The 114967-nt window shown below is 68.0% G+C and carries 94 protein-coding genes, 1 pseudogene and 2 riboswitches (2 of these 97 only partly in view); of the genes and pseudogenes, 46 read left to right on the plus strand and 49 right to left on the minus strand.

What is annotated here, in order from left to right:
• Positions 1–546, minus strand: partial view of a tetratricopeptide repeat protein gene (locus BMW75_RS16760; protein WP_175493200.1) — the beginning only. It extends 1023 nt beyond the left edge of the window; only the first 546 of its 1569 coding nucleotides appear in the window; its start codon is at positions 544–546; the stop codon falls past the left edge of the window.
• A gap of 126 nt (positions 547–672) precedes the next feature.
• Between BMW75_RS16760 and BMW75_RS16765 the strand changes: the two genes are divergently transcribed.
• The 6 genes from BMW75_RS16765 (at position 673) to BMW75_RS16790 (ending at position 6545) form a co-directional block, all read left to right on the plus strand.
• Positions 673–1104: a hypothetical protein gene (locus BMW75_RS16765; RefSeq protein WP_092580979.1), complete on the plus strand. Its 432-nt coding sequence runs from the start codon at positions 673–675 to the stop codon at positions 1102–1104.
• 42 nt (positions 1105–1146) lie between these two features.
• A complete protein-coding gene (locus BMW75_RS16770) occupies positions 1147–1845 on the plus strand; it encodes a glutathione binding-like protein (RefSeq protein ID WP_092580981.1) in 699 nt (232 codons plus the stop codon).
• 3 nt (positions 1846–1848) lie between these two features.
• Entirely contained in the window at positions 1849–2784 is a 936-nt protein-coding gene (locus tag BMW75_RS16775; RefSeq protein ID WP_076516883.1) for a LysR family transcriptional regulator, read from the plus strand.
• Positions 2785–2861: 77 nt separating this feature from the next.
• Positions 2862–4277 carry an FAD-dependent tricarballylate dehydrogenase TcuA gene (gene tcuA, locus BMW75_RS16780; protein ID WP_092580982.1) on the plus strand — a complete coding sequence of 472 codons (1416 nt, stop codon included), beginning with the start codon at positions 2862–2864 and terminating at the stop codon, positions 4275–4277.
• On the plus strand, positions 4264–5493 hold the full coding sequence (tcuB, locus tag BMW75_RS16785; protein WP_092580984.1) for a tricarballylate utilization 4Fe-4S protein TcuB: 1230 nt from the start codon (positions 4264–4266) through the stop codon (positions 5491–5493). The genes tcuA and tcuB overlap by 14 nt, the downstream gene beginning before the upstream one ends.
• A 74-nt stretch (positions 5494–5567) precedes the next feature.
• Positions 5568–6545, plus strand: a complete 978-nt coding sequence (locus BMW75_RS16790; protein ID WP_092580986.1) for a Bug family tripartite tricarboxylate transporter substrate binding protein — start codon at positions 5568–5570, stop codon at positions 6543–6545.
• Between the two features lie 15 nt (positions 6546–6560).
• On the opposite strand, the gene BMW75_RS16795 is transcribed toward BMW75_RS16790, so the two are convergent.
• The 4 genes from BMW75_RS16795 to BMW75_RS16810 are packed head-to-tail and all read right to left on the minus strand — an operon-like array spanning position 6561 to position 10586.
• Complete coding sequence (locus BMW75_RS16795) at positions 6561–7973, minus strand: aminotransferase-like domain-containing protein (RefSeq protein WP_092580988.1); 1413 nt, start codon at positions 7971–7973, stop codon at positions 6561–6563.
• Between the two features lie 27 nt (positions 7974–8000).
• On the minus strand, positions 8001–8138 hold the full coding sequence (locus BMW75_RS16800) for a DUF2474 family protein (protein ID WP_092580990.1): 138 nt from the start codon (positions 8136–8138) through the stop codon (positions 8001–8003).
• Positions 8138–9145 (minus strand): cytochrome d ubiquinol oxidase subunit II, encoded by a 1008-nt coding sequence (cydB, locus tag BMW75_RS16805; RefSeq protein WP_092580992.1) that lies wholly within the window; start codon positions 9143–9145, stop codon positions 8138–8140. The genes BMW75_RS16800 and cydB overlap by 1 nt, the downstream gene beginning before the upstream one ends.
• Positions 9146–9149: 4 nt before the next feature.
• Positions 9150–10586, minus strand: a complete 1437-nt coding sequence (locus BMW75_RS16810) for a cytochrome ubiquinol oxidase subunit I (protein ID WP_092580994.1) — start codon at positions 10584–10586, stop codon at positions 9150–9152.
• Between the two features lie 429 nt (positions 10587–11015).
• Between BMW75_RS16810 and BMW75_RS16815 the strand changes: the two genes are divergently transcribed.
• Positions 11016–11690 carry a GntR family transcriptional regulator gene (locus BMW75_RS16815; RefSeq protein WP_092580996.1) on the plus strand — a complete coding sequence of 225 codons (675 nt, stop codon included), beginning with the start codon at positions 11016–11018 and terminating at the stop codon, positions 11688–11690.
• Positions 11691–11732: 42 nt separating this feature from the next.
• On the opposite strand, the gene BMW75_RS16820 is transcribed toward BMW75_RS16815, so the two are convergent.
• The 11 genes from BMW75_RS16820 to BMW75_RS16870 all read right to left on the minus strand — a co-directional run bounded on the left by BMW75_RS16820 (position 11733) and on the right by BMW75_RS16870 (position 24304).
• The gene (locus BMW75_RS16820; RefSeq protein ID WP_092581148.1) at positions 11733–12452 is read right to left on the minus strand and encodes an ABC transporter ATP-binding protein; all 720 of its coding nucleotides are present in this window, start codon (positions 12450–12452) and stop codon (positions 11733–11735) included.
• An 11-nt stretch (positions 12453–12463) separates the two neighbouring features.
• On the minus strand, positions 12464–13282 hold the full coding sequence (locus BMW75_RS16825) for an ABC transporter ATP-binding protein (protein ID WP_092580998.1): 819 nt from the start codon (positions 13280–13282) through the stop codon (positions 12464–12466).
• The gene (locus tag BMW75_RS16830) at positions 13279–14166 is read right to left on the minus strand and encodes a branched-chain amino acid ABC transporter permease (RefSeq protein ID WP_092581000.1); all 888 of its coding nucleotides are present in this window, start codon (positions 14164–14166) and stop codon (positions 13279–13281) included. The genes BMW75_RS16825 and BMW75_RS16830 overlap by 4 nt, the downstream gene beginning before the upstream one ends.
• Positions 14159–15052 (minus strand): branched-chain amino acid ABC transporter permease, encoded by an 894-nt coding sequence (locus BMW75_RS16835; protein ID WP_092581002.1) that lies wholly within the window; start codon positions 15050–15052, stop codon positions 14159–14161. Before BMW75_RS16835 ends, BMW75_RS16830 begins: the two co-directional genes overlap by 8 nt.
• A 102-nt stretch (positions 15053–15154) precedes the next feature.
• Positions 15155–16270 carry an ABC transporter substrate-binding protein gene (locus BMW75_RS16840; protein WP_092581004.1) on the minus strand — a complete coding sequence of 372 codons (1116 nt, stop codon included), beginning with the start codon at positions 16268–16270 and terminating at the stop codon, positions 15155–15157.
• A gap of 290 nt (positions 16271–16560) precedes the next feature.
• Positions 16561–17307 carry an acetoacetyl-CoA reductase gene (phbB, locus tag BMW75_RS16845; protein WP_092581006.1) on the minus strand — a complete coding sequence of 249 codons (747 nt, stop codon included), beginning with the start codon at positions 17305–17307 and terminating at the stop codon, positions 16561–16563.
• The gene (locus BMW75_RS16850; RefSeq protein WP_371467252.1) at positions 17297–17758 is read right to left on the minus strand and encodes a hypothetical protein; all 462 of its coding nucleotides are present in this window, start codon (positions 17756–17758) and stop codon (positions 17297–17299) included. Before BMW75_RS16850 ends, phbB begins: the two co-directional genes overlap by 11 nt.
• Positions 17759–17807: 49 nt before the next feature.
• Positions 17808–18932, minus strand: a complete 1125-nt coding sequence (locus tag BMW75_RS16855; protein ID WP_092581010.1) for an ABC transporter permease — start codon at positions 18930–18932, stop codon at positions 17808–17810.
• A gap of 1 nt (position 18933) precedes the next feature.
• Entirely contained in the window at positions 18934–21675 is a 2742-nt protein-coding gene (gene rbbA, locus BMW75_RS16860; protein ID WP_092581012.1) for a ribosome-associated ATPase/putative transporter RbbA, read from the minus strand.
• A complete protein-coding gene (locus BMW75_RS16865) occupies positions 21675–22742 on the minus strand; it encodes an HlyD family secretion protein (protein WP_092581014.1) in 1068 nt (355 codons plus the stop codon). Before BMW75_RS16865 ends, rbbA begins: the two co-directional genes overlap by 1 nt.
• 29 nt (positions 22743–22771) lie before the next feature.
• Entirely contained in the window at positions 22772–24304 is a 1533-nt protein-coding gene (locus BMW75_RS16870; RefSeq protein WP_175493201.1) for an efflux transporter outer membrane subunit, read from the minus strand.
• A gap of 193 nt (positions 24305–24497) precedes the next feature.
• Here BMW75_RS16870 and BMW75_RS16875 point away from each other — a divergent pair, with 193 nt between their 5' ends.
• Together BMW75_RS16875 and BMW75_RS16880 are read left to right on the plus strand one after the other, a co-directional pair.
• Positions 24498–25139 carry a TetR/AcrR family transcriptional regulator gene (locus tag BMW75_RS16875; protein ID WP_092581016.1) on the plus strand — a complete coding sequence of 214 codons (642 nt, stop codon included), beginning with the start codon at positions 24498–24500 and terminating at the stop codon, positions 25137–25139.
• Between the two features lie 92 nt (positions 25140–25231).
• On the plus strand, positions 25232–26824 hold the full coding sequence (locus BMW75_RS16880) for an EAL domain-containing protein (protein ID WP_092581018.1): 1593 nt from the start codon (positions 25232–25234) through the stop codon (positions 26822–26824).
• On the opposite strand, the gene kch is transcribed toward BMW75_RS16880, so the two are convergent.
• Together kch and BMW75_RS16890 are read right to left on the minus strand one after the other, a co-directional pair.
• Positions 26801–28012, minus strand: a complete 1212-nt coding sequence (gene kch, locus BMW75_RS16885; RefSeq protein ID WP_092581020.1) for a voltage-gated potassium channel protein — start codon at positions 28010–28012, stop codon at positions 26801–26803. The two genes, BMW75_RS16880 and kch, sit on opposite strands and share 24 nt — an antisense overlap.
• A gap of 393 nt (positions 28013–28405) precedes the next feature.
• Positions 28406–29218, minus strand: a complete 813-nt coding sequence (locus tag BMW75_RS16890) for a response regulator transcription factor (protein ID WP_092581022.1) — start codon at positions 29216–29218, stop codon at positions 28406–28408.
• Between the two features lie 569 nt (positions 29219–29787).
• Here BMW75_RS16890 and BMW75_RS16895 point away from each other — a divergent pair.
• Positions 29788–30198, plus strand: coding sequence for a helix-turn-helix domain-containing protein (locus BMW75_RS16895; RefSeq protein ID WP_092581024.1), 411 nt, complete (start codon positions 29788–29790; stop codon positions 30196–30198).
• Here the strand turns inward: BMW75_RS16895 and BMW75_RS16900 are convergent.
• Positions 30179–31330: an acyltransferase family protein gene (locus tag BMW75_RS16900; RefSeq protein WP_092581026.1), complete on the minus strand. Its 1152-nt coding sequence runs from the start codon at positions 31328–31330 to the stop codon at positions 30179–30181. The genes BMW75_RS16895 and BMW75_RS16900 overlap by 20 nt on opposite strands.
• Positions 31331–31634: 304 nt before the next feature.
• On the opposite strand from BMW75_RS16900, the gene BMW75_RS16905 reads away from it, so the two are divergent.
• The 3 genes from BMW75_RS16905 to BMW75_RS16915 all read left to right on the plus strand — a co-directional run bounded on the left by BMW75_RS16905 (position 31635) and on the right by BMW75_RS16915 (position 33810).
• Positions 31635–32165: an META domain-containing protein gene (locus BMW75_RS16905; protein ID WP_092581028.1), complete on the plus strand. Its 531-nt coding sequence runs from the start codon at positions 31635–31637 to the stop codon at positions 32163–32165.
• A gap of 34 nt (positions 32166–32199) precedes the next feature.
• Complete coding sequence (locus tag BMW75_RS16910; protein ID WP_092581030.1) at positions 32200–32997, plus strand: META and DUF4377 domain-containing protein; 798 nt, start codon at positions 32200–32202, stop codon at positions 32995–32997.
• A 75-nt stretch (positions 32998–33072) separates the two neighbouring features.
• Positions 33073–33810 carry a sulfurtransferase gene (locus tag BMW75_RS16915; protein ID WP_092581032.1) on the plus strand — a complete coding sequence of 246 codons (738 nt, stop codon included), beginning with the start codon at positions 33073–33075 and terminating at the stop codon, positions 33808–33810.
• Positions 33811–33892: 82 nt separating this feature from the next.
• On the opposite strand, the pseudogene metG reads toward BMW75_RS16915, so the two are convergent.
• Positions 33893–35992, minus strand: a pseudogene (gene metG / locus BMW75_RS16920) (methionine--tRNA ligase); the annotation flags it as partial.
• Between the two features lie 193 nt (positions 35993–36185).
• A complete protein-coding gene (locus tag BMW75_RS16925) occupies positions 36186–36461 on the minus strand; it encodes a hypothetical protein (RefSeq protein ID WP_076521804.1) in 276 nt (91 codons plus the stop codon).
• A gap of 101 nt (positions 36462–36562) precedes the next feature.
• On the opposite strand from BMW75_RS16925, the gene apbC reads away from it, so the two are divergent.
• From apbC to dcd, 4 genes are all read left to right on the plus strand, one after another.
• Positions 36563–37651, plus strand: coding sequence for an iron-sulfur cluster carrier protein ApbC (gene apbC / locus BMW75_RS16930; RefSeq protein WP_092581036.1), 1089 nt, complete (start codon positions 36563–36565; stop codon positions 37649–37651).
• Between the two features lie 3 nt (positions 37652–37654).
• On the plus strand, positions 37655–39550 hold the full coding sequence (locus BMW75_RS16935) for an autotransporter assembly complex protein TamA (protein WP_092581037.1): 1896 nt from the start codon (positions 37655–37657) through the stop codon (positions 39548–39550).
• Between the two features lie 56 nt (positions 39551–39606).
• Positions 39607–43200 carry a translocation/assembly module TamB domain-containing protein gene (locus BMW75_RS16940; RefSeq protein ID WP_175493205.1) on the plus strand — a complete coding sequence of 1198 codons (3594 nt, stop codon included), beginning with the start codon at positions 39607–39609 and terminating at the stop codon, positions 43198–43200.
• Positions 43201–43309: 109 nt separating this feature from the next.
• Complete coding sequence (gene dcd / locus BMW75_RS16945) at positions 43310–43873, plus strand: dCTP deaminase (RefSeq protein ID WP_076516843.1); 564 nt, start codon at positions 43310–43312, stop codon at positions 43871–43873.
• A 4-nt stretch (positions 43874–43877) separates the two neighbouring features.
• Here the strand turns inward: dcd and BMW75_RS16950 are convergent, their stop codons facing one another.
• Positions 43878–44741: a GNAT family N-acetyltransferase gene (locus BMW75_RS16950; RefSeq protein WP_092581041.1), complete on the minus strand. Its 864-nt coding sequence runs from the start codon at positions 44739–44741 to the stop codon at positions 43878–43880.
• A 171-nt stretch (positions 44742–44912) separates the two neighbouring features.
• Here BMW75_RS16950 and BMW75_RS16955 point away from each other — a divergent pair, with 171 nt between their 5' ends.
• A complete protein-coding gene (locus BMW75_RS16955) occupies positions 44913–46154 on the plus strand; it encodes a GGDEF domain-containing protein (protein WP_092581043.1) in 1242 nt (413 codons plus the stop codon).
• Positions 46155–46164: 10 nt separating this feature from the next.
• Here the strand turns inward: BMW75_RS16955 and BMW75_RS16960 are convergent, their stop codons facing one another.
• Complete coding sequence (locus BMW75_RS16960) at positions 46165–46683, minus strand: GNAT family N-acetyltransferase (protein WP_092581045.1); 519 nt, start codon at positions 46681–46683, stop codon at positions 46165–46167.
• 105 nt (positions 46684–46788) lie between these two features.
• On the opposite strand from BMW75_RS16960, the gene BMW75_RS16965 reads away from it, so the two are divergent.
• The 8 genes from BMW75_RS16965 (at position 46789) to gcvP (ending at position 57701) form a co-directional block, all read left to right on the plus strand.
• Positions 46789–47241 (plus strand): hypothetical protein, encoded by a 453-nt coding sequence (locus tag BMW75_RS16965; RefSeq protein ID WP_092581047.1) that lies wholly within the window; start codon positions 46789–46791, stop codon positions 47239–47241.
• Positions 47242–47551: 310 nt separating this feature from the next.
• On the plus strand, positions 47552–49813 hold the full coding sequence (locus tag BMW75_RS16970; RefSeq protein ID WP_092581049.1) for an arginine/lysine/ornithine decarboxylase: 2262 nt from the start codon (positions 47552–47554) through the stop codon (positions 49811–49813).
• 23 nt (positions 49814–49836) lie between these two features.
• Positions 49837–51039, plus strand: coding sequence for a BaiN/RdsA family NAD(P)/FAD-dependent oxidoreductase (locus BMW75_RS16975; RefSeq protein ID WP_092581051.1), 1203 nt, complete (start codon positions 49837–49839; stop codon positions 51037–51039).
• A gap of 118 nt (positions 51040–51157) precedes the next feature.
• Positions 51158–51772, plus strand: a complete 615-nt coding sequence (locus BMW75_RS16980) for a superoxide dismutase (protein WP_092581053.1) — start codon at positions 51158–51160, stop codon at positions 51770–51772.
• Between the two features lie 30 nt (positions 51773–51802).
• Positions 51803–52696 (plus strand): ZIP family metal transporter, encoded by an 894-nt coding sequence (locus BMW75_RS16985; protein WP_092581055.1) that lies wholly within the window; start codon positions 51803–51805, stop codon positions 52694–52696.
• A 96-nt stretch (positions 52697–52792) separates the two neighbouring features.
• Positions 52793–52894: riboswitch (glycine riboswitch) on the plus strand.
• 44 nt (positions 52895–52938) lie between these two features.
• Positions 52939–53062: riboswitch (glycine riboswitch) on the plus strand.
• Between the two features lie 85 nt (positions 53063–53147).
• The gene (gcvT, locus tag BMW75_RS16990; RefSeq protein WP_092581057.1) at positions 53148–54248 is read left to right on the plus strand and encodes a glycine cleavage system aminomethyltransferase GcvT; all 1101 of its coding nucleotides are present in this window, start codon (positions 53148–53150) and stop codon (positions 54246–54248) included.
• 99 nt (positions 54249–54347) lie between these two features.
• Positions 54348–54725, plus strand: coding sequence for a glycine cleavage system protein GcvH (gcvH, locus tag BMW75_RS16995; protein WP_076516823.1), 378 nt, complete (start codon positions 54348–54350; stop codon positions 54723–54725).
• Between the two features lie 102 nt (positions 54726–54827).
• The gene (gene gcvP, locus BMW75_RS17000; RefSeq protein WP_092581059.1) at positions 54828–57701 is read left to right on the plus strand and encodes an aminomethyl-transferring glycine dehydrogenase; all 2874 of its coding nucleotides are present in this window, start codon (positions 54828–54830) and stop codon (positions 57699–57701) included.
• Between the two features lie 123 nt (positions 57702–57824).
• Here gcvP and BMW75_RS17005 read toward each other — a convergent pair whose 3' ends face one another.
• The 10 genes from BMW75_RS17005 to BMW75_RS17050 all read right to left on the minus strand — a co-directional run bounded on the left by BMW75_RS17005 (position 57825) and on the right by BMW75_RS17050 (position 72885).
• Positions 57825–59780 carry a DUF945 family protein gene (locus BMW75_RS17005; protein ID WP_092581061.1) on the minus strand — a complete coding sequence of 652 codons (1956 nt, stop codon included), beginning with the start codon at positions 59778–59780 and terminating at the stop codon, positions 57825–57827.
• 228 nt (positions 59781–60008) lie between these two features.
• Positions 60009–61484 (minus strand): M81 family metallopeptidase, encoded by a 1476-nt coding sequence (locus BMW75_RS17010; RefSeq protein WP_092581063.1) that lies wholly within the window; start codon positions 61482–61484, stop codon positions 60009–60011.
• A gap of 29 nt (positions 61485–61513) precedes the next feature.
• Positions 61514–62923, minus strand: a complete 1410-nt coding sequence (locus BMW75_RS17015) for an amidase (protein ID WP_092581065.1) — start codon at positions 62921–62923, stop codon at positions 61514–61516.
• 26 nt (positions 62924–62949) lie between these two features.
• On the minus strand, positions 62950–64647 hold the full coding sequence (locus BMW75_RS17020; RefSeq protein ID WP_092581067.1) for an ABC transporter ATP-binding protein: 1698 nt from the start codon (positions 64645–64647) through the stop codon (positions 62950–62952).
• Between the two features lie 5 nt (positions 64648–64652).
• Positions 64653–65558: an ABC transporter permease gene (locus BMW75_RS17025; RefSeq protein WP_092581150.1), complete on the minus strand. Its 906-nt coding sequence runs from the start codon at positions 65556–65558 to the stop codon at positions 64653–64655.
• A gap of 10 nt (positions 65559–65568) precedes the next feature.
• Positions 65569–66510, minus strand: a complete 942-nt coding sequence (locus BMW75_RS17030) for an ABC transporter permease (RefSeq protein ID WP_076516810.1) — start codon at positions 66508–66510, stop codon at positions 65569–65571.
• 77 nt (positions 66511–66587) lie between these two features.
• A complete protein-coding gene (locus tag BMW75_RS17035) occupies positions 66588–68153 on the minus strand; it encodes an ABC transporter substrate-binding protein (RefSeq protein WP_076516808.1) in 1566 nt (521 codons plus the stop codon).
• An 81-nt stretch (positions 68154–68234) separates the two neighbouring features.
• Positions 68235–69746 (minus strand): M81 family metallopeptidase, encoded by a 1512-nt coding sequence (locus BMW75_RS17040; protein WP_076516806.1) that lies wholly within the window; start codon positions 69744–69746, stop codon positions 68235–68237.
• Positions 69747–69959: 213 nt separating this feature from the next.
• A complete protein-coding gene (locus BMW75_RS17045; protein ID WP_092581069.1) occupies positions 69960–71453 on the minus strand; it encodes a CoA-acylating methylmalonate-semialdehyde dehydrogenase in 1494 nt (497 codons plus the stop codon).
• A 106-nt stretch (positions 71454–71559) separates the two neighbouring features.
• Positions 71560–72885, minus strand: a complete 1326-nt coding sequence (locus BMW75_RS17050) for an omega-aminotransferase AptA (protein ID WP_076516802.1) — start codon at positions 72883–72885, stop codon at positions 71560–71562.
• Between the two features lie 158 nt (positions 72886–73043).
• Here BMW75_RS17050 and BMW75_RS17055 point away from each other — a divergent pair, with 158 nt between their 5' ends.
• Positions 73044–74462, plus strand: coding sequence for an aminotransferase-like domain-containing protein (locus BMW75_RS17055; protein WP_092581071.1), 1419 nt, complete (start codon positions 73044–73046; stop codon positions 74460–74462).
• An 18-nt stretch (positions 74463–74480) separates the two neighbouring features.
• On the opposite strand, the gene BMW75_RS17060 is transcribed toward BMW75_RS17055, so the two are convergent.
• From BMW75_RS17060 to BMW75_RS17075, 4 genes are all read right to left on the minus strand, one after another.
• Positions 74481–74966 carry a dihydrofolate reductase gene (locus BMW75_RS17060; RefSeq protein WP_092581073.1) on the minus strand — a complete coding sequence of 162 codons (486 nt, stop codon included), beginning with the start codon at positions 74964–74966 and terminating at the stop codon, positions 74481–74483.
• Between the two features lie 72 nt (positions 74967–75038).
• Positions 75039–77102, minus strand: coding sequence for a putative bifunctional diguanylate cyclase/phosphodiesterase (locus tag BMW75_RS17065; RefSeq protein WP_092581075.1), 2064 nt, complete (start codon positions 77100–77102; stop codon positions 75039–75041).
• A 409-nt stretch (positions 77103–77511) separates the two neighbouring features.
• Positions 77512–78483: a thymidylate synthase gene (locus BMW75_RS17070; RefSeq protein WP_092581077.1), complete on the minus strand. Its 972-nt coding sequence runs from the start codon at positions 78481–78483 to the stop codon at positions 77512–77514.
• A 119-nt stretch (positions 78484–78602) separates the two neighbouring features.
• Positions 78603–79046 (minus strand): OsmC family protein, encoded by a 444-nt coding sequence (locus BMW75_RS17075; protein ID WP_076516792.1) that lies wholly within the window; start codon positions 79044–79046, stop codon positions 78603–78605.
• Between the two features lie 132 nt (positions 79047–79178).
• Here BMW75_RS17075 and coq7 point away from each other — a divergent pair, with 132 nt between their 5' ends.
• The 10 genes from coq7 (at position 79179) to BMW75_RS17125 (ending at position 92013) form a co-directional block, all read left to right on the plus strand.
• A complete protein-coding gene (gene coq7 / locus BMW75_RS17080; protein WP_092581079.1) occupies positions 79179–79856 on the plus strand; it encodes a 2-polyprenyl-3-methyl-6-methoxy-1,4-benzoquinone monooxygenase in 678 nt (225 codons plus the stop codon).
• Between the two features lie 766 nt (positions 79857–80622).
• Entirely contained in the window at positions 80623–81729 is a 1107-nt protein-coding gene (locus BMW75_RS17085; RefSeq protein WP_056325286.1) for an MraY family glycosyltransferase, read from the plus strand.
• A 93-nt stretch (positions 81730–81822) separates the two neighbouring features.
• Positions 81823–83100, plus strand: a complete 1278-nt coding sequence (tviB, locus tag BMW75_RS17090; protein WP_092581082.1) for a Vi polysaccharide biosynthesis UDP-N-acetylglucosamine C-6 dehydrogenase TviB — start codon at positions 81823–81825, stop codon at positions 83098–83100.
• An 11-nt stretch (positions 83101–83111) separates the two neighbouring features.
• Positions 83112–84137: an SDR family oxidoreductase gene (locus tag BMW75_RS17095; protein ID WP_092581084.1), complete on the plus strand. Its 1026-nt coding sequence runs from the start codon at positions 83112–83114 to the stop codon at positions 84135–84137.
• A gap of 1 nt (position 84138) precedes the next feature.
• On the plus strand, positions 84139–85488 hold the full coding sequence (murJ, locus tag BMW75_RS17100) for a murein biosynthesis integral membrane protein MurJ (RefSeq protein ID WP_092581086.1): 1350 nt from the start codon (positions 84139–84141) through the stop codon (positions 85486–85488).
• Positions 85489–86631: a glycosyltransferase family 4 protein gene (locus tag BMW75_RS17105; protein ID WP_092581088.1), complete on the plus strand. Its 1143-nt coding sequence runs from the start codon at positions 85489–85491 to the stop codon at positions 86629–86631.
• Positions 86632–86675: 44 nt separating this feature from the next.
• Complete coding sequence (gene asnB, locus BMW75_RS17110) at positions 86676–88610, plus strand: asparagine synthase (glutamine-hydrolyzing) (protein ID WP_092581090.1); 1935 nt, start codon at positions 86676–86678, stop codon at positions 88608–88610.
• Between the two features lie 3 nt (positions 88611–88613).
• The gene (locus tag BMW75_RS17115; protein WP_092581092.1) at positions 88614–89729 is read left to right on the plus strand and encodes a glycosyltransferase family 4 protein; all 1116 of its coding nucleotides are present in this window, start codon (positions 88614–88616) and stop codon (positions 89727–89729) included.
• Positions 89726–90883 (plus strand): glycosyltransferase family 4 protein, encoded by a 1158-nt coding sequence (locus BMW75_RS17120; protein WP_175493202.1) that lies wholly within the window; start codon positions 89726–89728, stop codon positions 90881–90883. Before BMW75_RS17115 ends, BMW75_RS17120 begins: the two co-directional genes overlap by 4 nt.
• Positions 90880–92013 (plus strand): glycosyltransferase family 4 protein, encoded by a 1134-nt coding sequence (locus tag BMW75_RS17125; protein WP_092581094.1) that lies wholly within the window; start codon positions 90880–90882, stop codon positions 92011–92013. Before BMW75_RS17120 ends, BMW75_RS17125 begins: the two co-directional genes overlap by 4 nt.
• Here the strand turns inward: BMW75_RS17125 and pgi are convergent.
• Together pgi and BMW75_RS17135 are read right to left on the minus strand one after the other, a co-directional pair.
• Entirely contained in the window at positions 92003–93550 is a 1548-nt protein-coding gene (gene pgi, locus BMW75_RS17130) for a glucose-6-phosphate isomerase (RefSeq protein ID WP_092581096.1), read from the minus strand. The genes BMW75_RS17125 and pgi overlap by 11 nt on opposite strands.
• 8 nt (positions 93551–93558) lie before the next feature.
• Positions 93559–94950, minus strand: a complete 1392-nt coding sequence (locus BMW75_RS17135; protein ID WP_076516772.1) for a phosphomannomutase/phosphoglucomutase — start codon at positions 94948–94950, stop codon at positions 93559–93561.
• 328 nt (positions 94951–95278) lie between these two features.
• On the opposite strand from BMW75_RS17135, the gene BMW75_RS17140 reads away from it, so the two are divergent.
• The 5 genes from BMW75_RS17140 to BMW75_RS17160 all read left to right on the plus strand — a co-directional run bounded on the left by BMW75_RS17140 (position 95279) and on the right by BMW75_RS17160 (position 100311).
• Positions 95279–95911 (plus strand): BPTD_3102 family carboxylase-like protein, encoded by a 633-nt coding sequence (locus BMW75_RS17140; RefSeq protein WP_092581098.1) that lies wholly within the window; start codon positions 95279–95281, stop codon positions 95909–95911.
• 103 nt (positions 95912–96014) lie between these two features.
• Positions 96015–97430: an FAD-binding oxidoreductase gene (locus BMW75_RS17145; RefSeq protein ID WP_092581100.1), complete on the plus strand. Its 1416-nt coding sequence runs from the start codon at positions 96015–96017 to the stop codon at positions 97428–97430.
• Positions 97431–97449: 19 nt separating this feature from the next.
• Positions 97450–98163 (plus strand): response regulator transcription factor, encoded by a 714-nt coding sequence (locus BMW75_RS17150; RefSeq protein ID WP_092581102.1) that lies wholly within the window; start codon positions 97450–97452, stop codon positions 98161–98163.
• Positions 98160–99503: a sensor histidine kinase gene (locus BMW75_RS17155; RefSeq protein ID WP_092581104.1), complete on the plus strand. Its 1344-nt coding sequence runs from the start codon at positions 98160–98162 to the stop codon at positions 99501–99503. Before BMW75_RS17150 ends, BMW75_RS17155 begins: the two co-directional genes overlap by 4 nt.
• A gap of 61 nt (positions 99504–99564) precedes the next feature.
• Positions 99565–100311 (plus strand): phosphatase PAP2 family protein, encoded by a 747-nt coding sequence (locus BMW75_RS17160; protein ID WP_254792047.1) that lies wholly within the window; start codon positions 99565–99567, stop codon positions 100309–100311.
• Here the strand turns inward: BMW75_RS17160 and BMW75_RS17165 are convergent.
• The 5 genes from BMW75_RS17165 to BMW75_RS17185 all read right to left on the minus strand — a co-directional run bounded on the left by BMW75_RS17165 (position 100304) and on the right by BMW75_RS17185 (position 104966).
• Positions 100304–101587 carry a TRAP transporter large permease gene (locus BMW75_RS17165; protein ID WP_092581108.1) on the minus strand — a complete coding sequence of 428 codons (1284 nt, stop codon included), beginning with the start codon at positions 101585–101587 and terminating at the stop codon, positions 100304–100306. The genes BMW75_RS17160 and BMW75_RS17165 overlap by 8 nt on opposite strands.
• Positions 101578–102141 (minus strand): TRAP transporter small permease, encoded by a 564-nt coding sequence (locus BMW75_RS17170; protein ID WP_092581110.1) that lies wholly within the window; start codon positions 102139–102141, stop codon positions 101578–101580. Before BMW75_RS17170 ends, BMW75_RS17165 begins: the two co-directional genes overlap by 10 nt.
• Before the next feature lie 7 nt (positions 102142–102148).
• On the minus strand, positions 102149–103126 hold the full coding sequence (locus BMW75_RS17175) for a TRAP transporter substrate-binding protein (RefSeq protein WP_076516759.1): 978 nt from the start codon (positions 103124–103126) through the stop codon (positions 102149–102151).
• Between the two features lie 112 nt (positions 103127–103238).
• Positions 103239–104117, minus strand: coding sequence for an SMP-30/gluconolactonase/LRE family protein (locus tag BMW75_RS17180; protein ID WP_092581112.1), 879 nt, complete (start codon positions 104115–104117; stop codon positions 103239–103241).
• A gap of 9 nt (positions 104118–104126) precedes the next feature.
• Positions 104127–104966 (minus strand): NAD-dependent epimerase/dehydratase family protein, encoded by an 840-nt coding sequence (locus BMW75_RS17185; protein WP_092581114.1) that lies wholly within the window; start codon positions 104964–104966, stop codon positions 104127–104129.
• Between the two features lie 129 nt (positions 104967–105095).
• Here BMW75_RS17185 and BMW75_RS17190 point away from each other — a divergent pair, with 129 nt between their 5' ends.
• The 3 genes from BMW75_RS17190 to BMW75_RS17200 all read left to right on the plus strand — a co-directional run bounded on the left by BMW75_RS17190 (position 105096) and on the right by BMW75_RS17200 (position 109073).
• Positions 105096–105824 carry a FadR/GntR family transcriptional regulator gene (locus BMW75_RS17190; RefSeq protein WP_092581116.1) on the plus strand — a complete coding sequence of 243 codons (729 nt, stop codon included), beginning with the start codon at positions 105096–105098 and terminating at the stop codon, positions 105822–105824.
• A gap of 227 nt (positions 105825–106051) precedes the next feature.
• Positions 106052–107947, plus strand: a complete 1896-nt coding sequence (locus BMW75_RS17195; protein ID WP_092581118.1) for an LTA synthase family protein — start codon at positions 106052–106054, stop codon at positions 107945–107947.
• A 106-nt stretch (positions 107948–108053) separates the two neighbouring features.
• Entirely contained in the window at positions 108054–109073 is a 1020-nt protein-coding gene (locus BMW75_RS17200) for an acyltransferase (RefSeq protein ID WP_254792048.1), read from the plus strand.
• Between the two features lie 31 nt (positions 109074–109104).
• Here the strand turns inward: BMW75_RS17200 and fahA are convergent, their stop codons facing one another.
• Both fahA and hmgA read right to left on the minus strand, forming a co-directional pair.
• Positions 109105–110424 carry a fumarylacetoacetase gene (gene fahA / locus BMW75_RS17205; protein ID WP_092581122.1) on the minus strand — a complete coding sequence of 440 codons (1320 nt, stop codon included), beginning with the start codon at positions 110422–110424 and terminating at the stop codon, positions 109105–109107.
• 136 nt (positions 110425–110560) lie between these two features.
• Positions 110561–111859: a homogentisate 1,2-dioxygenase gene (gene hmgA, locus BMW75_RS17210; RefSeq protein ID WP_092581124.1), complete on the minus strand. Its 1299-nt coding sequence runs from the start codon at positions 111857–111859 to the stop codon at positions 110561–110563.
• A 165-nt stretch (positions 111860–112024) separates the two neighbouring features.
• Here hmgA and BMW75_RS17215 point away from each other — a divergent pair, with 165 nt between their 5' ends.
• On the plus strand, positions 112025–112933 hold the full coding sequence (locus BMW75_RS17215; protein WP_092581126.1) for a LysR family transcriptional regulator: 909 nt from the start codon (positions 112025–112027) through the stop codon (positions 112931–112933).
• 29 nt (positions 112934–112962) lie between these two features.
• Here the strand turns inward: BMW75_RS17215 and BMW75_RS17220 are convergent, their stop codons facing one another.
• The 3 genes from BMW75_RS17220 to BMW75_RS17230 all read right to left on the minus strand — a co-directional run.
• Complete coding sequence (locus BMW75_RS17220; RefSeq protein ID WP_076516743.1) at positions 112963–113163, minus strand: DUF2783 domain-containing protein; 201 nt, start codon at positions 113161–113163, stop codon at positions 112963–112965.
• A gap of 17 nt (positions 113164–113180) precedes the next feature.
• On the minus strand, positions 113181–114860 hold the full coding sequence (locus BMW75_RS17225; protein ID WP_092581128.1) for an FAD-dependent oxidoreductase: 1680 nt from the start codon (positions 114858–114860) through the stop codon (positions 113181–113183).
• A 102-nt stretch (positions 114861–114962) separates the two neighbouring features.
• Positions 114963–114967, minus strand: the 3' end of a protein-coding gene (locus tag BMW75_RS17230; RefSeq protein WP_076516740.1) for an MBL fold metallo-hydrolase. Its footprint extends 949 nt past the window's final position; 5 of the gene's 954 nt are visible here — the last part of the coding sequence; its start codon lies beyond the right edge, outside the window — the gene reads right to left on this strand; the stop codon is at positions 114963–114965.

A 114967-nucleotide genomic window follows, 5' to 3' on the forward strand; every position in this document is an offset into this window, starting at 1 on the left:
GCGCAGCAGGGTGAAGTCGTCGGCGCGATGGGGCAACGCGGTGCGGATGCGCGCCGTGCGGCCCTGGGCGTCGGTCACGCCGTGCAGGATGCCATCGGCGCGGGGCGTGTCGAGGATGGCGTCGTCCTTGCCCGTGAGGAAGACGCGGTAGGGCGTGTCGGGCGCCGGGGTTACGCCATCGCGGGTCGGCAGCATCAGCGTCAGGACGTGCTCGGTGGACGGGGCCTGCTCGGCCGCGTCCGGCGTGTGCGGATCGGCCGAGGCGGCGATGGGCGCGGCCTGCGTGGCGGGCACGAACCCCGCCAGCGCCGCGGCCAACCAAAGCGCGGGCAGGGTGCGGGGCCCTCGGGGGCGTGGCGGCGCGGGTTGCGCGGCGTGTCGTGCGGCGTGTCGTGCGGGAACCGGTCCGGGGCGATGCTGCGGATGCTTCATGGAACTGCCGATGATGCCGGGCCGCTGCACAGTGCCGCGACGGGCGGGGTGGTTGGGGGCGCGCAGGTTCCAGCCCCCGCGCGCCAGTGCGACGCGGATTGTCGCATCAGCCATGGGATCCGGGCGAATCCGCGCGGGCCGCGCCGCGCCCGGTGCGGGGCTGAAGGCCCGGCCCGGCTGCGTCCAAGCTGTGGCATGCTCCCGCCACTTCCCTCCCGGTGGCCTTCGCCCAAATCCCGCATGCCCAAGCTCCTCTCGCGTGTCCTGGACCTTGTCCTGCTGTCCTTCGCCGCCGCGCTTTTCGGCGCCTGCCTGACCTCCCTGGTGTCCACCGGCGCCTACGGCTGGATGGTCCCCGATGCGCCCTACGTGTACGAACCCCGCGACTTCTATGCACAGGCCGTCCTGGCGGGCCTGGCAGGCATGATGGCGCTGATGCTGGCCGAGCGTTCGGCCAGGCTGCGGCAATCGCCGCCTGGGCGCGCCGTGGCGACCTTTGCCGCCGCGCTCCTCGCCCTGTACCTGGCGCCGCCGTCGCCGCAGGTCTTCGGCAACACCTGGGCGCCCGGCGAGGCAACGCGCGAGCTGTTCCTCGCGCAACTGCACATGGTGCTGCCCATCGCCCTGGCCGTCACCGCGCTGCGGTGGGGGTTGCAGCGGGTTTTGCGCTAGGATTGTCGTTACCCAACCCCGCCTGCCCTGGAGAATCCCCGCATGTCCTCCCTAGACGCCTTCGCCATCACCAAGAAGTGGCCCGCCCGGCATCCCGACCGCATCCAGCTTTATTCGCTGCCCACGCCCAACGGAGTGAAGGCGTCGATCATGCTGGAAGAAACAGGGCTGCCCTATGAGCCGCACCGGGTCGGCTTCGAATCCAGGGATCAGTTCTCGCCGGAATTCCTGTCGCTCAGCCCGAACAACAAGATCCCGGCCATCCTCGACCCGAACGGGCCGGACGGCAAGCCGCTGGGCCTGTTCGAGTCCGGCGCGATCCTGGTGTATCTGGCCAGCAAGGCCGGCCAGTTCATCCCGGCCGACACGGCGGGGCGCTTCGAGACGCTGCAATGGGTGATGTTCCAGATGGGCGGCATCGGTCCGATGTTCGGCCAACTGGGGTTCTTCCACCGCTTCGCGGGCAAGGAGTACGAGGACAAGCGCCCGCGCGATCGCTACGTGGAAGAGTCCAAGCGCCTGTTGGCGGTGCTGGACCAGCGCCTGCAAGGGCGCGACTGGGTGATGGGCGACCAGTACACCATCGCCGACATCGCGATTTTCCCGTGGGTGCGCAACCTGGTGGGCTTCTACGAGGCCGGCGAACTGGTCGGCTTTCCGCAGTTCAAGAACGTCGCGCGCGTGCTGGAGGCGTTTGTCGCGCGCCCGGCGGTCGCCAAGGGACTGACCATCCCGGGCTGACCCATGGAACTGCGCCAGCTCCGTTACTTCGTGCGCGTGGTCGAGGCGGGCAGCATCGGCCGGGCGGCCATGTCGATCGGCATGGTCACCTCGGCGCTCAGCCAGCAGATCAGCCGCCTCGAAGGCGAACTGTCCACCCGCCTCTTGCAGCGCAGCGCCAGCGGCGTGGTGCCCACGGACGCGGGGCTGGCCTTCTTCCGGCAGGCGCAGCTTGCCCTGCGCCACGCCGACGACGCGGTGCAGGCCGCGCAGCAGGCGCGGCTGGCCGGCCACGTCAGCGTCGGCCTGCCGTCCACGACGGCGGCGGTGCTGGGGGCGCCCTTCCTGAAAGCCATGAACGAGCGCTACCCCGACATCCGGCTGCATCTGGTCGAGGCGTTGTCGGGCCACCTGACGGACATGCTCAACGGCCGCCTGCTGGACCTGGCCATCGTGTTCCACGCCGAGTCCGCGCGCCGCTGGAGCGTAATGCCGCTGCTGGACGAGCCGCTGTTCCTGTTCGCCCGGCCGGACATGCCGGGTGTGCCCGCCATGCCGGCCGGCGGCACGACGCGGCTGGAAGCCATCGCCGACCTGCCGCTGGTGCTGCCCAGCGGCCGCCACGGGCTGCGCGCCCTGGTCAACAACGCCTTCCTGCAATTGGGGCGCACGCCGCGTGTGGTGGCCGAGGTCGATGGCCTGTCGCTGCTGATGGACGTGGTGCAGCAGGGCGCCGCCGCCACCATCCAGCCCAGCTCCGCGACCGCGCGCATCGCGCCCGGCCAGTTGCAGATGGCGCGCATCGACGATGCCCATCTGTTCCGCTCCAACCTGCTGGCCAGCCTGTCGGACGAGGAACTGTCCCCCGCGGCGCTGGCCGCCCGGCTGGTCATGGCCGACGTGTCCCGCACCCTGGCCCGCGAGGGCAAATGGGCCGTGGTGACTCTTCACGAATCGTGAACACCCGTTGACGCCTGCCTGATATCGCGGCGGCGCTCCGCTGCGTACAGTCTGCCCCTTGAACTGGGGAAGATGGCATGGTTGACGTCTTGGTGATTGGTGGGGGCAATGCGGCGCTGTGCGCGGCCCTGATGGCGCGGGAAGCCGGCGCCAGCGTCCTGCTGCTGGAAGCGGCGCCGAAGGAATGGCGGGGCGGCAATTCGCAGCACACGCGCAATCTGCGCTGCATGCACGATGCGCCGCAGGATGTGCTGGTCGACGCGTATCCCGAAGAAGAATACTGGCAGGACCTGCTCAAGGTGACGGGCGGGCTGACCAATGAACACCTGGCGCGGCTGGTCATCCGCGAATCGTCCACCTGTCGCGACTGGATGCGCCGCCACGGCGTGAACTTCCAGCCGCCGCTGTCGGGCGCGCTGCACGTGGCGCGCACCAATGCCTTCTTCATGGGCGGCGGCAAGGCGCTGGTCAATGCCTATTACCGCAGCGCCGAGGCGCTGGGCGTGCAGATCCGCTACAACGCGCCGGTCGATGCGCTGGAACTGGACAACGGCCGCTTCGTGGCCGCGCGCATCGGCGCCGAACGCATCGAGGCCCGCGCCTGTGTGCTGGCCGCGGGCGGCTTCGAGTCCAACCGCGAGTGGCTGCGCGAAGCCTGGGGCCAGAACGAGCGCGGCGAATGGCCGGCCGACAACTTCCTGATCCGCGGCACGCGCTTCAACATGGGCGTGCTGCTCAAATTCATGCTGGATGCCGGCGCCGACGGCATCGGCGACCCGTCCCAATCGCATTGCGTGGCCATCGACGCCCGCGCGCCGCTTTACGACGGCGGCATCTGCACCCGCATCGACTCCGTATCGCTGGGCGTGGTGGTCAATCGCGATGCCGAGCGCTTCTACGACGAGGGCGAGGACTTCTGGCCCAAGCGCTACGCCATCTGGGGCCGCCTGACGGCCATGCAGCCGGGCCAGATCGCCTATTCCATCATCGACGCCAAGGCCGTCGGCCGCTTCATGCCGCCGGTGTTTCCGGGCGTGAAGGCCGACACCCTGGCCGAGCTGGCCGTCAAGCTGGGCCTGGACCCGGCCACCTTCGAGAAGACGATCGGCGACTACAACGCGGCTTGCCGCGTGGGCAAGTTCGACCACACCGCGCTGGACGACTGCCACACCGAAGGCCTGACGCCCGCCAAGACGCACTGGGCCCGTCCCATCGATACCGCGCCGTTCTACGGCTACGCCCTGCGGCCCGGCATCACCTTTACCTACCTGGGCCTGAAGGTGGACGACACCGCCGCGGTCCGTTTCAACGACACGCCCAGCGACAACCTGTTCGTCGCGGGCGAAATGATGGCCGGCAACGTGCTGGGCAAGGGCTATACGGCGGGCGTGGGCATGTCCATCGGCACGGCCTTCGGCCGCATTGCCGGCACCCGCGCCGCCGCGGCGGCGCGCAGCCAGAAACCTGCGGGAGCACAACGTGAAGCAGCTTGAAGCCCTGGCCCGCGAGGCGCAGTCCTTTTCCAGCAGCCAGTCCGGCCCGGCGCCGGCGATGGCCGAGCAGCCGGTGCATTTCCACACCCGCGGCGCCAAGCCGCTGACGGAAACGCTGACCGACGATGAAACCGAAGTGGCGCGCGTCATGCAGATCTGCAACGCCTGCCGCTATTGCGAAGGGTTCTGCGCGGTGTTTCCCGCCATGACGCGCCGCCTGGAATTCGGCAAGGCCGACCTGAACTACCTGGCCAACCTGTGCCACAACTGCGGCGCCTGTCTGCACGCGTGCCAGTACGCACCGCCGCATGAGTTCGCCGTCAATGTGCCGCAGGCCATGGCCAAGGTGCGCATGCAGACCTATACCGACTACGCCTGGCCGGCCGCGCTGGGCACGCTGTACAAGCGCAACGGCCTCGCGCTGTCGCTCGCCACGGCCGCGGGCCTGGCGCTGTTCCTGGTCCTGGCGGTGGTGATGGCCGGCGGCCTGTTCCACGAGCCGATGGCCGGCAATTTCTACGCCGTATTCCCGCACAACACGCTGGCGCTGATGTTCGGCGTGGTGTTCGGATTTTCGATGCTGGCGCTGGCGGTGGGCGTGACGCGCTTCTGGCGCAACGTCAGCCCGGGGGCGGCCTCGGGCGCGGCGGTGGCCGAGGCCGCGCACGATGCGCTGCGCCTGCGCTACCTGGACGGCGGCCACGGCAAGGGCTGCAACAACGCCGACGACGCGTTCACGCTGTGGCGCAGGCGCTTTCACCACTTCACGTTCTACGGCTTCATGCTGTGCTTCGCGGCCACCTGCGTCGCGACGCTGTACCACTATCTGCTGGACCTGCAGGCCCCGTACCCGATCCTGAGCGCGCCGGTGCTGCTGGGCACCGCGGGCGGCATCGGCCTCTTGATCGGTCCGGCCGGATTGCTGTGGCTGAACCTCAAGCGCCATCCGCTGCAGGGCGACGCCGCGCAAAAGCCGATGGACCGGGGCTTCATCGTCCTGCTGTTCCTGACCAGCGCGACCGGCCTGGCGCTCCTGGTCGGCCGCGACGGCGGCGCGATGGCGCTGCTGCTGGCGATCCACCTGGGCGTGGTGATGGCGCTGTTCCTGACCTTGCCGTACGGAAAGTTCGCGCACGGCATCTACCGGTCGGCCGCGCTCTTGAAGTGGTCCATCGAAAAGCGTCAACCCAACAAGCTGCAGCTCGGTTCGGACTGACCGGACCGGCTTTATCGCCGATATGACGGCGCCCCAGGAAGGCGCCGCAATCGATAACAACCGAGGAGACTTCAATGTTCCGCTCACGACTGCTGGCGCGCGTTGCGCTGGCCGCCTGTATGACGCCGGCGCTGCCGGCGGCGCATGCGCAATCCTTCCCCGCCAAGCCCATCACGCTGGTCGTTCCCCATTCGGCTGGCGGCACGTCCGACATCCTGGCCCGCACGGTTGCCGCGGAAGCCGCCAAGACGCTCGGCCAGACCATCGTCATCGACAACAAGGGCGGCGCCAACGGCACCATCGCCGCCAAGCAGGTGGCTTCGAGCGCGCCGGACGGCTACACGCTGCTGCTGGCGACCGCCAGCACGCACGGCATCAACCCGTCGCTGTACTCGCGTATTTCGTACGACGCCGTGAAGGACTTCACGCCCGTCACGCTGCTGGCCACCGTGCCGAACGTGCTGGTCGTGGGCCCCAACGTCAAGGCCGGGAACGTCCAGGAGCTGATCGCCTACATCCGTTCGCAGGGCGACAAGACCAACATGGGCTCGGCCGGCGCCGGCACGCCGGGGCACCTGGCCGGCGAGATGTTCAAGAGCGAGGCCAAGCTGGAATTCACGCACGTGCCCTACAAGGGCGGCAGCCCCGCGATCACGGACCTGATCGGCGGGCAGATCGACTTCATGTTCACCACCATTCCGGGCGTGCTGCCGCACGTGAAGGCGGGCACGCTGCGCGCGCTGGCCGTCACCTCGCCCGAACGCTCGTCGGCCATGCCCGACGTGCCGACCATGGCCGAATCGGGCCTGCCGGGGTTCCAGGCGGTGTCGTGGCACGGCATCGTCGCGCCCGCCGGCACGCCGGATGCGGTGGTGGCCCAGCTCAACCAGGCGCTGAGCAGCGCGCTGGCCGCGCCCGAAGTCAAGCAGCGCCTGCTGGAAGAGGGCGCGCGCGCGTCCGGGGTGAACACCGCCGCCTACGGCAAGTTCATCCAGACGGAGATCACCGCGTGGGCGAAAACGGTCAAGGACTCCGGCGCCACCGCGAACTGACGCGGCAAACCCGCGTCATCTGCCTGCCAGCAGTTTGCCCAACGTCGCCATCCCTTGCTCCATGCCGTCATGCCACGGATGGCCGTGGTTCAGGCGCAGGAAATTGCCGAACGCGCCTGACGCCGAGAACAGCGGTCCCGGCGCGATGCTGATGCCGTGGTCCAGCGCGGCGCGGTGCACCTTCATGGTGTCGATGTGCGCCGGCAGCTCGACCCAGACGAAGTACCCGCCGGCCGGGCGCGTGGCGCGCGTGCCCTTCGGAAAGTAGCGCGCGATGGCCTGCAGCATTTCGCCCTGCTGCAGCGCCAGCGCCTGCCGGAATTGCCGCAGGTGGCGGTCGAAGCCGCCTTTTTCCAGGTAGGCCGCGATGGCGGCCTGGGTGGGGGCGGGTGTGGCGAGGCTGGTGGTCAGCTTGTTGCGCATGATGCGCCGCGTGTGGCGCCCGCCGGCCACCCAGCCCACGCGGTAACCCGGCGCAAGCGTCTTGGAAAACGACGAGCAGTGCATCACGATGCCCTCGGTATCGAACGCCTTGGCGGGCCGCGGCCGGGTTTCGCCGAAATAGAGTTCGCCGTACACGTCGTCCTCGATCAGGGCCACCTCGTGGCGCGTCAGCAGCTTGACCAGCGCCTCTTTTTTCTCGTCCGGCATCAGGCTGCCGAGCGGGTTCTGGAACGTCGTCATCAGCCAGCACGCGCGCGGACGGTGCCGCAGGATGGCCGCTTCCAGCGCGTCCAGGTCGATGCCCACGCGCGGATGCGTCGCCACCTCGATGGCGTGCAGGCCATTGCGTTCGAGCGACTGCAGCGCGGCGTAGAAGGTGGGGGATTCGACGATCACCGCGTCGCCCGGCTGGGTGACCGCGGCCAGGCTGAGGTTCAGCGCGTCCAGCGCGCCGTTGGTGATGACGATGTCGTCGACCGGCACGGTCAGGCCGTCGGCCAGGTAGCGCAGCGCGATGGCGCGGCGCAGGGCCGCGTCGCCGGGGCTCAGGTCGTCGATGGACCCCCACGGGTCCAGCTTCTGCACCGTCGACGCCATGAACCGGGCCAGGCGGCCATACGGCAGCAGGGACGGGCTGGGAAACGCCGAGCCGAAGGGCAGCATGTCGCGGCGCAGCGTGGCGTTGAGCACGCGCAGCACGTTGTCGCTGACGTCCACCGGATGGCGTCCCGCGCTGGCGCTGGACATCCCGTCCAGCTCCGGCAGCGCGGCGCGCGGGGCGCGCTGCACGTAGTAGCCGGACCGGTCGCGCGCGCGGATCAGGCCGCGCGCCTCCAGCAGGTAGTAGGCCTTGAACACGGTCGACGGGCTGACGCCGCGGCTGGCGCTGGTCTGCCGCACTGAGGGCAGGCGGTCTCCCACCTGCAACAGGCCGGACAGGATCGAGGCGGTGATGTCTTCGGTCAGGCGTTCATAGCGCTTCATGGGAACTCCCTGTACGCAAGGCGGGCGTCAGGCCGACATGCCGATGGACCGCATGACCAGGCGCAGCAGGCCGGCCGCCGCGCCCAGCGCGCCCACGCTGCAGGCCCAGATCGCCGCCAGCCAGAGCAGGCGGCTGCGCCACGAGGAGGAGGGGATCGGGTTCATCAGTGGAATGCCTCGCCGGTGCGCACCTTGCCGCGAAACACGTAGTACGACCACGCGGTGTACATGAGGATAATCGGAATGATTGCCAGGGCGCCCACCAGCGCGAAACCCTGGCTCTGCGGCGGCGCGGCGGCCGCCCAGATCGACACGCCCGGCGGGATGATCGCGGGCCAGATGCTGATGCCCAGCCCGCTGTACCCCAGGAAGACCAGCGCCAGCGACAGCACGAAGGGCCCGGCGGCCGGCTCGCCCCGCACGCGGCGGATCAGTTCGAAGCCCGCGGCGGCCACCAGCACCGGCACCGGGAAGAACCAGAACATGTTGGGCAGGCTGAACCAGCGCTGCGCGATGATGGGCTGGGCCAGCGGCGTCCAGGCGCTCAGGACGGCGATGACGGCCAGCAGCGCCAGCGTCAGCGGCCGCGCCAGGCGGCACATATGGCGGTGCAGCCGGCCTTCGGTCTTCATGATGAGCCAGGTGCAGCCCAGCAGCGCGTACGCGGCCACCAGGCCTATTCCCGTGAACATCGAAAAGGGGCTGATCCAGTCCCACGGCCCGCCGTGGTAGGCGCGGTCCACCACCGGGATGCCCTCGATGTAGGCGCCCAGCGTGACACCCTGGAAGAACGTGGCGATCACCGATCCGAAGACGAACGCCCGGTCCCACAGCGGGCGGTGATGCGCGTCGGCCTTGAAGCGGAACTCGAACGCCACGCCACGAAAGATCAGGCCCAGCAGCATGAACACCAGCGGCAGGTGCAGCGCGCTCAGGATCACCGAATAAGCCAGCGGAAACGCCGCCAGCAATCCCGCGCCGCCCAGCACCAGCCAGGTCTCATTGCCGTCCCAGACGGGCGCCACGGTATTGACCATGACGTCGCGCTCCTGGCGGTCGGTCACCAGCGGAAAGAGAATGCCGATGCCCAGGTCGAAGCCGTCCATCACGACATACATCATCACGCCGAACAGGATGACGACGGCCCATATCAATGCAAGATCCACGCCCATGGCTTCAGGCTCCGGAATGTTGGGGATGCGCGGTCGCCTCGACCGCTTGGGTGGACGCGGCGGAGAGCGGCCGCGAGGGTTGGCGCGGCTCGCCCGGGCCGCCGGACAGCGGCGCATGGCCGGGCGCGGGGCTGGGGCCCATGCGGATGAGGCGCAGCATGTACGAGATGCCCGCGCCGAACACCAGCAGATAGACGGCCACGAACAGCGCCAGCGTCAGCGTCAGCTCGCCCAGGCCATGCGGCGTGGCGGCGTCGGCGGTGCGCATGACGCCGTACACGATCCAGGGCTGGCGTCCGATCTCGGTTACGTACCAGCCCGCCAGCATGGCGATGAGGCCGGACGGTCCCATCCACAGCGCGCAGCGGTGCAGCCAGCGCGACGCGTACAGACGGCCGCGCCAGCGCGACCACTGTGCCCAGATCGCCAGCGCGATCATCAGCAGCCCCAGTCCCACCATGATGCGGAAAGACCAGAACACCACCGTGGCGTTCGGGCGGTCCTCGGGCGGATAGGCCTTCAGGCCGGGAAACTGGCCGTCCCAGCTATGCGTGAGGATCAGGCTGCCCAGGCGCGGGATGTTGACCGCGTAGCGCGTTTCCTCGCGTTCCATGTCCGGAATGCCGAACAGCGTCAGCGGTACGCCCGCGCCCGGCTCGTTTTCCCAATGCCCTTCCATGGCCGCGATCTTGGCAGGCTGATGCTCAAGTGTGTTCAGGCCATGGAAATCGCCCACCACGGCCTGCAGCGGCGCCACGAGCAGCAGCATGCCCATCGCCATTGCGAACATCTTCCTGACGGCCGGGCTGCGGTCCCCGCGCAGCAGGTGCCACGCGCCCGACGCGCCCACCATCAGCGCGGTGGCCAGGAACGCGGCAATGCCCATGTGCGCCAGGCGATAGGGGAAGGACGGGTTGAAGATCACGGCCAGCCAGTCCGTCGGCACGACGCGTCCGTCCAGGATCTCGTAGCCCGCGGGGGTCTGCATCCAGCTGTTGGAGGCCAGGATCCAGGTGGCGGACACCAGCGTGCCCAGCGCCACCATGACGGTCGAAAAGAAATGCAGCCCCGGCCCCACGCGCGACCAGCCGAACAGCATCACGCCCAGGAAGCCCGCCTCCAGGAAAAAGGCCGTGAGCACTTCGTAGGCCAGCAACGGCCCGGTCACGCTGCCCGCGAAATCGGAAAAGAAGCTCCAGTTGGTGCCGAACTGATAGGCCATGACCAGGCCCGACACGACGCCCATGCCGAAGTTCACGGCGAAGATCTTGGTCCAGAAGTGATAGAGGTCCCGGTAGACCGTCTTGCCGGTGCGCAGCCAAAAGCCCTCCAGCACGGCCAGATAGCTGGCCAGTCCGATGGTGATGGCGGGAAAGACGATGTGAAACGAGATGGTGAAGCCGAACTGTATTCGGGCGAGCAGTAGCGCGTCGCTGTCCATGGCGGTATTCCTGGCTTTCATCGGCAGCGCGGACGGATCGCCACGAGGCGGGGGGCGCTGACGGGTGTTTGACCTGCACCCAGACGTTAGGCCCAGTCCGGTTATCAGTACAGATTCAGAGAAAGCGAAAAAAAGCGGATCAGTTTGGCGCAGGCCGGGGCGCGAACGCTGCATTTCATAGGGAAAGGCGCTGTGCTCCGATTCATTCGCGGCGCGCGAAGTTACAAAAAAGACAGCACAGTCCGCGGCCTCTCCGTGCCTGGCCCGGGCGGCGGACGGGGTGCCGCACTGGGCGCCGGCAGACGGCGGCCGCGCGTCCGGCGCGGTTCCCCGCAAGTGTCCATTCGGCTACGATGGGGGCCCGCCGGAACCGCCCGACCCGACATTTGCCGCAGGCCGCCGACCTTCGCCCCAGAGATACCGATAGTCATGAGCATTACCAAAACGAAGGCCCCGTCCAGCAAAGCCCAGGCCCTGCCGCACCGGATCCGCGACCAGCTCCGCTACGAAATCCTCACCGGGGCCCTGCCGGCCGGCACCCCGCTCAAGCAGGACGCGCTGGCGACGCGCTTCCAGGCCAGCCGCATTCCCGTGCGCGAGGCGCTGCGCCAGCTCGAAACCGAGGGCCTGGTGGCCTACCACCTGAATCGCGGCGCGGTCGTCATCCGCATGGACGTGGACCAGATCTGCGAATTGCTGGACATCCGCATCGCGCTGGAAGGCTACGCGGTGCGCGCGGCCGTGCCCAACATGGGACGCGCCGACCTGGACGCGCTGGAAGCCATCCTGCGGGAATACGACGAGGCGGACTCGGTGCCGCGCTGGGCCGAGCTGAATCGCCGCTTCCACCTGGCGCTGTGCGCGCCCTCGAACAACACGCGGCTGCGCAGGCTGATCGAGGAATACGGCCTGAACACCGACCGCTACACGCACGAGATGATGTCCATGGCGACCGGCAAGGACGGTCCGCAGTCGGACCACTACCGCATCCTGGAGGCCTGTAGGAAGCAGGACGGCGCACTGGCCGCCCGCCTGGTGGAAGAGCACATCAACGAGACCAAGAAGAACCTGGTCGCCATGCACCGCATGCGCCGGGATGGCTGAAGGCCCGCGCGGGGGCGGGCCTTCAACGCGCCGGGGATGGCGCTAGGCGGCCCGGCCGCCCAGATACAGCTCGCGCACCTGCTCGTCGTTCATCAGCGATTGCGCGTCGCCCGTGATGGCGACCGTTCCCATCGACAGCACATACGCGCGATCCGAGATCCGCAGCGCCTCCATCGCGTTCTGCTCCACCATCAGGATGGTCACGTTTTCCTTTTCGCGGATGCGCTGGATGGCTTCGAACACTTCCCCCAGCGTCTTGGGCGACAGGCCCGCGGACGGCTCGTCCAGCAGCAGCAGGCCCGGCGACGGCATCAGCGCGCGCGCCAGCGCCAGGATCTGGCGTTCGCCGCCGGACAGCGAGGCGGCCGGGGCCTGCAGCTTGCGCCCCAGCACCGGATAGTGCGCGCACAGGGTGCGGATGCGGTCTTCGCAGACCGGCTTGTCCAGCGCGTTGCCGCCGACCTGCAGGTTCTCGCGGACCGACAGCGCGGTAAAGACGTTCTCGGTCTGCGGCACGAAGCCCAGGCCGTGGCGCAGGATCTTCTCGTGCACGGCAAACCGTGAAATGTCCTTGTCGCCCAGCATCACGCGGCCCGCGCGCGGCTTGAGGTAGCCGGCGATGGTCTTGAGCAGGGTCGACTTGCCGCAGCCGTTGGGCCCAAGCAGGGTCACGATCTCGGCCTTGTCCGCGTGCAGCGAAATGCCGCGCAGGATGTCCACGTCGCGGGTGTAGCCCGCGACCACGTTTTCCACTTCGATCATCTTTTCCCTCATCACGCGGCTCCCATGCGCAGCACGGGGCCCGCGGTGGCGCCGGCGGCAGGCTTGCGGGCCGCGCCGCCCAGATAGGCTTCCAGCACGCGCTCGTTGGACGCCAGTTCGTCGGGCCGGCAATCGGCCACGATGTGTCCGCGGTCCAGCACGATGCAGCGGTGGCAGACCTCGCGGATGAAGTGCATGTCGTGCTCGACGATCACGATGGTCATGCCCGCCTGGTTCAGGCGCTGCAACGCGCCCACGATGTCGCTGCGCAGGTTGGGATGCACGCCGGCGGTGGGCTCGTCCAGCATCAGCATGCGCGGATGCGCCATCAGGGCGCAGACGATGCCCAGCAGCTTTTTCTGGCCGCCCGAGATCGCCGCGGCGGGCTGGTCGCGCACCGGCGCCAGCAGCAGCTGGTACAGCAGGGCGTTGGCCTGTTCGCGCGCCCGGGCCTCGGCTTCGCGCGCGGCGCGCAGGCCGAACAGGTTCTCCCAGATGCCGTGGTGCGCGACCGACGCGGCCATCGCGACTTCCGCCACGGACATCTTGGCCGGCATGGACGGCAGCTGGAAGGTGCGCGCGATGCCTGCCTGCACGATGCGGTGCGCGCTCAGCGTGTCGATGCGCCGGCCTTCGAAGGTGACGCTGCCGGCGTCGATGGCCTCGAAGCCGGTAATGGTGTTGAGCAGCGTGCTCTTGCCGGAACCGTTGGGGCCCAGCAGGCCCACGATCTCGCCGGGCCGGATGTTGAATCCGACTTTCTCCAGGACACGATTGCCGCCAAAGGCCTTGGCCACGGAATCGACCTGCAACGCATGGGGGGCCGTCATGGCATCTTCCTCATCTTTTCAGGCAGCAGCCCTTCGCTGCGCCACAACAGGCATCCCAGCAGGATGCATCCGATCAGTCCCAGGCGCAGCGCGCCTGCGATGTCCGAGCCGAACCCGAACGCGTCCTTGGCGAACGGCACCAGCGTGTAGGCGGTCTGCACCAGCACCACCCCCAGCACCACGCCCGAGAAGTTGCCGATGCCGCCGATCATCAGCATGGTCCAGAGCAGGAACGTCTCGGAGGCCAGCAGGTAGTCGGGGCCGACGAAACTCATGTAATGCGCGTACAGGGACCCGGCCACCGCCGTCACGGCAGCGCCCGCCATCACGGCGCGCGACTTCAGCGACATCAGGTCGTAGCCCATGCAGGCGGCAAGCTTGGGCTCTTCGCGCATGACGCGCAGCGCGCGGCCGAAGCGCCCATACGCCACGCGGCGCAACAGCACGGCGGCGGCGGCCGCCAGCGCCACGACCAGGGCCAGGAAGGCCAGCGCGCCGCTCTTGCCGGGCAGGTCGTCGAACAGCGCGGGGATGCCGCTGATGCCCTGGGCCCCGTTGGTCAGCCAGAGCTCGTTGGTGGCGACCGTGCGGATGATTTCCGCGATGGCCAGCGTGGCGATGCCCCAGTAGTCGGCGGCAAGCTGCTTGCCCAGGCGCGCGATGCACCAGCCCAGCGTCATGGCGACGGCGACGCCGGCGGCTGCGCCCAGCGCCGGATGCCAGCCCGCCTGCACCGCGATGCCGGTGCCGTAGGCGCCGATGCCGGCGAAGGCGATGTGGCCGAAGTTCAGCAGGCCCGCCAGGCCGGCCTGCAGGTTCAGTCCCAGCGCCATCAGGGCGAAGATGGCGCCGAAGGTCAGCGAGGAAACCAGAAAATCAAACACGGCGGACCTCCCGGTCGAACAGGCCGTAGGGCTTGAACAGCAGCGCCAGCAACAGGATGAGGAACGAGGCCGCGCTGATGTAGGCCACGGGCAGGAAGGCCACCGGCTTGGCGTAGAGCCAGCCGAAGTTCAGGTTGGTCACCAGGGTTTCGGTCAGCGCGATGAGGAACGCGCCGGCCACCGCGCCCAGCGGGTTGCCCAGGCCGCCCAGGATCGCCGCGGCAAACACCGGCAGCAGCAGGTCGGTGCCCAGGTTGATGTGCGCGCCGGTGGACAGCGCGAGCAGGCCGCCGCCCAGGCCGGCCAGCGCGCCGCTGCAGAAGGCCACCTGGCAGGTGATGCGCGAGGCGTTCAGGCCGCTGGCATCGGCCAGCGCGGGATTGCAGGCCAGGGCGCGCATCGCGCGGCCCGCGCGCGTGCAAAAGAGCAGCAGCGCAAAGCCGGCCAGGAGCAGCGCGGTGGTGGATACCGCCGCGATCTGCGTCAGGGTGACGCTCGCGTCGCCCAGGCGGATCGGCGTGGTCAGCGGCAGCGTGAACATCCGCGGGAAGGACCCCGCAAAGCCCTGGCAGAGCGCGATCAGCAGCATGGACAGCGCCAGCGAGCCGATCATCGTGATGGCCGGCCCAGCGCGCAGGAGGCGGCGGAACACCAGCTGGTGGAAGGCCAGCGCCATGGCGCCGGTGAGCGCGCAGGCGGCAAGGAGCGCCAGCGCCAGCGGCAGCCCCAGCGCGTGCAGCGCATAAGTGAGATACGCGCCCACCATGGCGTATTGCACGTGGGCGATGTTGGGAAACTTGACCAGCCCATACACCATGCTCAGGCCCAGCGCGATCAACGCCAGGTCCGAGCAGCGCAGCAGCGTGTCGACCAGAATCTGGATCATCTTGTTTGCTCGAAAGACAGCGGAAGCCCCGCGGCGGCGCTCGGCGCCGCCCACGGAAAAAAAAGCCGGACTCGCACCCCTGCGAGTCCGGCCAAGGCCTTATCAGCGGACCACGATCTTGCCCTGGTCGGACTTGAGCTTGGCGTAAGGCGGGTCGATGCGCTGGCGGTCGGCGTCGAACTTGATGAAGCCCGTGACGCCTTCGTAGCCCTTCTGGCCCAGTTGCGTCAGCGCGGCCTGGATGTCGGCGGGCGCGGTGGACTTGGCCTGGTTCATCGCGGCGGCGGTCAGCAGCACGGCGTCATACGCATAGCCGGTGTAGGACGTCTTGAAGCCTTCCTTGTAGCGGGCCTTGAAGGCCTCCGCGTACTCGCGGCCCTTGGGGCCGAGCACCGAGCCGACTTCCATGCCGATCTGGCCTTGCGCGATGTTGGCGGGCGTGTCGCTCAGGCACATGCTCAGGAGGATGCCGTACCACGGCGTCTTGCGCAGGCCCAGTTCGAAGGCTTCGCGGTTGATGACGGCGGATTCCTGGCCGTAGGCGGTGTAGATGTAGGCGTCGGGGTTGCTGCGCGACATCTGCTGCAGTTCGCGGCGGTAGGTGGACTGGCCCGCGGTGTACAGGACCTCGGTCACGATCTTGCCGCCCAGCTTCTCGAATTCTTCCTTGTAGCCATGCGCCACGCCCTGGCCGTAGGCGTTGTTGGGCGCAATGATCGCGACGTTGCGGTAGCCCTGGTCCCAGGTGTCCTTGGCCGAGAACTTGTTGCCCTTGTCTTCCAGGCCGATCAGGTTGAAGGACGTGGCGCCCAGGTCGCGGATCTTCACGCTGGTGCTGGCGATGTTGATGTGGGTAACGCCTTCCTTGACGAGGTACTGGCCCAGCGGAATGGAGATGCCGGACGAGTATTCGCCGATGACGACCGGCACCTTGTCCACGCTGACCAGCTTGCGCGCCGCGTTCAGCGCGGTGGTGGGGTTGCCGCCCGAGTCCTCGATCACCACGGCGAACTTCTTGCCCATGACGCCGCCGTCGGCGTTGACCTTTTCGACCGCCAGGTCCACGGCGCGGCGCACGTCTTCACCCACGGTGGCGTTGGCGCCGGTCAGCGACAGGACGGCGCCCATCTTCACGGTTTCCTGGGCCTGCGCGCCGGTCCCGGCGAACGACAGGGCGAGGCAGGCGGCGGCAACTAGCGGACGTACGTTCACTTGCATGGTTTTTTCCCCTCGGAGGGCTGCCGGATGTCGCGTCTGCGCGAGATGGAGCCGGCATGCGTTGAAAACCAGCGGGGGTGCCGCTGGCGCGTATCGGGACCCTGAATGGATACCAAGATACAAAATTGCATCCAATCCTGGTCGAGTGGATGCAAATATACGAGCGCCAGCCCCCGGCAACAATATGGGGTTAACCCGTTACCGGTTGTGTCAAACGGTGTTTTAAGTGGCAGGTTGCACCTTAGCCTGCAAGGTGCAACCTGCCTGCTCCGAGGGGGCGGCCGCCGCCGTCAATACATGTGCTGCCCGCCGTTCATGGCGACGTTGCTGCCCGTCATGAAGCCCGCGGCGTCGCTGCAGATAAAGGCCACCAGCGCGCCGATCTCCTCGGGCTGGCCCAGCCGGCCCAGCGGTATCTGCGGCAGGATCTTTTCTTCCAGGACCTCCGCCGGCACGGCCTGCACCATGCGCGTGGCCAGGTAGCCCGGCGACACCGTGTTCACCGTCACGCCCTTTTTGGCCACTTCCAGCGCCAGCGATTTGGTGAAGCCGTGGATGCCCGCCTTGGACGCGGCGTAGTTGGTCTGCCCGAACGCGCCCTTGCTGCCGTTGACCGACGAAATGTTCACGATGCGGCCCCAGCCCCGGTCCGCCATGGGGCCGCACAGCGGCTGCGTCATGTTGAACATGGAGTCCAGGTTGCTGTGCATGACCTCGGCCCAGTCCTGCGCGGTCATCTTGCGCAGGCTGGCATCGCGCGTGATGCCGGCGTTGTTCACCAGGATGTCGATCTGGCGTCCGTCTTCCTCGAGCCGGCGGGCCAGCGCCTGGCAGGAATCGAAGTCCGCCACGTCGACCTTGTACATGGCGAAAGTGCGGCCGCGGGCGGCTTCCTCCTGGATCCACTCGCGCGTGGCGCTTTCGCTGGAATGGTAGGTGACGATGACGTCATGGCCGGCATCGTGCAGGGCCACGGCGATGGCGCGGCCCAGGCACCCGGCCCCGCCCGTGATGAGGGCCGTGCGTTTAGCCGTCATGGCGGGCCCCCGGCTGGTTGGCGTCCTGCATGGCGGCGCAGGCGGCCTCCATCTGGTTGGACATGACCGACCACATCTGGGTCAGCGGCGATTTGTCGATGGCCGCGCTGTTGGCGTTCTTGAACCACTCGCGCATTGCCTCGCCCAGGCCTGCGGCCAGGGCGGCCTGTTCCTGCAGCATCACGTGGGTGATGGCCTGGCTGGCTTCGAGCTGGCTCTGCCAGCGCTTGCGCGTGAGTTCGCCCAGCGCGGGCGCGAGGTCCTGCCAGTTGTCGGTGGGCGTCATTGGAGCGAAGGCGGCGAGGTACTGGCTGGTGCCGTCGCCCGCGAGCCGCTGGCCCAGTTCGAGCCAGCGCTGCTGGCTGTCCTGGGCAAGCTGGGTCAGGCGCTGGCAATAGGCCACATTGGCGCCGGCGAGTCCTTGAGGCAGGGAGGCAGTTGCTTTCTTCATCATCCGTCCTTTTATCAGCGTGGTAAGGGGAAACGAATACACACGGGCCTCATGCCATCTGGCTGAGGGTCTTGCGAAAACGCGCCAGGGATAACGCAAACAGGACTGTGCCGATCAGCGCCAGCGCCAGGAAGGGCTGCCATACGACGCTTATGCCCGCGCCGCGATAGAGAATGGCCTGGCCGAGTTCGACGAAGTGCGTCGTCGGCGCGGCCAGCATGATGTGCTGCACGAACTGGGGCATGCTCTCGCGTGGCGTGGTGCCCCCGGACAGCATCTGCAGGGGCAGCAGCACCAGTACGAGCAACATGCCGAACTGCGGCATGCTGCGTGCGAGCGTGGCCATGAAAATGCCCATCGAGGTCGTGGCGAACAGGTGCAGCGCCACGCCGGCCAAGAACAGCGCCACCGAGCCCTCGATGGGCACGTGCAGCAGGCCTCGCACCACGAACGTCAACGATAGCCCAGCGCAGGCCAGTACGACCAGCCCCATCGACCAGACCTTGGCGACCATGATCTCGGTGGGCGTCACCGGCATGACCAGCAGGTGCTCGATGGTGCCGTGCTCGCGCTCGCGGATCAGGGCCGCGCCGGTCAGGATGATGGACAGCATCGTGACGTTGTTGATGATCTCCATCAGCGCGCCGAACCAGGATTGGGTCAGGTTCGGGTTGAACCGCATGCGCACGGCCAGCTCCACCGGCAGCGCCGAGGACGCGCGGTAGCGCCGCGCGAACTCGTTGATCTCGTCCGTGACGATCTGCTGGATGTAGCTGCTGCCGGTAAAGGCCTGGCTCATCCGGGTCGCGTCCACGTTGAGCTGGATCTGCGCCGGCCTGCCCGCCAGCACGTCGCGCTGGAAATTGGGCGGGATGTCGAGCGAGAACGTGTAGCGGCCCGCGTCCATCCCCGCGTCGGCCTGCGCCGGGGTGACCTGCTGCGGCGGCGTGAAGTGCGGCGGATAGAAGGCCGAGACGATGCGGGCGGACAGTGGCGAGTGGTCCTCGTCCACCACCGCGATGGGCGCGTTGTGCAGCGTTTCCGGGACCGCCGTGGCCGCGGTATAGATCATCAGCGTGAACGACACGGCGATCAGGATCAGCATCATCGGGTCGCGCGCCAGGCTCCACAGCTCCTTGATTCCCAGGCGGTAGATGTTGGCGAGGCGCCGCATGTCAGGTCTCCTGCTTTTTCAGCAACAGCGCCGAGGCGCCCAGAATGACCGGAATGGCGATCAAGAGGGGCCAGAACGAGGCCTGCAGGTCGTGCCAGCCCAGCGCCTTGCTGAACACGCCGCGGCTGATGGTGAGCATGTGGGTGGCGGGATAGACCTGACCGATCAGCCGGCCGCCGCCCTCCAGCGAGGTCACCGGGTTGAGCAGGCCGGCGAACTGCACCGCCGGCACCAGCGTGCCGATCATCGTGAAGAAGAGCGCCGCGATCTGGCTGCGCGTGAAAGTCGAGGCCAGCAGGCCGATGGCGGTGGCCACCACGTTGTAGATCAGCGCCGCCAGCAGCAAGGTGGCGAAGCTGCCGGTGATCGGCACGCCGAACAGCGTGACGGCCAGCAGCGCCATCAGCAGAAAGTTCAGCATGGCCAGCGCCACGTACGGCGCCTGCTTGCCCAGCAGGAATTCCAGCCGCGTCACCGGCGTGACGTAGAGATTGATGATCGAGCCCAGCTCCTTTTCGCGCACCACCGCCAGCGCGGTCAGCATGGCCGGCATCATCAGCAGCAGCAGGGGAATCACGGCGGGCACCATGGCGGGCAGGCTGCGCACGTCCGGGTTGTAGCGGAAGCGGGTCTCCACGCTGACGGCAGGCTGCGCGCGGGCGCCCAGCCGCTCGCGCGCCTGCTGCGCCAGCCAACCCTGGTGCATGCCCAGCACGTAGCCGCGGATGGTTTCGGCGCGCTGCGGCATGGCGCCGTCGATCCACACGCCGATCTGGACATCCTTGCCGCGCGCCACGTCGCGGGCGAAGCCCTGCGGAATTTCGATCGCCAGCGACAGCTCGCCGCTGCGCATGCGCGCGTCCAGTTCCGCGTAGTCGGCGATGGGGGGCCGTTCGATGAAGTAGCGCGACCCGGACAGGTTCAGGCTGTAGTTCTGGCTCAGCCCGGTCTGGTCGCGGTCCATGACCGCGTAGCGCAGGTCTTCGACGTCCAGGCTGATGCCGTAGCCCATCACGAACATCAGCAGCAGCGAGCCCATCAGCGCCAGCGTGGCGCGCACGGGGTCGCGCCGCAGCTCCAGCGACTCGCGCCACATGTAGCTGAACGCGCGATGCAGGCTGAAGCGCCGACGCGGCGGCTCGGCGGGCGGGGGCGCATTTTCCGGCGGGAGCGCCGCGCCCTCGGCCTCGCCGGCGGCGGTTCCGGCGCCGGCGTCGATCAGGTAGGCGATGAACGCGTCTTCCAGCGTCCTGGCGCCGCGCAGCCGCGTGATCTCCTCGGGCGAGGCGCTCACCAGGACCTTGCCCGCATGCATCAGCGAAATGCGGTCGCAGCGCTGCGCCTCGTTCATGAAGTGCGTGGAGATGAATATCGTGACGTGGTCCTTGCGGGCCAGCTCGATCAACAGGCGCCAGAAACCGTCGCGCGCCACCGGGTCCACGCCGGAGGTCGGTTCGTCCAGGATCAGCAGTTCGGGCTTGTGCACCATGGCCACCGCGAGCGACAGCCGCTGGCGTACGCCCATGGGCAGGTTCTGCGGCAGTGCGTCCAGCACGTCGCCCAGGCTGAAGCGTTCGACCATTTCGTCCACGCGCGCCGGGATGTCGGCCTCGGGCACGTGGAACAGCCGGGCGTGCAGCACCAGGTTCTGCCGCACGGTCAGTTCGCCGTACAGCGAAAAGGACTGCGACATGTAGCCCACGCGGCGGCGGGTATCGAGGTTGCGCGGATCGACCTGTTGCCCGAACAGCCAGGCCTGGCCTTCGCTGGCGGGCAGCAGTCCGGTCAGCATTTTCATGGTGGTCGACTTGCCGCAGCCGTTGGAGCCCAGGAACCCGAATATCTCGCCGCGCCGGATCCGGAAATTGACGTGGTCCACGGCGACGAAGTCGCCGAAGCGCATGGTCAGGTCGCGCGCCTCGATGGCGATCCCGGCGTGCTCGTCCAGGGCCAGCGGCACGATCTCGACCGGCTTGTGGCCGCGCCGCTTTTCCTCGGGCAGCAGCGCGATGAAGGCGGCCTCCAGCGTCTGCGCGCCGGTGCGGTCCTGGAGCGCGCGGGGCGTGCCGGTCGCCAGCACGCGGCCTTCGTCCATGGCGATCAGCCAGTCAAAGCGCTGGGCCTCGTCCATGTAGGCCGTCGCCACGATGACGCTCATGCCGGCGCGCTCGCGCCGGATCTCGTTGATGAGGTCCCAGAACTGCGCCCGCGCCAGCGGGTCGACGCCGGTGGTGGGCTCGTCCAGGATGAGCAGGTCGGGGTCGTGGATCAGCGCGCAGCACAGGCCGAGCTTCTGCTTCATTCCGCCCGACAACTTGCCCGCGGGGCGGGACAGAAAGGCGGACAGGCCGGTGCTCTGGGTCAGGCTGTCGATGCGCCGCCGCCGTTCGGCCTCGTCGTGACCGAACAGGCGGCCGAAGAACTGCAGGTTTTCTTCCACCGACAGGGTGGGATAGAGATTCTTGCCCAGCCCCTGCGGCATATAGGCGATGCGCGGGCAGACGGCTTCGCGATGGCGGCGGCTGGCCATGTCGCCGCCCAGGACCTCGACCTTGCCCTGCTGCACCGCGCGGGCGCCCGCCACCAGCGCGAGCAGGCTGGACTTGCCCACGCCGTCCGGACCGATCAGTCCCACCATGCGCCCGGCGGGGATGTCCAGCGTGATGCCGTCCAGCGCGCGCGTCTTGCCGTAGCGCAGGCCGACATCGGTCAGCGTGACGACGGGCGGGGCGCTTGCGGCCATCAGGGCACCCGGACTTCAAGGTTGGCGGGCCAGCGGGCGTCCGGATCCAGCTTGAGCCACGCCACGCCGGGCAGGCCGGTCTTGACCTGCGTGGGGTGCCGCCGCAGCAGCTCGGGACTGATCTGCGCCTTGACGCGGAACATCAGTTTCTGGCGCTCGCTCGCGGTTTCCACGGTCTTGGGCGTGAACTGCGCGATGCTGGCGACGAACGACACCTTGGCGGGAATGACGTACTCGGGCGCGGCGTCCAGAATGATCCGCACGTCCTGGCCCAGCGCGACGCGGCCGGCGGCCTGCTCGGGCAGGAAGAAGGTCATGTAGACGTCGGCCAGGTCGACCATGTTCAGGACCTTGCCGCCCGCGCCCAGCACTTCGCCCGGCTGGGCCACGCGGTATTGGACGCGGCCGGCGCGCGGCGCGCGCAGCTCGCCGTCGGCGATGTCGGCATCGATGCGCGCCACGGTGGCCTGCGCGGCGGCAATGGCCGATTGCGCGCCCACTTGCGCGGCCCGCGCCGCGTCGATGGCCGCGGCGGCGGCCGTGACCTGCGCGCGCGCGGCGTTGACCGCGGCCTGCATGCTGCGCACGCGCGCGCGGTCATCGTCCAGTTCCTGGATCGATGAGGCGCCTTCCTTGGACAGCGTCTCGGAACGGGCGAGCCGTCGGCGCGCCGCGTCCAGTTCGCTTTCGCGCTGCACCACCACTGCTTCGGCCGCGCGCTTGTCGCTCTCGCGCTGCGCCACCTGGGCCGCGGCGCTGGCCGCGCCGTTGACCGCCTGCTGATGCTGCGCGCGCGCCTCTTCGCGCTGCGCCTGCAGCGTGTCGATCTGCATGCGCGCCAGCGGCTGGCCCGGCGAGACGAAGTCGCCCTCCGTGACCAGCACCTCCTGCACACGGCCCGCCAGCTTGGTGGCGACGTCGATCTCGGTGGCTTCGATCCGGCCGTTGCCGCTGATGAAGGCCGCGCCCGGACCGGTATCCGCCAGCATGCGCCAGCCGTAATAGCCGGCGGCCGCGAGGACCGCGATGGCAATCAGGGGAATCAGTTTTCGGGTGGGTAGCGGCATCTGGGCGTGTCCTTGATCTTGTCTGCCAGTCAGCGTTGGGCGGTGCCCGGGCCGGGCGTTGCTGCGGCCAGCGAGCCCCCGCCCAGCGCGGCATACAGGCCGACGCGGCTGGACAGGAGCGCGCGGCGCGTCTCGACGAGCTGTTGCTGCGCGGCCAGCAGGTCGCGCTTGGCGTCCAGCACCTCCAGGTAGGGCGAGGCGCCGTGGTCGTAGCGCAATTGCGCCAGGCGGGTGCGTTCGGCCTGGGCGGCCACGGTGGCGCGCAGCACGTCCACCTGTTCGGCCAGCCAGCGGCGCGAGGACAGGGCGTCGGACACGTCGCGGAAGGCGCTTTGGATGGTCTGCTCGTAGTTGGCCACGGCCAGGTCCCGGCGCGCTTCGGTCAGATCCAGCGACGATTGCCGGCGGCCGGCATCGAAGATGGGCAGGTTGATGCTGGGCGCGAAGTTCCAGGCGCGGCTGCCGCCCGCGAACAGTCCGTCCAGTTCGGCGCTGGCGGTGCCGAACGCGCCGGTCAGCGTGATGCTGGGCAGGAATGCGGCGCGGGCGGCGCCGATGTTGGCGTTGGCGGCCTTGAGCCGATGCTCGGCCGCAAGAATGTCGGGGCGGTTGGTCAGCAGGTCCGACGGCAGCCCGGCCGGCAGCTCGCGCATGACGGCCTCGTCATTGAGGCGCGCCGGGCCGGCGGGCAGGTCGAGCGGCGCGCCCACCAGCAGCTCCAGGGCGTGGGCCTGCGCGGCGCGCGTGCGTTCCAGCTCCGTGCCCAGCGCCTTGGCCTGCTGCCACAGCGTGTCCACCTGCGTGAGGTCCAGCTTGGAGATGGCGCCTTCTTCAAAGCGCCGGCGGAAGATGCGCAGCGACTCCGCGCGCGATGCGATGGTCTCCTGCGTGAGTTCCAGCCGCTCGTCCAGTTCGCGCAGCGTCAGGTAGCTGTCGGCGACCTGGGCGATCAGGCTCAGCGTGGCAGCCTGCGCCGCGGCCTCGGTGGAGAGATAGTTTTCCAGCGCCGCGTCGCTCAGGCTGCGCACGCGGCCCCAGAAATCCAGTTCCCAGGTCGCCATGCCCAGGCCCGCCTGGTATTGGCTGGAGATCTGCGGCTGGCCCGTCAGGTTCAGGTCCGCCGGCACGCGTGCCCGCGAGCCCTGCGCCTGCACGCCAACCGAGGGGAACTGGTCCGAGCGCTGGATGCCGTACAGCGCGCGCGCTTCCTCGACCCGCAGCAACGCCGCGCGCAGGTCGCGGCTATTGTCCAGCGCGGTGGCGATCAGGCGCTGCAGCGCGGGGTCGGTGAAGTAGCGCTGCCAGGCAATGCGGGCGGCGGGATCTTGTGGCGAGGGGGAGGGGGCGTCGGCGGGGGCGGGGGCCGGTTGGTCAGCTCCCGGTAGGCCGGCCCCCGGATCGCCGGCCGCCGGATGGCCGGCCCCCGGATACTCCGCCGGAACGGGCAGCGCGGGGCGCTGGTAATCGGGGGCGAGCGAGACGCAGCCGGCCGCCAGCAGCAGCGCCAGGGCGGCGGGAGCCAGGCGGGCGGTGATCTTGGCGGCGGACACGGGAGCTTTCATGCGGCGGTTCTCCGGCTCGACGGCCAGGGGCGTGGCGCGGGCGGCAGGCTGGTGGCGTGCCGCGCGGACGGCCCCGGCGCCAGGGCATGCGCCTATTTTGCCCAGCGAGCCTCGATCGTTCCTTGATCCGGGTCAAGGTAACGACTGACCGGTCGGTATGTAATCGCCTCATCTCGAACACGGAGCCACCGGGATGGACAGGCAGCGCAGTCGTCTTCCGCCGTCGGTGCGGGTCGACCAGATCGTCGACGCCGCGCTGCGGGCGTTTTCGCAGGCAGGCTATGCCGGGGCGCGCATGGACGACATCGCGCGCGGCGCAGGCCTGTCCAAGGGCGGGCTCTACGCCCATTTCACAAGCAAGGAAGCCGTCTTCGAGGCGCTGCTCGAGCGCCACCTCGCGCCTGCGCCGCTCGATGTCGACGCGATCGTCAACGACGCGGATTCCGTGCAGGCGCTGGCCGAACGCATCGCCGATCATCTGCACGACCGCCTCGCCAATCCCGCCATGATCAGCACGCTGCGCCTCTTGCTCGCCGAAAGCGGCAGGGTGCCGCACCTGGCGGCCCGCTGGCGCCACGAAACGGCCGCCACGCATTTTGCCGACCTGGGCCGCCTGCTGGCGCTGGCGCGCCAGCGGGGGCTGTGCCGCGACAGCGTGGCGCTGCGCCAGCCGTGGCTGCTGCTGGCGCCGGTGGTGCATACCGTCGTCCTGGCCGCGCTGGCCGACCCGGACGAGCCCGTCCGCCTGCGGGACCGCCGCGAGGCGCACGTGGCAATGATGGTCGAACTGCTGGACCCGGCCGGCAGATCGCCGTGCGCCGCACGCGGATCTTGACGCCGCGCGGCGCTTGGTGTCCCATCCGAACGGTGCGCTCGCGCCAATCGCAGCGATTCCTAAGCGGAGACCCTTTGCCGACATCGGGCTTGATGGAACGCGTATCGTCGTGGCGGTATCTGCCTGTGGCTCTGGCGCTGGTGCTGCCGGTGCTGGCCTGCGTGGCCTGGACCGGATGGCACGTCCGCAACGCCGAGCGCCAGGAAGCCGAGTCGGCCGCGCGCATCGTGCGGGTCCAGGCCCAGCACATCCTGGGACAGGCCTGGGAAATGCTCGACAGAGTGGCCGCCCTGACGGCCCTGTCATGCGAGCAGGCGCTGCCCGACCTGCGGCGCTGGGGCATGCTCAATCCCTACTTCCGATCGCTCTTTCTGGTGCGCGGCGACCGGGTCTACTGCTCGTCGGCGGTGGGCCAGACCGACTATCCGTTGTCGGAATTTCGCAGATGGTCGGTGGACACGCCGCCGGACCAATGGCTCGTGACCGTGTCCGGCACGCCCCTCGCGCCCGAACGGCCCGCCATCCTGCTGGGACGGCCGGGCGTCGACGGGCACAGCGGCGTGGTCGTGGTGGACGGACGCCATCTTCAGGACCTGCTCGGCGCCGTCGCCACGCTGCGCGATTACCGGATCGAGCTGATCGTGGGCGAGGGCGCCGCGTCGATACACAGCGATTCCAAGGGGGCTTCCGCGGCGCACGGCCAACTGGTGCATGGCGAGACCACGCTTTACGACGGGCGCGCCGCCGTGACCATCCGCGTCAAGGCGCCGCCCGAGGCCGTCGTCCTGGCCTGGCAGCAGCTCATGCTGACCTATCTGCCCTTCGCGGTGCTGATCGGCGTCTGCCTGGCCGTCGCCGCCCACCGGCTGCAGACCAACCGCCAATCCATCAAGGAAAAGTTGCGGCGCGCCATCCTGGCCGACGAATTCCGGGTGCATTACCAGCCCGTGTACAGCCATGTGTCGGGCCAGTGCAGCGGCGTCGAGGCGCTGATGCGCTGGCATCGGCCCGGGCAGGGCGACGTGCGGCCTGACCTGTTCATTGCCGCGGCCGAGGCGCAAGGCATGATCGTCCCGCTGACGCGCCACCTGTTCGCGCTGATCGAGCGCGACATGCGCGGCTGGGCCACGCCGCCCGGCTTTCACATTGGCGTCAACATCGCCGCCGAGCACTTGTCCAGTCCCGCCCTGGCGTCCGACGTCGAGCGCTTCGCGGCGGGAATCGCGGCGCGCCAGCCCGTCCTGGTGCTTGAAATCACCGAACGCAGCCTGATCGCCGACGACGGCCAGGCCCGGCGCAACATCGACGCCCTGCGCGCGCGCGGGGTGCGCGTGGCCATCGACGACTTCGGCACGGGGCACTGCTCGCTTTCCTATCTGCAACGATTTCCCGTCGACTACCTGAAGATCGACAAGGGCTTCGTGCAGGCCATCGAGCCTGACGGGCAAGAGGCGCCGGTGCTGGACGCCATCATCGCCCTGGCGCATAGGCTAGGCCTGTCCGTGCTGGCCGAAGGCGTCGAAGCCGATTATCAGTTCGACTACCTGGCGCGGCGCGACGTGACGTTCATCCAGGGCTATCTGTTCGCGCGGCCCATGCCGTCCGAGCAGTTCGTGCGCTGGTATGCCGACCACCCCTTGCCCCGCGGGGCAAGACGTGAATCAGGTCGCCTTCGCGTCGGCTGAGGATTTGGCGAAGAACAGGTCGGTGATGGCCTGGCTGTCCATGGGCTCGCCGTTGATGGCGCGCATCAGCAGTTCGGCGCCCAGCAACTGCACCGAAAACACCAGATCGGGCTGCACGCGGCGGATCTTCTCCAGATGCTTGCTGGTGTTCACCAGGGCGACAGTCTTGGCGCCGTCCGGTCCGGTGGCTTCCTTGGCGGCCAGCACGATGAAGGCGTTCTCGGCATCGTCGTCGCGCAGCGCCAGCACATAACGCGCCCGTCCCACGCCGGCCAAGCGCAGCACCTCGACGCTGGAGGGATCGCCTTCGATCAGATCGGTGGACGCGGGGTAGTCGTGCGCCATGCCGGTCGGCACGATGACGGTGACTTCTTCGTTGCGGTGGCGCAGGCCCTGGTAGACGCTGAGCGCCAGGGGCGTGGCGCCGGCGATGATGATGTGGTTCTTTCTCATGGCGGAGGAAAACCTGCCTTTGACGAGCCGTTTCAGGTTGCCGCCGATCACCGGCCCGGCGATCGCGCTGACGGACGTGGCGAACACGGTAATGCCGAGGATGATAATCGACGCGGTGAACAGGCGCGCCGTGCCGCTGTGGGGCGTGATGTCGCCATAGCCCACGGTGGACATGGATACGATCGAAAAGTAAAGCGCGGTGCCCGCGTCCAGGATGGGGGGATTGAATTCGTTGCCCAGGTACAGCGTGCCGAACACCGCGTAGATCATCAGCGACAGCACGCTCACCAGCGCGAACAGCGAGCCCGCGGTCACGCTGGCGCGATCGAAGCGCCGCCAGTAGGCCACCAGCGCGATCACGAGAATCAGGGTGTAGAGGCCCAGGCCCGCGCGGCCGCCATCGCCCAGGATGGAGAAGGTGCCCACGCCGATCAGCAGCACCAGCGAGAACGCCCACGCGATGCGCGCTTTCAGGATCAGCCCCAGCGCAATGACCTGCAGGCCGACGCCGAGCACCAGCCGTGGAATTTCCAGCAGGCCGACCACGCGCATGATCTCGTGCCAGTTGTCCAGCGCGAGCCAGAACGAATATTCGCGCGCACGGACTTCCCGCAGCACGGGATGCATGAAGGCATATCCGTCCAGCGCCACCAGGATGGCGAGGCACCAGTTAGGGGGGAACAGCGCCAGTATCTTGCTGACGCGATGACGCAGGGAGGGTTTGGGCAGAGGCATCGAAGGCACGTTCTTCCTATATCAATATGGTATGGAAGACTATCAACAAAGAATTACTGGAAACGCGTCCAAGGTCCTAAACTTTCCTCATCACGCGGCTATCCGGAAGGAACGCCGCTGATATGGCAGTAACGCCCGCCAGCAGCCAGGGTGGACGCATTGCCAGGCTTTGATCACGTTGCAGCCTGCGCAGGGACTAGAGACCCGGCGCAGGTCCACGGTCGGACCGTGCGTGAGTAGTATGAGGCACGAATGTTGGAATCGCGTGATCCAGGTAGAAGGCATCGGTGCCGGCCGATGACTCCAGGCTCACGTGTTGTTTTAGCGCGGCGTCTTACCCTTCGGGGGCAGCGCCGCGTTTTTTTCGCCTGTCGGCCTTGCGCTGGCCGGCGTCTAGACGGACGCGCTCGCGTCCGCTTCTTCGCTGCGCCAGGCCTGCTGGCCTTCCGCACGGCCGCTGTCGCCCGTCACCCGGTAGTCCAGATCCAGCGTGATGTCGGCGGCAAACATGTAGCCCCATCCATGGACCGCGCGTATCGGCAGCGTCATCTGATTGGCCGCGGCCTTGCGGCGCAGCCGGCTGATCATCACATCCACGAAGCGGCGCCGCGTGATGCCGCTGTCGGCTTCGTCCGCCCCGTCGGCAAGGAAGGCATCGCGGCTGATCTTGCGGTCGGGCGCCTTCACCAGCCGCGTCAGGAAATCGCGTTCCCCCGTCGTCAGTCCCAGCGTCCTGCCCTTCGGGCTGATGAGGGTCCAGCCCTTGTTGGCCAGCCGCCAGCCCGCCTGCTCGGGCTCTTCGGCGTGCACGTCCGTCGCGGGATCCAGGCCGTCCAGGCCTACCGCGCGCCGCACCAGGGCTTGCAGGACCGCCGCCAGTTCCAGTCCCGTAACGTCCGGCGACAGGCACGCGTCGGCGCCGCAGAGCAGGGTACGGATACGGCTTTCGGCGTCGGCAAATTCGGCGATGGCGACGATGCCCAGGCTGCGGTCGATCGCGCGCAGCCGCACGGCGGCGTTGTGCACATCGGGGAGGGGAGCTTCCAGGACCACCAGGGGGCTGGGCTGGCGGGAGTACCTGTCGTAGACATCCACGAGATCGTGGCAGCGGCGGACGTTGAATCCCAGGTGGGATAGGGATTCGACCAGTCTGGCATGCCTGGCGTTGTCATTGCCAAGAAAAATGACATCCAGCGTGTTGTTCATTGATGCTTCCAATGAGGCGGCGCGGCAGGGCGCTGGCGCCGGGAAAGCCGGGCGCCTGGCAGAGCCATGCCGTTGCCGGCCGTTGTGGGCGCTTTCCCTCATGGAGTCACGCCTGTGTTTCATTTAAACACGGGCGTGTTTTTTTGTGAAGATACGTTTCTATGGTTTCGGTCGGTAACAGTCCTTGCGCCGGAAAGCCGGGTCAGCCCATTGAAACAGCGTTTGATTCGGGTTTTGCATCAACAATTTATTATGTATTACCGATACATTATTTTCTCTTTTGTCAGCAGACTTGCTCATAAACTTGCGCGGCTTTTTTTCGCACACCGGCGGGGTGGCAGGCCCAGCGGTCCTGCAGCCGCGGCGGGGATGGGGATCCTTCGCAAGCGGTTGATAGATATGGACTTTGCGGGGTTCGAGGCAGAGCAAAAGGCTGGCGCGCGGGCTATGTCTTGCACGGCCGGCGGGGGGCATGCGGCGATTTATGGATTAGCCCGGAAAATGGGGTCTAATCCATATGTTTGGCCGTGGAATTGAAATGCTTTAATCAAATAAAACCATGCAAATTAATGTCTCGGGTTGATCGATTGGACACGTTTAGCCATCGTCTGCGCAACGCAAGAATGCTTCAGGGATGGACTCAAAAAGACTTGGCGGTCGCGAGCAACCTGTCGCAAAGCGCCATCGGCAACTACGAAAGCGGGCAGCGCCTGCAGCCTTCCAGCGATGCGCTCATCAAGCTGACGCGCGCGCTGCGCGTCAGTGCCCTGTGGCTCAGCACCGGCGAAGGCCCCATGCTCGACGCGCCGACCGGCCACGTCCTGCCGGACAGCATTGCGGACGGCATCGGGGAGATTCCCGATCCGCCCGCCTGGCCCTTCGAAACCATTTCGTACTCTGCCTATTCCCGCCTCAGCCGGCAGGAAAGGCGGCAGATCGAACTGGTGCTGGTCGCCTACATCAAGGCACGCGGCGAATAGTCCCCATCGGTTGGGCAGGGACCGGGGGGCGCCGCGCGGCGTCGGCCGCGGGAGACGTGCCCGCGCCCTTGGCGTCGGTACGCAGCCGGCTGCGCAGGCGTTCCACGGGATCGGCAATCAGGTAGTTCAGCACGGCGGACACGCCGATGCAGCCCGTGATCGCCATCGCGGCGAACAGCATCGGCTGGTGTTCCTGGACGTCGTGCATGAGCCAACTGAACGCCATGATCACCAGCATGTGGCAGATGTAGAGCGGATAGCTCAATTCGCCGATCGCCTTGTCCAGCCGGTGCCGCGACTGGAACAGGAAGGCCAGCGGCAGCAGCGCGGCAAACAGCAGGACGGCCAGGCCATCGCGCACGGTGGGATGGATGCCGATCGAAAAATGCGCCAGCACATAGATGAAGAGAATGCCCGTGCCCAACTCGGGCAGCCGCTTCACGCGCTGCGTCCACGCCTTCATGCGCGGCAGCACCACCTGATGCGACAGTGAGCCGATCAGGAACAGCGCCAGTTCGGTGGGGAAGAAGCGGTAGGTCCAGGGATCGGAGCGGCCCACGCCGGTCGCGATCAGCACGGCGCGCAGCGCCAGCGAGGCCGCCAGCAGCATCAGCAGCCGGCGCGGCGAGCGCAGGATGAAGGGCGCAACCAGGTAGAAGCTCATTTCCACGCCCAGCGTCCAGGCTTGCGGCACGAGCAGGCCCTTGTAGAGCGGGACGTCGCTGTTGGCGAAGCTGCCCGTGAAGGCCAGCGCGGAGTCCCGGATGCCGAAGAACATCAGCCAGTCCTGGCCGAAGATGAAGAGGTTGGAGAGGAACAGGAAGACTTCGGCGCTGAAGGGCAGCGATTCGTAGAGACGGAAGAATGAGCCGCCGCTCACGATGTGGGCCGTCAGCGTCAGGGCCGCCACCGCCAGATAGATGGGAAACAGCCGCAGGAACCGGTTCGCGTAGAACTTGCCGGTGGCGCCCTGGTAATTGTCCGTCGCCGTCAGCACATACGAAATCAGGAAGCCGGAAATCACATAGAAAAGCTGCACGGCCAGCCGGCCGCCGACAAGCTGGTCGGCATAGCCGCCACCCAGGTGGTCCAGCACCACCGACAGCGCCAGTAACGTTCTCAAGAAACCCATCGCGCATCTCCCCGGTCGATATTGTTCTCAGGCCCGATGGGCCGGACACTGCGCTTGCGGTGGTCGCGTGTTCCGCTCCTCTTTCCCTGTATTTCTGTTCGGCCGGAGACCACGACTGTCGTTGATTCTGCGCGCCGTCGCCAGCGCCCGCCATGCGGCATTCGATGCAAGACGCCCGATCATCGGAGCTAGAACCGACGGCCTCCGGTGCATCTTTTGGATACGGCTGTAGGGCGGAGAAAAATCGCCCGCGCGGCCCAGGCCGGTTACAGTACGGCGGTACGAACCTTTTGGAGTCCCGCCCATGCCCACCCTCCTGTCCACGCCCAACAGGCTGCTCTGCCTGGGGCTGTTGACCGCGGCGCTGGCCGGTTGCGCCGGCACCACCGGCGGCGCGCGTCCCGAAGGCGCCGCGGCCGCCAGCGCAGCCAGCAGCGCGGATTCGCTGGCGCAGACAAGCTGGGAACTGGTCCGTTGGACGCAGGCCGGCGGCGCCTTGCGCGACATCCCGCACGGCGACAACGGCGAACCGATCCGGCTCACGTTCCTGGCGCAAGGCAAGCAATACCACGTCAACGGCTTTTCCGGCTGCAACCGCTATACCGGCACGTACAAGCTGGAACGCAACAAGCTCTTCATCGACGCGCCGGCCACCACGCGCATGGCCTGCGTGCCGCCCGACCGCGCCAAGCTCGAAGCCGATTATCTGCGGGGCCTGCGCGCCATCGATACCTTTACGCTGGATAGCGGCGGGGCGCCCCGGCATCTGACGTTCAATCTGCGCGGCGGCGATGTGCTGGAATTCGAGCGCCGCCAGGATCCGCCGACGCCCTGAGCCCCGGCGCCGCATCTCGTACCGGAAGACTTGCATGCGCATTTCCGTCCTCCTGCGCCGCCTGGCGTCCTGCCTGCTGTGCGCGGGCCTCGCCGCCTGCGCTTCGCCGCCGATGCGCGCGGCCGACGGGCAGGATCCCCGTTTCCAGCCGACCTCGGCCTCCGACATCCTGGTGCAGACGCGCTGGGATCTGGCGCGCTGGTCGCGGCCGGGCGGCGCCTTGCGTCCCGTGCCGCATCCGTCGTCGACCTCGCGCCCCATCACCGCGGAATTCATCCACGAGCAGGGGGCGCCCCGGATGATGGGCTTTGCCGGCTGCAACGCGTACAGCGCGCCGTACACGCTTGCCAACGGACTGCTGATCGTGCGTGCCAGTCCCGTCGCCACGCGCAAGGCCTGCGCACCGCAGGCCATGGCGCTCGAACAGGACTTCCTGGCGGCGCTCACCCGCATCACGGCCTCGTCGTTCGACAACGCCAACAATCCGCAGCGCATGACGTGGAAGCTCAGCACGGGCGACACGCTGGATTTCGGACGCCGCGCCGACCCGATCGCCGGCGGCCAGCGCGGGCCCACCAAGCTCGTCTACGTGGATGCCGAGCGCGTGCCGTGCGACACGGGCGCGGGCCGCGCCATGTGCTATCGGGTGCGGGACAGCGCCGCCCAGCCCTGGCAGCCGTGGCACGGTGAAATCACGGGCTTCGATTTCCAGCCCGGCGTGCAATATCGCCTGCGCGTGGTCGAAGTCAACGACCCGGACCCGCCTCAGGGCGCGTCGTCGCTGCGCTGGGTGCTGGACGCCGTCATCGAGCAGCACGTCGTCGGCCGCTGAGGGCAGGCGCAGGGCGGGGCAATCCGTCCTGCGATTATCATTACGGGCTTTGCTGCCCGTACTCACTGCTTTGCCATGACTGCCGTCGTCAATATCGCCGCCTACAAATTCGTATCCCTGGATGCCCTGCCCGAATTGCGCGCCCGCCTGCTCGCCGAGGCCGGCGCCGCCGCGCTCAAGGGAACCATCCTGCTGGCCGAAGAAGGCATCAACCTGTTCCTCGCGGGCGCGGCGGACGGCATCGACGCCTTTCTGCAGGGCCTGCGCGCCGACGCGCGCTTCGCGGACCTGGAGGTCAAGTTCAGCCACAGCAACGACGTGCCGTTCCGAAAACTGCTCGTCAAGATCAAGCGCGAGATCATCCGCATGGATCACCCCGCCATCCGGCCCGCCGCAGGGCGTGCGCCCGGCGTCGATGCGCATACGCTGGCGCGTTGGCTGGCGCAGGGCGTGGACGACGCGGGACGTCCGGTCGTCATGCTGGACACGCGCAACGCCTTCGAGGTGGACGAGGGCACCTTCAAGAACGCCATCGACTGGCGCATCGAGCGCTTCACGCAATTCCCCGCCGCGGTGCAGGCGAACCGCGCGCAGCTCGAAGGCAAGACGGTGGTCAGCTTCTGCACGGGCGGCATCCGCTGCGAAAAGGCGGCCATCTACATGAACGAGGCCGGCATCGACAACGTCTACCAGCTCGATGGCGGCATCCTCAAATACTTCGAGGAAACCGGCGGTCCGGGCTACGAGGGCAAGTGCTTCGTGTTCGATGAACGGGTCTCGCTGGACCCGGCGCTGGCGCCCAGCAACGCCTGAGCGGCCGGCGATCCGGCGATCCGGCCGCAAAGAAAAGAGCCCGCTTCACGCGGGCTCGGTCTTTTCTGGTCTGCCGCGCCGATCAGCGCACGCGCATGCCGGGCTTGGCGCCGGGGAACGGTTCCAGCACGTAGATGCCGGCGTCGACCGCTTCGTCCGCGTGGCTGGCGGCCAGCACCATGCCCTCGGACACGCCGAACTTCATCTTGCGCGGGGCCAGGTTGGCCACCATCACGGTCAGCTTGCCGATCAGGTCTTCCGGCTGGTAGGCCGACTTGATGCCGGAGAACACGTTGCGGTGGCGGCCTTCGCCCACGTCCAGCGTCAGGCGCAGCAGCTTGGTGGAGCCCTCGACGTGTTCGCAGTTGACGATCTGCGCGATGCGCAGGTCGACGCGGGCGAAGTCGTCGATGGAGATGGTCTCGGCCAGCGGCTCGCCGCCGGGCACCACCACGGGCGCGGCGGGCGGCTCGAACAGGTCTTCCAGCATCTGCGGCTCGACGCGCTGCATCAGGTGCTTGAACGGCGCAACGCGCTGCGGCAGCACCGAGGCGTCGGCCCAGGTGAACGGCGCCTGCGCGCCAAAGAGCTCCAGCGCCACGCGTTCGGCCAGCGCCGGCAGCACCGGCGCCAGCATCACCGACAGGGCCTTGAAGCCAGCCAGCGAGCGCGAGCAGATGTCCTGAAGCGCGGCCTTCTGCGCGTCATCGGCGGTGGCCAGGCCCTTGGCCAGCACCCACGGCTGCGCGGTGTCGAACGCCTGGTTGATGCGGTCGGCGTAAGCCATGATTTCGCGGATGGCGCGGTTGTATTCGCGGGCTTCGAAGGCGGCGCGGATGGACTCGGCCTGTTCGGCGTATTCGGCGGACAGCGCGCCGGTGTCGCCCGAATAGCCCAGCACGCCGTCGAAGTGCTTGGTGATGAAGCTGGCGGCGCGGCTGGCGATGTTGACGTACTTGCCGACCAGGTCGCTGTTCACGCGCGCGATGAAGTCCTCGGGATTGAAGTCCACGTCTTCGACGCGCGCGTTCAGCTTGGCGGCGATGTAGTAGCGCATCCATTCGGCGTTCATGCCGAGTTCCAGATAGCGCAGCGGCGAAATGCCGGTGCCGCGGCTCTTGGACATTTTCTCGCCGCTGACCGTGATGAAGCCGTGCACATTGACCGCGTCCGGCGTCTTGCGGCCGGCGAACTTCAGCATGGCGGGCCAGAACAGGGCGTGGAAGTACACGATGTCCTTGCCGATGAAGTGCACCTGTTCGGTGTCGCCATTGGGGTCGAGCAGGGCGTCGAAGTCCATGCCCTTGACCTCGCAGTACGACTTGAGCGAGGCCAGGTAGCCGACCGGCGCGTCCAGCCACACGTAGAAGTACTTGCCCGGCGCGTCCGGGATCTCGATGCCGAAATAGGGGGCGTCGCGGGAAATGTCCCAGTCGCCCAGCTTGGCCTCGCCGTCTTCGGCGCCCAGCCATTCGCGCGTCTTGGCGAGCATTTCAGGCTGCAGGTGCTTGCCGCCGTGCTTGTTCGCGCCGGTGGTCCACTGCTGCAGGAATTCCACGCAGCGCGGATCGGACAGCTTGAAGAAGAAATGGTCGGACGACTTCAGGACGGGCGTGGCGCCGGTCAGCGCCGAGTACGGATTGATCAGCTCGGTGGGCGCGTAGACCGCGCCGCAGACCTCGCAGGAATCGCCGTACTGGTCCTTGGCGTGGCATTTGGGGCATTCGCCCTTGATGTAGCGGTCGGCCAGGAACATGCCCTTGACCGGATCGTAGAACTGCTCGATGGAGCGCGTTTCGATCAGGTCCTGGGCTTTCAGCGCGCGGTAGATGTCGTGCGACAGCGCGACGTTCTCGGCCGAGTCCGTGGAGTGCCAGTGATCGAAGCGGATGTGGAAACCGTTCAGGTACTGCGGACGCTCGGCGGCATATCGCGCCACCAGCGCCTGCGGCGTGATGCCTTCCTTTTCGGCCTTCAGCATGATCGGCGCGCCGTGCGCGTCATCCGCACCCACGAAGTGCACCGTGTGGCCCGCCATTCGCATCGAACGAACCCAGATGTCGGCCTGGATGTACTCCATGATGTGGCCGATGTGGAAGGATCCGTTGGCGTAGGGCAGCGCAGTGGTGACAAAAAGGGTGCGAGACATGGTTGTCGACTGAGGTTGAGGGGAAAAGGGATTTGGCCGGCCATTTTAGGGCAAGCGCGCGCACCTGCCCGCGACGCGGCCCCGGAAAGCACACAACCCGCCCCTCGCGGCAAGGCGAATCAGGCGGGTTGAGGGGGGAATGGGCCGGTGCGCGGGGTGCGGCTTGGCGCAACACGCAACGGCCTGCTTGCGCCGGATCGGGGCGCAAGCCAGTGGAAAAACGCCGTCAGCGGATTTCGCGGGCCTCGACGTCGATCACGTCGCCGCGCGGTTGCGTGGCGAACGGCGCGGTGGCGGACTGGAAGGGTCCAGGGCGGGCGCCCTGGCGCTGGCTCCAATAGGCGCGAACGCCAAAGGGCTTGCCGCGCACCTTGGCGACCACGTACAGGATCGCCACGGCGACTGCCGTGGAAAGCATGAACACCAGCGCCATCGCCATGCCGATCAAGGCCAGGGCGGCGAATAGGACGGCACGAAAGAAGCGGATAAGTGTGTTGGTCATGAATGTCGGATGCAAAACGCAGCGAAAGGTTCCCGTGTATCCGCTATCCTTTAGGGGATGGCGGCCCGCAGACGCCGCGCTGCCTACGGAACCATAGTGACATGAGTATAACGATAGAAAACATCCGCGCCGCACTGCGCGCCGCGCACGACCCGAATACCGGTTTGGATTTAGGCGTTTCTGTAAGAGATCGTGACATTCAAATGGCTGGCGGGCGCGTGGCGGTGACCCTGGAGCTGGGTTATCCCGCCGACGCCGTGCGCGAGCAGGTCCGCGACATCGCCGCGCGCGCGCTGGCGCAGGCCGGCGCGCCGGACGCGCAGGTCACCGTCACCTGGAAAGTGGCCGCGCATGCCGTGCAGAAGGGCCTGAAGCCGCTGCCCAATGTGCGCAACATTATTGCGGTCGCGTCCGGCAAGGGCGGCGTGGGCAAAAGCACCACGGCCGTGAATATTGCGCTGGCCCTGGCGGCCGAGGGCGCGACGGTCGGCCTGCTGGACGCCGACATCTACGGTCCCAGCGTGCCGACGATGCTGGGCATTTCGGGCCGTCCCGAAAGCCTGGACAACAAAAGCATGGAGCCCCTGACGGGCCACGGCCTGCAGGCCAACTCCATCGGCTTTCTGATCGACGCCGATTCGCCAGCAATCTGGCGCGGCCCGATGGTCACGCAGGCGCTGGAACAGTTGCTGCGCCAGACCAACTGGCGCGACCTGGATTACCTGATCGTCGACATGCCGCCCGGCACGGGCGACGTGGCCCTGACGCTGGCGCAGAAGGTGCCGGTCGTGGGCGCGGTCATCGTCACCACGCCGCAGGACGTCGCGCTGCTGGATGCGCGCAAGGGCCTGCGGATGTTCCAGAAGGTCGACGTGCCGATCCTGGGCGTGGTCGAGAACATGGCCATCCACATCTGCTCGCAGTGTGGCCACGCCGAACATATCTTCGGCGAAGGCGGCGGCCAGCGCATGGCCGAGCAATACCAGACGCCGTGGCTCGGCAGCCTGCCTCTGACGCTGGCGATCCGCGAACAGACCGACGCCGGCACGCCGACGGTCGTGTCGGACGCGGGCAGCGAAGCCGCGTCGCTGTATCGCGCGATCGCAAGAAAGCTGGCCGCGGGCGTTGCGGCGCTTCCGCGCGACATGGCCGGAAAGTTCCCCTCCATCGTCGTACAGCAACCGACCTGACACATGCGGTGGGCTGCCCGAGCCGTATTGGCAGGTCTGTGCATGATGGCGGGCGAGGCGTTGGCCAAGCGCCCGGAAGTCATCGTCGACCCCGGGGGCGTGCCCCCGGCCGCGCTGCAGGCGATCACGCAGGCGGTCGATGCGATCGCGCGGCTGGCCGAAGACCAGGACGGCGGTGAAATCAACCGCCTGCGCCGGCGCGCGCGCGACGCGACGCTGGCGGCGCTGGCCACGCAAGGCTATTTTTCGCCCAAGGTCACGCTTGAGGCCGGGACCGACATCGGCGGGGAGACCTGGGACATCGCCATCGTGCCGGGCAAGCGCACGGTCGTCGAATCCGTCAGCCTGGAATTCTCCGGCCGCATCACGCGCCCCGAGTACGCGCAGCGCATACAGAAGCTGCGCGACGACTGGCGGCTGAAAAAAGGGCAGCCGTTCATCAACAGCGAGTGGAACCGCGCCAAAGCCACGCTGCTCGATGACGTCACCACGCGCGATTTCCTGCTGGCGCGCATGACGTCGTCGCGCGCGGACATCGACGCCGACAACGCGCTGGCGCATCTGCACGTCGCCATCGACAGCGGGCCGCAGGTCCGCATGGGCGAATTGAACACACAGGGCCTCAAACGCGTGCCGGAGACGCTGATCGACCGGTACGTCCGCTACAACGTGGGCGCGGCGTTCGACCAGAACCGGCTGGACCAGTGGCAGCAGGACCTGCAGTCCACGGCGTTTTTCCGCGGCGCGTTCGTGTCGCTGCAAGAGCCTCCACGCCAGACGGACCAGCCCACGGACCCTCTCTCGGACCGCGCCCGCGGACCGGGAGCCGAAGACGCCGCCGCGGCTGCGCCGGCGGGCGACCCCACGGTGTCGGGCGGCCTGCCCCCGCCGCCGGCCCAGTTCGATTCCGACGGCGAGGTCACCCTGCCCGTGCAGGTGCGCGTGGTGGAAGCCCCGCCCAAGCGCTTTTCCGCGTCTATCGGCGTGGATGACGAGGCCGGCGTGCGGGTGGAATCCCTGTACCGGCAGAACGTGGTGTTCGGCCAGCCCGTCACGCTGGAAACCGGGTTCGGCGTGGACCGGCTGCGCCAGCGCGCCTTCATGGACATCCTGCTGCCCCCGAGCGAGCGCGGCTACCGCGATTCGTTCGGGATTCTGGCGGACCGTTCCGACATCCAGGGCCTGGAAGTCACCCGCTACGCGCTGGGCGCCACGCGCACCCAGGAGCGCAAGGGGGCGGGCAACAGCCGCGTCGAATACGAAACGCGCTACGGCGTGCTGCTGGCGCAGGACCACGTCAAGATCGATGGCGGCGACAGCTACACGCTGCCCACCGTGACCACCACGGCGGAATGGCTGCGGCGCGATGTGGACAACAAATACGATCCGCGCGAAGGCAACCTGATTTCGGTGGGCGGCGGCGTCGGCGTCACGCTGGACACGGGCGAGCCCTACACGCGCCTGCGGCTGCGCGGGCAGAAATGGTGGCCGATCGGCAAGCTGGACGTGCTGACGATCCGCGCCGAAGCGGGCCGCGTGTGGTCCAACGGCGATGTGCAGGTTCCCGACGACTTCGGCTTTCGGACGGGCGGCGCGCGTTCCATCCGCGGTTACCGTTATCAGAGCATCGGCGTGCATCGCGACAACGCCGTCGTGGGCGCGCCCACGCTGCTCGTGGGCAGCATCGAATACGACCACTACTTCGATGAACGCTGGGGCATGGGCGTCTTCGTGGACGCCGGCGATGCGGCCGAATCCTTCGGCGACATGTCGATGAACGTGGGTTATGGCGTCGGCGCCCGCGTGCGCACGCCCGCCGGGCCGCTGTTTCTGGACCTGGCCTACGGTCAGCGCCAGCGCGACCTGCGCCTGCATTTCTCGCTGGGGATCGCATTTTGACGTTCTTGCGTAAATTCCTGCGTCAGGTGCTGGTCTGGTGGTTGCCCGGCCTGGCCATGCTGGCGGCGTTGGCGGCCGGATTCATTTTCTGGCTGGTCGCGTCGCAGAACGGCACGCGCCTGTTGCTGACCACCGCCGCGCAGCAGCTCGATGGCCAGGCGCTGGACGTGAACGGCTCCATCCTGCGCGGCGTGACCGTGGGCCGGCTGGAACTGGTGGCCGGCGGCGCGCATGTCGACATCGCCGACCTGAACCTGGTGGTGCGCTGGCGCGCGCTGGGGGACCGCCTGCTGCACGTGCGCAACCTGTCGGCCGGATCGGTCCGCGTGGCCATGACCTCGCCGCCGCAGGCGCCGCCCACCGAAGATGGCGACGAACCCTTCACCATGCCGGAACTGCCGGTGACCATCGCCGTGGACCGGCTGGCGCTGGGCGACTTCCAGTTCATCCAGGACGGCCAGCCGCTGCCGGTGACGCTGAACGACCTGAGCGCCACCTTGGCCGCCGGCAGGCAGGGCGCCCAGTTGCGCATCGCCAGCCTGCGCGTCGGACACGAGGTGGGAGAGGCCGACGTGACCGGCCAGGCCGACCTGCAGGCCCTGGCCGACCCCTGGCCCTTTGCCGCGCGCCTGGACGTGACGGCGCGCGGCGCGGGACCCGAGTCGCCGCTGTGCCAGGCCGACCGGCTGAGCGGCGTGTTCGGCCCGGCCAAGGGGCCGGGCGATGCCGCCGCGGGCGCCAAGCCGCCATCCGGACAGAAACCCGGCCAGAAACCCGGCCCCGCCGCCGCGCCGATGGGGCCGCCCGCGCCCGCCTGCCTGGTGGTGCTGCGGGCCGACGCGGCGGGATCGCTCGACGGCATCCAGGCCAAGGTCGACGGCACGGGCTCCAACCTGATGCTCGACGTGGTCGCCGACCTGGCGCCGCGCACGGCGCTGGTGCTGCGCAGCGCCCGGGCGCGCGCGCAGTTGCCGGACAAATCGACGCTGGCCGCGCAGTTCGACCTGCAGGCTGGCGATGCGCCGGGCCGTGACCGCATCGTCGGATCGCTCGACGCCCAGCGGCTGGATCTGGCGCCCTGGGCGGGCGACGCGCTGCCGCCCGCGCTGCTGACCGTGCGCGCCGACGTGCAGGCCGAGATCGAAAACCTGAGCGCGCTGCGCCATGCCGCCTTCAACCTGCGCTTTGAAGAGGGCAGCCGCTGGAACCGGCAGCCCCTGAGCGGGGACTTGAAGGCCCAGGTGGACGTGGCCGCGGCCCCGCCCGCCGGCACGGCGGCGCCGGACCCGGCCGTGGCGCCGCTGGCGGGCCTGCGTATCCATGGCCTGGACGTGGACCTGCGGCTGGGCCGCAACCGGGTCCGGGCGACGGGCGAACTGGGCGCGTCGGACGGCGCGATCACCCTGGACGCCCAGGCGCCGCAACTGGATGCCTTCTGGCCCGGCCTGCCTGGCGGGGCGGACGTCAAAGCCCGCCTGGACGGCGCGATGGCGGCCCATCGCGGCGAGATCACCGCCAGTTACACCCCGCCCAACCCCCGCCCGGGCATCGTCGGGCGGTCGCGCGCGCAGGCCAGTCTCGCCTTCGCGGGCGGCTGGGGCAGGGGCGCGGCGGGCCAGCCCGACGCGGCGCTGGTGGGCTGGCGCGGCACGTTCTCCCGGCTGGCCGCCGATACGGCCGGATTCTCGGTGTCGCTGGACCGGCCGGTCACGCTGTCTTTCCTTCCTTCGGCCGTGGCGCCGCAGTGGCAATGGCAGGTCGGCCAGACCGCGATAAGCCTGGGGCTGCCCGGCAAGGAGCGCCTGACCGTGGCGCATCAGGGCTCGCGCGGCGGCGGCAAGCGTTGGGAAACCGCGGGGCAGTCGGACAACCTGGTCATTACCGCCGCCATGGCGCGCCAGGTGATCGGGGCGTTCGACCCCGAAGCGGCGGCCAAGCTGGGCCGCAACGCCGGCCGCGTGAATGCGATGGTGCCCGACGGCCAGCGCCGCATCGCGCTCGACCTGCTGTGGGACCTGAAATTTGACGGCCGGCTGGCGGGCAAGGCGCGCATCGCGCGCCGTTCGGGCGATCTGCTGATTCCGGGCGATCCGCCCATCCCGCTGGGCGTGAAGGCGCTGGTGCTCGATCTGACGGCCACGCCCACCTCGGCCAACGCCAGCCGGCTGGACGCGCGGCTCGACCTGTCCACGAACAAGATGGGTTCGATCAACGGCACCGGCACGGCGGTGCTGCTGGTCGACGCCCAGGGCGGCATGGCGCTCGATTCGCGCCAGCCGCTGCGGGCGCGGCTCAACGCGGACATCGCCGACCTGGCGTGGGTGGGCCTCTTCGTGGGCGACGCCATGGAGGTCGGCGGCGCGCTCAAGGCCAACATCGACGTCCAGGGCACGCTCGCCGGCCAGTGGGGCGCCACCGGCAACATCCGGGGCGACAAGCTGCGGCTGGTGCGCATCGACGACGGCGTGCGGCTGATCGACGGCACGCTGTCCGCGCGCCTGGACGGCCAGCGGCTGATCCTGGACAGCCTGCGCTTTCCGGCGTCGTTGCGCGTCATGCCGGCCGAATGGCGCACCAAGGAATGGATCACGACCAACCCGGGGGCGAAGGGCGGCTACGCCGAGGCCAAGGGAGACTGGAACATCATGGACGGCGGCGGGGCCATCAACCTGACGCTGTTCCGCTTCCCGGCCTTGCAGCGCTCGGACCGCTACGCCATGGTGTCCGGCACCGTGGAGGTGCGCGCAGCCATGCCGCGCCTGGAAATCGTCGGCAACCTGAGCGCCGATGCGGGCTGGTTCAGCCTGGAGATCCTGCAGGGCGTGCCGACGCTGGATGACGACGTGCGCGTGATCCGCGCGGGCGACGACCCCAGCAAGGTCTCGACGCCGCTGCAGACCAGCATGGACCTGAAGTTCGACATGGGACCGCGCTTCTACATCACCGGGATGGGGCTGGATGCCGGGCTGCTCGGCTCCATCCAGATCCGGCTCAACGAGGGCAGGCTGACGGGCTGGGGACAACTGCGCACCCGCGGCGGCGGCATCGAGGCCTATGGCCAGCGGCTGCGGCTGAGCCGGGGCACGCTGACCTTCCAGGGCCGCCTGGACAATCCCATCCTGGACATCGAGGCCCTGCGCACCGGCGAACTGGTCGAGGCGGGCGTGCGGGTCGTCGGCACCGCCCAGCGGCCGCGCATCGACCTGGTGTCCTATCCCGAGGTCAGCGACGTCGAAAAACTGTCGTGGCTGCTGCTGGGCCGCGGCCCGGACGAAAGCGGCGGCGACGCGGCCCTGCTCGTGTCGATCGGCACCGCGCTGCTGGGCGGCGGGCAGCCGTTCTACAAGCAGTTCGGCCTGGACGACGTGGCCGTGCGCACCGGCAACATGGGCAGTTCGGGCAGCATCCTGCCCGACCGCACGGTGGCCGGCAACGTGAACCGCGACATCAACAGCGACCTGTCCACGCAATTCCTGGTGGCCAGCAAGAACTTCGCCAACGGCATCACGCTCAGCGTCGAGCAGGCGCTGTCCGGCAGCGACACCGTCGGGCGCGCCAGCTACCGGCTGGCACGTGGTCTGTCCCTGGATTTGAAGGGCGGGTCGGTGAACGGGATCTCGCTGGTGTACCGGACGCTGTTCGGCAATTGACCGGGCGCCCCGCTTGAGGCGGGACAAGCCGGTCCCGCCCCGGTCAGGGGCGGGCCGGCGCGCTCGGGATAAAATGGCGTCCATTCAAATCCCTAGCACCACACCCACCATGAGCATCAAAAGCGACCGCTGGATCCGCCGCCAGGCCGACGCCGGCATGATCGAACCCTTCGAACCGGGCCAGGTCCGTACAGCCAATGGCGGGCGCATCGTCAGCTACGGCACCAGCAGCTACGGCTACGACGTGCGCTGCGCCGACGAATTCAAGATCTTCACCAACATCAATTCCACCATCGTCGATCCCAAGAATTTCGACGAAGGCTCGTTCGTGGACTTCAAGGGCGACGTCTGCATCATTCCGCCCAACTCGTTCGCGCTGGCGCGCACCGTGGAGTACTTCCGCATTCCGCGCAGCGTCCTGACGGTCTGCCTGGGCAAGAGCACCTACGCGCGCTGCGGCATCATCGTCAACGTCACGCCGCTGGAACCCGAATGGGAAGGGCACGTCACGCTGGAGTTCTCCAACACCACGCCGCTGCCTGCCAAGATCTACGCCGGCGAAGGCTGCGCGCAGATGCTGTTCCTGGAAAGCGACGAGGTCTGCGAAACCTCGTACCGCGACCGCGGCGGCAAATACCAGGGCCAGCGCGGCGTCACGCTGCCGCGCACCTGATGCGTCAGCCTGCGGCCGCGGGCCGCAGGTAGTCGATGTCCCACACGTCTTCGCCGGTCTGCACGAAGCCGTGGCGGCGATAGAAGCGGTTCGAGTCGCTGCCGCGCAATGCGCTCAGCGTCACGCTCTGGCCGCGCCGGTCGGCCTCCTGCAGAAGGCGCCGCAACACTTGGCCGCCCACGCCGAGTCCTTGCGCGTCGGGGTGCACGTACAGATGATCCAGGCGCAGGCCTGCGCCGTCCGGGCGCAGGCAGTAGAAGCCGATGCGTTTGCCGTCCAGCTCGATGTGCCAGGTGTATTGCGGCTGGAACGTGCTCTGCAGGCGCGCTCGCGCCCGGTCCGGGTCGAAGCGGCCCAGCCGCTCCAGGCTTTCGCGCATGGCCGCGATCCGCAGGGCCAGCAGCGCCTCGAAATCGGTTTGCGACACGGGGGTGAAGCGCAGCGGCGCCGCCTGGGAGGACGCCTCCGGCGCCAGCTCGTCGTAGCCGCGGTTCAGGAATTGCAGGATGCAGATGCCATGGCCGTAGGGGTCGGACAGGTGCGCGATGCGGCCCCAGGCATGCGTGGCGGGCGGATCCTCCAGCCGCGCGCCGGCCGCGACCGCCCTGGCCACCGCGCCGTCCACGTCATCCACCACCACGTCCAGGTGCACGGGCGTCCAGTGCCGCGCATAGTCGCGCGGCTGGCGCACGGCGCCGGCGGCCGGCGTGCCGGCGGCCTTTTCGAGCAGGTAGATGGGCGCGTCGGCGCCCAGCATCTCGGCGCCGGCCGGACCCAGGCGGCGGTTCAGCGTCAGGCCGAAGGCGTTCTCATAGAAGCCGATGGCGTGTTCGAGATCGGGCACATCGATATTGACCAGGATTCGCATGGATGTCTTCCAATGGTGGAGCCAACAACGGTGGAGCGCCAACATAGCACGGGCGCCGCGCCCGTTGTTACGCGGCGGGCGCTAAAGAACCCCACGCCGCGTCCGTAAAATGAGTACATGTGTTTGCCGATTTGGCGACGTCATATCTGCAAGCGTGAGCAAGGCCCATTTGTGCGTTACCCCCATATTCCCTGGCTGCCCCTGTTGTTCTACCCCGCGTTGCCGGTGGCCGCGGCGTTCGGTCTCCTGTTCTGGCGGGAATGGCCGCCCGCGCTGAGCCTGATCCTGCCGTTCGTGCCGTGGGTGATGGCGCTGATCGGCTCGGCCATCTGCCTGATGTATCAACGCTCGCAGACCATGGCGCTGATCCTGTGCGTGCTGGCCGTCACGGCGGCCTGGCCCACGCTGGCGCGGCAGGCGCCCTGGGCGATGGGGCCATTGCTGGCCTGGTGGTCGCTCGTCTACACCATCAACGCCTTGTGGTCAGAACGATCCAGCATGCTGCTCGACATGGCGCTGCGCATCGGCCTGATGGCTGCGGGCGTGGCGGTGATCGCGCTGGCGGGCAAGGATGGGGTGGACAGCCTTTTCAGCACCTTCGCGCTGCAGGGCATGCTGGCGCGCATGGGGGTGCCGGCCGAGGCGCTGATCGCGCTGCTGGCAAGCGGACTGACGTTGACGCTGCTGCTGTTGCGCTACGGGCGTCCGCAGCAGGCGGGACAGTGGCTGGGATTCGTGTGCATGGCATGGGCGCTGCCGCGCGGCGCGGCCCACCCCATTGAACTGGCGCTGATGTCCGCCGCGTCGCTCACGGCCCTGTGCATCTCGCTGGCGCACGAAGGCTTTCACATGGCGTTCCGGGACGAACTCACCGGCTTGCCGGGCCGCCGCGCGCTGAACGAGCGGCTGCAGCGCATGGGCCGCGTCTACACGCTGGCGATGGCCGACGTGGACCACTTCAAGGCATTCAACGACACCCATGGTCACGACGTGGGCGACCAGGTGCTGCGCATGGTCGCCTCGCAGTTGCGGCGCGTGCCGGGGGGCGGCCGCGCCTACCGCTACGGCGGCGAGGAGTTCACGCTGGTGTTCCCGGGCAAGACCGCGGCCGAAGCGATGCCGCACCTGGAAACGGTCCGGCGCGCCATCGAGGCGTATCAGATGCGGCTGCGCGACAAACCCGCCCGGCCCAAGGCCGACCAGCTTGGCCAGCGGCGGCGCGGCTCGCGGGGCGGGCGTGGCGCCCGGCCGCTGCGCGTCACGGTCAGCATCGGCGTGGCCGAGCGCAGCGAGACCTTGCGCGCGCCCGACGCGGTCATCAAGGCGGCCGATCAGGCGCTCTACAAGGCCAAGGATGGCGGGCGCAACCAGGTGTGCGCCTACGGCGCGCGCCGCCGCGCGGGCGCCGCCTGAACCCGCCGCGCTACCCGTTCGCCAGCGGCAGCGCCATCAGAGTTTCGTCGTACAGCCTGCCGTTGACGCACAGCGCCTCGCGCTCGTGGCCATACACGGTGAATCCGAGGCTGGCATACAGCGCCGCAGCCGCGGCGTTGTTGGCGGTCACGCTTAACTGCACCTGGCGTACGCCGCGCATGGTCCGCGCGTGGGCAATCGCGGCGTGCATCAGCAGCCGCCCGAGCCCGCGCCCGCGTTGGGCCGGCGCGACGTACATGCTCCAGATGTGGGCCTTGTGTCGCATCTTCAGCTTGCGCTGCCGCCCCACGCCCACCATGCCTGCCAAGGCGTCCTGCATGAACACGCCGAACATGGCGCCATCGTTGGCCGGGGTGATCCATTCGCGGATGTCCGCCAATGTCAGCGTGTGTTCCTCTTCGTAACTCGATCCGAAAGACTCGGGCGTCTCGACCAGGGCGTCCAGCCGCAATTGCCGCAAGGGCGCGGCATCGAGGGCGGTCAGGCGTCGAACGACGGGCTCGGACATGGGCGGCGCAAGTGTTGGGAATAGGAAACGTTCGGGCAGTATAGGCCGGTGGCCTTGCCTATAATGGTTTCAACGCCGCTTGCGGTTTTCACAAAGGAGCCACTGATGTTCGGTTTCCTCAAGACAAACCAGGTTGCGACGCGCCATGAAGTGCAGGAAGAGTTCGTGGCCCGTGTCGCGGGTGCAGCGCAGGACTTCGTGGAGGCAGCCGGTTCCACCGGCGCCGTGTTGGACTACTCACCGGCCAGCATCCATGCGCTGGATGACGCGCTGGAGGCCGCCCATCTGGGCACGCTTCCCCTGACCCCCATGCAAACGGTCGGCGCCGCCGCCTATCTCTACGAGGTCGGCCGCCGGGCGCACGGCGGGTTGTACGAGGTCTGCGACGACGAGGATCCCGTCGTCCTGGTCTGCGGGGAACCCGGCGCGGAAGTGTGCTTCGGCGCCATCGCCAAGGTCGAGCGGCGCATCCGCTATGGGGCCGCCGAGGCGATTCCCGCCTACTTCGAACTATTCATGGACGCCCTGCAGACCGGCGAAGCCCGGACCATCCGCTAGGTCGGGACCGCCTGCGCGGGGCGCTGCCTGACTGCCGGTTCCGGGCGCGCCCGGAACCCGGCCGCCGGCCCTGGGCGGGGCCGGATTTCTCCCTGGCCCGCCATCGTCGCGGCCTCCTTTTGGCGGCCGGACAACGCCTGCTTACGCCTTCTGGGGATTTCCCGTAGGGCTGTAAGAAAAACAGCCCTACAATTCCGCAATTCCCGCCACCCGGCGGGTGCTCGCGCCGTCTGTCATCGGACGGGTTTTTACTAGCAGTACATTCGCGCCGCGATACGCGTCCGATTCGCCTTGCCCCAGGAGCGCCTGCATGAAATTCCGCTTCCCCATCTTCATCATCGACGAGGACTACCGTTCCGAGAACGCGTCCGGTTTGGGTATCCGTGCCTTGTCCGCCGCAATCGAGGCCGAGGGCGTCGAGGTGATCGGGGTGACCAGTTACGGCGACCTGAGCTCGTTCGCGCAGCAGCAAAGCCGCGCCAGCGCCTTCATCCTGTCGATCGACGATGAAGAGTTCGACGTGGACTCGCCCGAGGACGTGGCCAGCGCGATCAAGAACCTGCGCGCCTTCATCGGCGAGCTGCGTTTTCGCAACGCCGACATCCCCATCTACCTGTACGGCGAGACCCGCACCTCGGAACACATTCCGAACGACATCCTGCGCGAGCTGCACGGGTTCATCCACATGTTCGAGGACACGCCGGAATTCGTGGCGCGCCACATCATCCGCGAAGCGCGCAGCTACGTCGACAGCCTGCCGCCGCCGTTCTTCCGCGAGCTGGTGAAGTACGCGCAGGACGGCTCGTATTCCTGGCACTGCCCGGGCCACTCGGGCGGCGTGGCGTTCCTGAAGAGCCCGGTCGGCCGGATGTTCCACCAGTTCTTCGGTGAAAACATGTTGCGCGCCGACGTCTGCAACGCGGTGGACGAACTGGGCCAGCTGCTGGACCACACCGGCCCGGTCGCCGAATCCGAACTGAACGCCGCGCGCATCTTCCACGCGGACCATTGCTTCTTCGTGACCAACGGCACGTCGACCTCGAACAAGGTCGTGTGGCACGCCAACGTCGCCGCGGGCGACGTGGTGGTGGTGGACCGCAACTGCCACAAGTCGATTCTGCACGCCATCACGATGACGGGCGCGATCCCGGTGTTCCTGCGTCCCACGCGCAACCACCTGGGCATCATCGGGCCGATCCCGCTGGAAGAATTCCATCCCGACAACATCCGCAAGAAGATCGAGGCCAACCCCTTCGCGCGCGAAGCGGTCAACAAGAATCCGCGCATCCTGACGCTGACGCAGAGCACGTACGACGGCGTCATCTACAACGTCGAAATGATCAAGAAGCAGCTGGGCAGCTATGTCGACACGCTGCACTTCGACGAGGCCTGGCTGCCGCACGCGTCGTTCCACGAGTTCTACCAGGACATGCACGCCATCGGGCAGGACCGCCCGCGCAGCCAGGACGCCATGGTGTTTGCGACGCACTCCACGCACAAGCTGCTGGCCGGCATCTCGCAGGCCTCGCAGATCATCGTGCAGGAGTCCGAGACCCGCAAGCTGGACCGCAACGTCTTCAACGAGGCGTACCTGATGCACACGTCCACGTCGCCCCAGTACGCGATCATCGCGTCCTGCGACGTGGCCGCGGCCATGATGGAGCCGCCGGGCGGCACCGCGCTGGTCGAGGAAAGCATCCGCGAAGCCCTGGATTTCCGCCGCGCCATGCGCAAGGTGGAATCCGAATTCGGCAAGAACGACTGGTGGTTCAAGGTCTGGGGCCCGAACCGGCTGGTGTCCGAAGGCATCGGCAACCGCGACGAGTGGATCCTGGAAGCCAACGACCACTGGCACGGCTTCGGCGAGATGGCCGAAGGCTTCAACATGCTGGACCCGATCAAGGCCACGGTCATCACGCCGGGGCTGGACATGTCGGGCAGCTTCGGTGAAACCGGCATTCCCGCCGCCCTGGTCTCCAAGTACCTGACCGAGCACGGCGTGGTGGTCGAGAAGACGGGCCTGTACTCGTTCTTCATTCTGTTCACCATCGGCATCACCAAGGGCCGCTGGAACACGCTGCTGACCGCCCTGCAGCAGTTCAAGGACGACTACGACCGCAACCAGCCGCTGTGGCGCATCCTGCCGGAGTTCTGTCGCGACCATCGCCGCTACGAGCGCATGGGCCTGCGCGACCTCTGCCAGCAGATCCACGAGGCCTACCGCGAGCGCGACGTCGCCCGCCTGACGACCGAGATGTATCTCAGCGACATGGTGCCCGCGCTCAAGCCGTCGGACGCGTTTGCCCGCATGGCGCACCGCGAGGTCGAGCGCGTCGACATCGACAAGCTGGAAGGCCGCGTCACGGGCGTGCTGCTGACGCCTTACCCGCCGGGCATCCCGCTGCTGATTCCGGGCGAGCGCTTCAACCGCACCATCGTGCAATACCTGCAGTTCGCGCGCGAGTTCAACGAACGCTTCCCCGGCTTTGAAACCTACATCCACGGCCTGGCCGACGAAGTGGGACCGGACGGCGAAAAGCGTTACTACGTCGACTGCCTGATCGAAGAGTAAGCACGGGCGGACCTGGAATCTTGATGTTCGATGTCGCAGTACTCGGCGCCGGCGCCGCGGGAATGATGTGCGCGGCGGTCGCCGGCCAGCGCGGCCTGCGCGTGGTGCTGGTCGACCACGCGCAGCGTCTGGCCGAGAAGATCCGCATCTCCGGCGGCGGGCGCTGCAACTTCACGAACATCGGGGCCGGGCCCGCCAACTTTCTTTCCGAGAACCCGCATTTCTGCCGGTCGGCGCTGTCGGCCTACACGCCGCAGGACTTCCTGGGGCTGGTCAAGCGCCACCGCATCGCCTGGCACGAGAAGCATCGCGGCCAGCTGTTCTGCGACGACTCCAGCGAAAACATCATCGACATGCTGCGCGCCGAGTGCGACGCGGGCAATGTGCAATGGCGCATGGGCTGTTCGGTGGCCGAGATCGCGCAGGGCGAGGCCGGCTTTGAACTGCGCACCAGCCAGGGCGTCATCCGCGCCGCCAAGCTGGTCATCGCGACCGGCGGCATGGCGATTCCCCAGTTGGGCGCCACCGATTTCGGGCTGAAGATCGCCCGCCAGTTCGGCCTGAAGGTCGTGGAGCCGCGGCCCGCGCTCGTCCCGCTGACCTTCGACCCCGTCCAATGGCAGCCGCTGTCCGAGCTGTCCGGCGTGGCGCTGGAAGTGAACCTGCAGACGGGGCAGGGCAAGGCGCGCGGCGAATTCCTGGAAGACCTGCTGTTTACCCACCGCGGGCTGTCCGGGCCGGCCATCCTGCAGATCTCCAGCTACTGGAAGCCGGGCGAGCCCATCGTCATCGACCTGGCGCCGGGCCGCGACCTGGCGCAGGAACTGCTGGCGTCCAAGTCCGGCAACCGCCAGCAGCTTCATACGGTGCTGGGCGGGCTGTGGCCCAAGCGCCTGGCCGACCGCTGGCTGCACCTGGCCGAACAGGCGGGCAAGCCGGGACTGGCGGCGCTGCGCCTGGCGGACGCGCCCGACAAGACGCTGCGCGCGCTGGCGCAGGACATCCATCAGTGGACGCTCGTGCCCAGCGGCACGGCGGGCTACAAAAAGGCCGAGGTCATGCGGGGCGGCGTGGACACGCGCGGCCTGGACCAGAAGTCCATGCAGGCCAAGGCCGCACCGGGCCTGTATTTCATCGGCGAGGCCGTCGACGTTACCGGCTGGCTGGGCGGCTACAACTTCCAGTGGGCCTGGGCCTCGGGCGTGGCCTGCGGCCAGGCGCTGTAGGCCGCCGGGCGCTTTTCTGCCCAATCCGGCATTGTGATATTAAATAAAAATACATATCATTTAGGTTTTGATCTTTATCAAGTCTGTCCCCATGGGGATGGATCAGCCGGAGATTCGCATGGCCTACACCCTACCGCCCCTGCCGTACGCCTATGACGCGCTGGAACCTCACATCGACGCAATGACGATGGAGATCCACTACACCAAGCATCACCAGACCTACGTCAACGGCCTGAACACCGCCCTGGAAGGCGCCGGCATCGCCACGGACGAGCCGGTCGAAGCCCTGGTCGCCCGCATCAAGGAACTGCCGGATGCCGTGCGCGGCGCCGTGCGCAACCATGGCGGCGGCCATGCCAACCACAGCCTGTTCTGGTCCGTCATGTCGCCGCAGGGCGGCGGCGAGCCGGATGGGGCCCTTGCGGCGGCCATCGAAGCGGAACTGGGCGGGCTGCCCGCCTTCAAGGAAGCCTTCACCAAGGCGGCGCTGACGCGCTTTGGCAGCGGTTGGGCCTGGCTGAGCGTGACGCCGGCCGGCAAGCTGGTGGTCGAGAGCAGCGCCAACCAGGACAGCCCCTTGATGGATGGAAACACGCCCATCCTGGGCCTGGATGTCTGGGAACACGCTTACTATCTGAAGTACCAGAACCGCCGGCCGGAATACATCGGCGCTTTCTACAACGTGGTGAACTGGCCCGAAGTGTCGCGCCGCTATGTGGCGGCGAAGGGCTGAGCGCCTCTCCCGCAAGGAGCGCAGCGGCATATGAATACCTTCAGCCGTCATCGTGTTCGGCCGGCGGCCACCAGCATCAGCGTCTGGACGCTGGCCGTCATGGTGTCCTGCCTGGCCCTGTACCAACTCTGGGTCTTTTTGGACGTGCGCGCGCCGCACGTGGCCGACGCCCTGCTGGGCGGCCTGGTCGCGGCCGCGGCGACCGGGCTGGGCACGCTGCCCATTCTTTTTGCCCGCACCATTCCGCAAAAGGCGCAGGACAGCATGTTCGGCTTCGGGGCCGGCGTGATGCTGGCCGCCTGCGCCTTTTCGCTGGTGGCGCCGGGCATCGCGGCGGGCGAGGAGCTGGGCTATGGGCCATGGGGGGCGGGCCTGACGGTGGGCGCGGCCGTTCTGCTTGGCGCGGCGGTGCTGCTGCTCATGGACCGCATCCTGCCCCACGAGCATTTCATCAAGGGCAGGGAGGGCATGGAGGCGCACCGGCTGCGCCGAACCTGGCTGTTCGTGTTCGCGATCATGCTGCACAACCTGCCCGAAGGCCTGGCGATCGGCGTGGGCTACGCTGGCGGCGATCCCGTGCGGGGCACGGCCCTGGCGACGGGCATTGCGATCCAGGACATCCCCGAGGGACTGGTGGTGGCCGTGGCCCTGTTGGCCGCCGGCTACAAGCGCACCTTCGCCGTGGCGCTGGGCATGCTGTCGGGGCTGATCGAGCCCGTGGGCGCGGTGCTGGGCGCGGCCATCGTCGGCTGGTCGGCGCCGATGCTGCCATGGGGCCTGGGTTTCGCGGCCGGCGCGATGCTGTTCGTCATCAGCCACGAGATCATTCCAGAATCGCACCGCAAGGGGCATGAGGTCTATGCGACCTGCGGCCTGATGCTGGGTTTTGTCCTGATGATGCTGCTGGACACGGCCCTGGGATAAGGCGCAGAGGCGCCCGAAAGATCCCCGCAGATGCCCGCAGACGCCCGGCGGGCCTAGGCTGATCCGGGATTTTCGTTGTATGCTTTGCCCGCTGTCACGCATGTTGCGGGAGAGAGCGGCCGAAGGCACACAGTCCGGCCGCCGCCGAAGGCGCAATTCGCCCAGAATCGCTCAGGTAACCGATACCGCGCAGGCTTGTCCCGTCCCGCATTTGTTGCCCAACCGGCCATGCGGACGCGGCAAAACAGTACTCTGGAGAGACCTGGCACCGCCGCCCTAATCAGGGACATGACGAGCAGCCCAGGCGCCGAAGGTGCAAACCCGCCACGCGGGGCAACTCTCAGGCAAAAGGACAGAGGGGCGGAAGATTCAGCCGTTGCGCGGGCGCCATCCGCCCGCAACCAGCGGCATTCCGTAACCCTGGCATCACTGCCGTCCCGGAGTTCCCCGCATGTCCGCACCCCTCAAACGCACCCCGTTGGCCGAAGAACACATCGCGGCCGGCGCCCGCATGGTCGATTTCGGCGGCTGGGACATGCCGCTCGCCTACGGTTCGCAACTCGAAGAGCACCACGCCGTGCGCCAGGACGCCGGCATGTTCGACGTCTCGCACATGCTGAACGTCGACGTGACCGGGCCCGACGCCTACGCCTTCCTGCAGCGCCTGGTCGCCAACGACGTGGCCAAGCTGACGGTGCCGGGCAAGGCGCTGTATAGCTGCATGCTCAATCCGCAGGGCGGCGTCATCGATGACCTCATCATCTATTTCTTCGCCGTCGACGAATGGCGCGTGGTGGTCAACGCCGGCACCGCGGACAAGGACGTGGCCTGGATGCAGCGCGTCAAGCAGGCCGGCGCGTTCGACGTCGCCATCACGCCGCGCCGCGACCTCGCCATGGTCGCCGTGCAGGGCCCCAATGCCCGCGCCAAGGTCTGGGCCGCGCGCCCGGCCTGGAAGGCCGCCAGCGAATCCCTCACCCCCTTCGTCGCCGCCCGCGTGGGCGACGACACCCTGGTCGCCCGCACGGGCTACACCGGCGAGGACGGTTTTGAAATCGTCCTGCCCGCCGCCGACGCGGTGCAGTTCTGGCGCGACCTCGTCGCCCAGGGCGTGCGCCCGGCGGGCCTGGGCGCGCGCGACACGCTGCGCCTGGAAGCCGGCATGAATCTCTACGGCCAGGACATGGACGAGCTCACCCACCCGGGCGAAGCCGGCCTGACCTGGACGGTATCGCTCAAGAACGCCGAGCGCCGCTTCATCGGCCGCGACGCGCTGGAACAATTCGCCAAGCCGGCCACCTTCATCGGCCTGAAGCTGCAGGATCGCGGCGTCATGCGCGCGCACATGGCCGTGCGCACCCCGCAGGGCATGGGCGAACTCACCAGCGGCACCATGTCGCCCACGCTGGGCGTGTCCATCGGCTTTGCGCGCCTGCCGCAAGGCGTGGCGCCCGGCGACACGGTCGAGGTCGACATCCGCGGCAAGTGGGTGCCCGCCGTGGCGTGCAAGCTGCCTTTCGTGCGTAACGGCAAAGCCGTCGAACACTCGTAAACTCGAAGCTTCGCGCGGGCGCCCACCCGGTCTGGGCGGCGGCCGTCCGCGCGAGGCGCGCAACACCATTCATCTATCCGCATTCCCTCAGGAGTTCCCATGAGTCTGCCCACCGATCGCAAGTACACCGAATCCCATGAATGGGTCAAAGCCGAGGGCGACGTGTTCGTCGTCGGCATCACCGACACCGCCCAGGATCAACTGGGCGATCTGGTCTTCGTCGGCGACGTGAACGTCGGCGCCAAGCTGGCTGCGGGTGAAACCGCCGGCGTGGTCGAGTCGGTCAAGGCCGCCTCGGACATCTACGCGCCCGTCGCCGGCGAAATCGTCGCTTTCAACGAAGAACTGGAAAGCAACCCCAACCTGATCAACGAATCGGCCTTCACCGCCTGGATCTTCAAGATCAAGCCGGACAACGCGGCCGACGCCGACAAGCTGCTGGACGCCGCCGGCTACGAAGCCGTCGCCAACGGCTAAGCCGGCCAGCAGGCGGCGCGGGGCCGGCAGGCGCCGCGCCCCTTGCGCCAGATGCAATACCGTCCGTCCCTTCGACGACACCCGCTACCCCGAGATCTCCCCATGTCGCGCGCCCTAGACACCCATACCGACTTCATCCCCCGCCACATCGGCCCTTCCGACGCCGACCAGGCCGCCATGCTTGCCGTGATCGGCAGCGACAGCCTGGACGCCCTGATCGAAGAAGTCGTGCCCCCCAAGATCCGCAGCCAGGAGCCGCTGGCGCTGCCGCAATCGCGCAGCGAAGCCGACGTGCTGGCCGAACTGAAGCAGGTCGCGGGCCGCAACAAGGTCTACCGCAGCTACATCGGGCAGGGGTACTACGGCACGCAGACGCCCAACGTGGTGTTGCGCAACATTCTTGAAAATCCCGCCTGGTACACGGCCTACACGCCCTACCAGCCCGAGATCTCGCAGGGCCGCCTGGAAGCCCTGCTGAACTACCAGACCATGGTCGCCGACCTGACGGGGCTGGACATTTCCAACGCCTCGCTGCTGGACGAAAGCACCGCCGCCGCCGAAGCCATGACGCTCGCGCGCCGCAGCGCCAAATCCAAGAGCCCGGTGTTCTTCATCTCGCGCCACGTGCATCCGCAGACCATCGAAGTCGTGCGCACGCGCGCCGAAGGCCTGGATATCGAGATCCGCATCGGCGACGAGGCCGAAGGCCTGCCCGAGTGCTTCGGCGTGCTGCTGCAGTACCCGCACAGCACGGGTTCCGTCTCCGACTACCGCAAGCTGGCCGACGCCGCCCACGCGCAGGGCGCGGTGGTCGCCTGCGCGACCGACCTGCTGGCGCTGGCCCTCCTGGCCGCCCCGGGCGAATGGGGCGCGGACATCGCCATCGGTTCGGCGCAGCGCTTTGGCGTGCCGTTCGGTTTTGGCGGCCCGCACGCCGGCTTCATGGCCTGCAAGGACGCCTTCAAGCGCAACATGGCCGGCCGCCTGGTCGGCGTGTCCAAGGACGCGCAGGGCAACCCGGCGCTGCGCCTGGCGCTGCAGACCCGAGAGCAGCACATCCGCCGCGAGAAGGCCACCTCCAACATCTGCACGGCGCAGGTGCTGCTGGCCGTGATGGCCGGCATGTACGCGGTGTGGCACGGCCCGGCCGGCATCCGCCGCATCGCCGAGCGCGTGCAGCGCGCCACCGCCATCCTGCGCGCCGAACTGATCAAGCTGGACGTCAAGGTCGTCAACGACACGTTCTTCGACACGCTGCTGCTGGAAACGGGCGCCGCGACGCCCGCCATCCTGACCGCCGCCGATTGCGCGCACATCAACCTGCGCCGCGTCGACGGCGCGCGCCTGGCCGTCTCGCTGGACGAAACCGTCACCGTGGCCGACCTGCAGGCGCTGGTCAACGTCTTCGCCGCCGGCCTGCAGCGCGATGACGTCGAACTCGACATCGACGCGCTCGACGCCGCCGCCGCCAGCGGCATTCCCGCCTCGGTTGCCCGCGAAAGCGCGATCCTGACGCATCCTGTCTTCTCCAGCGTCCAGTCCGAAACCGACATGCTGCGCTACCTGCGCAAGCTGGCCGACAAGGACCTGGCCCTGGATCGCACGATGATCCCGCTGGGTTCGTGCACCATGAAGCTGAACGCCACGGCCGAGATGATCCCCATCACCTGGCCCGAGTTCGCGCTGATCCACCCGTTCGCGCCCGCCTCGCAGAGCCAGGGCTACGCCGAACTGATCGACCGCCTGTCCGCCGCGCTGTGCGAGATCACCGGCTACGACAACATCAGCCTGCAGCCCAACTCGGGCGCGCAGGGCGAATACGCGGGCCTGCTCGCCATCCGCGGCTACCACCAGGCCAACGGCCAGCACCAGCGCAACATCTGCCTGATCCCGTCGTCGGCCCACGGCACCAACCCCGCCTCGGCCCAGCTCGCCGGCATGGACGTGGTGGTGGTGGCGTCGGACGCCAATGGCAACGTGGACCTCGCGGACCTGCGCGCCAAGATCGAACAGGTCGGCGACAAGCTGGCCGCGCTGATGATCACGTACCCGTCCACGCACGGCGTGTTCGAGGAAGCCGTCACTGAAATCTGCGACCTGGTGCACCAGGCCGGCGGCCAGGTATACCTGGACGGCGCCAACATGAACGCCATGGTCGGCGTGGCCAAGCCCGGCAAGTTCGGCTCGGACGTGTCCCACCTGAACCTGCACAAGACCTTCTGCATTCCGCACGGCGGCGGCGGCCCCGGCGTGGGCCCCGTGGCGGTGCGCGCGCACCTGGCGCCTTACCTGCCGGGCGTCGTGAACGAGCAGGGCAAGCTGCCTGGCGAGGCCAAGGTCGGTCCGGTCTCGGCCGCGCCGTTCGGTTCGGCCGGCATCCTGCCGATCCCGTTCGTGTACATCGCCCTGATGGGCGCGGACGGCCTGCGCCGCGCCACGGAAGTCGCGATCCTGAACGCCAACTACATCGCCACCCGCCTGCGCGACCACTATCCGGTCCTGTACGCGGGCCGCAACGGCCGCGTGGCGCACGAGTGCATCCTGGACGTGCGTCCGCTCAAGGAAACCAGCGGCATCAGCGCCGAAGACATCGCCAAGCGCCTGATGGACTACGGCTTCCATGCGCCCACCATGAGCTTCCCGGTGGCGGGCACCCTGATGGTCGAGCCGACCGAATCCGAAGGCGTGGCCGAACTGGACCGCTTCATCGACGCGATGATCGCGATCCGTGAAGAGATCGCCCAGGTCGAGCGCGGCGAACGTGACCGTGACGACAACGTCCTGAAGAACGCGCCCCACACCGCCCAGATGCTGCTGGCCGAAGAATGGCTGCACGACTACCCGCGCCAGCAGGCCGCCTACCCGGTGGCGACGCTGCGCGACGCCAAGTACTGGCCGCCGGTCGCGCGCGTGGACAACGCCTACGGCGATCGCAACCTGGTGTGCGCCTGCCTGCCGGTCGAAGCCTACGCATAACTCGGCGGACGGTGTCAGACACCCTTGGGGTGTCTGACCCTTTGGCAGTCAGCATGAAAAAAAGCCCCCGACCTGAACAGGCGGGGGCTTTCTGCTTGGGGCCGGCATCAGGCCGGCGGCGCATTACTTCGCCGGCGCCTTGGCCTCGGCGCCGAAGTCTTCGGCGATGCTGATGAAGGTGTTGAGCAGGATCTGCAGGTTGTCCTTGCCCAGTCCGCCTTCCGCGTTCATGTCCATCTGCAGCACGGCCTGGTTCTTGTCATCCAGGTAGGCGCGGGACCAGCGGTATTCCTGGTTCCAGGCATTGATGGCCTTGAGCGTCATCGGCTTCTTGGTGCTGTAGGTGGCGGTCAACACCAGGTCCAGGCACTTTTCGGTGAAGTCGTTGCACAGAAACTCCAGGCGCAGGTCGCTGGCGCCGGTGGTGCCCGGGTTCAGGACCAGCACGGGACCGTCGGTGCCGTCGGCGCGCGTGACGGTGTAGCCCATGTCATCCAGCATGCTGGCGACGTCGTCCAGGTTGAAGTCCTGCATCATGCCCACGGCCGGGGCCGGCACGGCGGGTTCCGCGTCCGGGTCCATGCCCAGGCCGGACAGCTCGTCGTCGTCGTCCATCGAATCCATGCCGGTGGCGCCCAGGAGGCCGCTGAACAGTTCCTCGGCGGGGATCTTCTGGCCGTTCAGGTCGCCCACGCCGTCGGCAAAGGTGAACCGGCCGACGATGTTGTCGCCGTCGTTCTTGCCCACGTTGAGCATCTCGGCCATGCCGGCCATCTGGCGCATCTGCTCGTCGGCCTGGGCGGCGGCCTGGTCGGCGGCCGCGCCTTCCTTCTTGATGGCGTACTGCACCATCAGGTCCTGGATCATGGGCTTGGAAATGACCAGCGAGGCATCGATCTTCTTGATCGCCTGGACCGCGATTTCCTGCGGGGTGAGGTCCTTGACGTTGGCCGGGTTGGCCAGTTCCAGCGAGAAGGTCAGCTTGCTCTCGCCCTTGGCCGTCTTCCAGCTCAAGGGATCGATGCTGAACGACGGATTGCCCGCCAGCAGCTTGCCGGCGTTGTCCAGAATCACGTCGAACTGTTCGTCCTTCAGGCCTTCGTCGCTGACGCCCATCATGAGCTGACGCACGAGCTGGTTGTAGGTGTCGGACAGTTGCTTGACGGCCGGACCGTCCAGCTTGGCCAGCTTGACCACGGCCTGGCCGCTGCCCAGCGCCACGTCGTTCACGGTCATGTCGCCGGTGTTGTAAGCGGCCTGCACGTTGATCGTCTTGTCGTCTTCGGACAGCTTGACGCCATAGGCGAAGTTGTCCAGCGAGAACTTGATGTCTTCGGTCGGGCGCAGGACGTCCAGGCGCTTGATCTTCAGGTCGGAATTGCCCATCGAAATGCCGAACTTGCCCATGCGGCTGTCGACGTCCAGGGTCAGGCCGGCCAGGGTGATCTTCACCGGATCGTGGCTCTTGGTGCCATCGACTTCCAGCTTGTCCATCACGCCGTGCGCGGTGACGGCCTGCGTGTCGCGGTCGAAGGTGCCTTCCACCTTCATGCCGCTGAAATCGAGCGCATTGCCGTCATGCGTGACGGTGATGGGGGCGATCATGGCGGTCGACGTGGCGTTGCCGCCGTAGCCGACGATGGCGTCGCTCATCAGGGGCGAGACGCCCTTGGTCAGCTCGAACACGGGCGCGACGTTGTCGGTCTTGGCGATCTCGCTGTGGATGAAGGCCAGCTTGGGCGCGATGGCGCCGCGCGCCAGGGCGCTCTTGGGGAAGGGGCCGTGCTCGACGTTGGCGTCGAACTCGATCATGCCCGGGGGCATGTCGTTCGGGCTCTTGTCGTTCTTGAGGAAGGACACGCCATAGCGCGCCTGCGTCGAAAACAGGCCGCGTTCGTATTTCAACTGATCGATGCGCAGACCAAACAACGGCGTGATCTTGGCCAGCTTTTCATTGGCTTGCGCCAGATAGCGCTGCGAGTCCGCTTCGATCCGCTTGCCGGTGTACCACGTGGCGCCAACCCAGCTTCCCGCTCCCACTATGACCACGCCGAGGGTGATCGCTACGCTCTTTTTCATCGTTCTGCTTGTATCGTTGATTATCGAGTCATATCCGGCGATGGCGGCTCATGGAGCCGCTGCCGCAACTGCGGACGCATCCGGAATACGCGTGTTCATCGGCCTGTAAGGCCCGCGGCGGAGTATACCGAGACGCGTGTCTACCCGAACGCGCGTGCCGTTACCGAAGATTTCAAAATGAAAGCCGGCGCATGCGCGCCGGTTTTTTTGTCGACAAAGCGCCTGGTTTTACAGCGGGTCGAGCGGATAGATCGGGCGGCGCACGTGCTTGAATTCAAGCTGGCCGTAGTCGGAGGTGGTGACGCCCACGCCGGTGCATTCGATGATTTCGGTGGCCATGTCCGAAAAGCCCGCGCGCCAGTGGATCCGGCTCTTCAGGACGACGTAGCGCTTTTGCAGCGGGTCGATGCCCGCCGACAGCAGGCAATTGATGTCGAAGGGCTCCTGGTGGCGCGACACGACCACGATCTCCACGCGGCCGGTGTCGATCACCACGGTCAGGCCGGTGTCGTTGCGCACGCCGCGGTACATGGGGCCGCGGTTCAGGTAAACGCCGTCGAACACCAGCTTGACGCGGCCGGTGACTTCCAGCGGTTCGCTGGGTTGGCTGAGCGCCGGCATCGCCATCTTGCCGCCCAGCTTGATCGTAATGGTGCTGCCCACGCCGGCATCGGCCGCCTCGCGCGCGGCCTGCGGGTCGCAGATGGCGTAGAAGACCACGTTGTCCAGTTCCTGGCGCATCACTTCGGCCAGCACGGCCGTCGTGTCCATGGTGCCGCCCGAGCCCGTGTTGTCGTAGTGGTCCAGCAGCACGACCGGGCCTTGTTCGATGGCCTTGGCGCGCGCAATCGTGGGCGCCAGCGGTTCGGAATGGAACACCCAGTCGGCGCGGCCGTTCCAGGCGCGGTCCAGCAGTTCGTCGCGATGCTGTTCGGCGGCGGCGAGATTGCCGTCGGTACAGACCACGGCGCTCAGGCCCGCCTCGCGGATGTCCGCGTGCGGAAAGCCCACGAAGACCGAGGCGGCCAGCACGCCGCCCGCCTCCAGTTCCTTGCACCGCTCCTGCAGGGGCTTGTTGGGCGCGGCGTGCGTGCCCTGGCACATGATGTGCGGCAGCATGGGCCGGTTGGCCCAGGCCATCACCGGCCTGATCTCGCCCTTGAGCGTGCGGACGATGACATTGGCCGCGCGCACGCCCGCGTCGCGGATGTCCACGTGCGGATAAGTGTGAAAGCCGCTGATGACGGTGGCGTTGCTGACGATGTCGTCGTAGAGGTTGGCGTGCATGTCCAGCGTCACGGCCACCGGCGTCGTGGGATCGATCTCGCGCAGGCGGCGCAGCAGGTCGCCTTCGGCGTCCTCCACGCCCTCGGCGACCATGGCGCCGTGCAGGTCCAGCAGGATGGCGTCGAAGCCGCCGCGCCTGACCTCGTCCAGGACCAGCTCGCACAGCCGCTCGTGCGTGGCGGCGCTGGCCGGACCGCTGGGCCAGGATTCCGCCGCCACCGGCACCACCATCTCGGCGCCTTCGCGGCGCGCGACCTCGATATAGCCGCCCAGGCCGCTATCGGTGTTTTCATAGGCCCGGATGGCGCGCTCGCCGGCCAGGATCTCGGGACTGCCGCGAAAGAAGCGCTCGAGCGGGGTGGGCACGGGCGAAAACGTATTCGTCTCGTGCTTGATCATTGCCAAAAGCCAACGCATGGGAAGTTCCTGTGGGTTGCCGTGGAAAGTCAGTTTGCCGCGGGCGGCTGGGGCCAGGGGCGCTGCGCGGGGCGCATCCGCTCCCAGGCGCGCGCGATGCGCAGCACGCCCAGGTCGTCAAAGCGCGGGCCGGCAATCTGCAGCCCGATCGGCAGGCCCGCCTTGGTGTAGCCGCAATTGACCGAGGCGGCGGGCTGCTCGCTCATGTTGAAGGGCAGGGTGAAGCCGATGTGGTGCATCGTGGTGGCGACCTCGTTGGTGGGCGAGGGCCACTCGGCGTTGTAGGCCACGACCGGCGCGACGGGCGACAGCACGTAGTCGAACGGCGCGCAGGCCGCGACGGTGCGCGCCCGCACGTTCAGCGTCTCGTAGTAGCTGCGAAAGACCGCTTCGCCGCTGTGTCCGGCGCCGCTCTCGGCCCAGGCGCGGATGAAGGGCAGGATCTTGGCGCGGCGCTCGTCGGGCAGGGCGGCCAGGTCGATGGCCGAGCGGGTGCGCCAGAAGCGGTCGACGCCGTCCAGCATGTCGGGCGTCATCCAGGGCTGCATGGGCGTGACGATGGCGCCCGCGGCTTCGAAGGCGCGCGCGGCGGCCTCGACCGCCTCGCGTGTTTCCGGATCCAGCGGCAGGCCGCAGCCCGCGTCCAGCAGCAGGCCGATGCGCAGGCCGCGCACGTCCTGCTCCAGGTCGAGCCAGTCGAACGCCTGGTAGGGCAGGCTCATGTGGTCGCGCGCGTCCGGCTGGGACAGCACGCCCATCATGAGGGCCGCGTCGGTGATGGTGCGCGTCATGGGGCCGGCGCAACGGCCCATGAAGGGCGGGTCGATGGGGATGCGTCCCAGGCTGGGCTTGAGGGTGGCGATGCCGCACCAGGCCGCGGGCAGCCGGACCGAGCCGCCGATGTCGGTGCCGATGTGCAGCGGCCCGTAGCCAGCGGCCGCGGCCGCGCCGGCGCCCGCGCTGGAGCCGCCGGGGTTCTTGGTCAGGTCCCACGGGTTGCGCGTCAGGTCGTGGAAGCTGGACAGCCCGGACGACAGCATGCCGTAGTCGGGCATGGTGGTCTTGCCGAGCAGCACGGCGCCCGCCTCGCGCATGCGCGCCGCGGGCGGGGCGTCGGCCGCCGCCGGGGTCAGGTCGGTGGCCGCGGTGCCCAGTGGCACCGGCACGCCGCGGGTGGCGATGTTTTCCTTGATGGTGGCGGGCACGCCGTCGAGCGACACGCCGCCGCAGGTCTGCGGCTCGCCCTTCATCCAGCGGGCCTCGGACGCGCGGGCCATGGCCAGCGCGCCTTCCGGATCCAGCGCGTAGGTCGCCTTCAGCCGGGGTTCCCAGCGCGCGATGTGGTCCAGCACGGAGCGGGTGACCTCCACGGGCGAGAGGGTCTTGCTGCGATACGCCTGGAGAAGTTCATGGGCGGACAGTTCATGCGGTTGCGGCATCTCGATTCCAGTGGTGCGCAAGTTTGTCAGGAGGCGGGCGACGCGGCCGGCATCAGGCCGGACGCGATGGGACGGAAGTTGCGGAAGTCCCAGTCGCGGCCGGGCGCGGCGTCGATCAGGGCCCGCGTGTATTCATGGCGGGGCTCGGTCAGCACGGTTTCGGCCGAGCCCGTTTCGACGACCTGGCCGCGCTGCATCACCATGATGGTGTCGCAGATCTGCGCGGCCACGCGCAGGTCGTGCGTGATGAACAGCACGCCCACGCCCGTGCGCTCGCGCACCTGTTCCAGCAGTTCCAGCACCTGGGCCTGGACCGACACGTCCAGCGCCGAGACGGCCTCGTCGGCCACCAGGATCTCGGGGTCCATGACCAGGGCGCGCGCGATGCAGATGCGCTGGCGCTGGCCGCCCGAGAACTGGTGCGGATAGCGGCGCATGGCGTCGGGGCTCAGGCCCACCACGCTCAGCGTCTCGCCGGCGCGCTTGAGCGCCTGGTCGCGCGGCACGCCAAAGTTCAGGAGCCCTTCGATGATGGATTCGCCGACCGTGCGGCGCGGATTCAACGAGCGGTACGGATCCTGGAACACGATCTGGATGCGCCGGCGCACCGGACGCAGCGCCGACCCGGACAGCGTGCTGAGGTCTTCGCCGCCCATCATCATGTGCCCGGCCGTGGGCTCGATGAGCCGCACGATGCAGCGCGCCACCGTCGACTTGCCGGAGCCGGATTCGCCGACGATGCCCAGGATCTCGCCCTTGCGCAGCGTCAGGTTGACGTCCGTGGCGGCGATGACGCCCTGAGACGCCTTGCGGGAAAACATCGAGCTCTTACCGGCATACGTGCGGCCCAGGCCCTTGACGTGCAGCACGGGCGCCCCGGCGGGCGCGTCGCGGCGCGAGGGCACCAGGCTGGGCACCGAGGACACCAGGCGGCGCGTATAGGACTGCTTGGGTTCGGCCAGGATCTCGTGGCGCGTCCCGCTTTCGATCAGGTCGCCGCGGTTCATGACGACGATGCGATCGGCGATCTCGGCCACCACGCCGAAATCGTGGGTGATGAACAGCACCGCGGTCTGGTGCTTGACCTGCAACTCCTTGATCAGCGACAGGATCTGCTTCTGGGTGGTGACGTCCAGGGCCGTGGTGGGCTCGTCGGCGATCAGCAGCCTGGGCTCCAGGATGAGCGCCATCGCGATCACGATGCGCTGGCGCTGGCCGCCGGAGAGCTGGTGCGGATAAGCGTCGTAGATACGTTCGATGTCGGGCAGGTGCACCGACTGGAACATGTCCAGCACCTTGGCGCGGCGCTCGGCCGCGGACATGGCCTTGCGGTGCAGGCGCAGCACTTCGTCGACCTGCTTGCCCACCGTGTGCACGGGGTTCAGCGCGGTCATGGGCTCCTGGAAGACCATCGCCATGCGCGTGGCCCGCATTTCGCGCAGGCGCCGCTGCGTGGCGGTGGCGACGTCTTCGCCCTCGACGCGGACGGAGCCGGCGCTGATGCGCAGGATGCCTTGCGGCAGCAGGCCCATGACGGCCAGCGACGTGACGGACTTGCCCGAACCGGACTCGCCGACCACGCAGACCGTTTCGCCGGCGTGCACGTCCAGGCTGAGGTTGCGCACGACGCGGTTGCCCGCGCCCGCGACTTCGACCGACAGGTTGCGGATGGCCAGGATGGCGGACGAGGTATCGCCCGCGGGGGGATTGGGGGAATAGTTCATCGGCATCAGATCCTGCGCACCATTTTCGGGTCCAGCGCGTCGCGCAAGGCGTCGCCCAGGATGTTCACGCTGAGCACGGTCAGCGACAGGAACAGTCCGGGGAACAGGATCAGGCCGGGCAGCATGCGGAAGTACATGCGGCCTTCGGACATGATGTTGCCCCAGGACGCGATCTCGGGCGGGATGCCCGCGCCCAGGAAGCTCAGGATGGCTTCGGTCAGCATGGCGGACGCAAACACGTACGTGCCCTGCACGGTCAGCGGCGCGATGGTGCTGGGCACCATGTGGCGCCACAACAGCAGGGGCAGCGGCGTGCCCAGCGCCAGCGCGGCTTCGACGTAGGGTTCGCCGCGCACGCTCAGGATCTGCCCGCGCACCAGGCGCACCACCCGCGGGATTTCCGGAATGGTGATGGCCACGAGCACGGTCGTGATGCTGGCGCCGGTGACCGACACCAGGGCGATCGCCAGCAGGATGCCGGGAATCGCCATGATGGCGTCCATGGTGCGCATGATGGGACCGTCCAGCGACCGGAACCAGCCGGCGATGACGCCGATGACCAGTCCGATGACCACGCTGACCACGGCCGCGCCCAGGCCCGCGATCAGCGAGATGCGCGCGCCGTAGGCCACGCGCGACCACACGTCGCGGCCGAAGGCGTCGGTGCCCAGCAGGTAATCGGTGAAAGGCTGCTTGAGCCGCGCGCCCGGGTTCAGGAGGGTGGGGTCGACCGTGCCCAGCAGCGGCGCGAAGAGGGCGATCAAGACGATCGCCGTCAGCACCACCAGCGCCAGCATGACGGGCCAGCTCTTGAGCCCCTGGCGGATCTGCCGCCAGGCGGTGACATGGGGAGTGCCGCCTCCGGGGAGGTCGGCGGCCGCCTGCGCGGCGGCGTCGGTTGGCGTTTGCATGCTCATGGTGTCAGTACCTGATCCGCGGGTCGAACACCGTATAGGCGCAATCGACAACAAGATTGATGAACACGTAGACGAACGCGAAGAAGAGCGTCAGGCCCTGGATGACCGGGTAGTCGCGCGCCAGCACGGCTTCCACCACCAGCCGGCCGAGGCCGGGGATGTTGAATACCGATTCCGTCACGACGACGCCGCTGATCAGCAGCGCGATGCCCACGCCCACGACCGTGGCGATGGGCACGGCGGCATTGCGCAGCGCATGCCCGAGCAGCACGCCGGTTTCGCCCAGGCCCTTGGAACGGGCCGTGCGGATGAAATCCTCGCCCATGACCTCGATGACGCTGGTGCGCGTGATGCGGGCGATCAGCGCCACGTAGACGGTGGACAGCGCCAGCGAAGGCAGGATGAGCCGGTGCAGGAAAGGCCAGAAACCTTTTTCCAGCGGCGTATAGCCCTGCACGTTGAACCAGCCCAGCTTGATGGCGAAGATCCAGATCAGCAGATAGCCCGTGACGAACACCGGCACCGAGAATCCCAGCACCGAAAAGCCCATCACCGCGCGATCCAGGAGCTTGCCCTGGCGCCAGGCGGCCAAAACGCCCAGCGGAATGGCGACGATCAGCGTGAACACCAGCGTCAGGACTGCCAGGCTGAGGGAAGGTTCGAGACGCTGTCCGATCAGCTTGGTGACCGGCACGCCGGACATGAGCGAGGTGCCCAGGTCGCCCTGCAGGAGCCTGCCGCCCCAGATGAAGAATTGTTTGACCACCGGCTGGTCCAGGCCCATCGTCTGCCGTATCTGGACGATACGCTCGGGCGTGGCGCCGTCGCCCGCCATGATGATGGCCGGATCCCCGGGGCTGAAACGCAATATCGCAAAGACCACCACCGCGACCATCACCAGTACGGGGATGGTCGCGAGGAGCCGGCGTGAGACAAATGCCAGCATGTAATTCCCCCTGATCTCTATGAGATCTAAGAGGGCCCGCGCGCGCTACCGCAAGCCGCGCGCGGGCCCCTGCCCCTTCAAGGGGCCTTTTTGACGTTCCAGAATGCAAAGACCGGCGCGTGCACCAGGCCCGACAGCTTGGTCGAATAGACGGTGGGCACGGACATCTGGCCCAGCGGCACGTACAGGCCTTCGTCGATGCCGATGCGCTGCACTTCGTCGGCGATCTTCTTCTGTTCGGCCGGGTCGGCGGTGAGCGCCATCTTCGTGCGCAGTTCTTCGATCTGCGGGAAGTCGGGCCAGCCGAACCAGGCGTTGTCGCCGTTGGCCGCGGCCGGGGCCGAGCGCACCGGATCCATCACGTCGGTGGCGTACCAGTTGGTGTTGTGGACGTTCCAGCCGCCTTCGGCGGGCGCGGCCTTCGAGGCGCGGCGGGTGGCCACGCTCTGCCAGTCCATCGCCGCCAGGTTGACGTTGAAGCCGGCCTTGCGCAGCGCCGCGGCCATCACGACCGGTTGCGCCGACAGCGTGCCGACGTCGGTGGCGTGCATGACCAGGATGGGCGTGTTGTCGTAGCCCGCTTCCTTGAGCAGCGCCTTGGCCTTCTCGATGTTCGACGGAACGACCATTTCCTTGCCGATATCGCTTTCCAGCGGCGTGCCGCAGCCCCACAGCGAAGCGCAGGTCTTCCAGTACTTGGGATTGCCCACCAGCGCCTTCATCACGTCTTCCTGGCCGATCGCGTACATGGCGGCCTGGCGGATCTTCTTGTTGTCGAAGGGCGGGTACTTGAAGTTGAAGCGGTACATCGTGAAGTAGCCGACCGGGCTGAGCGACTCTTCCTTCAGATCCTTGTTGCCTTCGATCATCGGCAACAGGTCATACGGGAACTGCTCGACGAAGTCGATCTCGCCGCCGAGCAGCGCGTTGGCGGTGGTCAGCGCGTCGGGCATGACGTCCCACTCGACCTTGTCCACGTTGACGACCTTGCCGCCGGCCAGGCCGCTGACGGGTTCCTTGCGCGGCACGTAGTCGGTGTTCTTGACGTAGACGGTCTTCACGCCCGGCTTGAATTCGGCGATCTTGAACGGACCCGAACCGGTCATGTCGGTGATGGGCTTGCCGATGGGCTGTTCGGCGATGCGCTTGGGCATCATGAACGGCGCGGTGCCGGTGGGCTTGGACAGGGCGCGCAGCGCCAGGTCCGTGGGTTCCTTCATGACGATGCGAAAGCTCTTGTCGTCGATGACTTCGATCTTGTCGGTGAACTTGAGCAGCGTGCGGCCCATGCCGTCGCCCGCGGCCCAGCGCTTGATCGACGCGACGCAGTCCTCGGCCGTCACCGGCTGGCCGTCGTGCCACTTCTGGCCGGGGCGCAGCGTCATGGTGTAGGTCTTGCCGTCGGGCGAGACCTCCCACTTCTCAAGCATCTGCGGCTGCACCTTGTTGTCGGCATCGGTGGCCAGCAAGGTGTCGTAGATCATGTAGCCGTGCCACGTCGTGATGTAGGCGGTGGTGGCGTGCGGATCGGTCAGGCGCAGAGGCGAGTGCATCACCGTCTTGATGACGGTCTCGGCGTAGGCGCCGTGAGCCATCGCGAGAGTGACGCCGGCCAATGCGGCCGCTCGGACAAACTTGAGCATGTAATTTCCCCTTGAAGCGTAGTGAGCGGCGCGATGGGCCGCTACGTCGTTGACGCGCCGCGCAACGGCGGCGCGCGAGGGTCAGGCTGTCGCTGCGGCCCGGCCGTCGAATACCGGTCCGCAAGGCGCCATTCTGATACCGGGACGCAACCGTGTCCATGGTTGTTTTGCCGCATCCATCAGCATGGAGCCGGGGGCGGCGCAGACCAGGATCGTGTGCGCGATGGCGGTGAAATCGGCGCGAAAATGCGCCGAACTCTTGACCACCAGGATCGCCGCGCGCGTGGGTTCCACGCCCGCGAAGCGGAACATTTCCTGATCGGCCATCTGCACCTTGTTGGAGGCGACGATGATGCGCACGCCGCCGATGCGCAGGCAGGCGCTGGCGCCCAGGTCCATGTGAAAGCCGCGATAGAACGCGCCATGCGTATCGAAGCGTCCGTCGGACGTTTTCTCGACGATGAATTCGGCGTCCAGGGGGGCGTCGTCGGGAATACCCGAATGTCCACCCAGTGCAATCCGCAGCGTGTTGCCTTCGCCGGCGCGGTGCGCGGCCAGCGCGGCGGCGGGGTCCACGATCAGGCCGATGGCGGTATCGCGCGCGTCGTGGCGGATCAACGCGCGCAGCAGGCCGGTGGTGTCGGAACTGCCGCCCGCGCCGGGGTTGTCCTGCGCGTCGGCAATCACCACCGGCTTGTTGGCGCCGCGGGCGAGCCGCAGCGCTTCCTGCACGGCTTCGTCCGGCGTGTAGAGCCTGCCGCCGAAGTCCTGCTCCGCATTGAGCACCGCGCGCGCCATCTCGTCGGCGGCGGCGTCGGCGTCGGCCTGCGTTGCGCCGTAGGCCCAGACCGTGGGCGCGCATTCGGGAAAGTCCGCGGCCGGAAAACCGGTCGCAAAAGACACGCTTGCCGCGCCGCGCGCTTCCATGTCGCCCACCCGCTGGTACAGGCTGCGCGCCGGCTCGATATCGGTGGACTGCCAGCACAGGGAAATCAGGAAGGGCAGGCTGCGCAGGGCCACATAATGGCGCGGCACGCCGGCAAGGCGCTGCGCCAGCAGGCCGGCGGCGCGCTGCCCGGTCTCGGCCATGTCGATGTGGGGATAGGTGCGATAGCAGACCAGCGCGTCGGCATGGCGCACCATGGCGCGGGTCACGTTGGCGTGCAGGTCCAGGCTGGCCACGACCGGCACGTCCGGACCGACCAGTTCGCGCACGCGTTTGAGGAGCTCTCCTTCGCCGTCGTCCAGGTGCTCGGTGACCATGGCGCCGTGCAGGTCCAGATAGACGCCGTCCAGCGGCAGCGCCTGCGACAGGCCCTGCAGGATCATCGCGCTGATGCGTTCGAACGCATCGCGGGTAACGTGGCCGGAGGGGCTCGCGGCGGCCCACGTCGTGGGTATCAGCGCATGCTGCCCCATGGCCTCGATGAAGCCCGCCACCGGAATGTTCGCCCCCGCCACCGCCTCGAACATCGCGGGTCCGCTGACCAGCTTCGGCCACCCCCCACCCTTGTCCGCAAAATCCTCCCACGCCGCGCGCGACGGCGCGAACGTATTGGTCTCATGCTGAAAGCCGCCGATCCCGATGCGCATCAGGTTTCCCCTTGTCGTACTGATGTTCGGAAAGCGCGGCATTCGCCGCGCCAGTGTCAGTGCTTCATGGCGCTACATAGCCATCCGCATCGCATGCGAGGCAAGGCGCCACAATCTGGCAATACTTCCCCAAGCGCGGTCGCGCGGATCCGGGCTCCGCCGGTCCGCTGCGACGCCCCCTGGGGGGAGGCGCTACGCGCCTCGGGGGGGGCCTTATTTCGCCACAGGCATCGTGAATTCGGCGCCCTTGGCGATGCTGTCCGGCCAGCGCTGCATCACGCTCTTGTAGCGGGAATAGAAGCGGATGCCTTCCTCGCCATACGCGTGGTGGTCGCCGAACAGCGAGCGCTTCCAGCCGCCGAACGAATGCCAGGCCATGGGCACGGGGATGGGCACGTTGATGCCCACCATGCCCACCTTGATCTGGCGGGCGAAGGCGCGCGCCACGCCGCCGTCGGAGGTGAAGCATGCGACGCCGTTGCCGAACTCATGCGCGTTGATCAGCTCCACCGCGCTGGCGAAGTCCGGCACGCGCACGATGCACAGCACCGGTCCGAAGATCTCTTCGCGGTAGATGTTCATCGCGGGCTTCACGTTGTCGAACAGCGTGCCGCCCAGGAAGAAGCCCTTCTCGTTGCCGGGCACCGTCAGGTCGCGGCCATCGACCACGAGGTCGGCGCCGCTGGCGATGCCGTCCTCGATGTAGCCCATCACCTTCTTGCGATGCTGCGCGGTCACCAGCGGGCCCATTTCGGCGTCGGCCTGCATGCCGTCCTTGACCACCAGCGCCTTGACGCGCGGCGTGAGGCGTTCGACGACCTTGTCGGCCACGTCGCCCACCGCCACGGCCACCGAGATGGCCATGCAGCGTTCGCCCGCGGAACCGTAGGCCGCGCCCATCAGCGCGTCGGTCACCTGGTCCAGGTCGGCGTCGGGCATGACCACGAGATGGTTCTTGGCGCCACCCAGCGCCTGCACGCGCTTGCCGCGCTTGGTGCCTTCGGCGTAGATGTACTCCGCGATGGGCGTGGAACCGACGAAGGACAACGCCTCGACGTCCGGGTGCGAAATCAGCGCGTCCACGGCGAGCTTGTCGCCATGCACCACGTTGAAGACGCCGGCGGGCAGGCCCGCTTCGGCCAGCAGTTCGGCCAGGCGCACGGAGGCGGAGGGATCGCGTTCGGACGGCTTGAGGACAAAGGTGTTGCCGCAGGCGATGGCGACGGGGAACATCCAGCACGGCACCATCATCGGGAAGTTGAACGGCGTGATGCCGGCCACCACGCCCAGCGCCTGGCGCATGCTCCAGTTGTCGATGCCGCCGCCGATCTGGTCGGAATACTGGCCCTTGAGCAGTTGCGGAATGCCGCAGGCGAATTCGACGATCTCGATGCCGCGCATCACTTCGCCCTTGGCGTCCGAAAACACCTTGCCGTGTTCACGGGTGATCAGCTCGGCCAGTTCGTCCTGGTGCTTGTCCAGCAGCGCCTTGAAGTTGAAGAGGATGCGGGCGCGCTTGAGCGCGGGCGTCTCGGACCAGGCGGGGAAGGCCGCCTTGGCGGCGGCCACGGCCAGCGCCACGTCGTCGTTGGAGGCCAGGGGGATCGCCGAGCAGATCTCGCCGGTGGCCGGATTGAAGCCGTCGGCGTAGCGGCTGCTGCCGCCCTCGTAGGGTTGGCCGTTGATGAAATGGGAAATCTTCTTCATGGGTGTAAGGCTCGATGCGGGAATTCGTCAAGAATGCGGTGGGCGGCCGCGCGGGCCGCCCGTCTGCGGAACTGGCGCCCTGGGCGGGCGCGCGGCTGGGGAATACTCAGGCAACCTCTTTCAGGATCTTGCCGATCTGCTCGAAGATCTGGCCGATCTGGGCTTCGTCGATGATGAGCGGGGGCGAGACGGCGATGATATCGCCGGTATAGCGCACCATCAGGCCGCTGTCGAAGCAGCGCTGGAAGACTTCGGCGGCGCGTGCGCCGGGGGCGCCCTCGCGCGGGGCCAGTTCTATGCCGGACACCAGGCCCAGGTTGCGCACGTCGATGACGTGCGGCGCGCCCTTCAGGCCGTGGGCCGCGTCTTGGAAAGCGCCGGACAGCTTGCGCGCGCGGCCGAACAGGTCTTCGCGGCGATAGATGTCCAGGGTGGCCAGGATGGCGGCGGCCGCCAGGGGGTGCGCCGAATAGGTATAGCCGTGGAAGAACTCGATGCCGCCCGCCGGTCCGTTGACGATGGCGTCATGCACCTCGCGCTTGACCGCGACCGCGCCGGCCGGGACGGCGGCGTTGCTCACGCCCTTGGCCATGGCGATGATGTCCGGCGTCACGCCGAAGAACTCGGAAGCCGTGGCGGCGCCCAGGCGGCCGTAGGCGGTGATGACCTCATCGAAAATCAGCAGGATGCCGTGCTTGGCGGTGATTTCGCGCAGCTTTTCGAGGTAGCCCTTGGGCGGGATCAGCACACCCGTGGAGCCGGCCATGGGCTCGACGATCACGGCGGCGATGGTCGAGGGGTCGTGCAGGGCGATGATGCGTTCCAGCTCGTCGGCCAGGTGGGCGCCCCAGGCGGGCTGGCCCTTCGAGTAGGCGTTGTGTTCCAGGTTATGGGTGTGGGGCAGGTGGTCCACGGCGGGCAGCAAGGCGCCCGAGAAGGTCTTGCGGTTGGCCGAAATGCCGCCCACCGAGATGCCGCCAAAACCCACGCCGTGGTAGCCGCGCTCGCGCCCGATCAGGCGGGTGCGCTGGCCTTCGCCGCGCGCGCGGTGGTAGGCCAGGGCGATCTTCAGCGTGGTGTCCACGGATTCGGAGCCGGAGTTCGTGAAGAACACGCGGTCCAGGCCCTGCGGCATCAGGCCCGCGACGGCGGTGGCGGCCTCGAAGGCGAGCGGGTGGCCAAGCTGGAAGCCCGGCGCGTAATCCATGACGCCGGCCTGGCGGGCGATCGCCTCGACGATTTCCTCGCGGCCGTGCCCGGCGTTCACGCACCACAGGCCGGCGGTGCCGTCCAGGATCTGGCGCCCATCGGTGGACGTGTAGTACATGCCTTTGGCCTTGGCCAGCATGCGCGGCTGGGCCTTGAACTGCTTGTTGGCCGTGAAAGGCATCCAGAGATGGGACAGGTCGGGCAACTGGGCGGGGGCGTTCATGGTGACTCCGGAAGAGGGACAACCGCGGCCGCCGCGAAACGCGCGCAGGCAGCGGGATTCGGACGATTCTGGAACGTCCCGCCGCGAATGAAAATATACAATCCGCGCATTTGGCGCTAACTGTATAGTTACAGGCACCACAACTGTACAGTTAGTCCGTGATCGACTTCCAACCCATCCGCGGCCGCGGGGCCGCGCCCACCCTCGTCGAGCAGTTGGTCGCGGCCATCCTGCGCGCCGTGGAGGCGCAGACCCTGCGTCCGGGTATGTCCCTACCCTCGGTCCGCGAGTTTGCGCGCCAGCATGGTGTCAGCACCTTCACGGTGGCCAGCGCCTACAGCCGCCTGGTGTCGCAGGGCTGGCTGGCCGCCCGCCCCGGCGCGGGCTACCGGGTGGCCTCGCCGGACGCGCCGGCGCGGCGCGCCGAACCCTTGTCCTGGGAGCCGCCCCGGCTGAATGCCGGGTGGCTGCTGTCGGACATCTTCGCGGACCATTCCATCCCCATCAAGTCGGGCTGCGGCTGGCTGCCGGGCGAGTGGCTGAACGAGGAAGGGCTGCACATGGCGTTGCGCCACATGGGGCGCGTGCCGGCGATGCGCATCGCGAACTACGGCCATCCGTATGGCTACGCGCCGCTGCGCGAGACCATCGCCGCCAGCCTGAGCGCGCAGGGCATGGAGGTCGAGGTGTCGCAGGTGCTGCTGACGCAGGGCGTCACGCATGGCCTGGACACGGTGATCCGCACCTTGCTGCGGCCCGGCGACACGGTCGTTGTCGAGCAGCCGGCCTATGCCAACCTGCTGCAGTTGTTGCGCCTGGCGGGCCTGCGCGTCATTGCGGTGCCGCGCAGCATCGACGGCCTGGATTGCGACGCGCTCGAGCGCGTGGCGGCCCAGCACCGGCCGCGCGCGCTCTTCATCAATACCGCGCTGCAGAATCCCTCGGGGGCGAGCATCAGCATGCCCAATGCGTTCCGCATCCTGCAGGCGGCCGAGCGCCACGGGCTGTGGGTCATCGAAGACGACATCTCGCGCGAACTGGCGCCGGGCGTGACGCCGATGCTGGCGGCGCTGGACGGCGCGCGCCGGGTCGTCTACCTGGGCGGCTACTCCAAGGTCATCAGCCCGTCCGTGCGGGTGGGCTATGTGGTGGCGCACCGCGACCTGGTCCGGGACATCGCGCGCACCAAGATGGCGGTCGGCCTGACCACGCCCGAGATCATGGAACGCATCGTGCACCAAGTGATCCGCGAAGGCCGATACCGCGCGCACATCGCGCGTACCCGCGAGCGGCTGGCGCAGGCGCACACGGAAGTGGCCGAACAGATGCGCCAGCATGGCTTCGAGATCCATGGACGGCCGCAGGGCGGGCTGTTCCTGTGGGCCAAGGTGGCGGGGCAATGGCGCGAACGCGGCGCCAACGGCCTGGCGGAGCTGGCGCTCAAGGACGGGATCTGGCTGGCGCCCGGGTCCTACTTCGAGGCCGATGAGGCCGACACGCCGTGGGTGCGCTTCAATGTGGCGTATTCGGCGGCGCCCGCGCTCTGGCGCTTCATGCGCAATGCGGGCGCGGCATAGGCCGGCCCGGCCAGGACATCAGACGCGTTCGTAGGTGACGAAGTCGTAGCGGTAGCCGTTCTCGGCGGGCTGGGGCTCGCGCGCCGTTTCCTTCCATTGGAACGACGGCAGCAGCGGGAAGAACGCGTCGCCCTCGACCTCGGCATGGACCTCGGTCGCCAGCACGCGCCGGGCGAGCGGCAGGGCCTGCGCGTAGATCTGCGCGCCGCCGATCACAAAGGCTTCCTGGACGTCGCCACAGGCGGCCACGGCGGCCTCCAGCGTCGGCGCCAGGATGGCGCCGGCGGCGCTGAAATCGGGGTTGCGGCTGATGACGATGTTGCTGCGGCCGGGCAGGGGGCGGCCCAGCGAGTCCCAGGTCTTGCGGCCCATGATGATGGGGTGGCCCAGCGTGCTGCGCTTGAAGTGCGCCAGGTCGCCCGGCAGCTTCCAGGGCAGGGCGTTGTCGCGCCCGATGGCGCGATTGAGGGAGTAGGCGACGATCAGGGTAAGGCTGGCGGGCATGCGTGCTGGCAACGGTAAGGGTTGGGCCGGAGAAACGCCGTAAGCGTAGCAAATTGCGCCGGCCCCGGCCGGTCACTGCACCGCGTGTTCCAGGAATTCGGTGGCTGGCATGGGCTTGCCCAGGAGGAATCCCTGCAACGAATCGCAACCCAGCCCGGTCAGGAATTTCTGCTGCGCCGCCGTTTCCACGCCTTCGGCGACGATGCGCAGATTGAGCTGCTGCGCCAGGGCGACGATGGCCGCGACGATGGCCGCGTCTTCATGGTCGTGATCGAGCTGGTTCACGAAGCCGCGGTCGATCTTCAGCTCGGTGGCTGGCAGCCGCTTCAGATACAGCAGGCTGGAGTAGCCCGTGCCGAAGTCGTCGATGGAGATCGTCACGCCCAGCTCGGACAGGCGTTTGAGCACCGTCATGCTGGCTTCGGCGTCGCGCATGGCCGTCGATTCGGTCACCTCGATCGTCAGGCAGGACGGCGGGATCGCATGCCGCGCCAGCGCCGAACGCACGGTTTCGACCAGGGTGGCATGCGCGAACTGCAGCGCCGAGATATTCACCGCGATGGTCCAGTGGCCCTGGCCGACGTCGATCCATTCCCGCATCTGGCGGCAGGCCTCGTTGATCACCCAATCGCCAATCGACAGGATCAGGCCGGTCTTCTCAGCCGTGGGGATGAACTGGTCCGGGCCCACCAGGCCGCGCGTCGGATGGTTCCAGCGCAGCAGCGCCTCGGCGCCCATGATCGGGCCGGCAGGCGCCTCGTACTTGGGCTGGTAGTGCAGGACGAACTCGCCGCGCTCCTGCGCCAGGCGCAGGTCGTGCAAGAGCTCGATCTGCTCGTGCGCATCCGCGTTCATGGAGGGCTCGAAGAAGCTGTAGCCGGTGCCGCCCAGCCGCTTGGCGTGGTACATGGCGGCGTCGGCATTGGTCAGCAGGGCGTGCGTGTCCTCGCCGTCGTTCGGATAGACCGCAATGCCCACGCTGGACGTGACCAGCACTTCGTGGCCGTAGACCGTGACGGGGCGGGCGATGGCGTCGATCAGGCGGTCGGCGACGTTGGCCGCGTCGGTGGGTTCGAGCACTTCGCTCAGCACGATGAATTCATCGCCGCCCAGGCGGGCGACCGTGTCCTGGGTGCGCAGGGCCTGCCGGATGCGTTGCGCCAGGTCGATGAGCAGCGCGTCCCCGGTGTGGTGTCCGTAGGCGTCATTGACCGCCTTGAAGCCGTCCAGGTCGAAGAACAGCACCGCAAAATGGCCTCGGCGGCGGCTGGCGCTTTCGATGGCCTGTTCCAGCCGGTCTTCCAGAAGAATGCGGTTGGGCAGTTTGGTCAGCGTGTCGTGCAGCGCGAGCTGCACCAGTTCCTCGTTGGCCTCGGCCAGCGACGAGGCGAGGGCGGACGTGCGCGCTTCGAGCCGGTTGTCCAGCACCGCGACGACCAGGGCGATCGCCAGCACGCTCAGCGTGACGGCGGTCACGGCGATGGCCAGCCAGCCGGCCGAGATGCCGGCGTCGGCGGCCATGCAGATGCTGCCTGCCGGAAAGCCCGCCGCCTCCATGCCCGTATAGTGCATGCCCACGATCGCCAGTCCCATGACCACCGCGGCCAGCGGGCGCGACAGCGCCACGCGCGGACCATCCTGGCGCAACCGGTACGTGATCCACAGCGCCGCGCCCGAGGCGGCAATGGCGATGACCACGGAAAGCGCGAACCACCGCGGGTCGTAGTCGATCCCGGGCGACATGCGCATTGCGGCCATGCCGAGATAGTGCATGGCGGCGATGCCCGAGCCCATCAGCACGGCGCCCGCGGCCAGGCGCCCGGCGGGCAATTCGTCCTTGCAGACCATCCACAGCGCGAAGGCCGAGCAGCCGATGGCGATGGCCAGGGACAGCACGGTCAGGGGCAGGTCGTAGCCCATCGCGATGGGCAGGCTGAACGCGAGCATGCCCACGAAATGCATGGCCCAGATCCCGACCCCCATCGCGAACGCGCCGCCCGCCAGCCAGTACTTCGCGGCGGGCAGCCCGCTCGATGCCCTCACGCGGTTGGCCATGCCCAACGCCGTGTATGACGCCAGGACGGCGACCCCTAGGGATACGAGGACGAGCGAAGGGTTATAAGTTCCAACGAGCATTTGTGAGGTCCTGTCCTAAGCGCATACAGCCGCGGCGCGGGGCACGAATTTCAAATCAATTGGTAGTCAACAGTTGCATTCCGAACGCAAGGAGGTTCCTGCTCTCGACGCTGGCTATTCTCACACTCTCTTTATAGGGATGGGGGATCGGGCGGAGCAACGCCAGCGGTCGGCGGAGTTCGGGCGAGCGGCATGGCGCGCCCATGGAGCCGGTCGAAAGCGGCGGGGCGCGCAGCATGCTGGACGCGCGTCCGTGGCTAAGGGATGGGTTATACCGAAAACGCGCTTCCAGAAGCTCACCAATCTTCACCTGCTGTGGGGCGTGCAAGGAACCGGGGGCCGGGCGGCTGCCCGGCGCGTTGTTGATGCGCCCTGAAAGGCGGGCGCCGGCGCGCGGCCGGCGCACAAATCAAACGGCCATGGCGGCCGTGAGCGGTGCGTGATGGGTGTAGCCGGACAGGGAGAAGTCGCCCGGCTCGACCTTTTCCAGCCATTCGGGCTCGTAGCGGCCCGTCACGGCGAAATCGGGGATGCGGTCCGAGAGGACGAGGCGGGGAGACTCGTACGGCGTTCGAGTCAGTTGCTCGCGCAGCATCGGCAGATGGTTTTCGTAAATGTGCGCATCGCCGATGAAGTAGGTGAACCACCGGGGCGTGTAGCCGGTCAGGCGTCCCACCAGGTGCAGCAGGGCCGCCCCTTCGGTCAGGTTGAAGGGCGTGCCCAGGCCCACGTCATTGGAACGGATATAGAGGCAAAGCGAGATCTCGCGCGTCGTGGCGTTGGGCAGGAACTGATACAGCAGGTGGCAGGGAGGCAGCGCCATTTCCTCGATCTGGGCCCAGTTCCAGCCGTGGAACAGGATGCGGCGGTCGCCCGGACGCTCATGGATGGTATCCAGGCATTGCCGCAACTGGTCGACGGCCTTGTACATCAGTACCTTGGGGGCGCCGCCTTCGTCCAGGTCGGCCACCTTGGCGTAGCCGCGCGACAGGGCGTCTTCGATCTGCGCCGTGCGGCTGGCGTCCAGCACCTTGTAGGCCGGCCACTGGCGCCACTGCACGCCGTAGACGGGGCCGAGGTCATCCGGGCCTTCGCGGTAGGGGTTCGCCAGCCACTGGGCGTTTTCGTTGGCATTCTGGTCCCAGACCTTGCAGCCGAGGTCGCGGAATTCCGCCGCGCTGCGGGAGGCTCGCAGGAAACCCACCATTTCACCGATGGCCGACTTGAAGGCCAGCTTCTTGGTCGTCACGGCGGGAAAGCCCTGCTGCAGGTCAAAGCGCAGCGAGGCGCCCGGCATGCTGAGGGTGCGGATGCCGGTGCGGTTTTCCTGCCACGAGCCCGTGTCTAGGATGGATTGAACGAGGTCCAGGTATTGTTTCATGGCGATCCTTGTGCCTGCCCGCCCGGCGGGTCAAGCACGCGCGCCGCCGCGATTGTGTCGCGGCGGCGCCTGTATGAAGATAAGGCAAGCCGAATTACACCACGGCCGCGCGGGGCGGCTCAGGCGGTGGCGGCGGCTTCCTGGGTGTCGACGATGTCGACTGAAAAAGTCATGGCCGCGGTCTTTTCCAGCATGGCCGAGGCCGAGCAGTATTTCTCGTGGGACAGTTGCACGGCGCGCTCGACCGCCGCGCGCGGCAGGTTGCGGCCCGTGACGGTAAAAGCGAAGTGAATGCGGGTGAAAACCTTGGGGTCGGCATCGGCGCGCTCGGCCTGCAGCTTGACGCTGCAGCCGGTGACGGCGTGGCGGCCGCGCTTGAGGATGAGCACCACGTCATAGGCGGTGCAGCCGCCCGTGCCGGCCAGCAGCATTTCCATGGGGCGGGGCGCCAGGTTGTGTCCGCCGCCGTCCACGGCGCCGTCCATCACGGCCACATGGCCGCTGCCCGTGCTGGCGGTAAAGAGCATGCCATTGGGGCCGCCCCAGTCGATCGTGCATTCCATTTGCGTGAGTCCTTGAGCTTTGAGCGCTTGAGCGCAGTCAATGGCTGATGATACCCGTTGCGTACAATCCCGGACACGAGAACCCCGCCCCGCGATAGGGGCGGAGTGCGTCTGATTTGCCTAGGAGCTGCCATGTCCACCACGTTGCCCAAACCCGGTCCCGTCTCGCTTCGGCGCCGCCACGGTCCCCTCGACGCCTTGCTGGCCGAAGCGGATCGCGCGTTGCGGGTATTGTCGGGCAGCGCCAGCGCCGGCCGGCCGTATCCGGCCACCGCGCAGGAATCGCCGCAAGCCATGTCGGCGCAGGAAAAACGCCACGCGGCCGGGCTCATGCGGGTCAATCACGTCGGCGAAGTCTGCGCCCAGGCGCTGTACCGCGGCCAGGCCTCCGTGTGCCGGGACCCCGCGCCCCGCGCGCTCCTGCTCAACGCCGCCGCCGAAGAGGTCGACCATCTGGTCTGGTGCAACGAGCGCCTGACCGAACTGGGCAGCCGTCCCAGCCTGCTGAATCCGGTCTGGTACGCCGGGTCGTTTGCCCTCGGCCTCATGGCGAGCGTGGCCGGGGTGCCGCGCAATCTGGGCTTCATGGCCGAAACCGAAAGACAGGTCGAGGACCATCTGGACGAACATCTACGCACCTTGCCGGTGCAAGACGAACGGTCGCGCCAGATCGTCCAGAGGATGAAAGAGGACGAGGCCCAGCACCGCGCCAGCGCCGAGCAGGCGGGGGGCGTGCCGCTGCCCACGCCCGTGAAATCGGCCATGCGGGCCATGTCCAAGGTCATGACGACCACCGCCTACTGGATCTGAAACGGGGCCGCTAAAAATGTTGCAATGCGCAAATCAGGCTGCGTCGTGGTGCCTGATGCACCTATTTGGTGCGATTTCCAGGGTGGGATTACCCGTTGTTTTCTAGGGTTAGTCCGCAACGGGTAAACCCCTTCGGCACAAACCCGGTTTTTTGGAAGGACGTTGATTGGCGCGGCTTTCCACAGGGGGCGCGCAAAATTTGCGGCGAAAAAGCAACGCAGGAACCCTCGCTGAAAACAGCGCAAAAAAATTCTTGCAACGCACAAAAAACATGGGTACTATTCAGTCATCGGATGTTGAAACGCAGACGGCGCGGTGAAAAACCCCGTCAGCGCAGTGAGCAGAAGGCCCGCTCCCAACATGCCACGGTTGTCTCCTCCACCCTCCTCCTTTGGTGGATTTAGCCCGAGATCTCACGATCTCGGGCTTTTTTTTGCCTCGGATTATTCTGTCCCTATTTGTTAGAAGCGGTAAGTCCGCCGCGCCAGACCGCCGGCGCATTGCCGCTCGTCGGACTTCGCGTTTTCCCTTGGATATTTCGCGTGCCCGCGGGCGGAACGCTCTACAATCGCTTCATGAAACCAGTACTGCCGGGCGCTGGCGCGCCAGCGCCTTCCTGTCACCTGCGCGGCGGACACAACGCCCGCTTGCGCGAGTTACGTTCTGTGCCGCGGAATTGCACTTCTTTATCCCTCCCATATATGGGCGTTACACCTGCCTCCGATAATGGCGGGCCTGTCTCGATAGACCAACCAGAGGTGATCCAGTGACCTGGCTGTATATATGCGTGGTCGCGTTCATGGTGGGGGGACTCATCGTGGCGTCCGAGCGCTGGCATGGCGCTTTTACCGGCGATAGCGACCTCAACAAGCCCCAAGCCAATCATTCCCGCGCGACGCCCCGCGTCGGCGGTCTGGCGGTGCTTGCCGGTACGCTGGCCGGTTTGCTGGTCCTCGGACCCAGCAACATGACCCTTACCTGGCTGTGGCCCGCGCTCTTCGTCGCGGCGTTGCCCGTTTTTGTGGCCGGCTTGCTTGAAGACATCACCAAAGATATCGGCGCCAGCAAACGCCTGCTGGCGGCCTTCCTGTCCGCGGCCATCGCGTGGTGGCTGCTTGGCGGCGTCAGCCGTGTCGGCATGGCGCCTGTGGATTACGTGCTTTCGTTCTGGCCGGTCTCGCTGCTGTTCACCATGTTCGCGGTGGGCGGCTGTACCCATGCCCTGAACATCGTCGACGGCATGAACGGCCTGGCCGGCATGGTCGCCACCCTGATGGCGGTGTCCATCAGCCTCGTGGCGCTGCAGGTCGGCGACGTGCCGATCTTCCTGGTGGCGGCGGCGCTGGCGTCGGCGACCCTGGGCTTCCTGGTGTGGAATTTCCCGTTCGGGCGTGTGTTCCTGGGCGATGGCGGCGCGTATTTCCTGGGCTTCATGCTGGCCGAGCTGGCCGTGCTGCTGGTTGTGCGCAACCCGTCGGTGTCGCCGTTCTATGCCCTGGCGGTCCTGTTCTACCCCGTCTTCGAAACCGGATTCTCGATCTGGCGCCGGCGCTTCAAGCGCGGTGTGCCGGTGGACCAGCCGGATGCGTTGCACCTGCACCAGCTCGTGTTCCGCCGCCTGGTCCGTGTCACCTTCAGCCGCGGCCGGCGCCATGCCGTGCCCGCGCTTTGCAATGCGCTGGCGTCCCCGTACATGTGGGTCCTGGCGCTGATCGGGCTGGTGCCGGCCACGATCTGGTGGGACAACGCCTGGGCCCTGAGCGCCAGCCTGGTTGTCTTCGCCAGCGTCTACATCTGGCTGTATGCGCGCCTGGTCTCCTGGCGCCGCCCGGGTTGGCTGTTGCTGCCGTCCGTGCTGCGAACCACCGATTAGTTTGAGTGCCCCGGCGATCGCCGCCGGGGGCTCGGTATCCATCACCAGACCATCTTTAAAATGCCGTAAACGTTCTACGGTGAAGGGAGAGTTATGTTGCGAATCCAGGATGTGAAACTCGCTGTCGTCGGCCTTGGCTACGTCGGTCTGCCCCTGGCCGTGGAGTTCGGCAAGAAGCGCCCGGTCATCGGCTTTGACATCAACACGCGCCGTATCGACGCGTTGAAGGCGGGCCACGACCACACGCTGGAAGTCAGCGATGCCGAATTGGCCGAAGCCAAACAGCTGAGCTACACCGCCGATCGCGCTGAATTGGGCGAAGCCAACGTCTTCATCGTGACCGTGCCGACTCCCATCGACGAGTACAAGCAGCCGGACCTGACCCCGTTGGTCAAGGCCAGCGAGACCATCGGCGCGGTGCTCAAGCGCGGCGACATCGTGATTTACGAATCCACCGTCTATCCCGGCGCCACCGAGGAAGACTGCGTGCCGGTCCTGGAGCGCGTGTCGGGCCTGAAGTACAACGTGGACTTCTACGCCGGCTACAGCCCCGAGCGCATCAACCCGGGCGACAAGGAACACCGCGTCAGCACCATCAAGAAGGTCACTTCCGGCTCCACGCCGGAAGTCGCCGAACTGGTGGACCAGCTCTACAAGGAAATCATCACCGCCGGCACGCACAAGGCGCCGACCATCCGCGTGGCCGAGGCCGCCAAGGTGATCGAAAACACCCAGCGCGACGTGAACATCGCGCTGATCAACGAGCTGGCGCTGATCTTCAACAAGATGGACATCGACACCGAAGCCGTCCTGCAGGCGGCCGGCACCAAGTGGAACTTCCTGCCGTTCCGCCCGGGCCTGGTGGGCGGCCACTGCATCGGCGTGGATCCGTACTACCTGACGCACAAGGCGCAGTCCATCGGCTACCACCCTGAAATCATCCTGGCGGGCCGCCGCCTGAACGATTCGATGGGCGGCTACGTGGTGTCGCAGCTGGTCAAGTGCATGACCAAGCGCCGCATCCACGTGCAGGGCGCGCGCGTGCTCGTGATGGGCCTTGCCTTCAAGGAAAACTGCCCCGACCTGCGCAACACGCGCATCGTGGACATCGTGCGCGAGCTGGGCGACTACAACGTCGAAGTGGACGTCTACGACCCGTGGGTCGATGCCGACGAAGCCATGCACGAGTACGGCCTGACCCCGGTGGCCAAGCCCGAGGAAGGCAAGTACGACGCCGTGATCCTGGCGGTGGCGCACAACCAGTTCAAGGACATGGGCGCGGCGGGCATCCGCAAGCTCGGCAAGGCCGACCACATCCTGTACGACCTGAAGTACGTGCTGTCGCCCGCCGACTCCGACCTGCGTCTGTAAAGGATCCAGCGATGACCACACGATTCGAGACTGTCACCCAGGAACTGACCGCCGCGCCGCGCAAGTGGCTGGTGACCGGCTGCGCCGGCTTCATCGGTTCGAACCTGCTGGAGACCCTGCTCAAGCTGGGCCAGACCGTCACCGGCCTGGACAACTTCGCCACCGGCCACCAGCGCAACCTGGACGAGGTGCGCGCGTCCGTCTCCCCGGAACAATGGGCGCGCTTCACCTTCATCGAAGGCGATATCCGCGACCTGGACGCGTGCCGACGCGCCGCCGACGGCGTGGACTTCGTGCTGCACCAGGCCGCGTTGGGGTCGGTGCCGCGTTCGCTCAATGACCCCATAACCACCAACGAAGTCAACATCAGCGGCTTCCTGAACATGCTGGTGGCGGCGCGCGACGCCAAGGTCAAGTCGTTCGTCTATGCGGCGTCCAGCTCCACCTACGGCGACCATCCGGCCCTGCCCAAGGTCGAAGAAAACATCGGCAAGCCCCTGTCGCCCTATGCGGTGACCAAGTACGTCAACGAACTGTACGCCGACGTCTTCGCGCGCTCGTACGGTTTCGAGACGGTGGGCCTGCGCTACTTCAACGTGTTCGGCAAGCGCCAGGACCCGGACGGCGCCTATGCCGCCGTGATCCCGAAGTGGACCGCCGCGATGATCCAGGGCAAGGACGTCACCATCAATGGCGACGGCGAGACCAGCCGCGATTTCTGCTTTGTGGAAAACGCGGTGCAGGCCAACATCCTGGGCGCGATGGCCGCGCCCGAGGCCCGCAACCAGGTCTACAACGTGGCGGTCAGCGGCCGCAGCACCCTGAACCAGCTCTTCAGCTTCCTGGTGCAGGCTCTGGGCAACCAGGGCGTGGACTACGGCAAGCAGCCGGTCTACGGCGACTTCCGCGCGGGTGACGTGCGTCACTCCCAGGCCGACATCGGCAAGGCCAGCCGCCTGCTGGGCTACGCGCCCACGCACACGGTGCTGCAAGGCCTGGAAGTCGCCATGCCCTGGTACACGCAATTCCTGCGTTGATTTGAAAGCACTCGTCCGAAAACTCGGCAACATCCACCCGGACCATCAGCGCATCTTCAAAGGCGCGTTCCGGGTGGCGGTGTTTCTGTTGCTGGGCAAGGCCGCCGGCGCCATCAAGGAGATGGCGGTGGCGTACCGCTACGGCGTCAGCGACGCCGTGGACGCCTACCAATTCACGATGACCATGGCCACCTGGCTGCCGGTCACGATCGTGGGCGTGCTGTCGGTGGTGCTGATTCCGGTGCTGGTGCGCCTGCACCGCGCCGGCGGGGCCGAGAAAGCCCTTTTCCTGCGCGAACTGCAGGGTTGGGTCGCCGCCGCCGGCGTCGCGCTGGCCCTGCTGACGTGGTTTGCCTGGCCCTATGTGGTGGACCGGCTGGGGCAGGGCCTGTCGGCGCAGGTGCGCGACATGACGGGCGACCTGCTCGTGGCCTTTGCGCCCGTGGCGGCATTGCTGCTGGTCGCCGGCATCAGCGCCGCGCGGCTGCGCGCGCAGGAGCGGCACGTCAATACGCTGCTGGACAGCGTGCCGGCCGTGACGACGCTCGCGTGGGTCATGCTGGCCGCCAGCGCGGACGGCGTCGGGCCGCTGTTGTGGGGCACGCTGGTCGGTTATGCCATCCAGACCGTCTGGCTGGCCTGGCTGGCGGCGCGCGCCGACGGCGGATTCTGGGGCGCGCCGCGCCTGTCGCTGTCATCCCCGCACTGGCCCGAGCTGATGGGCGCGGCGGGCGTGATGCTGATCGGCCAGGTTGCCATGAGCTTCGTGGGCCCGCTGGACCAGTACGCGGCCGCCAACCTGGGCGCCAACGCCAACGCGACACTGGGCTACGCCAGCCGGCTGCTTTCGCTGCTGCTGGGCATCGGCGCGGTATCCGTGGGGCGCGCCGCGCTGCCGGTGCTGGCCGACGTGCAGGCGCGCGGCGACACGGCGCGCGCACGCAGCATGGCCCTCAAGTGGTCGCTGCTGATGGTGGGGGCGGGCGCCGCCGCGGTGGCGCTGGGCTGGGTCCTGGCGCCGTGGGGCGTGTCGGTGCTGTTCCAGCGGGGCGCGTTCACCGCCGAAAACACCGCCGCCGTCGCGCACGTGCTGCGCTGGGGGCTGCTGCAGCTTCCGTTCTATTTTGGCGTGCTGATCCTGGTGCAACTGCTGGCCAGCCAGAACCGCTACCGCATCATGGCCGCGATCGCCGTCGGCAATTTCGCGCTGAAGGCCGTGCTGAACACCGTGCTTGCGCCCCGCATGGGCGCGGCCGGCATCATGCTGGCGACCAGCCTCATGTATGTGCTGTCCTTCGCGTGCTACCTGGCGGTGGCGATGCGCAAGGCCGAACCCAAGGAGGCCGATTGAATGTCCGTAGCCGACTCCGCCCGTCCGGCGCGCGTGTTGCTGTTCATCCATTCCCTGCACGGCGGGGGCGCTGAGCGCGTCGCCGCCGACCTGAGCGCCCATTGGGCGGCCGAGGGCAGCGAGGTCATGGTGGTCACGCAGGCCAGCGCCGAAGGCGACGTCTACGCGCTGCACCCCAAGGTGCGGCGCGAGGTCCTGCATACCGCGGGCGAGGGCGGCGGGTTGCGCGGCATCCTGAGCAACCTGCAGCGGGTGCGCGCGCTGCGGCGCGTGGTCAAGGCCTTCCGGCCGGACATCGTGCTGGGCATGATGACCACCGCGTCGGTGCTGTCCGTCCTGGCCTGCGCGGGACTGGGCTGCCGCGTTATCGCCACCGAGCACACCCATCCGCCGTCCCAGACCCTGTCGGGCTTCTGGCAGCGGCTGCGCCGCCTGACCTATCCGCGCGCCGCGCGCGTGGTCGCGCTGACCCGGGGCACCGCGGACTGGCTGGAACAGCACGTGCCCGGCTCCCGGCTGGCGGTCATCCCCAATCCCGTCCACTTCCCCCTGCCGCGCGCCGAGCCCATCCTGCCGCCGGCCGCGCAGGAAGGCCGCAAGCGGCTGCTGGCGGTCGGGCGCCTGCATGGCGACAAGGGATTCGACCTGTTGATCCAGGCCTTCGCGCGGCTGGCGCCATCGCATCCTGCGTGGGATCTGGTTATCCTGGGCGAGGGCGGCGAGCGCCAGGCGCTGGAGGCGCAGGTGACCGAGGCGGGGCTGCAGTCGCGTGTGTCGATGCCGGGGCGCGCCGGCAACGTCGGCGACTGGTACGACAGCGCTGATCTTTACGTGCTGACCTCGCGCTTCGAGGGGCTGTCCAACACCTTGCTGGAATCCATGGCGAGCGGGCTCGCGGCGGTGTCGTTCGATTGCGATACCGGGCCCCGCGAGATCGTGCGCGACGGCATCGACGGCGTGCTGGTGCGGCCCAACGGCGACGTGGCCGCGCTGTGCAAGGCGCTGGACGCCGTCATGAGCGATGACAATGGCCGCGCGCGCATGGCGCGGGCGGCAACGGACGTGCGCGACCGCTTCTCGGCCGCGCGCGTGCTGCGGAAATGGCAGGAACTTTTTGACGGCGTGCGGGCGACGGGCCGCTAGGGCCCCGCGCGCGCCGTTGCTACGGTGACCACGAGAATCTCATCATGTGTGGAATAGTCGGAATTTGGGGCCCGGTGGGGAACAAGGAACATGTGCTGGCGGAGAGCTGCCGGCGCATCCGCCATCGCGGGCCTGACAGCAACGGGTTCTGGGAAGACGCTGACGCCGACCTGGCGCTGGCGCATGTGCGCCTGGCGATTCTGGACCTGACCGAAGCGGGCCACCAGCCCATGACGTCCGCCTGCGGCCGCTACGTGATGGTGTTCAACGGCGAAATCTACAACCACCTGGACATCCGCAAGCAGCTCGAACAGTCGGGGGCGGCGCCTGCGTGGCGCGGGCATTCGGACACCGAAACCCTGCTCGCGGGCTTTACCGCGCTGGGTATCGAGTCCACGCTGCAGGCCGCGGTCGGCATGTTCGCCATCGCGCTGTGGGACAGGGCCTCGCGCAAGCTCGTGCTGGCGCGCGACCGCATGGGCGAGAAGCCGCTTTACTACGGCTATTCCGGCGCGGCGCTGGTGTTCGCCTCGGAACTGAAGGGGCTGATGCCCATTCCGGGCTTTGGCCGCAACCTGAACCGCAACGCGCTGGCCTCGTTCATGCGGCACAACTACATCCCGGCGCCGCAGTCCATCTACGAGGGTATCGCCAAGCTGCCGCCCGGCACATGGGTCGAGTTCACGGCCGACGACGCCCGCAGCCGGCGCATGCCGGAACCGCGTGTGTACTGGTCGGCGCGCGCGGCCGCCGATGCGGCCGCGCAGTCCCGGCTGTCGTTCGAGTCCGATGCGCAGGCCACGGACGCGCTGGAAAAGGTGCTGTCCAAGGCCGTGGGCGGCCAGATGCTGTCCGACGTGAGCCTGGGCGCCTTCCTGTCCGGGGGCATCGATTCGTCGACCATCGTGGCGCTGATGCAGGCGCAAAGCTCGCAGCCGGTGCGCACCTTCGCCATCGGCTTCCATGAAAAGGGCTACGACGAGGCGCAGCACGCGAAGGCCGTGGCCACGCACCTGGGCACCGACCACACCGAACTCTACGTCACCGCGGACGACGCGCTGGCCGTCGTGCCCACCCTGGCCGACATGTATGACGAGCCCTTTGCCGATTCCTCGCAGATCCCGACATCGCTGGTGACGCGCATGGCGCGCCAGCACGTCACCGTGGCCCTGTCCGGCGATGGCGGCGACGAGCTCTTCGGCGGCTATTCGCGTTATTTCCGCGTGGACAACTGGTGGCGCCAGTTCGAGCGCGTGCCCGGGCTGCTGCGCAAGCCCGCGGGCGCGATGCTCAGCGCCTCCACCCATCTGCCGGGCCGGGGCGCCTGGCGCGGCAAGGTGGGCAAGCTGGGCGAGCTGCTGCGCGCCGATACGCGCGGGGAGTTCTATCGCCTCTTCGTGTCTTACTGGTCGGACCCGGCCCGCGTGGTGAAGGGCGGCGTCGAGCCCGTGTCGGAATTCGAGCGCGCCATGCAGGGATCCACCTTCTTCGAGTCGATGATGAAGCTGGACACGGTGACCTACCTGCCCGACGACATCCTGGTCAAGGTGGACCGCGCGGCCATGGCGGTCAGCCTGGAAACCCGCGTGCCGCTGATCGACCACCGCGTCTATGAATTCGCCTGGAGCCTGCCGCACCAGTACAAGGTGCGCGGCAGCACGGGCAAGTGGCTGCTGCGCCAGGTGCTGCACCGCCATGTGCCGCAGGCCCTGGTCGACCGCCCCAAGCGCGGCTTTGCCGTGCCCCTGGCCGCGTGGCTGCGCGGCCCCTTGCGCGAATGGGCCGATGCGCTGCTCGACCCGGCGCGCCTGCGCCAGGAAGGGTGGTTCGAACCCGAGCCCATCCTGCGCAAGTGGCGCGAGCACACTTCCGGCCATCGCAACTGGGACAGCCATCTGTGGGGCGTGCTGATGATGCAGGCCTGGCTGGACCGCTACCGGGCGGGCATGGATCAAGGGGGACCGATTGAGGACCGTTGACGAATGAAAATACTGATGCTGGTCAGCTCCATGCATGCCGGCGGCGCGGAAAGAGTCGCGGCGACCCTGGTCAACGCATGGTCCGAGCGCGGAGACACCGTCATCCTGACGCCGACCTATTCGTCCAAGGGCACCTGCTTCTACCCCCTGTCCGACAAGGTGAAGCTCGCGTGGCTGGCGGACCTGGCAGGCACCCGCGCGTCGGGCGCGATGGCCGCCGTCAAGCGCCTGCTGGCGCTGCGTAGGCACATCCGCGACACGCGGCCGGACGTGGTGGTGTCCTTCCTGACCAACGTCAACGTGGCCGCCATCCTGGCCACGCGCGGCCTGAACGTGCCGCTCATCGTCTGCGAGCGCACCAATCCGGTCGCTGACACCACGACGGGCTCCGTGTGGCGCAAGCTGCGCCGCGCGCTCTACCCCCGTGCCGACATGGTGACCGTCCAGGCGGAAGGCACCGCCGGTCCGTTCGCGCGGCAAGTGCCCGGCATCCGGCGCCTGGCCGTCATTCCCAATCCGCTCCCCGCGCCGCTGCTGGATGCGCCGCTGGTGCAGCAGCACGAGGACGGCGCGCCGCGCACCCTGGTGGCCATGGGACGCCTGGTGCCTGACAAGCAGTTCAGCCTGCTGATCGACATCTTTGCCCAGCTTGCGCCGGATTTCCCCGACTGGAACCTGCGCATCTGGGGCGAGGGACCCGAGCGCGACGCGCTGGAGCAGCAGGTGGCGCGCCTGCGCCTGCAGTCGCGCATCAGCCTGCCCGGGCGCACCGAGGCGCCTTGGGAAGAACTGGCCCGCGGGCAGGCCTTCGTGCTGAGTTCGCTGGTCGAAGGCTTTCCCAATGTTCTCCTGGAAGCCATGTCGCTGGGCCTGCCGTGCGCGGCCTTCGACTGCCCCAGCGGTCCGCGCGAGATGACGCGCGACGGCCAGGACGCCTTGCTGGTGCCCGCCGGCGACCGCGTCGCGATGACCGATGCCCTGCATCGCCTGATGAGCGATGCGTCCCTGCGTCAGCAGCTGGGCACGCGCGCCGCGGCGGCCGTGCGCCAGCGCTACGCGCTGTCCAGCGTGCTGGGCGAATGGGATGAATTGTTCGAAGCGGTGCGGGAGGGACGATGAGCACCCAGCCGCTGCGCATTCTGCATGTCATCACCGGGCTGGGGCAGGGCGGCGCCGAATCCGTGCTGTTCCGCCTGGCGACCTGGCCGGATGCGGGCGTGGCGCACACGGTCGTGTCGCTGACCGATGAAGGCATCTATGGCGAACGGCTGCGCGCGGCCGGTGTCGCGGTGCACGCCCTGGGCATGAAGCGCGGCCGCGTGAGCCTGGGCGGCTTCCTCGCCCTGCGCCGCCTGATCGCCCGGATGCGCCCGCATGCCGTGCAGACCTGGATGTATCACGCCGATCTGATCGGCGGCCTGGCGGCTCGCATGGCGGGCGTGCGGGCCATCGCCTGGGGCATCCGCAACTCCGGCGAACACCTCGAACGCAGCAGCCGGTCCGCGCGGCTGGTGCTGCGCGCCTGCGCATTGCTGTCCGGCAGCGTGCCGCGCGCAATCGTGTGCGCGGCGCAGAACGCGGCGCAGCGCCACGCTGAAAAGGGTTACCGGCGCGACCGGCTGGTCGTGATTTCCAATGGTTATGACCTGTCGCGCTATGCGCCCGATCCGGCGGCGCGCGCGCGGGTGCGCGCCGCGTGGGGGCTGTCCGAGGACGTGCCCGTGATCGGCTGCGTGGCCCGTTGGGATCCGCTCAAGGACCATGCCAATCTGCTGCGCGCCGTGGCCGCGCTGGTGCGCGATGGACGCGACGCCGGCCTGCGCTGCGTGCTGATCGGCCGGGACATGACCGAAGACAACCCGCCGCTGGGCGCCTTGCTCGACAAGCTGGACCTGCGCGACCGCGTGGTGCTCAACGGCCCCAGCGACGACGTGCCCGCCGTGATGAACGGGCTGGACCTGCACGTGCTGTCCAGTTGCGCCGAGGGCTTTCCGAACGTGGTGGCCGAGGCCATGGCCTGCGGCGTGTATTGCGTGGTGACGGACGTGGGCGACGCCGCCTACATCGTGGGCGACACCGGCGTGGTGGTGCCGCCCGAGCAGCCCGAGGCCCTGGCGCGTGGCATCGAGTCCGCGCTGTGCGACGTGGCCGCCCGCGGCCGCGAGCGCGCCGGCGAGGCGGGACGCGCGCGCGTCCTGGAACACTTCGACCTTGCGCGCATGGTGCAAAGCTATATCGCCGTCTGGCGCCGCATTTCTGGAGTCCAGGCATGAGCGCCCGCCGCTGTCTGCTGTTTGTCGTCAACAACCCGGCGTTCTTCATGTCGCACCGCGTGCCGGTCGCGCTGGCCGCGCAGAAGGCGGGCTACGACGTGCACGTCGCCACGATGGACGGGCCGGCCGTGGCCGACATCCAGGCGCTGGGCATGACCCACCACGCCATTCCCATGACCCGCAGCGGCAAGCACCCACTGCAGGAGCTGGGGACGCTGCTGGCGCTGATCCGCCTGTTCCGCCGGCTGCGCCCCGATGTCGTGCACCTGGTCACCATCAAGCCGGTGCTGTACGGCGGAATTGCCGCGCGCCTGACGCGCGTGCCGGGCATGGTGGCGGCGATTTCGGGGCTGGGCTTTGTCTTCCTGTCCAATTCGCTGAAGATGCGGATGGTGCGCGCCGTGGTGGCGCGGCTGTACCGGATCGCCCTGGGCCATCCCAACAGCCGCGTGATCTTCCAGAACGCCAACGACCGCGACCTGCTCAAGTCGCTGGGCGCGGTGCGCGACGACCAGGTGGTCATCATCCGCGGCGCGGGCGTGGATCTGCAGGCTTACACCCCCTCGCCGGAGCCCCCGGCGCCGCCCGTCGTCGTCACCATGGTGGCGCGCCTCTTGCGCGACAAGGGCGTGCAGGAGTTCGTGCAGGCGGCCCGGCTGCTACGCGAGCGCGGTGTGCCGGTGACGATGCAACTGGTGGGCGGCCTGGATGCCGGCAATCCCACGTCGGCCACGCAGGCCGACGTCGATGCCTGGCAGCGCGAAGGCTGCGTGCAGGCGCTGGGCGAACGCACCGACGTGGCGGCGCTATATGCGGCCGCGCACATCGCGGTGCTGCCGTCTTACCGGGAAGGCCTGCCGAAGTCGCTGATCGAAGCCGCGGCCTGCGGGCGGGCGGTCGTGACGACCGATGTGCCGGGCTGCCGGGACGCCATCGAGCCCGGCGTGACCGGCCTGCTGGTGCCGGTGCGCGACGCCAAGGCCCTGGCCGATGCCATCGCCCGGCTGGCCGGGGATGCGGACTTGCGCCAGTCGATGGGCGCGGCGGGCAGGGCCCTGGCGGAACGCGAATTCGACATCGACCAGGTCGCGCGCACGCACGTCGCGCTGTACGACGCCCTTAGCGCCTGATCGCGTCGATCCAGAAGCGCGTGGACGGGTCCTGCTGGCTGGGCTGGGGCGCGTCCAGCTCGCGCATGATGTTCTTGGCCAGCGCCTTGCCGAACTCCACGCCCCACTGATCGAAGGGGTTGATGCCCCAGATCACGCCCTGCGTGAAGACCTTGTGTTCGTACAGGGCAAGCAGCGCGCCCAGCGTATAGGCCTCCAGGCGCGGCAGCACGATCAGCGATGACGGCCGCCCGCCCGGATGCACGCGGTGCTGCGCCAGCAGGCGCGCGCGCGCCGGATCGCTTTCCGTGGCGGACGTCTCGGCCAGGGCTTCTTCAAAGGACTTGCCGCGCAGCAACGCCGAGCGCTGGGCCAGGCAATTGGCCACCAGCAGCTCATGATGCCGGGCATAGGCGTGGTCCGGCTTTTCGCACAGGATGAAATCGACGGGCGCGCCCGTGGCGTCCTGGTGCAGCCACTGGAAAAACGTGTGCTGGCAGTCCGTGCCCGACATGCCCCATACGGCTGGGCCGGTCGGCACGCCGGCGGGGCTGCCGTCGGCGGTGGCGACCTTGCCCAGCGATTCCATTTCAAGCTGCTGGGCCCAGGGCACGATGTGGTACAGGCGCGAATCGTAGGGCGTGATGACGAGCGAGTCGTAGCCCAGCACGCTGCGGTTGGCGACCCCAGCCAGCGCCATCTGCACGGGGGCGTTCTCGGCCAGGGGCGCGTGGCGGAAATGCTCGTCCATGGCCGCCGCGCCCGCCAGGAGCTGGTCGTAGGTGTCGTTGCCCAGCGCCAGGGCAATGGGCAGGCCGATCGCCGACCACAGCGAATAGCGCCCGCCCACCCAATCCCAGATCTGGAAGATGTGGTCGGGCAGGATGCCCAGGTTCAGCGCCGCCTCGACGTTGCAGGTGATCGCCACGACCTGCTTGATGGGATCGGCCACGCCGGCCTGGCGCAACCAGTTCATCGCGACCTCGGCATTGGCCAAGGGTTCGGTCGTGGTGAACGATTTGGACGCCACGATGACCAGCGTGTTGTGCGGGTCCAGGCGGCTCATCGCGTCGGCGACGGAATGCGAGTCGACGTTGGAGGCGAACCGCACTTCGCGGCGCGCGCCTTCGTGGCGCAAGGCGCGGGTGACCAGGCGCGGGCCCCAGTCGCTGCCGCCGATGCCCAGGTGCAGCACGCTGCTGTAGCGTCCGGCCGCATCGGCCGTGCGCACGAACTCGCGCATGCGTTCGCGCTCGGCCAGCACCGCCTTGGCCACCATCGCGGGCGGCTCGGCCGCGCGCAGGGCGGTGTGCCAGGCGGCGCGCCCTTCGGTCCAGTTGGCCGGTCCGCCATCGAACAACCGCGCGCGTTGCGCCTCGAAGCCCTGCTGCGCCAGCAGGGCCGTCGAGGCGGCCAGCAGCTCGGGCGATTGCGCCTGGGCGCTCAGGTCCAGGCGCAGCCCGGGGGCATTGATCAGGCGCAGGGTCTGGCCATCCCGGGATGCCGTGCGTGTCGCGGCGATGAACTGCTGCCACGCGGGGCTGTTGGATAACGACATGGGGCGGATCAGAACGGCAGCGAGGCGTTGGGCGCGAGCTTGCCGAGTTCGCGTCGGAAGTCCGCCTGGATGCGGGCCAACGCCTCCTCGCTCTGCGCTTCGAACCGCAGCACGACGACCGGCGTGGTGTTCGACGGGCGCGCCAGGCCGAAGCCGTCGGCGTACTCGGCGCGCACGCCGTCGATCGTGATCACGCGCTTGGCGTCGGGGAACTGGCCCTGCTCCTGCAGCGCCTTGACCAGCGTGAAGGGCTGGCCCTCTTCCATTTCGAGCTTGAGTTCCGGCGTGGAAACGTCCTGCGGCAAGTCTTCCAGCGGGGCGCAGGGATCGGCAAAGCGCGACACGATCTCCAGCAGGCGCGCGCCGGTATACAGGCCGTCGTCAAAGCCGTACCAGCGTTCCTTGAAGAAAATGTGCCCGCTCATCTCGCCGGCCAGCGGCGCGCCGGTTTCGGCCAGCTTGGCCTTGACCAGCGAATGGCCCGTCTTCCACATCAGGGGGGCGCCGCCGGCGGCTTCGACGGACAGGCCCACATGGCGGCTGCACTTCACGTCGTAAATGATGGTGGCGCCGGGATTGCGTTCCAGCACGTCGCGGGCGAACAGCACCAGTTGGCGGTCGGGCCAGATGATCTGGCCGGACTTGGTGACCACGCCCAGGCGGTCGCCATCGCCGTCGAAGGCCAGGCCCAGTTCGCAGTCGGTTTCGGCGACGTGCTTGATCAGGTCCTGCAGGTTCTTGGGTTCGGCGGGATCGGGATGATGGTTGGGGAAGTTGCCGTCCACGTCGCAGAACAGCTCGTCGACCTCGCAGCCCAGCGCGCGAAAGAGCTGCGGGGCGACCGCGCCGGCCACGCCGTTGCCGCAGTCGATGGCGATCTTCATGGGACGCGCAAGCTTGACGCCGGAGGCGACGCGCGCGATGTAGGTCTGCACCAGGTCGAGCTGGCGGCGCGTGCCGGCGGCGGCCGCCGGGGCGGGCGCATCGCCGTTCATGGCCTGGGCCAGTTGCTGGACGTCGTCGCCATACAGCGCGCGTCCGCCCATCATCATCTTGAAGCCGTTGTACTTCGGCGGATTGTGGCTGCCCGTGATGGCCACGCCCGAGCCGGTCTGCATGATGTTCGCGGCAAAGTAGACGAGCGGGGTGGGGACCATGCCGACGTCCAGCGTGTCCACGCCGCCTTCGAGCATGCCTTCCTGCAGCGCGAGCGACAGCATTTCGCTGCTGAGCCGGCCGTCGCGCCCGACCACCAGCGTCTGGACGCCTTCCGCGCGGGCGCGGGCGGCGAGCGCCACGCCCAGCGAACGGGCGAAGGGGGCGTCGATCAGGTCCGGCACGGTGCCGCGGATGTCATAGGCCTTGAAAACGGAGGCCGGAAATTGTGTATTGTTGCCCACGACGATTCCTTGTTAGGGGGACAGCGCGGCGACGGTCGGGTAGTGGTAAACCCGTACCTCCAATCCGCTATGACTAGGGGTCAAAGCTGGATTATCCCCCATCGGCGCAGGGGCCTTCATCCTTCGGGCGGAGTAGGGCGTTTTCCCGGTGGCGACTTGCCCCGCGATGGTGCGCCGCCTGGGGCGGCGCGGCCTGATTGCGGTGCATGCACCAGCCGTCCGGCAGGCCGTCCGCAGGGGCGCGCGGGGTGGCCAGGGATGGCACAAAAGTTGCTCGTCATCCGAAGGTGATACGCTTGCCATGCAAGCAGAAAGACCAGGAGGGGCCATGGGCGCCAAAGTATCCACAGTCATGTCATCGGGCGGCGCCACCAGCAGGCGGGGACCACCCACGGACTTTGCCGGGCCAGCGGCCGGCCGGGAACGCCGGCTCGATATCCACGTGTTTGCAGCGGCCACCGGCGAACTGGCCACCGGCCGCGCCTGGGAACGCAGCGTCTGGCGCGATGCCCGCGTCCTGATCGCGGAATGCCCGGCGCCGCACCTGGCCGCCTCGATCGAAAGCGCGCTGCGCACCGTGGCGGCCAGCGTGGCCCGGGACCGCGGCTGGCAGGCTGCCGGCACGGTGTCGTTCTCGCTCGACGACCGCAGCGGCGTGTTCCGCGTCATCGACGCCCATGCGCAGGCCCGCACGCCGGCCATGCCGATCGCCGAACACGATCCCATCGCCGCGCACGTGCTGGAAGTGCGCATCGACGGCTGCGGCGATCGCCGCCTGCCGAGCACCCATCTCATGATCTGCGGCGCGACGCGCGGCGAAGTGCTGCGCCGCGCCTATCGCGCCCTGTCCGAACTGCCCGGCCCCGCGGGCGTGGACCGCGCCTTCCTGATGGAGCGCATCGCCTCCCGGGCGTTCTGCACTGGCATGACGGGCACGCGGCTGGACCAGGCGGTCGGCTGACAGGCGGGGCTTCAGGGCGGGCCGCCCAGCCCCTACAATAGTCCGCACATCCGATGAACAGCGCCCGGCCCTCGCGGCCGGGCCTACCTCTTGTGCGGCATCCATGACACTGCTGAGCGATCTACAGGCCCTCCTGGGCGATTCCCACGTCCTGACGGGCGACGACGCCGAGTCCTATGTGCTGGATTGGCGCCGGCGCTATCGCGGCGCGGCGCTGGCGGTGATCCGCCCCGGGGCGACCGCGGAAGTGGCCGCCGCGATCAAGCTGTGCGCGCAGCACGGCGTGCCCGTGGTGCCGCAAGGGGGCAATACCGGCCTGTGCGGGGGCGCCACCCCGGACGACTCCGGCAGCGCCGTCGTCCTGTCCACCACCCGGCTCACCGCCGTGCGCGCGCTGGACACCGACAACGACACCATCACCGTGGAAGCCGGCTGCATCCTGCAGGCCGTCCAGGAGGCCGCCGCGGCCGCGAACCGGCTGTTTCCGCTGAGCCTGGCCGCCGAAGGCAGCTGCACCATCGGCGGCAATCTGGCGACCAATGCCGGCGGCACGCAGGTGCTGCGCTATGGCAACGCGCGCGACCTCACGCTGGGACTGGAGGTCGTGACCGCGGAAGGCGAGATCTGGGACGGCTTGCGCGGCCTGCGCAAGGACAACACCGGCTACGACCTGCGCGACCTCTACATCGGCAGCGAAGGCACCCTGGGCATCATCACCGCCGCCACGCTCAAGCTGTATCCGCGTCCGGTGGCGTCCTGCACCGCGCTGCTGACGCTGGACAGCATCGACAACGCCGTCGAGGTCCTGTCGCGCGCCCGGGCCGGGTTCGGCGCCTCGCTGACCGGCTTTGAACTCATGAGCGGCGCCTGCCTGCAAGGCGTGGTGCGGCTGTTCCCGCAGCAGCGCCTGCCATTCGAAGGCGAATCGGCTGCCTCGCCATGGTTCGCCCTGCTGGAACTGTCCGACAGCGAAAGCGAAAGCCACGCGCGCGAACGCTTCGAGAGCGTGCTGGGCGAGGCCATCGAGGCCGGCCTGGTGAACGACGCCGCCATCGCCGCCAATGTGTCGCAGAGCAAGGCGCTGTGGCACCTGCGCGAAAGCATTCCGCTGGCCGAGGCTGAACTCGGCAAGTCGGTCAAGCATGACGTGTCGATCCCCATCTCGTCCATCGCGGGCTTCGTGCACAAGACCAACGCCTTGTTGCAGGCGCGCTTTCCGGGCGTGCGCCACGTGATCTTCGGCCATCTGGGCGACGGCAACCTGCACTACAACGTAGCCAATGCGCCGGGGCAGACCGAAGCCGAGCTGCTGGCGCTGCAAAGCGAAATCTACGGCGTGGTGCACGACAGCGTGCACGCGCACCAGGGTTCCATCAGTGCCGAGCACGGCGTCGGGCAGCTCAAGCGCGACGAACTGCCGCGCTACAAGCAGCCGGTCGAACTTGCGCTGATGCGGCGGATCAAGCGCGCGCTGGATCCGCAGGGCCTGATGAACCCCGGCAAGGTGCTGCAGGCCTGACACGTCCAGGACGCAAACCATGGCAGCCAGTCCCGCAGCGGGTGCGCATTACCGGGTGCTGATCGTCGAGGACGACCCCACCATCGCCGGCAACCTTTACAGCTTCCTGGAGGCGCGCGGCTTTCTCCCCGACGTGGCCTATAGCGGGCCGGCCGCCCTGCAGCGTCTGCAGGAGCAGCGGTTCGATGCCGTGCTGCTGGACATCGGCCTGCCCGGCATGGACGGCAACGCCGTGCTGCATGACATGCGCACGCAAAGGCGGCTGGACGTGCCGGTGCTCATGCTGACCGCGCGCGACAGCCTGGAAGACAAGCTGGCGGGTTTCTCGCACGGGGCGGACGACTACCTCACCAAGCCGTTCGCGCTGCTCGAGGTGGAAGCCCGGCTGCTGGCCCTGATCCAGCGCGCCAAGGGCTCCACGGTGGACGCCGTGCGCGCCTTCGGCCCCTTGCAGTTCGACACGCGCAGCCGCGCGGTGTCGGTCAACGACGTTCCCGTTCATCTGACCCGCAAGGCCTGTCTCATCATCGAGGTCCTGCTGCGCGATCCGGGCCGCGTCGTGCGGCGCGAAGAGCTGGAATCGGCGTTGTGGGGCAACGAGCCGCCCTCGTCCGACGCGCTGCGCAGCCAGGTCCACCTGCTGCGGCGCGCGCTGGCCGACGCGGGCTTTGACGGCATCGAGACCGTGCACGGCACCGGCTGGCGCCTCACGCTGCCCGGCGCGTCCTCATGAGCCGCGCCGCCGCCGGCACGTTGACCCAGCGCGTCGTGTGGGCGCTGACGGGAACGGTCGCGCTGTTCGTCACGGCGCTTGCCCTGCTGGCGTACCTGACGTTCGACCAGATGGAAGACGATCTGGTCAACGACATCCTCAACACGGAAATGGACCGCCTGGTCCAGCATGCCCGCAGCAGCGACGAATTTCTGCCGCGCCATGGCGCCCGCGAGCTGGGCGGTTCCATGCGCGCCTGGCTCAGCGCCGACGGCCAGCCGCCCGCCGGCATGCCGCCCGAATTGCTCTCGCTGGAAAACGGGCTGCATCTGATCGAACCGGGCGCCTACACCTGGCATGTGATGGTGGCCGAGACCGGCCGCGGCACGGTGTATCTGCTGTACGACGCGACCGACAACGAAGAGCGGGTCCGCGATTTCGGCCTCATCGTGCTGGGTGTGGGCGCGCTCTGCGTGGTGCTGGCGTACGCCCTGTCGCGGCGGGTGGCGGCGGTGGCGGTCGGTCCGCTGCTCGACCTGACGGACCGGCTGTCGACCTGGGCCCCCGGCTCGCCCGACCTGGCTGTCACCCGCGACGACGAGGCCGGGCGGCTCATCGAGGCCTTCAACCGCGTGCAGAACCAGGTGGACCGGTCCATCGCCCGCGAACGCGAATTCGCCGGCAATCTCAGCCATGAGGTGCGTACGCCGCTCGCGGCGATTCGCTCCGACAGCGAACTCATGCTCCTGACGCAGACGCTGACGCCGGACCAGCAGCAACGGCTCACGCGCGTGGTCGACAACGTCGACGACGTCATCGTCAGCCTGGAGAGCGCGCGCGCGATGGCCCGCGACCAATTGCGCGAGCCCGAACCCGTGGACCTCGCCGAGTGCATGGATGACGCCTGGCGCGGCTATGCCGCGCAGGCGAAGCTGGCGAACCTGCGTTTCGACAACCGTATCCCTGCCGGCCACGTGCTGACGCTGGACCGCTACGCCTTGCTGACCGTGCTGCGCAACCTGGTGCGCAACGCCATTGAGCACGCCGCGCCGGCCACCCTGACGGCGGCGCTGGACGCGCAGGGCGTTCTGGCGCTGCGCGACGACGGCAAGGGCATCGCCGCCGCCGACCTGCCCTTCCTGTTCCGCCGCTATTTCCGCGGCCGCCTGCGCGATTCGGCGATGGATGGCGGCGCCGAGACGACGCGCGGGCTGGGCCTGGCGATTGCCAAGCGGGTCTGCGACATGCAGGGCTGGGCGCTGTCCGTCGAATCCTCGCAGGCGCACGGCCCGGTTCGAGGGACGCGCTTCCTGCTGCGCTTTGACAACGCCCCCGCGGCCGAACCCCATACGCGGATTTGACGAATTTTCGACTGCCGGGCCCGTACAGTGCGCTGCCCGAACCGTCTGGAAATTTCCGTCCATGCCGTCCCCCTTGCTGCCGGCGCCGCGCGCGCCAACCCCGGCCTGCTATCTGCTCACCCACGTCGTGGGCCTGCCGCTGATCCTCGCCTGTCTTGCGTGGTGGACCCAGGATTCGGGGCTGGACATGCACATCGCGCGGGCCCTGTTCGACCCGGCGCTCGACGACTTTCCGCTGCACGCCAGCCGCTGGCTCGAACTCCTGGGCCATCGCATCGTGCTGGCCCTGCCGATCGGCGTGGGCCTGGCCGCGGCGGGCGTCGCCGTGGCCAGCTTCCGCATCCCGGCGTGGCGGCGCTGGCGCGGCGTGGCGCTGGCGGTGGCGGCCACGTGCCTGACGGGACAGCTCCTGATCAACCAGCTCAAGCATCACACGATGCTGCCGCGCCCCTACGACCTGGAAACGCTGGGCGGCTACACCCCCTATCCGGTGCACTGGTGGACGTGGGCGCGTGCCCGCGCGGGGGGCGCCCTGCCCAGCGGCCATGCCGGCGCGGGGTACGCGCTGCTCAGCCTGTATTTCGCGGGCTGGGCGCTGGGACGGCCCGCGTGGCGCTGGGCCGGCCTGGCGGTCGGCGTGGCGGGCGGTGTGGGCTTTTCGGCCGTGCGCATCCTGCAGGGCGCGCATTTCCTCAGCCAGACGATCTGGTCGGCCGCGCTGATGTGGCTGCTGGCGGCGGTCTTTTTCTATCCGTTGATCGCGGGGCGGACCGCTGGCGGCCCGCCCCGCGCGCCGGGCGTCAGTTGAGCAGCACGCCCGGCAGCCACAGCGAAAACGCCGGCACGTAGGTCACCAGCGCCAGCGCCGCCAGCAGCGCGCCGTAGAACGGCCAGATGGTGCGCATGACCGTGCCCACGGAGACCCCGCCGATGGCGCATCCCACGAACTGCGTGGTGCCCACCGGCGGCGTGTTCAGCCCCAGCGCGCAGTTCAGCAGCAGGACCATGCCGAACTGCACCGGCCCCATGCCGTACTGCATGCAGATCGGCAGGAAGATCGGCGTGCAGATCAGGATGGTGGCGGCCATGTCCAGGAACGTGCCCAGCACGAACAGGATGATGTTGACCATCAGGAAGATCGCCCAGGGTTCCGTCGAGATGGACGCCATGAGCTGACCGGTCTTTTCGGCCACGCCATAGAAGCTGATCAGGTAGCCGAACGTGGCGGAAATGCCGATCAGCAGCAGCACCACGCCCGTGGTCTTGACCGCCTTGCTGGCCGCGCGCACGAACTGGTCCCAGGTCAGCGAGCGGTAGACGAAGATCGTCAGCGCCAGCGCATACAGCACCGCCACCGCCGCCGATTCCGTCGCGGTGAAGACGCCGCTCAGGATGCCCGCGATGATCAGCACCACCACGAACAGCCCCGGCGCCGCGGCCACCAGCGAGCGGAACACGATGTGCCAGCCCGGGAAGGTGCCGGCCGGATACCCCCGCTTGCGCGCCACGAAGTACGCCGCCGCCAGGTTGCAGGCGGTCAGGATCAGGGCAGGCACCACGCCCGCCGCGATCAGCGCCGCGATGGACACCTTGCCGCCCGCGGCCAGCGTGTAGATGATGATGTTGTGGCTGGTCGGCATCAGCGCGCCCACCAGCGCCGCGTGCGTGGTGACGTTCACCGCGTAGTCGGCGTGATAGCCCTCGCGCTTCATCATCGGGATCATCACCGAGCCCATCGCCGACACGTCCGCCACGGGCGACCCCGACACGCCGCCGAACAGCGTGCAGGCGACCACGTTGGACATGCCCAGGCCACCGCGCACATGGCCCACCAGCGATTTGGCGAACGCGACGATGCGGTCCGCGATGCCGCCGTACAGCATCAGTTCGCCCGTGAAGATGAAGAAGGGGATGGCCAGGAACGAGAAGGCGTTCATGCCCGAGGTCATCTGCTGGAAGGCCACCGCCAGCGGCAGGTCCTCAACCATGATGGCCGTGAGGGACGACAGCCCGATGGCGAAGGCCACCGGCACGCCGATCACCAGGAATCCCATGAAGGTAAAGGAAAGCAGCGTCAGCGCCATGCCGGTACCACCTTCTGGTTGCGCAGGATCGCGATGATGTGCTCGATGGAAAAGAGCGCGATCAAGGTGCCCGACAGGGTTGCAGGAATGTACTTCCACGCGTTGGAGATCCCCAGGTTGGGAATCTTGTAGGCCGCGACGGATTCGGCCAGCACGGCGCAATTCCAGGCCATCAGCACGCCGAACAGCAGCACGAGCAGATGGATGAAGATGCGCAGCCGCCGCTGCCCGCCGGCCGGCAGGGCGTCGAGCAGGGACTCGAAGCCGATGTGGCCGGCGTCGCGCACGCCGACCGCGGCGCCCAGCATTGTGACGTACAGCACCAGCAGGAGGGCCAGGCTTTCCGCCCAGGTCGGCGTGTTGTTCAGGACGTGCCGCCCGACGATCTGCAGCGTGACGGCGATGATCAGGCAGACCAGCCCGAACACGCTGGTCCACATGCAGGCCCGCGCCAGCCGGGCGCAGCCGCGCGAGTAGGCATCCAGCGGGGCAGCCAGGGCTTGCGCCCGGCCCCCCGCGGCGACATCTGGTTCATTCGTGGGTGTGGCCAACATGATGTCCTCACTGCACGGCCTGGATCTTGGCGACCAGGTCTTTCATTTCAGGGGTGGTGACGAAGCGGTCGTACACGGGCTTCATCGCGCCCTGGAACGAGGGCTTGTCGACCGCCGAGATCTGCGAGCCAGCCTTCTCGACCACGGCGCGCGACTTCTGCTCGCGCTCGTCCCACAGCTTGCGCATGAACGGCACCGATTCACGCGCGGCCTCGCGCAGGATCTTCTGGTCATCGGGCGGCAGCTTGTCCCACTGGCGCTTGGAGAAGATCAGGATCTCGGGCGTCATGGTGTGCTCGGTCAGCGAGTAGAACTTGGCCACCTCGTAGTGATGCGCGCTCTCGTAGCTGGGGAAATTGTTCTCGGCCGCGTCCACCAGCCCGGTCTTGAGCGAGGTGTAGACCTCGCCCATGGGCATCGGCGTGGCGTTGCCGCCCATGGCTTCGACCATGGCGACGGACAGGTCCGACTGCTGCACGCGGATCTTCAGCCCCTTCGCGTCGGCCAGCGTCTTGACGGGCTTTTTGGTCGTGTACATGGAGCGCGATCCGCTGTCGTACCAGGCCAGCCCCACGAATCCGGCGGCTTCGCACGAGCGCAGGATCTGGTCGCCGATCTCGCTGTCCAGCACCTTGTGCAGGTGTTCCTTGGAGCGAAAGAGGAACGGCAGCGACGGCACGCGGGTGGTCTGGCAGATGTTGTGCATGGCCGCGCTCGACACGCGGGTCATCGCCAGCGCGCCCAGCTTCACCTGTTCGATGGAATCGTCCTCGTTGCCGAGCGCGCCGCCCGAAAACACCTTGATAGTGATGCGGCCGTTGGTCCGTTGCTTGACCAGCTCGCCGAAGTGGCGCACGGCCTGCACAGTGGGGTAATCGTCGGGATGGATGTCCGCGGAGCGCAGCTCGGCGGCGTGGGTGGCGGGAACCAGCGTCAGCAAGGCGGCCGCGGCCAGGACGGCGCGGCTCAGGTGAGGGTGCAGCATGTCTACCTCCGGATGGGGTACGGCGTTTCGTTGAGGGCCGCAAAGGGCCCCGAAGCTCTTTGATATGCACTGACCTGCTCGGGGTGGCGCGCGACACGGCGCCGATCGGGTGCTAACCGGCGCTGGCGGGTTCCTCCAGGCCCTGCACGCCGGGGTGCAGGGCGAATATCGCGCCATCCGGCGAGCCGGGGGCGGCGTTCGCGGGACGGATGGATGTGACGAATAGCGTGTCCAGTCCGGCGCCGCCGAAGGCGCACATCGCGACCTTCGCGGCGGGCACGTCCAGGGTGCGGTCCAGGCGGCCGTCGGGGGTGTAGCGGTACACCTTGCCGGCATCGTTGCCGCAGATCCAGTAGCAGCCGTCCGTGTCCACGGCTGCGCCGTCGGGGCGGCCGGCCGGCAGGGAGGGAATGAACACGCGGCGGTGGCGCGGTTCGCCCGTTGCGGTGTCGTAGTCGAAGGCCCAGACCGTCGCGCGCGAGGGGTGCGAATCGGACAGGTACATGGTCCGGCCATCGGGGCTGAAGGCCAGGCCGTTGGGCACGATCAGGCCGTCCAGCAGCACGGATACCCCTCGATCGTCCAGGCGGTACAGCGCGCCCGCGGGGTCGGCCAGGCTCATGTCCATCACCATGGTGCCGGCAAGAAACCGGCCCTGCCGGTCGCAGCGGCCGTCATTGAAACGCATATTGGGGGCGGCGTGGGCCACGGCGGCCAGGCGGCGCGGGATGCATGGCTCGTCCTCGCGCAGCGCGTCGCAGGCATAGAGGCCGTCTTCCATCGCCAGCAGCCAGCCGTCGCCGCGCATCGCGATGCTGCCGGCCATCTGCGGCAGCGCCCACTGCGCGAAGGCGCCGGTCGCGGGTGTCCAGCGCCAGAGCGCCTTGCCGGGAATGTCGGTCCAGTAATAGGCCTGGTCGGCGCGGCGCCAGACGGGGCTTTCTCCCACGCCGCACAATACCGTTCCTATACGTTCTGCGGTCATGGGCATGGACGGTCTTCAGGCGTTGGGGAAAGGGAAGGGGCCGGCCTTGACGAAGGCGCCGCCCTGATAGCGCGCCGCGGGGTCGTCCGCCGCCAGCGGCGGCTGCGCTTCGACCTGCGCGCGGAACCGCTCGGACGAGTCCTTGGGCGCAAAGCCCAGCACGGCCGCGCCGCGGTTGTCCCACCAGCTGTCCCGGTTGGCCGAGGCGCCGTACACGATCAGGTGGCCGACGTCCGGGGTGAAGATCGACCGCACGACCAGGTCCGTCAGGTCGTCGTGGCTGAGCCAGGTGACCAGCATGCGCCGGTCCTTGGGTTCGGGAAACGACGAGCCGATGCGCAGGCACACGGTCTGGATGCCGTAGCGGTCGAAATAAAAGCGGGACAGGTTTTCGCCATAGGCCTTGCTCAGGCCGTAGTAGCCATCGGGGCGCAGCGGCACGTCGGCGTCCAGCATCTTTCCCTGCTCATAGAAGCCGATGACGTGGTTGGAGCTGGCGAACACGACGCGCTGCACGCCGTGCAGGCGGGCCGCCTCGTAGATGTTGTAGGCGCCCTGGATGTTGGCGGGAAGGATTTCCTCGAAGGGCCGCTCCACCGACACGCCGCCCAGATGGACAATGGCGTCCACGCCGTGCACCAGTGCCGATACCGCGGACGCGTCGGCCAGATCGCAGGGGACGACTTCCTCGCCCGCTTGGGCGGGGGCCATGGGCGCGACGTCGGAGACGCGCAGGATGTCCGCATGGGCTTTCAATCGGGGACGCAGTACCAGGCCCAGGTTGCCGGCGGCGCCGGTCAACAACAAACGAGGACACCGGGGTGATGCAGGCATGTTGTTGACAGCTCGGCTCATGACGCAACGCTCGGGTTATGGCGCGGTGGAGTGGACTTGTCTGGTACGTTATCGTACAACTGTCGCAAAGTATAATGAACGCCATTTTTCAGCGTCAAGCGCTGCGCAACCGCTTTCGGATAATCCCTGATGAACGCTCCTGTCGATACCTCTGTTTTGCCGCAGCGTCGTCCCCGCAACCTGGCGCAAGGCCTGGTGGAGAGCATTTCCGAACGCATCCGAAGCGGCGAAATCCGCCCCGGGGACAAGCTGCCCACCGAGTCTGAAATCATGCGTCAGTTCGGCGTAAGCCGCACCGTCGTGCGCGAGGCGCTGTCGCGCCTGCAGGCATCGGGGCTGGTCGAAACGCATCATGGCGTGGGCACCTACGCGCTGGAGCCCAGCGGTGGCGGAGACTTCCGCGTGGACCCCGCGGACATCGCCACCGTGCGCGATGTCCTCGTGCTGCTGGAGCTGCGCATCTGCCTGGAAAGCGAGGCCGCGGGCCTGGCTGCCATCCGGCGCAGCGACACGCAGCTGCAGGACATGCGGCGCGCGCTCGATGCCTTCAAGCAGGCGCTGGGTAGCGGCGGCGATACCATCACGCCCGATTTCCAGTTCCATCTGCTGGTGGCCCAGTCCACCGACAACCGGTATTTCGCGGACCTCATGTCGCATCTGGGGTCGGCCATCATCCCCCGCACCCGCATCAACTCCGCCAAGTTCGCGCACGAAGACCGCGCCGCCTATCTGGCGCGCGTGAATCTCGAACACGAAGACATCTACAGCGCCATCACGCGCCAGGACCCCGAGGCGGCGCGCGCGGCGATGCGCACGCACCTGAGCAACAGCCGCGAGCGCCTGCGCCGGGCGCAGTAGCCGCGCGGGCACACTGGCATCTCGAACGACGCATGTGTGATGTCGTACAACGTTTGAGCCGGCCGCCGCGCCGGTGATCCGCCGAAACCGCGTTACTCTTGGCGCGGTTCATTTTCTGGTCATCGAGGCGGCATGGTTTTGCGCGGCATACACGGTTCATACGTCACACACGGCAGGTCTTTTTCCTTATTGGGTCAGGCATCGCGCCCGGCGCGGAGGGCGTCGCCATGCGCAATCTGACCGTACGCTTCATCCTCGCGATCCTGGCGCTGCTGACGCTGTCGCGGCTGGGGCTGGCCTTCTGGATGTGGGACCGCGTCGAAGCCGCCGGCGGCCTCGGGCCGCTCATGTTGGGCGGACTGCGCATCGACGTGTGCCTGCTGTCCATGGTGATTGCGCTGCCGGCGGTGTTTTCGCCGTGGTTCGGGCACCGGCCGCTGGCCGCACGCATCACCGCGTGGTGGTTCCGCGTCTGGTGGATGCTGTATGTGCTGCTGGAGGTCTCGACGCCGCAGTTCATCGCCGAATACGACACGCGGCCCAATCGCCTCTACTTCATCTATCTGCTCAACCCCAAGGAAGTCGGCTCGATGCTGTGGCAGGGCTACAAGGGCGTGCTGCTGGCGTCCTTCGTGGTGCTGGTTATCGCGGCGTGGCTTGCGGTCAAGCTCTTCCCGACCCGCTCGCGCGATGCCTTCATGGGGTGGTGGAAGCGTCCGGTCGCGTCGTTCGTGATCCTGGCGCTGGTGTTCCTGGGCGCGCGCGGCACGCTGGAGCATCGGCCCATCAATCCCGCCAAGGTGGCCTTCAGCTCGGACGCCATGGTGAACGCGCTGGCGCTCAATTCCCTGTACAGCGTGTTCGACGCGGCCTATCGCATGCGCGACGAACGCTCGTCGGCCGCGATGTACCCGAAGATGCCGGTCGACGAGATGAACGCCATCGTGCGCGAAAAAGCCGGCATGACCGGCGCGCCATTGGATCCGGCCCTGCCCAGCCTGCACGAGCAGAAGGCGACCGTGCGGCGCGACAAGCCGCTGAACGTGGTCATCATCCTGCAGGAAAGCCTGGGCGCGCAGTACGTGGGCAGCCTGGGCGGACGCGACCTCACGCCCAACATCGACAGGCTGGGCAAGGAAGGGTGGATGTTCCATCGCGCCTACGCCACGGGCACGCGGTCGGTGCGCGGCATCGAGGCGGTGACGGCGGGCTTTCTGCCCAGCGTGGCCGATGCGGTGGTCAAGCTGCCGCGCTCGCAGACCGGGTTCTTCACGCTGGCGCAGTTGCTCGGCAAGCACGGGTACCACTCGCGCTTCGTGTACGGCGGCGAGTCCCACTTCGACAACATGCGGGCGTTCTTCCTGGGCAACGGCTTCGATGAGATCGTGGACCGTCCCAAGTTCGTGGACCCGGTCTTCGAGGGATCGTGGGGCGCGTCGGATGAAGACATGTTCAACCAGGTGGACCGCCTCTTGCGCGCCGACGGCGACAAGCCGGTGTTCACGCTGGCGTTCTCGGTGACCAACCACTCCCCGTGGGAATATCCGCCCGGACGCATCCAGCCCGTGGGCGACCCGGCCACGGTGGACAACACGGTGCGCTACGCGGACTGGGCCCTGGGCCAGTTCTTCGACAAGGCGCGCAAGGCGCCGTACTGGGACAACACGGTCTTTCTCGTCATCGCGGACCACGATTCGCGCGTGTACGGGTCCATCCCGGTGCCGGTGCGGCATTTCCAGATCCCCGCGCTGATCCTGGGCGCGGGCATTGAACCGCGGCAGGACCAGCGCCTGGTCAGCCAGATCGACATGGCGCCGACGCTGTTGTCGCTGATCGGCCTGGACAACGTGAACCCGATGTTGGGCGTGGACCTGACGCAACGCGACCCGAACCGCGCGATCATGCAGTACGCGGACAATTTCGGGTATCTGCAGGGCGACCAGTTGCTGGTGCTGGAGCCCGCCAAGGCGCCGCGCCAGTTCCGCTACGAGGCGGCGCCGGTGGGGCGCGATGAAACCTACGCGCCGGTCGAGCCCGCGGATCCCGCATTGACGCAAGAGGCGCTGGCGCATGCGCTGTGGGCAAGCTGGGTGTACCGCGAGGAAAAGTACCGCCTGCCGTGACCTTGACCTTGGCCATGACCCCGCCGCCATGTGCCGCGTCCGGCGCGGCCAGCCGCCTTGATCCTGCTCAAGCCGGATTTCGCGGGTCGATAGCACACTGGCGGCCATGACAACGCCGAACCCGTCCTCCGGAGCCTCCCGCGCCGCTCCGGCGACTCTGACTCAGGCCCAGGGCAGCGCGCCCCGCGCGCGCCGTCCCATGGCGATTCCGGTGCCGCGCGGCCGGCTTGCATGGATCACGGGCGTCTTCAGCGCGGTCTGGCTGGCCGCGAACACGCTGTTCTGGTGCCTGCTGCTGTTTCCCATGTCGCTCCTGAAGCTGGCGCTGCCTTTCGCGGCGGTGCGGCGGCGCGTCGATCCGGTGCTCAACGGCATCGCCACGGCGTGGGTGTCCTGCAATACCGGCTGGTTCGTGCGCATCCAGCCCCAGGGCTGGGATATCCAGGGCAACAAGGACCTGCGCTATGCCGACTGGTATCTGGTCAATTGCAACCACCAGTCGTGGGTCGACATCTTCGTCCTGCAATACGCGCTGAACCGGCGCATCCCGCTGCTCAAGTTCTTTCTCAAGCAACAGCTCATCTACGTGCCCGTGATCGGGCTGGCGTGGTGGGCGCTGGACTTTCCCTTCATGAAGCGGCACGGCAAAGCCGCGTTGCGCAAGAATCCGGATCTGGGACGGCAGGACCAGGAGGCCGCGCGCCGCGCCTGCGCCAAGTTTTCGCTGGTGCCGACCAGCGTGATGGTGTTTGCCGAAGGCACCCGCTTTTCCGAAGCCAAGCGCGATGCGCAGGGCTCGCCTTACCGTCATCTGCTCAAGCCCAAGGCGGGCGGGCTGGCGGTGTCGCTGAACGCCATGGGCGCGCGCTTTCGGTCGATGATCGACGTCACCATCGCCTATCCGGACGGCGCGCCCAGCTTCTGGGACTTTGCCTGCGGGCGCGCGGGCCAGGTGGTGGTGCGCATGCGGCAGTTGCCGGTGCCGCCGGCCTTCTGCGACGCCGACTACACCCGCGACAAGGCTTTTCGCACCACGTTCCACCAATGGCTCGGCCAGCAGTGGCAGGCCAAGGATGACGAGATCGAAGCGCTCGTCGCGCGCGCCGGAAACCCGCCGGCCAACTAACTGACCTGGCGGATTTCCGGGCGGCGGGGCGTCAGACGCGCGCCGGCAGCACGACGCCGGAACACTCGCCGAAGCCAATGCGCGGATAGCCCGCCTTCACGCATTCGGCGCGGATGATGATCTGGTCGCCGTCCTGCAGGAACGTGCGCTTTTCGCCCCAGGGCAGGTCGAACGGGGACTTGCCGCCATTGCTCAGCTCCAGCAGCGAACCGGCTTCCGAGGGGCGCGGGCCCGACAGCGTGCCGGTGCCCAGCATGTCGCCCGGCTGCAGGTTGCAGCCGTTGACGGTGTGGTGCGTGATGAGCTGCGCGATGTTCCAGTACGCATCGCGGAAATTGCTGCTCGACAGCTTCGCCGGCGGCTTGCCCGCGGCGCGGGACTGCTCGGTGGTCATCAGCACTTCCATCTGCACGTCGTACGCGCCCTTGGCCCGGTTGGCGTCGGAGGCGAGGTAGGGCATGGGCTGCGGCTCGCCCGCGCCGCGATTCCATTGCGTGCGGAACGGCTCCAGCGCCTCCATGGTGACGATCCACGGCGAGATCGTGGACGCGAAGTTCTTCGACAGGAAGGGACCGAGCGGCTGGTATTCCCAGGCCTGGATGTCGCGCGCCGACCAGTCGTTCAGGATGCACAGCCCGAACACGTGCGCGTCTGCGTCGGCCAGGTCGATGCGTTCGCCCTGGGCGTTGCCCGTGCCGACGAAGATGCCCAGCTCCAGCTCATAGTCCAGGCGGGCGCAGGGGCCGAACTGGGGCGCTTCGCCTTCATTGGCGGGACGCGTCTGGCCGACGGGGCGCGGGAACTTCTGGTCGACGCCGATGCTGGAGGCGCGGCCGTGATAGCCGATCGGAACCCACTTGTAGTTGGGCAGCAGGGGATTGTCGGGACGGAACTGCTTGCCCACGGCGGTGGCGTGGTGCACCGAAATGTAGAAGTCGGTGTAGTCGCCGATGCGGGCGGGCGTGGTGTATTCGGCCTCGGCCTGCGCGACCAGCAGCGGCTCGACCGTGGCGCGCAGCGCGGCGCCTTCGCGCAGCGCGCGCGACAGGGCCAGGCGCAGGGCGCTCCAGTGCGGCTGGCCCAGGGCCATCAGCGCATTCAGGCTGTCGGTGGCGCACGCGGCCAGGGCTTCGGCGGCCAGGCCCTCGAACGGCTTCTGGGCGGCCAGGGCGGCCAGGTCCAGGATCTGGTCGCCGATGGCCACGCCAGGGCGGAAGGATTCCTGCGTGCCCTTGCGGCGGAACGAGGCGTAGGGCAGGTTCTGGACGGGGAAATCCGAGGCGTCCGCATTGGCGCTGGCAAGCCAGCTCTTCAAGGACGGGTCGTGGGTTTCGTTGATCGCGGTGGTCATGGCTGCGTGTCTCTTTCAGTGTGTTTATGAGGGGCTGGCCCGGCGCGCGGGCCGATCTGGCGCCGGATGAATCAAACGCCAAGCGGCGATGCGCTTGCGCGCATCGCCGCCGGCGGGGAAGGCGGACGCGGGCGCGTCACGCCTTCTTGGGATCGAAATGCTTTGCGATGCCCTGCCAGCACCGGTAGTAGTCGCCCTGCAATTCTACCGATGACAGCGCCTGTTCCGTCGGGCGGATGACGCGGCGGGTCTCGAACATGAACGCCATCGTGTCGCGGATGTAGTGCGCCTTGCTGGTGTCCGCATGGGATGCCTTCTCGAAGGTCTCCGCGTCCGGGCCGTGCCCGCTCATGCAGTTGTGCAGGCTGGCGCCGCCCGGTGCGAATCCGTCGGCCTTGGCGTCGTACACGCCCTGGATCAGGCCCATGAACTCGCTGGCGATGTTGCGGTGGAACCAGGGCGGACGGAACGTGTTCTCCATGGCCAGGACGCGCGGCGGGAAGATCGCGAAGTCCATGTTGGCCGTCCCCGGCGTGTCGGACGGCGCGGTCAGGACCGTGAAGATCGAGGGATCGGGATGGTCGAAGCTGATCGACCCCACGGTATTGAAGTTGCGCAGGTCGTACTTGTAGGGGGCATGCGTGCCGTGCCATGCCACCACGTTCAGCGGCGAATGGTCGATCGAGGCGCGCCAGAAGCCGCCCGTGAACTTGGCGATCAGCTCGAAATCGCCTTCCACATCTTCGTACCAGGCCACCGGCGACTTGAAATCGCGCGCGTTGGCCAGGCAGTTCGAGCCGATCGGACCCAGTTCGGGCAGGCGCAGGGCCGCGCCGAAGTTCTCAAGCATGTAGCCGCGCGCGACGCCATCCAGCAGTTCCACGCGGAAGCGCACGCCGCGGGGGATGACGGCGATTTCCAGCGGTTCCAGGTCGATGAGGCCCAGTTCGGTGGCCAGGCGCAGGCGCCCCTGCTGCGGGACCAGCAGCAGCTCGCCGTCGGCGTTGTAGAAGTAGCGGCCCTGCATCGAGCGATTGGCGGCGTACAGGTGGATGCCCACGCCGCCCTGTTCGTCGGGTCCGCCGTTGCCGCCCCAGGTCTTCACGCCTTCCAGGAAGTCGGTGGGGGCGTCGGGGATCGGCATCGGGCTCCAGCGCAGCTGGTTCGGCGTGACCGGGCCGTGGCCGAAGGTGCTCAGCCAACCCGTCGCGCCATCGAAGGCTTCAAACGGCTTGTGCTGGGCGCCCGGACGGATCCGGTAGAGCCAGGACCGGCGGTTCTCGGCGCGCGGGGCGGTAAAGGCGGTGCCGGACAGCTGTTCGGCATACAGGCCATACGGGCATTGCTGCGGCGAATTGCGGCCCACGGGCAGGGCGCCGGGCAGGGCCTCGGTCGCGCATTCGTTGCCGAAGCCGGTCTGATATTGCAGTTCCATGGAATCCTCCTTGGCGGCGTGCGCGGTGCTTGGCCGCGCGGCCTGGCGTGGTTGGCGGGACGGGCGTGTCCCGAGCCGATATGGCATTTTCGGAAAAAATCCCTCTTGCGGCTACGGGAATGCAAAAATAGCGACTATAAATTTTGTGAATAGTAGGGGGCGCCTGTGGCCGAGTTGCGTGATGTGGACCTGAACCTGTTGCTGCTGTTCCAGCACTTGCTGGAAGACCGCAACCTGTCGGCCGTGGCCCGGCGCATGGACCTCTCGCAGCCCGCCGTCAGCAATGCGCTGCGCCGCCTGCGGGCGGCGTTCGGGGACGAACTCTTCGTGCGCACCGGCCAGGGCATGCTGCCGACGCCGCGCGCCCAGCGCCTGGCCGGGCCGGTCAGCGAAGCGCTGGGGATGCTGTCGCAGGCGCTGCGGGACCAGGACGTGTTCGACGCGGCCACCAGCAGCCGGCGCTTTCGCGTCGCCATGACGGATGTCGGCGAGATCCACTTCATGCCCCGCCTGATGGAAGTCTGCGTGCAAAGGGCGCCGCAGGTGCGCATCGACTCGGTGCGGGTGCTGGGGCCGGACCTGCCGCGCGAGATGGAGTCGGGGCGCGTCGACCTGGCGATCGGGGCGTTCGACGACATGGGGGCGGGCACGCTGCAGCGGATGCTGTTCCGCCAGGGCTATGCCACGCTGTTCCGTCAGGCCCATCCCACCGCGCACGCCGGCATGGGCATCAAGGCGTTCCGGGCGGAACGCCATCTCATCGTGTCGCGCGCCGCGCCCTATGGGCAGGTCAACCAGTCGATGGAGCGGGCCGGCGTGGAACTGGCCGAGCATTTCAGCGTGCCGCATTTTTCGGCGGTGCCCTACATCGTCAGCGCGACGGACCTGCTGGCCACCGTGCCGGAAAAGCTGGCGGCCAGCGCCGCCGCCCCGTTCGGCCTGCGCTTCATGACGCCGCCGCTGAAGGTGCCCGCGTTGCAGACGAATATGTACTGGCAGCGCAGGGTGGACCGCGATGGCGGCAACCAATGGCTGCGCGCCCTGATCGTCAACACCTTCGCGGTCGGGTCCTGAACGCGGCGCGCGGCCGCGGCCTTGGCGCGTCAGGCAGCCTGCGTCACGGAGGCGCGCGCATGACGCAGGGCTTCCTTCAGCAGGGCCAGGTCGCCCAGGTGGTTCGCCAGCAACAGGATCAGCGCGGCGTTCAGCTCCTGGCTCTGTTCGTTCGACAGGTCGCGGTGGGCGTCGATCAGCGCTTCGTAGAAGTCGTCCGGCGCGCCCAGGTTGGTTTCGGTGATAAGCATGGGGAAGGCCTCCGGATTCACGCGCGGCCCGTCGCGCGGTGGACGGCGGCGGCAACGGCTTCGGGGTTGAAGGCGCGCCAGCGCGCGGCAATGTGCTGGTCGGGACGGATCAGGTAGGCGGTGCCGCCCTGCGCGTCGTAGCGTTTGGCAAGCAGGCCTTCGCTGTCCCGGACCACGGCCAGGTCCGCGGGCGCCTCGGACACGTCGGTCTGCGCGCCGGCCACCAGCACCGCCTTGATCGGGACGGGCGCCATGCGCAGGGCCTGCAGCGCCTGCAGCGTGGCGCGGTCCGGCAGCGCGTCCAGGCAGAACAGCGCCAGCACGAACCCGCCATCCAGCTGCGACAGCCACCAGCCCGGCTCGCCCCGGGCCTGCACCGGCGCATCCAGGGCCACCGCGCCGGGCACCATCCGGCCGGTGAAGGAATCGGCGTCTGGCGTGTTCAGCGGCGACGCCGCATACGTGGCCGGCAGCGACAGGCGGCCGCTGTTGACGAGCGATCGCGCGAAAGCGTGGTCCTTGGCCAGGTTGAGCACCGCGTTGCGGAAGCTGCGGCTGATGTCGCTCTTGGGCGTGATGAAATCGGTGGCGCGAGAGGAGTTGAGGATGTTCTCGTCGGCCGCGAACTCGCGTTCGGCGCCGTAGCTGTCGATCAGCGTGTCGGGCGCCAGGCCCGCCAGCACGAGCTTGAGCTTCCAAGCCAGGTTCTCGGCGTCCTGCACGCCGCTGTTGGCGCCGCGCGCGCCGAAGGGCGATACGCGGTGCGCGGCGTCGCCTGCGAACACGATGCGGCCATGGCGGAACTTGTCCATGCGCTCGCACGCAAAGGTGTACACGCTGACCCACTCCAGCTCGAACTGCGCGTCGGGCCCCAGCAGGGCGCGGATCCGCGGCAGCACGTTCTCGGGCTTGACGGCTTCGACGGGGTCGGCGTTCCAGCCGAGCTGGAAGTCGATGCGCCAGACGTTGTCCGGCTGGCGGTGCAGCAGCACGGATTGGTTCGGATGGAAGGGCGGGTCGAACCAGAACCAGCGTTCGGACGGGAAATCGGCCGTCATCTTGACGTCGGCGATCAGGAAGCGGTCGCGGAAGATGCGGCCATGGCTTTCCTGCCCGATCAGCTTGCGCACCGGCGAACGCGCGCCGTCGCAGGCGATCAGCCAGTCGGCATGCAGGGTGTAGGGGCCTTCCGGCGTTTCGACGGTCAGCGTCACGCCATCGGCGCCCTGCACGACGCCGGCGACCTTGTTCTTCCAGCGCAGGTCGATGTCGGGTTGCTCGCGGACCTGCTCGTACAGATAGCCTTCCGCGTAATACTGCTGCAGATTGATGAACGCGGGGCGCCGGTGGCCGGGCTCGGGCAGCAGGTCGAAGCGCCAGACCTCCTGTTCGCGGAAGAACACCTTGCCGACGTTCCACGACACGCCCTTGTCGATCATGCGCTGGCCCACGCCCAGGCGGTCCCAGATTTCGAGCGTGCGCTTGGAAAAGCAGATGGCGCGCGAGCCGGTGGACAGGCGGCAGTCGTCGTCCAGCACCACCACATGCACGCCCTGGCGCGCCAGGTCCAGCGCGGTGGTCAGGCCGACCGGGCCGGCGCCCACCACCACGACCCGATGGCGCGCCAGTTCGCTGGCGGTCTGGTCCGCGTGTTTTTCATAGGCGAACTCCATCGCCTGAAAATCGATGTCTCCCACGGTTGTCTCCTGTGTGGGTCATTTTTTTATTTATGCGGACACGCTGGGCCGCGCTGGGCGCGCGTGTCCGGTTCTTGCAGGCAGGGCGGGGCGCCCCGGGGATCAGC

Source organism: Achromobacter sp. NFACC18-2 (assembly GCF_900108985.1).
Taxonomy (GTDB): domain Bacteria; phylum Pseudomonadota; class Gammaproteobacteria; order Burkholderiales; family Burkholderiaceae_B; genus Achromobacter.

What these genes read in the sequence shown, in the direction of transcription:
- dcd (WP_076516843.1), top strand. Translation starts at nt 43,310, where the DNA reads ATGAGCATCAAAAGCGACCGCTGGATCCGCCGCCAGGCCGACGCCGGC.
- BMW75_RS16855 (WP_092581010.1), bottom strand. Translation starts at nt 18,932, where the DNA reads ATGCGGCGCCTCGCCAACATCTACCGCCTGGGAATCAAGGAGCTGTGG.
- BMW75_RS17050 (WP_076516802.1), bottom strand. Translation starts at nt 72,885, where the DNA reads ATGAACGCCCCCGCCCAGTTGCCCGACCTGTCCCATCTCTGGATGCCT.
- BMW75_RS16815 (WP_092580996.1), top strand. Translation starts at nt 11,016, where the DNA reads ATGAGCATTACCAAAACGAAGGCCCCGTCCAGCAAAGCCCAGGCCCTG.
- BMW75_RS17160 (WP_254792047.1), top strand. Translation starts at nt 99,565, where the DNA reads ATGCCGTCCCCCTTGCTGCCGGCGCCGCGCGCGCCAACCCCGGCCTGC.
- BMW75_RS17070 (WP_092581077.1), bottom strand. Translation starts at nt 78,483, where the DNA reads ATGAAACAATACCTGGACCTCGTTCAATCCATCCTAGACACGGGCTCG.
- BMW75_RS17035 (WP_076516808.1), bottom strand. Translation starts at nt 68,153, where the DNA reads ATGCTCAAGTTTGTCCGAGCGGCCGCATTGGCCGGCGTCACTCTCGCG.
- BMW75_RS17115 (WP_092581092.1), top strand. Translation starts at nt 88,614, where the DNA reads ATGAAAATACTGATGCTGGTCAGCTCCATGCATGCCGGCGGCGCGGAA.
- BMW75_RS16925 (WP_076521804.1), bottom strand. Translation starts at nt 36,461, where the DNA reads ATGACCAACACACTTATCCGCTTCTTTCGTGCCGTCCTATTCGCCGCC.
- BMW75_RS17185 (WP_092581114.1), bottom strand. Translation starts at nt 104,966, where the DNA reads ATGAGCCGAGCTGTCAACAACATGCCTGCATCACCCCGGTGTCCTCGT.
- BMW75_RS16905 (WP_092581028.1), top strand. Translation starts at nt 31,635, where the DNA reads ATGCCCACCCTCCTGTCCACGCCCAACAGGCTGCTCTGCCTGGGGCTG.
- kch (WP_092581020.1), bottom strand. Translation starts at nt 28,012, where the DNA reads ATGCCTCTGCCCAAACCCTCCCTGCGTCATCGCGTCAGCAAGATACTG.
- BMW75_RS16880 (WP_092581018.1), top strand. Translation starts at nt 25,232, where the DNA reads ATGGAACGCGTATCGTCGTGGCGGTATCTGCCTGTGGCTCTGGCGCTG.
- BMW75_RS17200 (WP_254792048.1), top strand. Translation starts at nt 108,054, where the DNA reads ATGACAACGCCGAACCCGTCCTCCGGAGCCTCCCGCGCCGCTCCGGCG.
- tcuA (WP_092580982.1), top strand. Translation starts at nt 2,862, where the DNA reads ATGGTTGACGTCTTGGTGATTGGTGGGGGCAATGCGGCGCTGTGCGCG.
- BMW75_RS17065 (WP_092581075.1), bottom strand. Translation starts at nt 77,102, where the DNA reads ATGCTCGTTGGAACTTATAACCCTTCGCTCGTCCTCGTATCCCTAGGG.
- BMW75_RS17145 (WP_092581100.1), top strand. Translation starts at nt 96,015, where the DNA reads ATGACACTGCTGAGCGATCTACAGGCCCTCCTGGGCGATTCCCACGTC.
- BMW75_RS16980 (WP_092581053.1), top strand. Translation starts at nt 51,158, where the DNA reads ATGGCCTACACCCTACCGCCCCTGCCGTACGCCTATGACGCGCTGGAA.
- BMW75_RS17075 (WP_076516792.1), bottom strand. Translation starts at nt 79,046, where the DNA reads ATGGAATGCACGATCGACTGGGGCGGCCCCAATGGCATGCTCTTTACC.
- BMW75_RS16910 (WP_092581030.1), top strand. Translation starts at nt 32,200, where the DNA reads ATGCGCATTTCCGTCCTCCTGCGCCGCCTGGCGTCCTGCCTGCTGTGC.
- BMW75_RS16900 (WP_092581026.1), bottom strand. Translation starts at nt 31,330, where the DNA reads ATGGGTTTCTTGAGAACGTTACTGGCGCTGTCGGTGGTGCTGGACCAC.
- BMW75_RS17030 (WP_076516810.1), bottom strand. Translation starts at nt 66,510, where the DNA reads ATGCTGGCATTTGTCTCACGCCGGCTCCTCGCGACCATCCCCGTACTG.
- BMW75_RS16840 (WP_092581004.1), bottom strand. Translation starts at nt 16,270, where the DNA reads ATGCAAGTGAACGTACGTCCGCTAGTTGCCGCCGCCTGCCTCGCCCTG.
- BMW75_RS17045 (WP_092581069.1), bottom strand. Translation starts at nt 71,453, where the DNA reads ATGAAGAAGATTTCCCATTTCATCAACGGCCAACCCTACGAGGGCGGC.
- BMW75_RS17020 (WP_092581067.1), bottom strand. Translation starts at nt 64,647, where the DNA reads ATGAACTATTCCCCCAATCCCCCCGCGGGCGATACCTCGTCCGCCATC.
- BMW75_RS17015 (WP_092581065.1), bottom strand. Translation starts at nt 62,923, where the DNA reads ATGCCGCAACCGCATGAACTGTCCGCCCATGAACTTCTCCAGGCGTAT.
- BMW75_RS17095 (WP_092581084.1), top strand. Translation starts at nt 83,112, where the DNA reads ATGACCACACGATTCGAGACTGTCACCCAGGAACTGACCGCCGCGCCG.
- BMW75_RS16970 (WP_092581049.1), top strand. Translation starts at nt 47,552, where the DNA reads ATGAAATTCCGCTTCCCCATCTTCATCATCGACGAGGACTACCGTTCC.
- BMW75_RS16940 (WP_175493205.1), top strand. Translation starts at nt 39,607, where the DNA reads ATGCTGGCGGCGTTGGCGGCCGGATTCATTTTCTGGCTGGTCGCGTCG.
- apbC (WP_092581036.1), top strand. Translation starts at nt 36,563, where the DNA reads ATGAGTATAACGATAGAAAACATCCGCGCCGCACTGCGCGCCGCGCAC.
- BMW75_RS17190 (WP_092581116.1), top strand. Translation starts at nt 105,096, where the DNA reads ATGAACGCTCCTGTCGATACCTCTGTTTTGCCGCAGCGTCGTCCCCGC.
- BMW75_RS16825 (WP_092580998.1), bottom strand. Translation starts at nt 13,282, where the DNA reads ATGACGGCCCCCCATGCGTTGCAGGTCGATTCCGTGGCCAAGGCCTTT.
- BMW75_RS17060 (WP_092581073.1), bottom strand. Translation starts at nt 74,966, where the DNA reads ATGCCCGCCAGCCTTACCCTGATCGTCGCCTACTCCCTCAATCGCGCC.
- BMW75_RS16890 (WP_092581022.1), bottom strand. Translation starts at nt 29,218, where the DNA reads ATGAACAACACGCTGGATGTCATTTTTCTTGGCAATGACAACGCCAGG.
- BMW75_RS17170 (WP_092581110.1), bottom strand. Translation starts at nt 102,141, where the DNA reads ATGTTGGCCACACCCACGAATGAACCAGATGTCGCCGCGGGGGGCCGG.
- BMW75_RS17155 (WP_092581104.1), top strand. Translation starts at nt 98,160, where the DNA reads ATGAGCCGCGCCGCCGCCGGCACGTTGACCCAGCGCGTCGTGTGGGCG.
- BMW75_RS17165 (WP_092581108.1), bottom strand. Translation starts at nt 101,587, where the DNA reads ATGGCGCTGACGCTGCTTTCCTTTACCTTCATGGGATTCCTGGTGATC.
- BMW75_RS16795 (WP_092580988.1), bottom strand. Translation starts at nt 7,973, where the DNA reads ATGAAGCGCTATGAACGCCTGACCGAAGACATCACCGCCTCGATCCTG.
- BMW75_RS16810 (WP_092580994.1), bottom strand. Translation starts at nt 10,586, where the DNA reads ATGGACAGCGACGCGCTACTGCTCGCCCGAATACAGTTCGGCTTCACC.
- BMW75_RS16790 (WP_092580986.1), top strand. Translation starts at nt 5,568, where the DNA reads ATGTTCCGCTCACGACTGCTGGCGCGCGTTGCGCTGGCCGCCTGTATG.
- BMW75_RS17105 (WP_092581088.1), top strand. Translation starts at nt 85,489, where the DNA reads ATGTCCGTAGCCGACTCCGCCCGTCCGGCGCGCGTGTTGCTGTTCATC.
- BMW75_RS17025 (WP_092581150.1), bottom strand. Translation starts at nt 65,558, where the DNA reads ATGCAAACGCCAACCGACGCCGCCGCGCAGGCGGCCGCCGACCTCCCC.
- BMW75_RS16820 (WP_092581148.1), bottom strand. Translation starts at nt 12,452, where the DNA reads ATGATCGAAGTGGAAAACGTGGTCGCGGGCTACACCCGCGACGTGGAC.
- BMW75_RS16870 (WP_175493201.1), bottom strand. Translation starts at nt 24,304, where the DNA reads ATGAAAGCTCCCGTGTCCGCCGCCAAGATCACCGCCCGCCTGGCTCCC.
- BMW75_RS16965 (WP_092581047.1), top strand. Translation starts at nt 46,789, where the DNA reads ATGTTCGGTTTCCTCAAGACAAACCAGGTTGCGACGCGCCATGAAGTG.
- BMW75_RS17195 (WP_092581118.1), top strand. Translation starts at nt 106,052, where the DNA reads ATGCGCAATCTGACCGTACGCTTCATCCTCGCGATCCTGGCGCTGCTG.
- cydB (WP_092580992.1), bottom strand. Translation starts at nt 9,145, where the DNA reads ATGGGCGTGGATCTTGCATTGATATGGGCCGTCGTCATCCTGTTCGGC.
- BMW75_RS17150 (WP_092581102.1), top strand. Translation starts at nt 97,450, where the DNA reads ATGGCAGCCAGTCCCGCAGCGGGTGCGCATTACCGGGTGCTGATCGTC.
- BMW75_RS17180 (WP_092581112.1), bottom strand. Translation starts at nt 104,117, where the DNA reads ATGCCCATGACCGCAGAACGTATAGGAACGGTATTGTGCGGCGTGGGA.
- gcvH (WP_076516823.1), top strand. Translation starts at nt 54,348, where the DNA reads ATGAGTCTGCCCACCGATCGCAAGTACACCGAATCCCATGAATGGGTC.
- BMW75_RS17005 (WP_092581061.1), bottom strand. Translation starts at nt 59,780, where the DNA reads ATGAAAAAGAGCGTAGCGATCACCCTCGGCGTGGTCATAGTGGGAGCG.
- BMW75_RS16895 (WP_092581024.1), top strand. Translation starts at nt 29,788, where the DNA reads ATGTCTCGGGTTGATCGATTGGACACGTTTAGCCATCGTCTGCGCAAC.
- phbB (WP_092581006.1), bottom strand. Translation starts at nt 17,307, where the DNA reads ATGACGGCTAAACGCACGGCCCTCATCACGGGCGGGGCCGGGTGCCTG.
- fahA (WP_092581122.1), bottom strand. Translation starts at nt 110,424, where the DNA reads ATGACCACCGCGATCAACGAAACCCACGACCCGTCCTTGAAGAGCTGG.
- BMW75_RS16765 (WP_092580979.1), top strand. Translation starts at nt 673, where the DNA reads ATGCCCAAGCTCCTCTCGCGTGTCCTGGACCTTGTCCTGCTGTCCTTC.
- BMW75_RS16875 (WP_092581016.1), top strand. Translation starts at nt 24,498, where the DNA reads ATGGACAGGCAGCGCAGTCGTCTTCCGCCGTCGGTGCGGGTCGACCAG.
- asnB (WP_092581090.1), top strand. Translation starts at nt 86,676, where the DNA reads ATGTGTGGAATAGTCGGAATTTGGGGCCCGGTGGGGAACAAGGAACAT.
- BMW75_RS16770 (WP_092580981.1), top strand. Translation starts at nt 1,147, where the DNA reads ATGTCCTCCCTAGACGCCTTCGCCATCACCAAGAAGTGGCCCGCCCGG.
- gcvP (WP_092581059.1), top strand. Translation starts at nt 54,828, where the DNA reads ATGTCGCGCGCCCTAGACACCCATACCGACTTCATCCCCCGCCACATC.
- BMW75_RS16800 (WP_092580990.1), bottom strand. Translation starts at nt 8,138, where the DNA reads ATGAACCCGATCCCCTCCTCCTCGTGGCGCAGCCGCCTGCTCTGGCTG.
- BMW75_RS16975 (WP_092581051.1), top strand. Translation starts at nt 49,837, where the DNA reads ATGTTCGATGTCGCAGTACTCGGCGCCGGCGCCGCGGGAATGATGTGC.
- BMW75_RS17120 (WP_175493202.1), top strand. Translation starts at nt 89,726, where the DNA reads ATGAGCACCCAGCCGCTGCGCATTCTGCATGTCATCACCGGGCTGGGG.
- BMW75_RS16915 (WP_092581032.1), top strand. Translation starts at nt 33,073, where the DNA reads ATGACTGCCGTCGTCAATATCGCCGCCTACAAATTCGTATCCCTGGAT.
- BMW75_RS17175 (WP_076516759.1), bottom strand. Translation starts at nt 103,126, where the DNA reads ATGCTGCACCCTCACCTGAGCCGCGCCGTCCTGGCCGCGGCCGCCTTG.
- BMW75_RS16850 (WP_371467252.1), bottom strand. Translation starts at nt 17,758, where the DNA reads ATGAAGAAAGCAACTGCCTCCCTGCCTCAAGGACTCGCCGGCGCCAAT.
- BMW75_RS17140 (WP_092581098.1), top strand. Translation starts at nt 95,279, where the DNA reads ATGGGCGCCAAAGTATCCACAGTCATGTCATCGGGCGGCGCCACCAGC.
- BMW75_RS17010 (WP_092581063.1), bottom strand. Translation starts at nt 61,484, where the DNA reads ATGCGTTGGCTTTTGGCAATGATCAAGCACGAGACGAATACGTTTTCG.
- BMW75_RS16935 (WP_092581037.1), top strand. Translation starts at nt 37,655, where the DNA reads ATGCGGTGGGCTGCCCGAGCCGTATTGGCAGGTCTGTGCATGATGGCG.
- BMW75_RS16835 (WP_092581002.1), bottom strand. Translation starts at nt 15,052, where the DNA reads ATGATCCAGATTCTGGTCGACACGCTGCTGCGCTGCTCGGACCTGGCG.
- BMW75_RS17220 (WP_076516743.1), bottom strand. Translation starts at nt 113,163, where the DNA reads ATGCTTATCACCGAAACCAACCTGGGCGCGCCGGACGACTTCTACGAA.
- BMW75_RS16865 (WP_092581014.1), bottom strand. Translation starts at nt 22,742, where the DNA reads ATGCCGCTACCCACCCGAAAACTGATTCCCCTGATTGCCATCGCGGTC.
- BMW75_RS16775 (WP_076516883.1), top strand. Translation starts at nt 1,849, where the DNA reads ATGGAACTGCGCCAGCTCCGTTACTTCGTGCGCGTGGTCGAGGCGGGC.
- BMW75_RS17040 (WP_076516806.1), bottom strand. Translation starts at nt 69,746, where the DNA reads ATGCGCATCGGGATCGGCGGCTTTCAGCATGAGACCAATACGTTCGCG.
- pgi (WP_092581096.1), bottom strand. Translation starts at nt 93,550, where the DNA reads ATGTCGTTATCCAACAGCCCCGCGTGGCAGCAGTTCATCGCCGCGACA.
- gcvT (WP_092581057.1), top strand. Translation starts at nt 53,148, where the DNA reads ATGTCCGCACCCCTCAAACGCACCCCGTTGGCCGAAGAACACATCGCG.
- rbbA (WP_092581012.1), bottom strand. Translation starts at nt 21,675, where the DNA reads ATGGCCGCAAGCGCCCCGCCCGTCGTCACGCTGACCGATGTCGGCCTG.
- BMW75_RS16950 (WP_092581041.1), bottom strand. Translation starts at nt 44,741, where the DNA reads ATGCGAATCCTGGTCAATATCGATGTGCCCGATCTCGAACACGCCATC.
- hmgA (WP_092581124.1), bottom strand. Translation starts at nt 111,859, where the DNA reads ATGGAACTGCAATATCAGACCGGCTTCGGCAACGAATGCGCGACCGAG.
- BMW75_RS16960 (WP_092581045.1), bottom strand. Translation starts at nt 46,683, where the DNA reads ATGTCCGAGCCCGTCGTTCGACGCCTGACCGCCCTCGATGCCGCGCCC.
- BMW75_RS16985 (WP_092581055.1), top strand. Translation starts at nt 51,803, where the DNA reads ATGAATACCTTCAGCCGTCATCGTGTTCGGCCGGCGGCCACCAGCATC.
- BMW75_RS17125 (WP_092581094.1), top strand. Translation starts at nt 90,880, where the DNA reads ATGAGCGCCCGCCGCTGTCTGCTGTTTGTCGTCAACAACCCGGCGTTC.
- tviB (WP_092581082.1), top strand. Translation starts at nt 81,823, where the DNA reads ATGTTGCGAATCCAGGATGTGAAACTCGCTGTCGTCGGCCTTGGCTAC.
- coq7 (WP_092581079.1), top strand. Translation starts at nt 79,179, where the DNA reads ATGTCCACCACGTTGCCCAAACCCGGTCCCGTCTCGCTTCGGCGCCGC.